The following is a 115,343-nucleotide window of genomic DNA, read 5'->3' on the forward strand; positions in this document are numbered from 1 at the left end:
TCAAACGAACAAATAGAGCAGATAGAATTTGCACTCAACCATCGTCCTAGAAAAACACTAGGTTGGCATACACCGAGTGAAGTTATGGCTGGTTTTTATACTGTTGCACTTGCCGCTTGAATCCGCCGTTTAAAAAAAATGCCATTAAGATTTTTAATGATCTGACATTAATCTGAATGATGGATTGTAAAAGCGTGCATAACAATACGATTGAGTTCTTACGCACGCTTATTGTTTTAGATAAAGTCATTTATTGGGGGTTAACAAGTCTGATTTGAATCGCTTTTACATGCGGATATCAACTTTTTCTCATGCTGAAAAGCCAACAATAAAATAATCAGCCCACCTAAACTTAGTAAAACTCCGACCCAGATTGGAGCTAGCCAACCTAAACCTTGGCTAATTAACCAGCCGCCCAGAAAAGCACCAAAAGCATTGGCAATATTAAATGCAGAATGATTCAGCGAAGCTGCTAAGCCTTGTGCATTACCAGCGACATCCATTAAGCGGGTTTGTAGTAAAGGCCCCAAGCCTGCAATACTGAAGCTAACCAAGAAGAGTGCAATAAAAGCAGTGGCAAGGTGATCCATAGACAGGGCACAAAGTACATAAGAGCAGGCATTGGAAACTAAGACCCAAATAATCGCCTTGTTTAAGTTTTTATCGGCAAAGTGTCCTGCGACAACACCGCCGACGACCAACCCGAGCCCAATACATGCCAGTGCAAACGGAATGACTTGAATGCTAGCATGGGTATATTCAGTCAAAATAGGTGATACATAACTATAGACAGAAAACAGCCCACCAAATCCAATTGCACCGACAGCAAGCGTGAGCCACATTTGTGTATTTTTAAGTCCACGCAGCTCATTTTGAATGCTGGCTGTGTGATCCAGTTGCATTTTGGGTAGGCCAAAACAAATTGCGACCACAGTCAAAAATGCGATAGATGCAGAAAACTCAAAACCTGCCCGCCAACCATACAGCTGACCCAGCCATGTCGCAAAAGGCACACCAATCACGGTCGCGACATTCAGCCCCATCATGAGCATGGCGACTGCCGAAGCACGCTTTTGTTTTCCAGCAAACTCTGCAACCACCAAAGCGGCAATACCAAAGTAAGCGCCGTGAGGGAAACCTGCAATAAAACGTGAGACCAACATAGACTCATAGCTGTTTGCGAGTGCTGTACTGGCATTGGCGATACCATAAAACAGCATGAGGCCAATTAAGAGCGTTTTACGCGGAACCTTTGCGGCCAAAATGGCAATCACAGGTGCGCCAATAGTCACACCTAAAGCATAGGCACTAATAAAATGCCCTGTGACAGGAATGCTGAGATTGAAACTTTGTGAGATCTCTTGGATGAGTCCCATCGCAACGAATTCAGTCGTACCAATACAAAAACCACCGAGTGCTAATGCCAAAATAATGACAGATAAGTGACTCGTTGGTGGGATGCTATTTTCTTGAGAGGACATAAATAGACGAGAAAATGAAAAATATTATACGTTCTTTATCACATTAAAATTTGGTTGTTCAAAAAAGTTATAAGTGAACTAAGCAAGCGTATATTCATATGAACTCTGAAGGTTCTACACGATGAATATTTATTCATAGCGCTATATTGAGTGGACTTTCTATAAAAAGAAGTCAAATTTAAAGGCAGCAAATACAGATCAATCCAGCCTAGCTTGAGAATTTGGATTTTTTTGTATTCGCTAGGCTAGGGCTGTCCTGTACCAATGATTAGGGTAAGTAACCCAGCCGCAATGAGTGGGCCGACTGGAACGCCACGTAGTAAAGCCACTCCTGCAACGGTTCCGACTAGTAAGCCTGCAACAACATCGGGTTGGTTTGACATCAGTTTTACGCCGCGCCCGCCTAGCCATGCAACCAAAACACCAATGGCGATGGCAAGTAATGATTTGACACTTAAAAAAGATTTAAAAATACTTTCACCACTAATTCTACCACTTGCAATCGGCACTAAAACTGCAATGGTTAAAATGATGATCCCGATATTTAATCCATGTTGTTGGATGAGTGGGAAGTATTCACTCAGTGGTGTCATCCGCAAAATAATGAGTACTGCAGCAGCAATGGTTACCGCAGAGTTGTGACTGAAAATACCACAAGCCAGCAGGATCAAGAGGACGATCAGATTCAAATCTAAGTTCGGCATAGGGGAGAGACTGGTCAAAAAAACATGTGCATTGTAACGTTTTTTTAGCCACTTTGCCGAATGATCCAAGTACTTTGATTGATGTTCCTGTATTTCAGTATAAAATGAGCCTTTATTTAAAAATGTGGTGTGCTGATGCTGTTGGAAAAAATGTTGCAGTCGCAAGGATTTGGTTCGCGAAAGCATTGCCAACAGTTGATTAAAAATGCAGCCATTGAAATTGATGGGCAGATCATTACTGACCCTAAATATAAACTCAAATTGGATGCTTTGAACTACAAGGTACATGGCAAGAGCTTTGAATACCGCGAAAAAGTCTATATCGCCTTAAATAAACCTCAAGGCTATGAATGCTCACATCAGGCGACACATCATTTTAGTGTTTTTGATTTGTTTGACGATGTGCTCTTGAATCGTGGCATTCAGTGTGTAGGTCGTCTAGATCAAGACACCACAGGTTTATTGTTACTCACCGACGATGGTCAGTTTTTACAAGCATTGACACATCCTAAAAAGCATGTGGCAAAAGTGTATCGGATGAAAACTGCCGACCCTGTTACAGATGAACAGGTCCAACAGTTGGAGCAAGGGGTGGAGCTGCGAAATGAAAAAGGGAGCTTTGCTGCAACGGATGTAAAACGCTTAGCTGAATGCGAACTGCAAATGACCGTGCATCAAGGGGTATATCATCAAGTGAAACGTATGCTTGCGGCAGTGGGAAATAAAGTTGAGAGCTTGCATCGTCAGCAAATTGGAGCGCTCGACTTAACGGGGATACCAGATTTAGTCGAAGGGCATTGGATCTATTTAAATGCAGAACAAGTGGCTTTAGCCAAGACACGCAATGATCTTGAGAGTGAAGGTCTTTAGACGCTGAATGCTATAGAAAGCAATGATAGGTCTTAAATTCATTATCCGCTACAAAGCCCATTGCTTCATATAAGCTGTGGGATTGATAATTATTTTTTTGCGTTTCAAGCGTAATACGAATGGCTTTTTCGTGTCGCGCAAACAAAATCGCGGTATCAATCAATTGTTTTGCTGAGCCATGGCGACGATGCGGTGGAGAAACATAAACATCATCTAAAATATAATAAGTTGCACAGGCCACAGAAGAAAAGCCTAAATACAGCAGCACAAAACCTGTAATCACATCGTCTTTGACATGAATGAAGATGACGCTTTGTTCGTTTTCAAGGCGAAGTTTAAGGAACTTTTGGGAAAGCGCTAAGTTGGAAGATGCACCATAAAATTGGCGATATTCATCAAATAATACAGCAAGTTTTTCTAAGTCTTCTAAAGTGGCACGTCTAACGATCATGTATTACTCCATGCTGTATTTATAATATTTACATGAAGCATACCTAAGTTTTGAAAGGGATATTTCTAAAATTTGTTTAGAAATGCAACACTGTTAAGTTTTGTCACTTTCTCCCAAGATTGCCGCTAATTCTTCAAAAAGATCACTATGTTCATCGTCTGCAAATAAATCATTGGTTGCAGTTGAGTCTGCGCTGGTGATGTGATCAACCGCTTTTTGTTCTTGCTTGAGCTTACGTAGCTTAATCAGCTGTTCAAGATTGATGTTCTGGTTTTCAATTGAGAATGGGATGGATTTGGTTAAAACCACTTGTCTGAAGAACAAACGAACGGCTTGCGCAGGCGTAATTCCCAGTTGTTTAAACACTGCAAAAGCTTGTTTCTTTTCTTGGGAATCGAGTCGAATTTGATAGACTTCTGTTTTTCTCATGATTTTTTAAATAATTTGAACGACTTAAGGGTAGAAGTTATTTTAATCAATTCCATTGTAATTTCAATATTCATACAATGGAATTTTAAATTATTTTGTAATGACAAGCAGATTACAATGTCAATTCAGAATTGGAGCTAAACTGCATAAGCTGTTGAGTTACTGGATCTTTAAATGAAAGATGCTTAGCTAATAGCTGTAAAGGCTGACTAAAATCATAGTCGGCTTTATGTACAACTTTAGGATAGAACGGATCATTTTTAATCGGAAGACCTAAGAAGTTGAGGTGTACACGGAGTTGATGTTGCTTCCCTGTCTCGGGTTTAAGCTCATATTTTGCCCATGTTTCATCATGTTCTAAAAGCAAGATCTCAGTTTCACTGTTCGGTGCTTCGTCTAGGACTTGCATGGTGTAGAACGGTTCACCTTTTTGCATATGTAGTTTTACTATGCGTGGAAATTTGAGTTCGCGGTTAAAAGGTGCAATCGCATGATAGGTTTTTTGAACCTGTCGCTCTGCAAACATTTGCTGATACATCCCTCGACTGTGAATGCATTTGGAAAACATCACTAAGCCAGCGGTTTCACGGTCAAGGCGGTGGATGGGCGTTAAATGCTCAATGCCTGTTTGTTTTTTCAGGCGCACCAATAGGGTTTGTTGAACATATTGCCCCGTTGGACTGATGGTCAAAAAGTGCGGCTTATCCACCACTAAGAAATGATCATTTTCAAATAAAATCTCATGCTGAGATGGCACTTCAATTTCGTGCGCTAAAAAGCGGTAATAAAACACATGCTGATTTTCAAGATATGCCGAATCTGTATGGAGTACATTACCTACAGCGTCATAGACCAAACCATCATGAAAACGTTGCTGCCACTCAGTTGCTTCAATATGCGGAAATTGGTCAGATAAATAAGCCAATACGGTGTGTGGTGCTGGCTTTAATTTAGGCAGAAACACTTTACTTGCGCTCACGCCATTGAGCATGGGAGGGCAAAATTCAGCAGGTTTTATGGTGAACATGATGTGCAGGCAATATCTAATCGGTTGGTGCAGTTAAATACGAGATTTCAAGCTTGTGGCTTGGGCATTTTGTGAGTCCAGTGCTATCATAATTGTTCTTTTGTCACTTGTCGTGAGTATTATGCAGTATTCATTTAATTTAACGCTCAATAATGAACAAGATACCCAAAATTTAGCACAAATTTTGGCACAGCATTTTACGACGGGTGTGGTGTATTTAATTGGGGATTTGGGTGCGGGCAAAACTACGCTAACACGCCATTATTTACAGTATTTAGGTCATCAAGGTTCCGTGAAAAGCCCAACCTATACCTTGGTTGAACCGTACCAAGTTCAAGAGCGTGATATTTTTCATTTTGACTTGTATCGTTTAAACGATCCGTATGAACTGGAGCTAATGGGCATTCGTGACTATTTGGAAACGCCCAATGCATTGTTTTTGTTTGAATGGCCGTCTAAAGGGGGCAATGAAATCCCTCAGGCAGACATAATTATTGATATTCAAAAATCTGAAGATGAACTGACACGGTCTGCTACCTTAAGTTTCCATTCAGTAGCATTATTACAAGCTTTAGAGAGCCAATTAAACAATGCATGATGATTTAAAGATACGCCGTATTCATACTTTGAATCCTGCTTTAGCCAACCAAATTGCAGCAGGTGAAGTCATTGAGCGTCCAGCGTCTGTGGTCAAAGAGTTACTTGAAAACTCGATTGATGCAGGTGCGACAGAGCTGATTATTCGGGTAGAGCAAGGCGGCAGTACTTTAATTGAAATCATGGACAATGGTCGAGGGATTCACGCTGAAGATCTCCCTTTGGCGGTGATGCGACATGCGACCAGTAAAATCCAAACCGCTGAAGATTTACATGCAATTGTCAGTTTAGGCTTTCGTGGAGAGGCTTTGGCTTCTATTGCAGCGGTTTCGCGTTTAACCTTGACCAGTAGTCAGGTGGATGATGGAATTGGCTATCAAGTTGAAGTCAATGGAACTGCATTTGATCGTCAAGAGATTCAGGCTGTAGCTGCGCCTAAAGGTACGCATATTCGGGTACAAGATTTATTTTTTAATGTGCCTGCACGTCGAAAATTCCTCAAAAAACCTGGCACAGAGTTTGGTCATATTGAGGAAATCGTCCGACGTTTAGCGCTGACGCATTTCGATATTCGTTTTGTGCTTGAACATAATCAAAGCATCAAATTGAATTTGCCGATTGCAGATAGTGGTGAGCTACGTTTTCAGCGCGTACAGCAGTTGCTAGGGCGTGCATTTACTGAAAATGCTTATTGGATGGATGCAGATAGCATCAACATGCGTTTAACAGGTTGGTTGGGACATCCCTCGGATGCGCGGGCTCAGGCTGACTTACAGTATGTTTATGTGAATGGTCGAATTGTTAAAGATAAAACCATCTCTCATGCGCTGCGTATGGCTTATGATGGTATTTTGCATGGACATCAGCATGCGGGTTATTTGCTTTTTCTGGAAGTAGACCCTGAAAATATTGATGTCAATGTACATCCGACCAAACATGAAATTCGCTTTTTGAATCAACGTGAAGTACATGAATTTGTACGTCACTATGCCAAAGAGACTTTATCGCAGTTTCAAACGGCAACCGCAGATTTATCTGATGCAATGAAGATTGCAGAGAATCAAGCTTCGATGTCTGTGCAGCCTCGTTATCAAGAGCCTTTGCAGTTGCATCGTCGTGTTGAGTCTGCACAAACTGGTGAGCAAGCCCCATCGGATGTGCTCACTGACTTTAGTTCAAATCAACCACAAGGTGTCCATTATTCGGCGCAACCTTCACGCTATCAGGGCTCACAACAGCTCAATAATGCCTTGCAAAGCTATTTAGCACCTCTGCGTGATGCTTCATCTGCTGTTGATCAAGCTCAGTCTTTGGCTGATTTTACAGTGCAAAGCACTAAAGTCGATGAGCATCCGTTGGGAATTGCCATTGCACAATTGCATGGTATTTATGTGCTGGCTCAAAATACAGAAGGGCTGATTATTGTTGATATGCATGCAGCGCATGAGCGTATTTTGCTACAGCAAATGAAGTCAGCGTGGGATAAACCAGAGTTTTGGACTTCTCAGCAGTTACTTATTCCCAAAGTGATTAATATCACGCGAATGCAAGCGATACGAGTGGAAGAGCTCAAAGATCAATTGGCGCGTTTAGGTCTTGAAATTGATCAATATGGCGATGAGCAGGTCATTGTTCGTGGTGTGCCTGCGATTTTACATAAAGCCAATTTTGAGGCGCTGGTACCTGAATTACTGAACGATTTAGATCCAAATGATGAAGCGCAGGGCTTACTGCAAAAGCGTGATCAAATTCTAGCGGGTATGGCCTGTCATGGTGCTGTTCGCGCCCATCGCATTTTGGGTCTTTCTGAAATGAATGCTTTGCTTCGTCAAATGGAACAAACTGAATTTGCCAGCCAATGTAACCATGGTCGCCCAACTTGGCGTGCGTTTCCATTGGCTCAACTAGATAAGCTTTTTGCTCGAGGAGAGTAGTTTTACATGTCAACTCAATTGCCGGTCATCAATTTAATGGGGCCAACTGCAAGTGGTAAAACTGCTTTGGCATGTCAGCTCTATGAGCAAGGAAATTTTGAACTGATATCTGTAGATTCAGCATTGGTTTTTAAGGATATGGATATTGGTACAGCAAAGCCGACTAAAGAAGAGTTGCTGCAATATCCACATCACCTTATCGATATTATTAGCCCATTAGAAGTCTATTCGGCTGCAAACTTTGTTGAAGATGCATGTGGTTTAATTGATGACATGCATGCGCGAGGTAAAACTCCGATTTTGGTGGGTGGGACTATGCTCTATTTCAAGGCACTTTTAGAAGGTCTTTCAAGCAATTTACCGAGCGCAGACTATGCTGTTCGTGCTGAAATAGAAGCAAAAGGTGAGAGTGAGGGTTGGTCTGCGGTCTATGCTGAATTATGCAGTGTGGATCCACTGGCGGGCGAAAAATTTAAAGTGAGTGATAAACAACGGATTATTCGCGCTTTAGAAGTTTACAAATTGACAGGGCAGCCTATTACTAAACTTCAAGCTGAACAACCTAAAAACGTGCCTTATCGCTATAATTTTCATAATTATGCTTTGATGCCAGACCGTGCCGAATTGCACCAAAGAATTGCACAACGATTGAAAATTATGTGGGACATCGGATTTTTAAATGAAGTGGAAGCACTTATGAAAAAATACGATTTAGATGAAAATTTACCCTCTATGCGCTCAGTTGGGTATCGACAAGCACTCGAATTTTTACAGAAAGGAGATAAAACTGTCGAAAAACAACGTAAAATGGAGGATAAAGCACTTTTTGCGACACGACAACTTGCCAAACGTCAATACACTTGGTTAAGATCTTTGCAAGAGGCACATAAATTTACAACGTATTGTACTATCACGCAGGCACAAGAAGACTTGCGAAACTGCTACGGATAAAGCAAAATTTAGCTACTATCTTTTTTATAATTTTTAATTGAAAAATAAAGATAGTTTTTTGCGCTGATTTTTAAATTTTTTTGGAGTTATAACATGTCTAAAGGTCAAACTTTGCAAGATCCGTTCTTAAATTCTCTCCGTAAAGAACGTATTCCTGTCTCTATCTTCCTTGTAAACGGTATTAAGTTACAAGGTCATATTGAATCTTTCGACCAATATGTTGTTTTATTAAAAAATACAGTAAGCCAAATGGTTTACAAGCATGCAATTTCTACAGTTGTTCCTGCACGTAACCCGCGTCCTGCTGGTGCACCTGCTGGCGCTGGTCAACAAGGCGGCTTTGGCGGTCAACAAGGTGGCTTCGGCGGTCAACAAGGCGGCTTCGGCGGTCAACAAGGCGGCTTTGGCGGTCAACAAGGCGGCTTTGGCGGTCAACAAGGTGGCTTCGGTGGTCAAGGTGGCTTTGGTGGTCAAGGTGGTGGCTTTGGTAGTCAAGGTGGCTTCGGTGGTCAAGGTGGCTTCGGTGGTCAAGGTGGCTTCGGTGGTCAATCGACTGGTTTTGATGGCGAATCAAAATTTGAAGACACTCAAGATGACGAAAATAATCGTTAATTGATTGTTTAAAAAAGCCTCTCACATGAGAGGCTTTTTTTATACCTAATTTTTAGTTTTCATCCAAGTGGAAAATAAAAAACCAGCATAAATGCTGGTCTTTCTATGTATCCAAACTTATGACTTGTTGTTCTTACGGTCTAAGTTCGGATCTTTAATTTCAACATAAGCTCTGTTACGGGTTTCACGTAACCAGCTATCAAGCTCTGCATCAAATTGACGCTCACCTAAAATTTGACGTGCCATACGCTCTTGGTATTCAGCAGTCATGTCTTGTTGACGTGTTTCAGTCACTTGAAGAATATGCCAGCCAAATTGGGTTTGGAAAGGTTTACTAGTTTGACCTACCGGTGTATTTTTCATGGTTTCTTCAAACTGAGGAACCATCACACCTGGGCTGACCCAACCCAAACTCCCGCCATCACGTGCTGAACCTGTGTCATTAGAGTAGGTTGAAGCTAAGACTGCAAAGTCTTCACCTTTTTGAACGCGGTTATACAGGCTTTCGATCATTTGTTTAGCATTTTCAGGGCTAACCACTTCAGAGGGTTGGATCAAAATATGGCGTGCTTTGTATTGAGGCACAATCGCTTTTTGCTCAGCACCTTTACGTTCAACTAGTTTTAAAAGATGTACACCATCTCGTACTGTAATTAAATCTGTGGTTTGTCCCACTTGGAGTGGACTCACACGTGCTGCAAGCTCGCTAGGGATGTCAGAAAGTGCTCTAAAGCCCATATCTGCACCTTCAACTTTGGTGCCAGCAGTACTGAGCTTTTTAGCAATTGCAGCGACGTCATTGTTGTTTGCTAGAACAGTTTTGACTTGCTTCGCCACAGCGTCAGCATTGTCACCTGAAACACGCACATGTAGCACATGTACTTGATTGCCAAGTGCTGCTTGACCTTGTGGGGTATTTAAGAAGTTTTTAACATCTTGGTCTGAAATTTGGATACGGGAGGTAACGATTTGTTGGCGCAAACGATTGATTGCTAAATCTTCAGCAACGCGACTACGCAAAGAAGCATAGGTTCCCGGTGCCATTTTATCGAGCTTTTGTTGGAATGCTTCTAGGCTTGTGCTACCAGATTGTTTTGCAACATTTAAAACCGCTTCATTCAAGCTTTTTTCATCAGGTTGAATGTTGTAACGCTTCACTTGTTCAAGCTGAGTCTGACGAATAATCAGTTGCTCTAATGCTTGTTGTGCCAAATATTGCTCTGGTGGGACTTGTTTCTTTTGGCTCTCAAGTTGATGTTTGAGCTCAGCCATGCTTGCTTCTAAGTCACTCTTCAAAATGACACTGTTATCGACAACAGCAACAACTTCATCCGACGCATGTACAAAAGTTGGAATAGCGGTTGCGAGAGCTAAAGCCAAAGCACTCGCTTTAAAAAATTGTTTGAACTGTTTTGTCTTCATTAACGGTCTGTCCAAGTCTGATTAATATTGTTAAAGCCTAGAATACGATTTTCTAGTAATGATGAAAGTTTACTGTTGAGTCCGCCTAAGCCTTTAAGCGTAATTTCGGCCATAATTGCACGTTTAGGTTCTACACCTGCAGCATTGACGTCATCCAAGTCGTTATAGTACTCACGACCATAAACGGAGATCCCCCAACAGCAAGACTCGTAATTGACACCAAGGAGGTATTCACGAGCGACATTGTTGTCTAAGTCATATTGAGCGTGGCCCATAATACGCCAGTTGTTATGGATAGGTTGTACAAAAGATGCAACCACTTGGTCGTAATGTTCTTGACGATCTGCAATTTCTTTACGATAGAAATAGCCAACGTTATAGAGGTTGCCTTTATCACCCGTAAAGTAAAGTTGTAAGTCGCGTTGCGCATTATCGCCATTCGCCATCCATGCTGAGTTTGCACCGAGGGTAAAGTTTTGCGAGAGCTGGCTAGATACGCTGACAATCGGCCCAGAGTGATTTTCTCTGTCAAAGACATCTGCTGTTTGGTCAAGCGTTACGCGGCGGTCTTCGAAATAATAGCTTTGGCCCACACTGGCTTTTAAGCGTTCTAAACCCACAGTATCAAATAAGCTATAACTTAAGCCCAGTGACAAGAAGTTATTGTCTTCTAGACGGTCATGGCCATAGAAGCGATTTGCACTAAACAACTGATCATAGTTGATCGATGCTGTTGCAGAGTCAAAGTTTGGTGCGTCATCTTGATTTTTATAGGGTGCATAGGCATAGAACATACGTGGACTTAACGTCTGTAAGAAAGTGCCTTCTTTTTCAAAGGTTAAACCTGCATCAAAAGTCACCTGTGGCACGACATAAGATTTGTCGTTCGATGAGCGGTTGGTGTTGTCAAACTCATTGATGGTGTCTTGATCGTAGAATGTGTTCACATTACGAATAGATACTTCAGGAATGGCGAAAGCCCACGGTGTACGGTAGTTGTAGCGTACAGAAAAGTCATTATAGACACGGGTGCCGCTTGGTTCAAAGCTATCGTTGGTATCACCGTCGATAGCCCCAAAGTCCTTTTTAAAGTAAGCCGTATCGTTGTTGAACTCGTACTCTAAACCGAGAGCGTTGCCTGCTTTATAGTTGAGTAAGAACTGTGGTAAACGTGCATACGGACGGTCAACGTAGGGTGTAGTTTCGTCTAGTGTTTGGAAGTCTTCAACTTTCAGTTGGGCTTTTAGACCAGGAATTCCATTTTTATAGTTTAACTCCCAAGCACGACGCAGGTTTAAGTCTGTCTTGGTGTTTGGGTTATTGCTTAAGTCAGTAAAGTAGTCTTTGTCTGAAGCATAGTTATATTCAAGGTTGGTTGAGAACTGTTCATTGATTTGCCAGTTATGTAAAAAGTGCAAATCTTTACGGTCTTCATCGTCATATTTTCGGTCAGAAGCTAAGTAACCCCCCCAAATTTGACCTGAACCAAAGTTTTCGGTTAGATAGCGGAACTCACCCTCAAACATTGGGCCGCGGTCGCTGATATAGCGTGGCGTAGCAGTCGCGTCGTAGTTAGGTGCTAAGTTGAGATAAACAGGTACTGCAAGCTCGACACCACCATCATTGGTGAAGCCAAAACTTGGTGTCAAAATACCGGTAGTACGACGGTCATCAATCGGGAAGTTGAAATAAGGAACTGCGAGAACGGGTACATCTTTAACATAAAGTTTTGTGCCGCGTGTTTCACCACGGCCAGTTTCTTGATTTAACTTAATTTCGTCTGCTTGGATTTTCCATGTTGGCGATTGCTCTGGTGGGCAGGTGCTATAAGTTGCATTTTTTAGCGTGGTGGTCGTTTGTGACTCACGTAGGATTTGTTCAGCCCGCCCATGCGCATGTTGTTCTTCTGAAATATAGAAACTGTTTTTCAGATCGCCTTGTTGAGTTTTTAGGTTGTAATTGATTTGGTCGCTTTGCGCTAATAAACCACTTTGCGCCATTTGCACGCGTCCTTCAGCATTGGCAAAAGTCTGAGTCTGGTCAATGGTGATTTTATCGGCACGAATTTGACGACCTTCTTGATCAATCAGAACATTACCTTCAAGAACAGAGTCACCTTGTGGGTTGTAGTGACCATAGTCCGCTGTAATGGTGGATGTCGCATTGGCTGCGTCAGCAGCTTTGGTTTCAGGGCTTACAGGGGTTAACCATGTGCCTTGGCAATACGCGGAGCTTAAGTAACGACCTTGGCGCTGTTGAGCTTCAGGAGATGACTTATCGACATAGTATTGTTCAAAAAACTTTTGCCCAGGATAGCTTTCTTGTAGTGCTTGTTTTAGCGATTGTTGTTCGTCTGAAATAGACGTGGTTGGTGTTGCAGCATAGCTTGTGATTGAGCTACCACAAAGAAGGGTAAATATCGCAGTCGCTAAAGGATTAAATTTAAACTGATGCTTCATGTGTCTCATTTACCAAGTATGCTTAAAACGCAATTAATTATTGTCGCATCATAGAGAAAAAGTTGATAAGTGGCTACACTTAGCACTTTAAAAACTCAGCCTGTATTAGAATTTATCGCAAATGAATACACAACGTGAACAATTGATACAAACATGGATTTCATCTGTACTTGGTTCAGATCAATTTGAAATTAACTTTTTAGCAGGCGATGCAAGTTTCCGTCGTTATGCACGAATCAAGTTGAATAATAAAACATTTATGCTGATGGATGCACCACCAGAAAAAGAAGATTGTGTGCCTTTTGTGACGATTGATGAATTTTTTGATACGAACGGTGTTCGTGTACCACATATTGTGGCGAAAGATTTGGAGCAAGGCTTCTTATTGCTTGAAGATTTTGGTGATGTGCTACTGTCTACACAGCTCGATGACAAGACTGTCGATGCACATTATGAGCAAAGTTTTAAGCAGTTGATTCAATTGCAATCTATTGATGGCGTAGGTCATTTCCCAGCTTATTCTTATGAGAAGTTAATGACCGAAATGTCGCTATTGACAGATTGGTTATTGCCAAGTTTACAGGTTCAACTTTCTGATGATGAGTCTGCGTTGATTAAACGCACATTTGCAATTTTAGCCAATGCTGCTTTGGCTCAGCCTCAAGTGATTGTACATCGTGATTTCCATAGTCGTAATCTCATGCTTTTGGTAGATGAGCAAGAGCAAGGCGTAATTGACTTTCAGGATGCTGTGATAGGTGCAGATACTTATGATCTGATCTCAATTACACGTGATGCGTATGTACAGTGGAATCCTGAGCGCGTTTATTGTTGGTTTAAAGTGTTTTATGACCTATTGCCAGCTTCTGCCAAAGAAGGGCGTGACTTTGAACAGTTTAAGCAAGACGCTGACCTGATGGCAATTCAACGTCATATTAAAATTTTAGGTATTTTTGTGCGTTTATTTGAACGTGACGGCAAATCAGGCTATCTGAAAGATTTACCACGCGTGATGTGGTATTTACTTGAAGAAAGCAAACCATATGCAGAACTACAACCTTTTATGCAATTTATTTGCGATAAAGTAATGCCGAAATTTGAAGCAAAATATGGCAAATATGAGGTTGTTGCAGCATGAAAGCAATGATTTTGGCCGCGGGGCTTGGCAACCGTATGCGTCCTTTAACACTTTATAAACCGAAACCTCTGCTTGAAGTGGGTGGCAAACCGCTGATCGTTTGGCATATTGAAAAACTCAAGCAGATTGGGGTCACAGAAATTGTGATCAATTCTGCATGGTTGGCCGATGTGTTGATTGGTGCGCTTGGTGATGGTTCGCAGTTTGGTGTGACTATTCGTTGGACGCGTGAAGAAGAAGGGCTTGAAACAGCAGGGGGTATTATTAATGCTCTACCACTGTTGGGGACAGAACCGTTTATTTTAGTGAATGGTGATGTTTGGACCACTTTTGATTTTGCGTCTTTACTTGATGTGCAGTTGGACACCGATTTGGCACATCTGGTATTTGTGCCCAACCCGACACAGCATCCCAAAGGCGACTTTATCTTAAACCAAGGGCGTGCTTATACCTTTGAACAAGAGCAGTCAGGCGAAGCGCTGACTTATAGTGGTGTTGCGGTTATTCACCCACAGATGTTTGAGGGTTTAGATGCAGGTAAACGTCCACTGGCTCCATTGCTAAAAGAAGCGATGTCTGCTGGAAAAGTTTCTGCTGAGAAAATGCAAGCCGCATGGGTGGATGTTGGCACACCTGAGCGATTAAGTGATCTAGATCTACAGATTCGTCAAGGTATGTACGTTTAAGTGCATAATCACTAAGCGTTAGCTACTGTTCCACGGCTGAGAAATCGGTATACTTCAGTTTAATTTTATTGAGATGTCTTCTTTATGCATCCATTTTTTCAAGACTTAAAGCAAGGTAGTCAAAAGCTTGGCTTAGATTTGAGTGAAGAAGCATTAAATTTATTGCTGAAGTATCAAGACGCACTTGTGCTGTGGAACAAAGCTTACAATTTAACAGCGATTCGCGATCCTAAAGAAATGCTGGTGAAGCATTTATTAGATAGTCTAAGTATTTTAAAAGATTTGCCGAAAGGTCGTTTGCTGGATATTGGTACAGGCGGTGGTATGCCGGGCATGATTATTGCTCTATGTCAACCTGAGCGCCAATGTGTTTTGCTCGATTCAAATGGCAAAAAAATTCGTTTTTTAAAGCAGTTTATTGCAGACTTAAAATTAACCAATGTAATTGCAGTTCAAACGCGTGTTGAGAATGAAGATAGCATCCATGATTTGGGTCAGTTTGATGTGATTACCAGTCGTGCATTTGCCTCTTTAACCGATTTTATCAATGCATCGAAGCCTTATATGCACCAAGACAGCATTATTGCGTCGATGAAAGGCTTGATTCCGCATGAAGAAGTTGAAGCGTTCAAAAACGAATTTAGTTGTGACATTATTGCGTTAAAAGTTCCACGTTTGGACGAACAACGACACTTACTTTTATTAAAACGTATCTAAAAAAATTCAAAGGATTGGGCGGGTCATGGCACAAATTATTGCGATTGCTAACCAAAAAGGTGGTGTAGGTAAAACCACAACCGCAGTAAATTTGGCTGCATCTTTAGCAGTACTTAAAAAGCGGGTTTTATTGGTTGATATGGACTCGCAAGGCAATGCGACCATGGGTTCAGGCATTCAAAAAAATGACCTACTGTATTCAGTGACCGATGTTTTACTGGGTGAAGTGCCTATAGAGACTGCGATTACCAAGGCGGAAGTGGGTTATAAGGTCTTGGGTGCAAACCGTGATTTGGCAGGAGTTGAGCTTGCGATTGCTGAACAAGAAGGGCGTGAGTTTATTCTGCGTGATGCGTTGCAAGAAATTGAACAAGCATATGATTACATCATTGTGGACTGTGCGCCAAGTTTAAGCTTGATCACGGTTAATGCACTGGCAGCGGTGGATGGTGTGATGATTCCAATGCAGTGTGAATACTATGCTTTGGAAGGTTTGGCAGATTTAACACAGACCATTGATCGTATTCAACAAGCATTAAATCCTGAGTTAAAAATTATTGGTGTTTTACGCACCATGTATGATGCACGTAATGCACTGACGCGTGATGTGTCTGAAGAATTAGAACAATACTTTGGTAAAAAACTCTATGACACCGTCATTCCACGTAATGTGCGTCTAGCTGAAGCACCTGCGCATGGTTTGCCTGTGATTTATTTTGAAAAAAGCTCGAAGGGCGCAGTTGCTTATTTACATTTAGCAGCTGAAATGATTAAGAAAAGCAAAGTGAAAAAAGGAAGTAACGCATGACCGTTAAAAAACGTGGACTGGCAAAAGGTCGTGGTTTAGATGCCTTACTCGGTTCCATTCAAAAAGAGAAATTACAACTTGAAGCACAAGCTCTTGATCACGGTCAGCTAAAACAAATCGATGTGCATCTATTACAACGTGGTGAATATCAACCACGTCGTTTTATTAATGAGCAAGACTTACAAGAGTTAGCGGCATCGATTGAAAAACACGGTGTAATGCAGCCGATTGTGATTCGTCCAATTGATAATGAAAAGCACCCCTATGAAATTATTGCGGGTGAGCGTCGCTGGCGTGCGGCTCAACTTGCTGGCTTAACGCAAGTCCCAGCCATTGTTCGTGATTTAACAGACCAAGTTGCAATTGCACTGGCGTTGATTGAGAACATTCAACGTCAAGACCTCAATCCGATTGATCAGGCGATGGCATTACAGCGTTTTCATGAAGAGTTTGGTTTAAGTCATCAAGAAATTGCGGATACTGTAGGCAAAGCGCGTACCACAGTGAGTAATTTGCTGCGTTTATTAAGTCTAGCTGAGCAAGTTAAAGACTTTATGCAACAAGGTTTGCTGGACATGGGGCATGCTCGTGCCATTTTGACTTTGAAAGGGAAAGATCAACTGAAAGTCGCAGAATTGGTGATAGAGAAGAGTTTATCTGTTCGCCAAACTGAACAATATGTTCGTGATCTCAATGTGCCGAAACAAGAAAAATCGAAAACGGAAATTGCACCAGATCTTCAACAATTGACACAGCGCTTAACAGATCGTTTTAGTGCAAATGTCAAAATTGATCATAATAAACAAGGGAAAGGCAAGCTCACGATTCATTATCATTCACTCGATGAGTTAGATGGTATTTTAAATATTTGCTTAGCGGAATAATTTTATTTTCTATTTTTAAATACTTGGGGAAGTGTTATGTGGGAATTGGTAAAAGCAGGTGGGTGGCTTATGCTGCCCCTTGTGCTCTGTTCGATCTTTACTGTTGCGATTAGCTTAGAGCGTTTTATTCGCTTGAAGAAAACTACTATTTTACCGAAAGATTTGCTATTAAATTCAGCGCAAAGCGTACAAATGGTTTTGCCTAAACTTAAACAAAATCAGGATTTACAGGCAACGACATTAGGTCGTATTTTGGAAGCTGGTTACCAAAGTGAGGCACAAGGTGAACAGTTTGCACGTGCGCAGATGGAAGCAACGGCTTCTCAGGAAATTGGTTATCTTGAAAAAAACATCAATTTTTTGGGTACATTGAGCGCTGTTGCACCTCTTTTAGGATTGTTGGGAACGGTATTAGGAATTATCGAGTCATTCTTAATGATTGATATTGGTAATAGTAGTAATCCAACATTGATGATTCCAGGGATTTCTAAAGCGCTGATTACAACTGCGGCAGGAATGTTCATTGCGATTCCCGCATTATTTGCTTATCGTTATTTTCAGCGTTTGGTTCAAGAGTATGTTGCTGAATTAGAACAACAATCAACTTTATTTCATGCGGCTTTATTTTATAAGAAAACAGAAACTGTGCTTGAAAACCATGATGATGTTGTTGTGAAGCAAGCGAGCTAAGGTGAAGTATGAAATTCAAACGTTCACAAGTTGAAGATGTTCATATTAACCTTACACCAATGATTGATTGCTTATTATTTATTTTGGTGTTTTTATTGCTGACCACCACCTTCAATCAATTTAGTCGTATGAATTTAACCTTGCCTGATGCGCAAGGTGTTCCACCGAAAACATTTGATCATAAAATCGAAGTGGTGGTAGATTCCACAGGGCATTATTCAATTAATGGTCAGTCTATTGCATCGAAAGATGTTTCAGAATTAAATACCGCAATTAAACAGATTTCCAATGACCGTCGTGATCTAATGTTTGTGATTGCTGCGGATGCAAAAGCAACCCATCAGGATGTGATCCGTGTGATGGATGTGGCAGGTCAGTTGGGATTTGTAAATATCAATATTAGTACCAAAGTGCCTTCTCGAGGTTATTAGTGAAACACGATTTAAAAGTTTATCTACGTCTACTGAGCTATTTAAAACCGTATTGGGGCGTAGCGATTCTTGTGGTGATTGGTTTTGCTATGAATGCGGCGACAGAAGTTTCTGTCGCTAAATTACTTGAAAAAATTATTGAAGCGATTCAACACCGTGATCAAGGTTTTACGACATTGTTCCCAATTTTGGTTGTTGTGGTAATGTTCTTCCGTGGGCTGGGTTTGTTCATGGGCGGCTACTTTACAGCGGTCATTTCCAGAAACTTGGTCTTTAATATTCGCCAAGAAGTTTTTGCCAAATTATTGCGTCTTCCCTCGCAGTATTATCTGGACAATAACAGTGGTCATATCACTGCGAAAATTATGTATAACGTGGAGCAGCTTACAGCCGCATCTACAGAGTCATTAAGAACTATTGTTCAGCAAGGTCTAATCACTCTTGCATTGCTCGGTTACCTTATATATAGCAACTGGCGTCTTACTTTGTGTATTTTGATTTTTGCGCCACTGATAGGTTTGCTTATTCGTAAAGCAGCAAAGCGTATGCGTAAGCTTTCCATTCAAGTCCAAGACACCATGGGGGATGTCAATCACGTGGTACAAGAGACAGTCAATGGTCACTTGGTGGTGAAAGGCTTTGGTGGTCAAGGGTATGAGCAACAACGTTTTAAAGATACCTCATTGGAGAATTTACGACGCGGTTTGAAAATGGTGGTTGTGCAACAGCTCAATAGTCCAATTGTACAGTTGATTATGTCCATTGCTCTGAGTATTGTGATGTGGATCGCACTACGCCCAGAAATTCTGCAAGATACCAGCGCGGGTCAATTTGTGGCGTATATTACTGCAGCAGGTATGTTGAGTCGGCCAATTAAAGCATTGACTGATGTGAATGAAAAAATTCAACGGGGTATGGCTGCAGCACATTCAGTTTTTGAAATTTTAGATTTGCCTGAAGAAAAAAATACTGGGACTTTAACTCCAGTACTGAAAGGTAATATCGACTTTAAAGATGTGAACTTAGTTTATGTGGATGGCTATCAAGCCCTGCATAATTTTAATTTAAGCGTCAAAGAGGGTGAGACGATTGCTTTAGTGGGGCGCTCTGGTGCTGGTAAAACCTCTTTGGTGAATTTGTTAGTGCGTTTTCAAGATACGACCTCGGGTCAAATTCTTTTTGATGGGATCGATATTCAGGATATTGAAATCAATAGTCTGCGTACCCAAGTGGCAATGGTCAATCAGCAAGTGGTTTTATTTAACCGCACTGTGCGTGACAATATTGCCTATGGTCAGCTTGAAAATGCCTCTGATGAAGAGGTAATTGCGGCGGCAAAAGCGGCCTATGCGCATGACTTCATTATGGCTTTACCACAAGGCTACAACACCAAGTTAGGTGCACAAGGCCTTAATTTATCGGGCGGTCAACGTCAACGTATAGCCATTGCTCGTGCGATTTTGAAAAATGCGCCTGTGCTGATCTTAGATGAAGCTACCAGCGCGCTTGATAATGAATCAGAGTACTTTATCCAGCGTGCTTTCGATGCTGCAATGCGAGATCGTACCACGATTGTGATTGCACATCGATTATCCACCATTGAGAATGCGGACCGTATTGTGGTGATGGATAAAGGGCGTATAGTAGAGCAAGGTACACATGCTGAACTTATTGCAAAGCAGGGTGCTTACTATCAGCTCCATCAGCGTAATTTTGAGGAAAACTAAGTCATGCCAGGTGCACAGTTTATTCAGGATGCTTGGAACTCGCAGGCAAAGTGGTTAATTGTGCTTCGTCCGCTGTCTTGGTTATATCGTGGCGGTTTTCTTTTAAACCGTAAGTTGTATCGGTGTAATATTAAAAAAGCCTATACGGCTCCTGTACCTGTCATGGTGATTGGTAATATTACCGTGGGTGGAAGTGGTAAAACTCCTCTGCTCATTCACTTGGTGAGTTATTTACAAAGTAAAAATATTCGAGTGGGTGTGATCAGTCGTGGTTATGGTGCCAAGGGCCCATTTCCGACTATGGTAGATCTCAACTCATTACCTGAAAATGTAGGTGATGAACCAACACTCATTGTGCAATCTACTGATGTGCCGATGGCAGTGGGTCCCAACCGCCAAGAAAGTATTGAACTGCTTTTATCTCACTACCCCATTGATTTGATTATTAGTGATGATGGGCTTCAGCATTGGGCATTGAATCGTCAAATTGAATGGATTGTCCTAGACAATAATCGTGGACTAGGTAATGAAAAGTTATTGCCTGAAGGTTATTTGCGAGAGCCGAAGTCTAGACTGGATCAAGGCATAGTGATTGAACATGCAGATCATCCTACTCGTACTATGCACATGCACTTAGAAGTTGCAGAGCCTTATTTGTTGAACAGTACTGAAGCAAAAGCTTTCAATCCGCAAGATGATTTTTATGCAGTCGTGGGGATAGGGTTTCCGCAGCGCTTTTACCGTACCTTAGAGCGTATGGGGGTGCAGCAATTCCAGTGTCATGAGTTTGCCGATCATTATGAATATGAGTTAGAGGATTTGGTTTTTGACGATGCCAATCCCATTATTACCACTGAAAAAGATGCAGTGAAAATTTTAGCGTTGCTCAAACAAAATCCTAGTTTTGCCCGTGATATTTGGGTTGTTCCTGTCGATGCAGTGTTATCGACGGCGTGTTATGACACCTTACATCAACAGCTCGCCGCTGTAGGTATTGAAATTTCTTAAGGTCTTTTATGAAGCATATTGTTATTCCTGCTCGTTTCGCAAGCACACGTTTATCTGGAAAACCACTCCTTAAAATTCATGGCCGTGAAATGATTTTACGGGTCGTTGATCAGGCAAAGAAAGTGGAAGGTTTTGATGATCTCTGCGTCGCAACGGATGATCAGCGAATTTATGACCTTTGCATGGCAGAAGGCGTGGATGTGGTGTTGACCTCAGCGGATCATCCTTCGGGAACAGACCGTCTAAGTGAAGTGGCGAAAATTAAGGGTTGGGCCAGTGAAGATATCATTGTCAATGTTCAAGGTGATGAGCCTTTATTGCCGGCGGCTTTGGTCAAGCAAGTCGCGCAACTTTTAGAGTCACAAGTCGATTGTTCAATGTCGACCTTGTGCGAACCAATTCAGCAGTTAGATGAATTTAAACGCGACAGTATTGTTAAAGTGGTGATGTCGAATTACAAACAAGCACTTTACTTTAGTCGCGCCACTATTCCATATGACCGTGATGCTGCAAAGCAAGTGCAACAAACGTTGCATAACCAAGCCTTCCGTCATTTGGGCTTGTATGCTTACCGCGTGAAATTGCTCCAAGAGTATGTGACATGGGATATGGGTACACTTGAAAAGCTCGAAAGCTTAGAGCAACTGCGTGTTTTGGAAAATGGACATCGTATTGCCATTGATATCGCAGAAGCGAACTTACCACCAGGTGTGGATACACAAGAAGATTTAGATCGTTTAAATGCCATGGATGTGGCTCATTTTGCATAATAGAACTTAGGTCATCTACATGAAACAAACGCTGCCTGAGCAGATTTATCCGTGGCATCAAAATATTTGGGAAACTTTAACTACGCGCTTTCCTAATATTGGTCATGGCTTATTGTTTTATGGCAAAAAAGGTTGTGGTAAAGAGATTTTTGCTGAGCAGTTTCTTGCTTGGGTCTTATGTGCGAAGCGGCAGCCAAATCATTTGGCCTGTGGGGAGTGTGGAAGTTGTCAGTGGTTAAAGGCGGATACACACCCCAATTATGTGCACATCACTACCGATGAAGACAATAAGAAACAAAATGTCAAGATCAAAATTGAGAAAATTCGTGATCTGCTGCCTTTTGTACAGCAAACGGTAGATGGTTGGCGCGTCATCATTATTGAACCAGCCGAAGCTTTAAATACAGCTTCAGCCAATGCTTTATTGAAAACGCTTGAAGAACCAGGTGATCGTGTTGTTATCATTTTATTGGCAGATCATTATTTAAAACTGCCTGCAACCATTCGCAGTCGTTTGCAACATTTTGCTTTGGATCGCATAAATGAACAGCAAGCAGAGCAATTTTTAAATCAGCATTTGTCCCATAGCGATTTGGCACAGCAACATTTGTTGATGAATTTGTCTAATCATATGCCGTTACAGGCAATTACATTGTCCGAGAGTGAATGGATTCCTCAACGTGCTGAATTTTTAAAAGATTGGCAAAAGTTGGTGATGGATAAAAATATGCCGATGGCAATTGCAACCAAGTGGAATAAAGTGCTGGCATTTAGTGATTTTAGTCAAATGTTTGAGTACTTGTTGTCAGATTTGATTTGTGTCAAGCTAAATCAGCAATTAAAAAACACTGATTTGGATTTTAGTGTGCTGGCAGAGCGGTATTCACTTGAAACTTTGTTTTCAATTTATGCTGAGTTGCAACAGTCAAAACAATATATTGAACAAAACGTACAAACTAATTTAGTGCTCGACCAATTGTGTATTCGGTTGATGGATGTTTAAAACAGGGGAATTTTATGCAACCACGTATGGGCGGAATCATTCAAGCCAATATTCCAGATAAAGCAACGTTATATGCAAGCTACATGCCTTTTGTAGTTGGTGGTGGTTTATTTATTCCATCCAAACAACCTGTAAAGATGGGAGAGGAGGTCTTTGTTTTGGCAACATTGCCAGAACAAGCACAGAAAATTCCTCTCACAGGTAAAGTGATTTGGATTTCGCAAAAGCAAAATGGAATCAAACTCCAAGGATTTGGTATTCAACTTTCTGGGGAGAAAGGGGTTTATTACAAATCAGAAGCGGAAAAGTTGCTTGCAGGTATTAAGTCTGAAGGGCGAACTAGTTACACTATGTAATTAAGTATATGAAGTAGGAAACGCCTGTGTTTGTAGATACACACTGCCATTTAACCATGCTAGATTTAACCCCTTATGATGGGGATTTAGATTTGGCATTAGCGCAGGCACGTGAAGCGGGCGTTCATCGCTTTATGAGTATTTCAGTCGACATTGATGATCATATAGAACTGGCAAAAATAGCTGCGCGTCATAATGATGTCGGTTATAGCGTCGGGGTACATCCTTGTGAAGATCCTGAAACCATGGCTCGTGCAACCACAGACTATTTAATTGAGTTGGCACAGCCTGAAAAAGTTTGGGCAATTGGTGAGACTGGGCTCGATTATTTTCATAGTACAGATTTCATCGCTGAGCAAAAAGACTGTTTTGCACGACATATTCATGCTTCACAAGCTGTAAAAAAACCAGTTGTTGTGCATACCCGTTCTGCCAAGCACGATACTGTCGATATTATTCGCGCCGAAAAATCGACCCATGGTATTTTGCATTGCTTTACAGAAGACTGGGAAACGGCCAAAGCTGTCTTAGACTGCGGTTACTATGTGTCATTTTCAGGGATTGTATCTTTTAAAAATGCGCAAGACCTGCGTGATGTGGCGAAGCAAGTTCCTTTAGATCGCCTATTAATTGAGACGGATAGTCCTTATTTGGCACCGATGCCATATAGAGGAAAGTCTAATGAGCCAAAGTACGTTCCTTATGTAGCCAAAGCCTTGGCAGATGTATATGATAAGTCCTTGGAAGAGATGGCTTTCATCACAACACAGAACTTTGAAAACCTTCTCAACATGAAGTAAATAAATTGAAACGATAAAAGCGTATAAGAGAGTACTAGGGTGAAAATGGATCGTCAGGCTCAGTTTCGAGCAAGAGAAGCGTTAATTTTCCAAGTGGCTGAACAGTTGCTTTTAGAGAATGGCGAAGCAGGGATGACCCTTGATGCATTGGCTGCGGAATTAGATCTAGCAAAAGGTACGCTCTATAAACATTTTCAAAGTAAAGATGAACTCTATATGTTGCTCATTATTCGTAATGAGCAAATGTTGCTTGAAATGATTAAAGATACAGACAAGCAGTTCCCTGAACATCTTGCTTTTTTTATGTTACATCATTTGCATCATCCTGAACGCACGGTGCTGTTTCATCAAATAGAAGAGCGATTATCGACAACGGGTGTTGGGATCTATCATTTATTTACTGAGCTTTATCAAATTCGAAAGCAACGTCTACGTTTAATTATCCGTATGACCGAGCGGTATTTGGAGTCGATAGAAAGTCAAATGACAGTTCGTGATTATTTGGCATCGATTTGGTCTTTAACGCATGGTGCAGCTGCGATTTTGAACTCTAGTTTTTATCAACGGTATTTGGGTTCGCGTGATACTTTGCGCGTGGCCTACATTGACCAAGCTCTGGCGATGCCTAAACAAACGGGCGCAGCAGGATATCTTGCTTAGCGGATAGGATGTATGAAACAGAAACCACCTTCAAGGATTCAAGGATTTACACTGGTTGAATTGATGGTGGTTATTGTTATTATGGCCATTATGGCGTCATTGGTGATGTTGAATATCAATGGGGTCGATCAACGTAAAGCAGCGCAAGCCCGTGATTTTTTTATCATGGATGTACAGAAAATTGCACGTGAGGCAAATGATCAAGCACGTGTTTTGGCACTAGAGGTTCATCCTGCGACCGATGTGGCTGATTTTTCTTATGCTGTTGTTGAATATAAAAATCCTCAATTTACCATACCCACAGAACAACAAAATAATGCAATGCTGAATCATCAAAAATGGCAAAAATATAATGAGTTCCCGCAGCAAGTGTTAGCCAAAAATGTTTCTTTTGCTGTGCAATCCTTAGACTATGATGTTTCCCCAGCCCGAAACGATGATTTAACCCAAGAGAGTGCACCTAAACTGATTTGGTTGGGGAATGGCGAAGCAAAACCTGTTCGTATTCAATTTTATTATGCCAATGAGCCCGTGGGTGCAGAAATTGAAATTGATCATTTGGGTAAAATAAATGCGAGCTAAAGATTTAAAGAATAGTCTGCCAGCTTGCGCTCGGATGAAACATTATTTCATTAATCCTCACTCAGGATTTACATTGCTGGAAGTGATGGTGGCACTGGCTATTTTTGCTACAACAGCGGTCGCTTTAACCAAAGTGGGTATGCAATATACTCAGTCTACTGGACATGCGATTTTACGTACTAAGTCACAATTTGTTGCCTTGAATGAAATTTCGATGATGGAAATCAATCGTGATTGGCTACAAGGCACGGCCTCTAAACAAATCACCCAACAAGGTGAAACTTGGCAAATTGATAAATCAGCGCAAGCAACGATCAGTACTAATGTGCAACGCGTCAATGTACAAGTGAGCTTGGTGAATACTGAAACTGGAAAAGTAGATTCGGGTGTTACGAGTTTAGTTTTTTTCAACCATCGTGATGGAAGCCAACCATGAAAAAACGCTCAGGCTTTACTTTGGTTGAGTTATTGGTGGCAATCGCGATTTTTGCTGTGCTTTCAGCTTTGGGTTGGAAGGTTTTTGATTATCTGATCAAGATTAAAGAGCGTAATACCCAACATGAACAGCGCTTAGGTCAGCTACAAGAAGCATATCAACAAGTGTTACGTGACACTGTGCAAATTGTACCAGTTACTGCCAATGTTGCGGGGCAGGTTCAACCCGCAGTCATGTTGCAAAATGGTCAGTTGACCTTTAGTAAAACTGGCGTGACTGATCCTTTAATGCAAGGCATACCGCCTGAAGAGCGAGTTGAATATATTTACAAAGCAGATGAAAAAAAACTGTACCGTTATAAATATAAAAATTTAAATCAAACCGGTAATGATCAACCAGAAACCAGTGTTTTACTTGATTCAGTTGATCAATTTCAAATTATGTTACTCAATCCCAATGAAATGGCACAATGGCCTGAGGTGGCATTGAGTGAAAATGATGTAACTCAGGCAAAAATACTACCGCGCGGTTTAAAAATAAACCTCACTGTCAATGAAGTGAGTTATGAATGGGTGTTTAGTTTATTAAATACAGACTTTTTAAAACAAAAAAATTAAGTTGCAGGATATGAAACTCACGGACTCTATGCAAAACCATTTTTCCTTAAATGTCTTCGTTGTAAATAGGTGGATGTTTTGAAGCGCTCTCAGCATGGCATTGCATTGATCACCATTTTGGTGATGGTGGCTTTAGCAACCATCCTTGCGGCTACGATTGCGCAACATCAGCGCAATACCGCAGAGAGTACGGGTTATTTAATGCGACAAAACCAAGCTCTGTTATACGCAAAAAGTGCTGAAGCTTTTTTTTCTGAGCTGTTGGTGGATGATGCTCAAAATGCAGCAGAGGTCGATCATCTACAAGAAACGTGGGCGAAGCCCATGCCTGCTTTTCCAGTGGAAGATGGTTTTGTTTCTGGGCGTTTAGAAGATGAGTCAGGAAAATTTAATTTAAATGCTTTAGTTAAGTCGGATAAAAAGCCGAATGAGGCTGCAAAACTTTGGTTTGAAAAACTGTTGGTACGTGTGGGGTTGCCTGCGCAACTTTCAGAAGCAGTGATTGATTGGCAAGATGAAGATGATGAAGTCAGTGGGCCGATGGGTGCTGAATCTGCTTATTATCAAAGTTTAGCTCAGGGTTACTTGGCGCCAAATCGTGCTTTTTATAATGTTGAACAGTTGAAGTTGGTGCGTGGGTTTGAGGGGCGTAACTATCAACTGATTGCACCTTATGTGAGTGCTTTGCCGAATAATGAATTAAAGGTGAATGTAAATACTGCACCTGCACTGGTGTTGGCTAGCATTGATCCTAAGTTGGATGTATCTGCTATTCAAAATTTACAAAAGCAAAGACAGGCCAATCTGGAGCATTTTTCCAATGTTAATGAACTATGGGAGGTTGATCCATTTAAACAAGTGGACGAGGCTCAGCGGGCTGCTGTTAATGATTTTCTCGGGGTTCAATCGAACTATTTTAAAGCTAGAATTGAAGTATTGCTGAGTGAGCGTAAGCGTCAGTTTAGTGCTGATTTGGTGCGAAAAGATCAGGCGGTATATGTGGCCTATCGGAGCATGTCAGCGTTTTAAAGGATAGATATAAGACTGATATGATTTACCAATTGGATTGAACAATAAAATAAATGAGCATAGGTTTACTTTTGCTTTATAATTAAAGTCAATTCTCAGAAAGTTTGATTGCATTACGGCATATGTTAATTCGTAAGTTATTTAAGTTTGAAAATGCCCATATTGTACGTAACTGTACATCGGATCGTTGTAAACGCTCCATTCATGGTCACAGTTATAAAGTTGAATTACTCCTCAAAGCATCAAAATTAGATCATGGTCAAATGGTTTATGATTTTGGCTTGCTGAAAGGGGTGATTAAAGACCTTTATGACTCTTTTGATCATGCGATTTGTTTTTGGCAAAACGACGATCCAGAATATATCCAAGCATGTAAAACATTTAGTGCACGTTGGGTGTCGCTGCCTGTTTCGCCATCGGCTGAACAATTTTCACGTATTTTCTTTTATCTTGCACAGCAAGTACTCGCGTCGACCGTGACTCAAAACGGTGAAGGCGATGTGGAAGTGTACTCGGTGATTGTGCATGAGACTGATACGGGCTATGCGCAGAGTTTTATTGAAGATATTGAAAATACACAGATGGGGCTTTTAGATTTAAGCCAGATCGAGTTTTCAGAACAAATCCAAGCGGAATGGGCGGATACTGAAATGTATACCAAATTAAAAGAAGGTATCCAATTTCACAATCCGAATGTAGAATTGCAAGTCAAACTGTGAAATTTGTCACGGAATATACAGTAAGGGAATAAGGCGCAAGTATGTCTTTAACAGAACAACAGCAAACCAAGCTTGATAAAATTCAGCTGGATGCCAGTTGGAAACATGGATTAAGTGACTTTTTGCTTAGTACTAAGATGGATGCGTTAAAGCAGTTTCTTGTTACAGAAATAAAAGCGAATAAAGTGATTTATCCGCCAAATGCGCTGATTTTTAATGCATTTAATACGACGCCTTTGGCGAATGTAAAAGTGGTAATACTCGGACAAGACCCATATCATGGGCCGAATCAGGCACATGGGCTCAGTTTCTCTGTGCAAAAGGGGCTTGCTTTACCACCATCTTTACGTAATATTTTCCATGAGTTAAATAAAGATTTAGGAATTGATATTCCTAAACATGGGGATTTAACTCGTTGGGCGCAGCAAGGCGTTTTGCTGTTGAACAGTGTATTAACCGTTGAAGCTGGTCAACCCACATCACATCAAAAACAAGGTTGGGAAGATTTTACCGATCATGTGATTGATGTTTTGAATGAACAGCGCGAACATATTGTTTTTATTCTTTGGGGAGCATATGCGCAGCGGAAAGGACAACGGATTGATCAAGAAAAGCATTTGGTGTTAAAGGCGGCACATCCGTCACCTTTGGCAGCAAATCGTGGTGGATTCTTCGGTTGTAAAGTTTTTTCAAAATCCAATAATTATCTTAAACAACATGGCATTGAGCCTATAGATTGGCAGCTGGACGCATGACATATTCTCCCGTTTCTAAAAACTACCATCCAGATTTGATTGTAGAAGAAGCAAAAAATGGTTGGCGCATTGTTCGTCTGAATAGACCAAAATCACTTCACGCTTTAGATGAAACGATTGTTTCAGTTTTATTTGAAGTGTTTCAAGATTTTCATAGCGATGACGCAGTAAAAGCCATTTGGTTGGATTCAACCACACCAAAAGCATTCTGTGCGGGTGGTGATGTACGTAAACTTCGTCAACTGGTGATTAACGATGAAGTTGAAACAGCCAATCAGTTCTTCGAGCAAGAATATGCTTTAGATTTATTACTACACAACTATGCTAAGCCTGTCTTGGTCTGGGGTGAAGGTTATGTCATGGGCGGTGGTTTAGGTCTGTTTATGGCCGCGCCATTTCGTTTGGTGACACCGCATTCACGTTTAGCGATGCCTGAAATTAATATTGGTTTGTACCCAGATGTGGGTGCAACGCGTTTCTTGGCGGATCGTGGAGCAATTGGTTTGTTCACGGGCTTAACGGGTTCAATCATGACGGCTGCGGGCGCATATGGTATTGGTTGGGCAACACACATCTGTGATGCGCAGCGTAATACGGTGCTTGAGAAAGTTATTAATATCGACTGGAGTCATTATCCAGCAGGTGATTTTAGAGCCATTGATGACACATTAAACAGTATGCATCGTCCTGTAGGTCCAGGTCCATTACAGAACTCTTTGGATGTCATTCATAGTGTATGTCGTGGTGTGAACTTCGAGCATGATTATGATGCTATTGTTGGTTTAAGTGATGCGCGTAGCGATTGGCTTCGTCAAGCCAGTGAGAACTTACAAAAAGGCTCACCAACAACTGCTGCATTAACATGGTTGCTATGGCAGTGGGGCAAGCAGGTTCATTCTTGGAATGAAGTATTCGAGCTTGAAACCCAAATTTCGGACTGGAAAATCCGTCATGCAGACTTTGTTGAGGGTGTGCGTGCGCGTTTAGTGGATAAAGACTTGTCGCCAGCCTGGAAACAAGGGGCTAGTAATAGCTTAAAGGGTATTTTCGCTGGTAATCCACCAACAACGAGTATTGAAAGCTGGAATGAACTCCTTAAACATTACGATGTAATCTAATCTTTATGACTGATGTTTTAAAAATAGATAGTGAATGGATGCAGCTTGCTTTAGAGCAGGCTGCTATTGCAGCGTCAAAAGGTGAAGTCCCTGTTGGGGCGGTCATTGTGAGTCAAAATAAAATTATTGGTTCTGGCTTTAATGCTCCTATTACGCTAAATGACCCTACCGCGCATGCTGAGGTTCAAGCACTTCGCGATGCTTGCCAAAATACACAAAACTATCGTTTGCCTGATGATGCGGTCATGTATGTGACACTTGAGCCTTGTACTATGTGCGTGGGCGCTTTGGTGCATGCACGCGTTTCAAAAGTAGTCTTTGGTGCGACAGAGCCGAAAGCTGGCTCTCTTATAAGTGCACGTAAATTATTTGAAACGGGTTATTATAATCATCAGTTCTTGGTTGAGTCGGGTTGTTTACATGAGCAATGCTCACAGCAGCTCAGTCACTTTTTTAAAATGCGCCGCGAACAAAAGCGACTATCCCGTCTACAAGAAAAGGGATGAATCCATTCGTAAAATAATAATTTCATGTAAAATGAAATGACAATAATTATTGTCAAATAAGGCGTTGGAACCACCATGAATAATATTCAGATTAAAAAAGAATTTAATGCACCCGTAGAGCAGGTATTTGATTTACTTTCTAAACACTCAACGTATAACGTTGCTTTTGCACCAGTTCAAGTTGTGCGAGTGAAAGATTCAGCAGATCCAGAACGTCCGGATGGGCTTGGTTCTGTACGTCGTATGGGGTTTGGTCCAATTAAACTGTTGCAAGAGCAAATTACATTAATGAATGTGAATGAGCGTATTGAATACAAGATTATTAAAAATCCACTCATCAAACATCATTTGGGTATTATTGAGTTTGAGCCGATTGACTCGAATAAAACGTTAGTGACCTATACGATTGAATTACAAGCACGTGCACCTTTTGTAAGTAAATTAATCCTTGCACAGCTTAAATCTGCGATTAAACTAGGTTTTTCAAAACTCGCTAAATCTGTATAACAAACTTTGGGTAAGCAATGACAGTTCAAATAATCACAATTGATGGTCCAAGTGGTTCGGGTAAGGGCACACTAGCTGCGAAAATAGCAGCTCATTATCAATTTCATTTACTTGATTCGGGAGCGTTATATCGCTTGTTGGGCCTGTCATTGCATCAACAGGATTTGTTGGATGCTTTGTCAAGTGAATTGAGTCAATGTGTCGAAATTGCTAAACATTTAGACATACAATTTTTAAGTTCTGCACAAGGCACACAAGTCTTGCTCAATGGTGAGGATGTTAGTCAAACCATTCGAACTGAGCGAGTTGGTGAGTTTGCATCAAAAGTTGCAACAATTCCTGAGCTTAGAGCTGCGCTGGTTGATCGCCAGCATGCTTTTGCACAAGCACCGGGCTTGGTTGCAGATGGTCGAGATATGGCCACATCCATCTTTCCAGAGGCTCAAGCCAAGATTTATTTAACCGCTTCAGCCCAATCTCGTGCTGAACGCAGAGTAAAGCAGTTGCAGGGTATGGGGCTGGATGCTAAAATAAACGATATTTTAGCTAATATTGAGGCGCGTGATAAACGTGACATGGAGCGCGAAGTTGCTCCACTCAGACCAGCAACTGATGCCTACATCATTGATAGTTCTGAATTGAACATTGATGAGGTGTTTCAGCTTATGATGGCTTATATTGATAAGCAATTAGCAAACTAACGAATTTTTATATTCAGCAGAAGCATAGCTTGATCAGTTCAAAATGGACTATGTAGACGCTTAACTAAACCGGCCTTGTCTGATCCAAGACCGCTGACTTTATCAGGTATATCATGACCGAATCTTTTGCAGCCCTCTTTGAAGAAAGCGAATTAAACCTCAACGTTGAAAAGGGTGCTGTCATCCAAGGCGTTGTAGTAAACATCGATTCTGATTGGGTAACAGTTGACACTGGCCTTAAATCAGAAGGTATTGTTGACCGCGCTGAATTCTTAAATGAACAACGCGAACTTGAAGTTCAAGTTGGCGACACTGTTGATGTTGTTGTTGAAGCGCTTGACAACGGCATGGGTCAAACAGTTTTATCACGTGAAAAAGCGAAACGTGCTGAAACTTGGACTAAACTTGAAAAAATCTTTGAAGACGGCGAAATCGTTACTGGTGTTATCTCTGGTAAAGTTAAAGGCGGTTTCACTGTTGACATCGGTCCAGTTCGTGCGTTCCTTCCAGGTTCTTTAGTTGATACTCGTCCTATTCGTGATACTACTCACTTAGAAGGTAAAGAGTTAGAATTTAAAGTAATCAAACTTGATGCTAAACGTAACAACGTTGTTGTATCTCGTCGTGCTGTTATGGAAGCTGAATCTTCAGCTGACCGTGAAGCTCTTCTTGCTCAGCTTGAAGAAGGTCAAACAGTTACTGGTACTATCAAAAATCTTACTGACTACGGCGCATTCGTTGACCTTGGCGGTATTGATGGTCTTCTTCACATCACTGACATGGCTTGGAAGCGTATCAAGCACCCATCAGAAGTTGTTGAAGTTGGTCAAGAAGTTACTGTTAAAGTACTTAAGTTTGACAAAGAACGTAACCGCGTATCTTTAGGTCTTAAGCAATTAGGCGAAGATCCATGGTTAGCGATCATGAACCGTTACCCTAAAGGTTCAATCGTTAAAGCTCGCGTAACTAACTTAACTGACTACGGCTGTTTCGCAGAAATCGCTGAAGGCGTTGAAGGTTTAGTACACGTTTCTGAAATGGACCACACGAACAAAAACATCCACCCATCTAAAGTTGTTCAGATTGGTGATGAAGTTGATGTTATGGTTCTTGAAGTTGACGAAGAGCGTCGTCGTATTTCTCTTGGTATCAAACAAACTCGTGCTAACCCATGGGAAGAGTTTGCTAAGAATCACGACAAAGGTGAAAAAGTTTCAGGTACGATCAAGTCAATCACTGACTTCGGTATCTTCATCGGTTTACCAGGCGGTATCGATGGTCTAGTTCACTTGTCTGACATTTCTTGGAACGAACAAGGCGAAGAAGCTATCCGTCGTTACAAGAAGGGTGACACAGTTGAAGCGGTTATCTTGTCTGTAGACGCTGAAGGCAACCGTATCAGCCTTGGCATTAAGCAAATGAACAGCGATCCGTTCAACGATTTCTTAGCTGCTAACGAACGCGGTGCACTTGTAAAAGGTACTGTAACTGCTGTTGACGCTCGTGGCGCAACACTTAAGTTAGCTGACGAAGTTGAAGCGACTCTTAAAGCATCTGAAATCAACCGCGACCGCGTTGAAGATGCAACTAAGTTCCTTGAAGTTGGTCAAGAAGTTGAAGCGAAAATCATCAACGTAGATCGTAAATCTCGCTCTATCAACTTGTCTATCAAAGCGAAAGACGAAGCTGAAGAGAAAGAAGCAGTTGCTAACTTGAAGACAGCAACTACTGGTCAAGACAATGGTCCTAAGACTATTGGTGATTTGATCAAAGCTCAAATGGGCAACTAAGTAGATGTTTGAATTGTATTGTTAATGTAAGTTAACTAATACTTTTTACACAAATACAATAAACGGTAGCGTAGTATTCACTTATTACGCTACCGTTTTGTATTTAAACAGGTTATTATCAATCTATCTACAAGGTAGCTTGATAATTAAAGAGGTCGCAGATGACTACTGAAGCACTTAATAAGTCTGACTTAATAGAGCGTATTTCTCTTAAAAACCCGCACTTAGCAGAGCCATTAGTGGAAGAAGCTGTTAAGATTATGATTGATCAAATGATTGCATCTTTGTCTTCAGATAATCGTATTGAAATTCGTGGTTTTGGTAGTTTTGCACTCCATCACCGTGAACCTCGTGTTGGGCGTAATCCTAAAACGGGTAAGTCTGTAGAAGTGGCTGCTAAAGCTGTTCCACATTTCAAACCAGGTAAAGCATTACGTGATGCAGTAAACGAGACTGCAGGCGAATAAAATTTATTGGGGTGCTTATGCGTTACGTATTATTCGCATTATTAATTGTACTGTTTGGCTACTGCCTAGCTTTGGTACTACAAAACGGAACTGAGCTAACCGTTGATCTGTTGTTTATACAGGTTCCAGCAATGCGTTTAGGTCTATTGTTATTATTAACAATGGCTTTAGGAATTGTGTTGGGTTTGTTAATTGGTGTTCAGGTATTTCGTGTATTCCAGAAAGGTTGGGAAATTAAGCGACTACGTAAAGACATTGATCACCTTCGTAAAGAGCAGATTCAATCCGCTCAGTTGGCTGCTGCAGAAGCTGCAGCACATACAAGACATGAAAAAACGGTGTTAGATATCAATCCTAATGATCGTCCATCTACACCGCTTTAAGCCACAATATGCAGTAAGATTTCTATCTTAGAAGTATTGAAGCCGGTTTGATTTAAACGCCTTTGGTTATATAGCCAAAGGCGTTTTTTATTGTGATTTAAAATATTGATAACTATATAAAAAGTATATGAATAAAGAACTTAGTTTGAATTTTAAATAGTTTTTAGAAAAATAGTCTTGGTCGTTTTAGGCTTAATCCGTATAATGCCATAATTTTGTGAGTTTGAAGGGTCTCCCCATGAGTATTATTGTTGCCTTAGACGCAAAAAGTCATTATGACGCAATGACGATTGCTGGGCAATTAGACCCTCAATTATGCCGTGTAAAAGTCGGTAAAGAATTATTTACACATGAAGGCTCATCTATTGTTAAAGCTTTACATGGTGAAGGCTTTGAAGTCTTTCTAGATCTAAAATTTCACGATATTCCAAATACGACTGCGCAAGCGGTATGTGCTGCTGCAGATATGGGTGTTTGGATGGTAAACGTCCATGCTTCAGGTGGCCGTAAAATGATGGAAACCTGCGTTGAGCGCTTAAAGGCTGGCAACTATAACACTCAACTAATTGCAGTAACGGTGTTAACCTCGATGGGACGTGAAGATTTAGCCGATATTGGTCTGGATATTGAACCATTTGAACAAGTCAAACGTTTAGCAAAATTGACTAAAGATAGTGGTTTAGATGGTGTGGTATGTTCAGCCCAAGAAGCAAAAATGCTGCGTGAGACTTTGGGTTCAGAGTTTGCATTGGTGACACCAGGCATCCGCCCTGAGGGCTCAAGTGCGGATGACCAAAAGCGTATCGTAACGCCAAAACAAGCAATGTTAGACGGTGCAACACATCTAGTGATTGGTCGACCAATTACGCAGTCTGCAAACCCGTGTCAGATGCTCAAAGACATTCTAGCAACGCTTTAAGCGACTAGAAATCTAAAAAGCCTTTCATTCGAAAGGCTTTTTTATGGATTAAATTTTAAAAAGAATTGTTGGTGAGCGAAGTGGTGGCAATAGCAAAATAAAAAGACAGCATTGAATAGAGCGCTATGCTTTACAGAGCCGCCAATACACTGACAACAATCGGCGCCAAAACTGACAGGATGAAACCGCTCACCATGGCATGTGGAATAAAGTCATTCCCACAGGCTTGTTTGACCATCGGTAGTGTGACATCCATTGCTGTAGCTCCTGCAGATGAAATCGCAGAGCGAGGGTAACGCCAGCCAATGATGTACATAAACACAATCGCAAAGATTTCTCTGAACAAATCATTCATCAGTGCAATACTGCCTAAATGTGCATTCTTTAACTCTGTGACCACAATGCCAGTCATGGAGTAGAAACCATAACCTTGAGATAACATAATCAAGTCTTTTAGTTGAATGCTCGGCACAAAATAGGCCGTTACAAACGCCCCGATAATTGAACCCAGAATACAACCAAGTGGAACGAGCAGGATTTGCCAGTTCAACCATGAGCGATCTAGTGGGGAATAGGCCAAATCAAGCCCGATCAGGAACATGAAAACCAGCAATAAGTTCCATGTGCTGATATGAACCATATAGCCGAAACTTGAGGATAGCTCTGCCAAACCATAACCCAATGCCAGTGCGATAAATGCATAACTGATATTGATTAATGATTTGCTCACAAGGCTCATGGACACTTTGCCATGACTCGGTTGGTAGCCCAAAAGTTTAAATAATATGTAACAACAGACGAAAGCACCGATACTGGTCATAACTGCTAAAAGCGCTGCATGATTGAGTATCTGCCAAGGTTCGGCAATGCTATGCAAAGTCGTTGAAAACTCAATCGCAATTGCGATTAAGAGAATATACGTAAAATAGGGCAGGATTTGAAAGGCAAGTCGCTCAAGCCATTTGGGTAAACGACGCGCCAAAACAAATCCAAGTGCTAAACAGATAAGGAGCTGAAAAATCAACCAAAACGATTGCATGTCAAATAAAGTGTGAATAAATACTAACTTATTATGACCGTGATCTTAATTTATTGCTTGACTATCTTGCTTAGAATTTAAAAAACGATAGTCTGCAGGATTGGCTTTTCGTGTTTTTAGCCAATACTTCCATGTATAGCTGGGCCATAAAGAGAAATTTTTCCCGTCCGCTTGTTGATACCAGCTGACGCAGCCAAATTGCCAAATGGTATCTGTAAATTGACTTTGTAAATGCTGATTAAATTGGTCTTGAATATCTGCTTTCACAACGATTGCTTGAGATTGGGTTTTTTCTGCGATCTCGATGAGCTGTAGAATGTAATTCACTTGTGACTCAATCATAAAAATAACTGAGTTATGACCTAAGACTGTATTGGGCCCTAAAAGCTGAAATAAGTTTGGGAAACCTTTGGTGCTAATTCCATAGTAACTTTCGGCCCCATCTTGCCATACGTCTGTAAGCTCAACATGATTCAGCCCTGTACAGCTAAAGGATTTAAGATAAATACGTGGGTCAGTCACAAAACCTGTGCCATAGATGAGGCAGTCAATTGCACGCTTCTTCCCATCTTTGGTGATGATACTGTCCTCAGTTAATTCCAAAATATCATTGGTAACCAACTCCACATTTTTACGGTTGAAGCTTGGATAATATTTGTTGGAGACCAAGATGCGTTTACAACCCATAATATAGTTGGGAATCAGCTTATCTGCGGTTACAGGGTCTTTGACTTGATGGCGAATATAGGCTTCTGCTAGTTTTTGTGCATATTTCATGACCTGTGGTTTCATAATGGGAATTACACGAGATTCATTTGTCCAATACAGACGAGCTCGATGAATTTTTCGAAACCAATCAAATCGATTAAACAGTGTTTTTTCAATGGGTAAATAACGACGTTCATCCCGAGGAATAACCCATGCAGCTGTTCTTTGTATTACGTAGAGTTGCTTCACTTTTTCTGCAATTTCAGGAATATATTGAATCGCGCTCCCCCCAGTGCCAATAGAGGCAACATTTTTATTGCTGAGGTTATAGTCATGATCCCACTGTGATGAATGGAAAACTTTGCCTTTAAATTTCTCGATACCCGCAATACGCGGAATTTGTGGTACATGCAGCGGACCAGATGCGAAAATGACAAATTGAGCGGTTAGAGTTTTATTTTGATTGAGAGTAAGTTGCCATAAACACTGATTTTCTAAGTAATGTGCAGCACAGACTTCGGTGTTAAAGCGGATATAAGGCTGCAATTGATGTTCAGCGGTAAGTGTTTGGATGTATTGATAAATTTGAGGTGCTTCAGCATAACGTTTAGACCAGTCGGTCTTGGGTGAAAAAGACAAGGAATAGAGATGTGACTGTACATCACAAGCAGCGCCCGGATATTGGTTTTCACGCCATGTGCCACCTATTCCACTGGCTTTTTCCAAAATTACAAAATCACGAATACTATTTTGCAAAAGGCGAATAGCCATCGCTAAACCGCCAAAGCCTGCACCAATAATGGCGATTTTTACCTGAGGGGCTGTTGAATTTGCTGCCTGCATTTGTTTTTCCTTTTTGTTTTACTTTATTGTAGAGCAACTATCTAGAAGGTCTATGATAGCCTTGACAAGAAAATTGATAGATTCGGCAATTGTTGTACGCTAGGTGGCTGTAGTAAAACATAGGCCAATATTTTGCTTTTAATTGATTATGAAACGTTCTGTACTTGGCTTGATGTATTTGATTCAAGGAATGCGTAAAGCAGGAGTCGCAGTCGATCAAAAGTTACAAAGCATTGGCTTACGTGTGGAGTCGCTTGATCCGAATGCGATCATCCATCCTGCTCTAGAGTGGGATATTTTGAAAATTATTGCAGAGGATATTGAGCCTGAGCAAGGCTTGTTCATTGGTCAGCATTATGTCTTGGCGGGATATGGCCCTTTACTGATGTTATTGATGACTAGTCCAACGACACATACCGCGTTAGAACAGGGTATTCGCTATCAAAGTTTGACGCATTTGAGTGGCTTATTGGGTTTGAAAAAACAAAATGATCAAGTCGCACTATGTTATCTACCGCGGGACCTACAAACGTCTGTGGGACAGTTGCGTGCACATTCTGAAATAGCGGGAACCTATAAGTTTTTGCAAGATATTTATAAGATGATTGGGCTGGAGATGCCTGAGGTTCGAATTACTTTACCTGTTGCAGGACCTGAAGATGCGAAAAAACTGGCGCTCTATCAGCAGGTTTATGGTCAACAAGTGAGTTTTGGTACGCAGCAAGCTGAATTTTGGTTTGATGAATGGGTCTTAAATGTACCAATTCCTTCAGCAGATTTGATGACATTTAACGTTTATGCAGGCAAATGTCAGGCGGAATTACAACGTTTGGAAGAAACGGCAGAGCAACCGAGTCTGATTCAACGTGTACAAGATTATTTGGAGTTGCAACGAGGTTTACTGCCGACCATGGCTGAAACCGCGCAAGCGTTGAATTTGCCCGAGCGAACCTTAAGACATCAGTTGCAACAGTTAAATAGCAGTTATAAACAAATTCGTGAGCAATTAATGAAAGATCGTGCACTACATTTAATGGAATATCAGGAATATTCCATTGAAATGATTGCAGAGTTATTGGGTTACTCGGAGCCTGCAGCCTTTAATCATGCATTTAAACGGTGGTTTGGTTACAGTCCACGACAATATGGGAAATAGCCTAAGCATAATTATGCCAAAGTGTTATATATTAACTTTTCCACTCCGCTATAATTGATATAGCCTAAAAACAGTATTAAATGATATGTCAGATTTTAATTCACCTACCGCATTCAGTCCTTTATCTCCTGCAGAGCGCTATGCGCAAGCCTTAGCATCCGGACAGTTCATGTCTGATGAGGCACAAGCTCAGGCCGTTCATGAGTTGGATCGCGTTTGGCATGAATTAATTCAACGTTTTAAGGCATCTAAAAAAGCATTCCGCCGTTTCCGCCGTCAAACTTCTCCACGTGGTGTATATATGTGGGGTGGCGTAGGCCGTGGTAAAACATGGTTGATGGATCAGTTTTATGACTCAATTCCATTTCGTCGTAAAACACGGATGCACTTTCACCATTTTATGCAACATGTACATCGTGAGCTCAACAAGCTTTCAGGTCAGCGTAACCCTTTAGATGCAGTTGCGGATCAAATTTATAAAGAAGCAGTGGTCATTTGTTTCGATGAATTCTTCGTCTCGAATGTGACGGATGCCATGATTCTCAGTGATTTGTTCCAAAAGCTTTTTGCACGTGGTGTTACCTTGGTGGCAACCTCAAACATTGCGCCAGATGGTTTATATAAAAATGGCATTCACCGCGATCGTTTCATTCCAACCATTGAAATGGTGAAACAGCAGTGTGTGATTTTAAATGTAGATGCAGGCGTGGACTATCGTTTGCGTGTTTTAAAGCAAGCGCAACTCTTTAAATCTCCTTTAACACATGAGCACCAACGTTGGATTGCGCAGCGTTTTAGCGCACTGACCCAAACCCAAACCATTTCAGATGAGCCGATTATTATTAATAATCGTATTGTAGAAACGGTCGGGCATACTGAAGATGTTTTATGGTGTGAGTATTCAGAGCTGTGTTTAAAACCACGTAGTCCTGCTGACTTTATCGAAATTGCAAATATTTATAATACGGTGTTGGTGAGTAATGTTCCGCATTTGACCGATTATCTTTCTGAAGGGACACGTCGTTTTATTTATCTGGTCGATGAGTTTTATGACCGTGGGGTAAAACTGATTTTAACCTCAGAAGATACAATTATTGATTTGTACTCTGGTGATAAATTAGCCTTTGAAATTGAACGCACGCGTTCACGTTTATTGGAAATGCAATCAGATGATTACTTGAATGAAGCACATCGACAAATACAAGCTGAAGCAAGTAAACAACAAGAAGAAATTTAAAAATATAAGCACCCCAAAGGGTGCTTTTTTTATGTGCATTTTCATCGATTAATTTATCGACTTTTTTGAATAATCATGGCTTAATCAGGATTGAAAATAGGGAGAATATTGGTTTTAAGTGTAAAAAATATACAAAACTGCACTTAAGTCTAATTTCGGCATTTCAAAAACTTAATAAACTACTAAAGAGCATTTTATAAATTGATAATGCTTGTGCCTTGAGCAGTATTTTATTTGGTAGTTTGTATACTTTATTAAATAAAAAATGATCACTATTTCGCACGGTGATATTACTATTCAGCCAAGTTTAAATCGGTATACTAGAATCTCTTGTATAAAAAGTAGCAATATCAGGAAAGACAATGACTGCACGTATTCAAAAAGGCAAGTTAGCGATTGCTAAAGAACTTTACGATTTCATCGAAAATGAAGCACTTCCAGGTTCAGGTTTGGACAGTGAAACTTACTGGAAAAACTTTGAACAAGTCGTTGTCGATCTTAGCCCAAAGAACAAAGCACTATTGGCTAAGCGTGACGACATTCAAGCGAAGATCGATGAATGGCACCGCAACAACAAATTTGAACTTGGAGCTTACAAAGCTTTCCTTACTGAAATTGGCTACTTAGTACCAGAAGTAGAAGATTTCCAAATCAGCACAGAAAATGTAGATGAAGAAATCGCATTATTGGCTGGTGCGCAATTGGTGGTACCTGTGCGTAATGCACGTTACTGCTTAAATGCTGCAAACGCGCGTTGGGGCTCTTTATACGACGCACTTTACGGTTTTGACGTGATCCCAGAAGACGGTGGCGCGGAAAAAGGTAAAGGCTATAACCCTGTGCGTGGCGACAAAGTTATTGCATTTGCTAAAAACTTCTTAAATGAAATCTTCCCATTAGCAAATGGTTCGCATGCTGATGCGACAAAATATGCAGTTGAAGGCAAAAAGTTAGTTGTGACGTTAAAAGACGGTTCAACATCGACTTTGGCTAAAGAAGCACAATTTGTTGGTTTCAATGGCGAAGAATCTGCACCAACAGAAATTGTACTTTTAAACAACGGTTTACACGTTGTAATTGAAATTGATGCGAACAGCCCAATTGGTAAAACAGATGCCGCTGGCGTAAAAGATTTAGTTCTTGAAGCTGCTGTAACGACTATTCAGGATTTAGAAGATTCGATCGCTGCTGTAGATGCAGAAGAGAAAGTTGAAGGCTACCGTAACTGGTTAGGTTTGATGAAAGGTACACTTTCAGAGTCTATCGAGAAAAATGGTAAAACTGTTACGCGTACTTTGAATAAAGACCGTACGCACAAAAACTTGATCGGTGGTGAAACGAAACTTCATGGCCGTTCATTGATGCTACTTCGTAACGTGGGTCACCTCATGACCAATCCTGCGATTCTTGTAGATGGTGCTGAAATCTACGAAGGTATCATGGATGCATTAATCACTCCGCTATTGTCTTTCGCAGACATTAAAGGTGAAAACGAAAACAAGAACTCTCGTAAAGGTTCAATGTACATCGTAAAACCTAAAATGCATGGCCCTGAAGAAGTTGCTTTTGCTGTTGAGTTGTTTGAGCGTTCAGAACAAGCGCTTGGCTTGCCTGCAAAAACTTTAAAAATCGGTATCATGGATGAAGAACGTCGTACTTCTGTAAACTTGAAAAACTGTATTGCGCAAGCGAAAGACCGTACGATCTTCATTAATACAGGTTTTATGGACCGTACTGGAGATGAAATCCATACCTTTATGGAAGCAGGTCCATTCGTTCGTAAGGGCGAAGTGAAATCACAAATTTGGTTCCCAGCATATGAAAACCGTAACGTGATGATCGGTCTTCAAGCGGGCTTACGTGGTAAAGCACAAATTGGTAAAGGCATGTGGCCAAAACCAGATATGCTTTTAGACATGTACAAAACCAAGATTGAACATCCAGAAGCGGGCGCAAGCTGTGCATGGGTTCCTTCTCCATCTGGTGCTGTCATTCATGCGATTCACTATCACCAATGCAACGTGTCTGAGCGTCAAAAAGAATTATTGAATACAGAGCCTTTATCATTAGATGATTTGTTAACACCACCTTTAGCGACAGATACCAACTGGACTGAAGAAGAGAAAACCAAAGAGCTTGAAAATAACCTTCAAGGGATCTTGGGTTATGTTGTGCGTTGGGTTGACTTGGGTGTAGGTTGTTCGAAAGTTCCAGACATCAATAACGTGGGTTTAATGGAAGACCGTGCAACTTTACGTATTTCATCTCAACACGTTGCAAACTGGTTACGTCATGGCATCGTATCTGCGGCGCAAGTTGAAGAAGTGATGCAGCGTATGGCGAAAATCGTTGATGAACAAAACGCAAACGATCCGCTTTACACCCCTATGGCGCCAAACTTCGATGGTTATGCATACAAAGCAGCTTATGATTTAGTGTTTAAAGGCGGTGAGCAGCCATCAGGTTATACAGAGCCACTTCTGCATGCTGCACGTTTGAAGTTAAAAGGTTATACAGGTGACTAATCTGTAAAGCTAAAAAAGCCTCTTCGGAGGCTTTTTTATTGGCTGGAATAAGTCGTATTGTGTCTATAGGGGGGCGATAGGTTTGATTTACTCACGTGTGAGAGGAGTCTATAGATTAGTGCTTGCTCAGAGCTATAAATGGGTTTAAGCGTGGGGTTGAATCAGTATCTCAACTAGACGATGCGGATAAAAGCCTTATACAATTCATTATATAAAGCTCGTCATACTATTGTTAACCATCAAGTTAGATGAAAATCCATGTGCGCTAATTTTAAACCTCTAACCCTTGCTCAAGTACAACAGCTTGGTCTACCTGAAATTCCGTTTGATTATGTCGAAGAAGTCTATCCTGGTTATGAGCTGCCTTTATTGTTCAAATCAAATATAGGTCTTGAGTGGCGTAAGGTACATTTTGGTTTAATACCGAAATGGGCAGAAGATAAGAGTATTGCAAGCAAAACCTATAATGCTCGAAGTGAGACACTTCTGCAAAAGGCCAGTTTTATTGAGGCCACTTTCAAATATCAGTTTGGGGTGATCCCAGTTTTTGAATTTTATGAGTCCAAATATATAGAACAAAAGCCGCAGAGATGGGGTGTTAGACGACAGGATGGTCAAGTGATTTTTGTTGCTGCACTTTATGAAATCTGTCGTATAGCAGGCGAGGTAGTGCGTTCAGCCACCATGCTTACAATGGATGCTATAGACCACCCAATGATGCGGGAGTTTCATGAGCCGGGGAATGTGAAACGCTCAGTGATCGTGATTCCACATGAACGCTTAGAGGAGTGGCTCAGCTGGAAATCACCGAATATTCAATCCTTTGTAAAAGGCTTTCCTGTTGGAGAGTTTGAATGTTCACATGTGCCTAAAATAAAAGTCGAAAAAGAGAGTCCCCAACTCAACTTTTCCGACTTTTAAACGGTTTAGCGAGCTAAATTTTTAAACACGTGTTTTAAGCTTTCCATCATTTTTTCAATTTGCAAAGGTGTTAAGCCTTCAAATGATTGCTCAAGTACAACACTGGTGAGATCATTGATCTTATTGGTCATTTCAACACCTTTTTCGGTGAGAAGGACACGGGTGATACGTGCATCGTCTTCACAAGAATAAGTTTCAACCAATCCTTCATCCTTTAACCGATAGACAATTTTGGTGGTTGTCGACATTTTAGAGACCACCATGTCAGATAAATCAGAAACACTGGCATGTGGCTTTGAGTCTAGAGCCAGTAAAATACGACGACGTGAGTTATCTAAACCATACTTTTTTAAAGCGTGATCGACATTGAGTACATACTGTGCATGTACTTGCGTTACCCAGTAAAATGGAAAACTTTCTAAAGAAAAATCTTCAGAACCTGGTAGGAACTTACTGTACTTTTTGGTCATGTGACGGATTCCCCGTGAATCGTATTTTTATTTTATAGATCATTTGAACACATTTTATGTGAACACTCATACACTTATCAATACAAAATTACTGGATTTCTCATCATAAAGGAAATCTGTTAAAAGAAAGCCTTGGCCAGTAATCAAGAAAAGTTAAGCGTGGTTGTTTAGAAGAGACAGGGTATAGCCGTCTTTATCTTGATGGAAGCTCACAATACTTTGAGCAAATTGTACAACTTCATCTTCGACTTCAGCATTCTGGTGAGAATCCAAAGAAAGTTTAGCCATGGGAACACCGTCCTGTAGAACGATAGGCAAGTGCATTTCAAACTTTTGGTTATTATGCGAAACCACAACTTTAACTTGATGCTGATCAAATGAGGAGTCTAAATGCAGATATGCGCCTTCATAGCTAGTATTGGCAAGCATTTTTGACGTCTTATTGAAGGTCAATGCTTTTTCATTGTTCATAGCGATGAATCCTGTCTTCGATTACTTTGATCGGATTGTCAATCCGCGCATCCTTGGTTTGGGTGATTGACCACTTTTACAACAATGCTGGTCGTGTTTCATTTTAGTGAAAAAAATGGATTTGTGAACTAGTGTTTTTAACAAAAAGTGTCATTTGTGGAAATCATAAATGTAGTGAATTGATATTTTTTAACTATTATTAAAATAAATAATTAAATAAAAACAATTATTTGGTTTTTATTTGCGATGGATTTAATTAGAAAAACTAAAAAATGACCGTGGCGTCTAATCTTTATAGAATGCGACAATTGGCATTAAGTGACAAAATTTCAAACAGTGATTTCGATATTTTTATGTATTTTTTGCATAATAAGTGGTCGAATATTAAAATTTTGTTAAAAACCATAAAAAAATTATTACAAGCCAAACATCTCAGGCATAATTATTTCATCTTTAGTTGAACAGGTCACAAATATGGATCCGTCGCCGTGCAGGTCTATGCTTTTAAAACAGAAACATAATTCTGGGGTAATGAAATAATGGAATTTTTATTAGATCCGGGAATATGGGTAAGTTTACTTACGCTTATTATATTAGAAATTGTTTTAGGTATTGATAACCTAGTCTTTATTGCCATTTTGGCTGAAAAACTTCCTCCTGAGCAACGCGATAAAGCGCGTGTCATTGGTCTTTCGCTTGCACTTTTAATGCGCTTGGGCTTGTTGTTTATCATCACTTGGTTAGTCACGTTGACTCGACCGCTGATTACTGTCTTAGATTGGACATTCTCTGGGCGAGATTTGATTCTTTTATTTGGTGGCTTATTCCTAGTCTATAAAGCCGTTACCGAATTGCATGAAAAAATTGAAGGTAAGCCCGAAGTTAAGCTGACCACCAATGTGGTCTACGCGGGTTTCACCGCAGTTGTGGCACAGATTGTGATCCTTGACGCTGTGTTCTCATTGGATTCGGTGATTACCGCGATTGGTATGGTCGACAACATTAATGTGATGATGGTGGCTATGGTCGTTGCCATGGTGGTCATGCTGTTGGCGTCGAAACCATTAATGACTTTTGTAAACCGTCATCCGACTGTGGTCATCTTGTGTTTAAGCTTCTTACTGTTGATTGGTATTAGCCTGATTGCGGAAGGTTTCGGCTTCCACATTCCTAAAGGTTATATCTATTCGGGTATTGGTGTTGCCATTGCGATTGAAGCCTTTAACCAATTTGGTGAGCGCAATGCGGCAAAACATGAAGCGAAAATTCCACTGCGTCATCGTACTGCGGATTCTATTTTAAAACTCATGGGTGGCAAGCTCCAAGCTGAAGATCCTGATCAGCTTCAAGCGCAAGAAACTTTTGCGGATGAAGAGCGTTATATGATTGGTGGTGTACTGACATTGGCTGAACGTTCAGTCGCGTCGATCATGACACCGCGTAGTCAAATTTCGTGGGTCAATCTTGATGATTCACCTGAGAAAATTCGTGAACAGGTATTGTCTGTGCCACACAGTTTATTTCCTGTGTGCCGCGGTAGCTTGGATAAAGTGATCAGTATTGCGCGTGCCAAAGAATTGCTCGATGTCTTAGATGATGAAGAGCAATTGAAAGATTTGATCAAACGTCATCGTCCAATTTACATTTTTGAAAAAATGAAAGTCATTGATGCGATAAATACGCTAAGAACGTCTAAAGGTTCATTGGTTTTGGTGAGCGATGAGTTTGGTAATGTGCAGGGCCTTGTTTCACCGCTTGACGTATTTGAAGCGATTGCTGGTGAATTCCCCGATGCCGATGAGCAACTTGATTTGGTGAAGGTTGATGATCAGACGTGGAAGGCGACAGGCATGCTGGATTTATATCAGCTTGAACTGGAACTTGGGATGATCGATTTGGTTGAAGAAGATGCGGGCTATATTAGTGTTGCTGGTTTAATCCTAGATAAAACTCATGGTGATGTACACGTTGGAACTCAACTGGACTACCGTGGTGTTCACTTTGAAGTGCTTGAGTTGGATTCAAACCGAATTAAGACAGTGAATATTAGCTATCGTACTGCTTAATCATTGTAAAAATAGATTGTGAGAAAAAATGCCAGCTTCGTGCTGGCATTTTTTCTGCTTATAAAGTAAGCGCTATGCACTTAAATAAAAAGAAGTTATTCTATGCCCGCAATTGGGCTGTCGTATTTCGTACTAGAAATTACCTGTTTGGTGAAGACAGTTTTTTCTATCCCTGTGGTCATCAAAGCATTGCATTTAGACTATATCAGTAAAACAAGTGATCAAAATAAGAACGGAAACACTTCATGCAACTTATGGAAAAGGTCGTTGATTTTAAAAAGCTTTCAGTAGAGAAAAAAACAAGTTCTATTTGAAGAGCTTGAAAATTTTGATCGACAAATTTTCCCAAATGCAATCCCAGCAGAACTGCATCAATTGTTGTATAACCCTGATGTAGTGGCATTACCAATTATTCGTTTTTATCATCGCGGAAAAATTGTTGGGCAAAATATTATTGCCATCTTGAAGCTTAAGACAGCGCATCAACCTTTATATATTCTTAGCTCGCGTGCAGCTTTTTTAACTGATTACCGAAATCAAAACAGAACACTTTTATCTGCAATTCGAGTGACCTTGGGTTATCGTTTAAAATATCCCACGCGTCAGTTATGGTTTGTTTCGAGTTTGATGCAGCCAAAAGTATATCGGCTGTTTGCTTCACGTTCAAAACGCTTTTATCCGCGTGCAGAAGTGCCAATGCCTAAGGATTACTTACAGGTTCTTGATCTAATGCAAAACCGTCATGTGAATGTGCAACAGCGCAGTGAGGATGTGTTTGTGCATCCTTGTGTACTGCCGCAGACCACGCCTGAACAATTGATTCGGCTTCGAAATCGAGCCAGTCGTCATATCAACTTTTATATGCAACATACGCCTGATTATTTTATTGGTATGGGTTTAATGTGTATCTGTAAATTAGATGTGCTGACTCTGCTAGAAGCGGCGATGAACGTGCTTTTAGGGCGAGAAGTTACCTAAGCAGAAACTCTCGCCATACTTTATTTAGGCTGAGGTACGGATAAGCTGTATATCCGCATATTTATAAATGGTTTCAGCTTTCATTTGATGAATGTGATCCATAAACGCTACATTAAAACTTCCTGTGCTTTGGCTTCGGGCATATGCAAGCTGCCCAGCAATGGCAAAGTGGACATGCGCAGACAGCGCTGCAATGACAGGATTGGTGACTGCGCTATAGGCTGCAATTAATGCACCAAGGGCACAACCTGTAGCAGTAACTTTGGGTTGTAAATGTGAACCACCATTGACTTGGATTACAGCATCAAGTTGTTTGGAGAGAATATAGTCAGACTCACCAGAAATGGCAATGACTTCAGCCTGCGCTAAAAGTGTTTTTGCTTGATGGTAAACATCAGCACTGCTTGCAGTACTATCAACGCCTTTGGTTTCGATCTGGTTTCCCGCAAGTGTGCTGATTTCAGATGCATTTCCACGAATAACCGTGGGTTGAAAAGCTAACAGCTGATTCACCATTTCAGAGCGCCACTTTAAAAACGGCCCATATCCCACAGGGTCTAATACCCACGGAATGTTTTGCTGCTGCGCGGTTTGTGCCGAGATTTGCATGGCTTGCATTTGTTCAGAGGTTGGCGTACCTAGATTAATACTGAGCGCTGCACTAATGCGTGTGAAACTTTCAGCTTCAAAGGGATTATCAATCATGGCAGGTGAGGCGCCTGCAGCCAATAAAACATTGGCTGCATAGTTGGCAGCCACACTGTTGGTGATACATTGTACCAAAGGTTGTTGCGTTTGCAGGGCAGTCCAAGCTTCAGCAACATATGCCACCAAGACATCGGTTTGGTCTTGAATCGATTGTTTTGTGTTAAGCAAGGACAGGTCTAAAAGCTGGGTCATAGTGGATGCCCTTATTTGGTGAAATAGTGGTCTTGATGCTTACATTTGCGACAAAATAAAGTCACATATTGGTCGGCATCATAATCTACGGTGAGCTCATTTGAACCGCAGTACATACAGCGTTTTTGTGAGTAGAAACTTAAACGTGGTTCAATTTTTTGCCATGAACGAGAGACAGGCTGAAAGAAAATGGCTTCGTCATAGCCTAAAAATCGGAAAAATAAGACTTCGCTCATTTTGCTGAATGGTAGGTTATGTGGTCGAGGCAGAGTTGATGTTTCCCATTTTTCAGCCACACTGCGTTCACGGTATTGTTGTAGAGTTTTTTTCAGTAAGTTGGTGTTAATAAAGTTTTCATTTCTGGGTTGTAAGGCTTTACGTTCATATAAATACTCCAATGCAGTTTGGATTAAATAATAAATTTGTCCGACCGCGAGTACATCGAGTAAACGATAACAAAACACTTGGAAACTGTTATTTCCTGCAATTTGAATGCCCCAAGTACGACAGTAAAACTGCATAAATTGGATAATTTCCTGATAGAGCAATTGGTACAAGGCATTTTTGACTTCATCCGCGGTCTTAAAAGGCACACCAAGGCTAAGGTTTTCATAAAACCAATAGCGTAACTGCTGCGTAACACTAAATAGGCTGGGTTCAGAGTAGCCGTCCAAACGCACATTAATATAATACTGATGGGCTTCACTGGCAAAATCTTTGGCAACGAGGATTTGTTCTTTTACCAGTTGTTTGACGAGACTATTTTGAAATAGATAATTGGGGGTGACACTAAAATATTTGATCTGTTCCCAATCAATAAACTCTTGATGCTGTGTATGTTCTTGTGCGTAGCCATCTAACAGGGCCAATAAAAATAATTTATGCATAAAACTGAGTTGACCCAGTTCAAACTCATAAATGTCCTTGGTTTTGGTTTTATGCTGTTCTTGCTGACGAGTTTCTTTCAATATTTTTTTGCGCTGGGCTAAACAACTGTCGCAGTGGCAATTTAGATTGGAATTGCTAAAAACACGATGTTGGCAGTGGCTACATTCATGAAAGTTAATTTCTTTGTCGTATTGTTCAGCATCCACCCAAAACATGGCCGCCTGACAAAGTGGACAAGGCGTGCTCTCATCAAGTTGTTTGTGCAAAATTTGAAGCGACATAAGATGAATTTGAAACTCAGGATTTTCTCAAATTATACACGCTAAAATTTCAGAAAGGCGTTGTAAATTGCAGTGTAATTGAACAAGTAGAGGTGCTTTGTAAACGCTAGATGGGTGAAGCAACGCAGTGGCGAATATAGGGCAAAAAAAATACGGCATGCACCGTATTTTTTGGACTAGTAGAATTTAAACGGGGCAAGGTAGAGAGTCATCTTCCATACCTAGTTTTTTAGCTTCAATCATGGCTTGAACTTTTTTGCTCGGCAACTTTTTGCTCCCTAGTGTGTCGTAGTGATTTAAAATGCTACTGACATCGTGTGCTTGTAAAGGTATTCCTTCACAGCTCATGAACAGGGCAATGACTTTATGATCAATTTTTGCAGCATGCATTGCTTGCAGCATTTTTATATTTTCGACGCGGACGATATGGTCTTTTAAGTACATCTCACACCTCTTTTATTTTGCTTAAGTTTTATCATGCGCTATGCATATTTAGATACAAGCAAAAACTGTGCACAAAATGTAGCCGATTTGAAAATTAAGTTGGATATTTGAAAAGAGCTGGCTTTAGATCTTATCGATGTCTTTAAGTTTCTCAGCGTTTGAATGGCGGAGAGCTAATGGCACTGTGCAAGTCTAAAGGCTGGTGCAAATATTGCTAGACAAGCACGGCACGATGTGAGGAGTTGTCTGTTTCTTATTCACTTGGTGCAGTCATATGAGCGGGATAAGAACAATAGAATTGAAAAGCCTGTTCAACGTGCCCATATAAATATCATTCAACATACACAGACAGTATGGCAAACTTGTCGTATGATCAAAACATACACAATATAAAGCTGTAGACCAATAGCATTAGGACATGACATGAATATTGCGGCAAATCCAATTATTGAAGCAGATCAAACCGTCTATTTAAAAGACTATCAAAAACCATCTTTTTTAGTAGACAGCATTCACCTCGATATTCAAGTCTATGATGAGCATAGCCAAGTTGATGCTGTACTGGAGCTGACGCGCCAAACCGAGGGTGATTTGGTTTTACTCGGTCGTGATTTAGAGCTGAAAAGTTTAGTGCTGAATGGTCAGCAACTTAGCCAAGAGCAATATGCGCTTGATGCAGAGCAGTTGGTGATTCGTAATGCACCAAATCAGATCAAGCTTGAGACATCGGTGATCATTCATCCTGAGTCAAATACACAACTTGAAGGTTTATACCAAGCCGCATCAGATTTGTTTGTTACCCAAAATGAGCCTGAAGGATTCCGTAAAATTACCTTTTACCCAGACCGTCCTGATGTCCTTTCAGTTTTCACCACACGTGTAGAAGCCGATAAAAAATATCCAGTGCTCCTTGCCAATGGTAACTTGATTGAAGCGGGCGAGGCAGGCGAAGGTCGTCACTATACCATTTGGCAAGATCCAACCAAAAAACCAGCGTATTTGTTTGCTTGTGTGATTGGTGATTTGGCTGTTTTAAAAGACCGTTATGTGACCTCGGAAGGCCGTGATGTGGCTTTAGAAATTTATGCCGAAGAAAAAGATATTCCGAAATGTCATATTGCAATGGAAGCCTTAAAGCATTCAATGCGTTGGGATGAAGAACACTATGGTCGTCCCTATGATTTAGACAACTATATGATTGTGGCTACCAGTGCGTTTAACATGGGTGCGATGGAAAATAAAGGTCTAAACATCTTTAATACGTCATGTGTTTTGGCGGATGAAGAATATACGACAGATGCCGCGATTATGCGTGTACAGTCGGTAATTGCCCATGAGTATTTCCATAACTGGACAGGTAACCGCATTACTTGCCGTGATTGGTTCCAATTGTGTTTAAAAGAAGGCTTAACGGTTTTCCGTGATCAATCTTTCTCAGAAGATTTGCAGTCTGCTGCGGTTCAACGTATTGATGACGTTGCGGTACTCAAAGCGCATCAGTTCCCAGAAGATTCAGGCCCATTGTCTCATCCACCGCGTCCTGATCATTTTGTGGAAATCAATAACTTTTATACTGCAACGGTCTACGAAAAAGGTGCGGAAATTAACCGCATGATGGCTACCTTATTGGGCAAAGAAAAATTCCGTAAAGGAACTGATGAGTACTTTGAACGCCATGATGGTCAAGCTGTGACCGTTGAAGACTGGGTAGCCGCTTTAACCGCAGGTTCAGGCGTAGATTTATCCAATTTCTTAACATGGTATAACCAACCTGGTACACCAAAGTTAGAAGCGGAAGGTCATTATGATGCTGCTGCGCAAACCTATACTTTAAACTTTAAGCAAAGTTTAAAAGCACATCCTAAGTATCCGAACCTAAAAGCTGTTCCAATTCCTGTCGCTTTAGCACTGTTCGATGCTGCAACAGGTGAGCAATTGGTTTTAAACTCAGACAGTTTATTTGAAAATGCAGTCAAAGACGGTGTGTATCTTTTTGACCAAGACCAAGCCAGCATTGTGTTTAGCGGTTTAAGCACGAAACCTGTCGTGTCATTACTGCGTAATTTTTCTGCGCCCGTCAACTTAGAATTTAACTATACCGATGAAGAGTTGGCGTTCCTGATTCAATACGAAACCAATGGTTTTAACCAATGGCAAGCAACGCAAACACTGCTTGAGCGTATTTTACTCAATGGTCATGATGCGCATATTTATATTCAAGCCATTAAAAACACGCTACCAGATCTTTTTGAACAAGATCCACTCTTGGCATCACGTTTATTTGATGTGCCAAGTGAAGGTTATTTAGGTAGTCGTATCGACACTGACTACGAACCAGCGAAGATTCAAGAACAACGTAATGCTTTGATTGAAAAATTAGCACGTGAGTTAGGTGCGTTCTGTAAAGACACTTATTTGGCTTTAGACCCAGATTTGCAAAAAGAGTTTTCACAAGCCATGGGTGTCCGTGCGCTGAAAAACATCATGCTTAGTATGATGGCGCGTCAAGGCGATGAAAGTGCTTTTGAGCTGGCATATCAGCAATATGAAGCCACAGGCAATATGTCTGAACGTTTAGGTGCACTACGTGTCTTGGTTTGGAATGATGCACCGCAAGCAGAAGCGGCTTTACGTGATTTTTACCTACGTTTTAAAGATGAGGCTTTGTCACTAGATCAGTGGTTCACACTTCAAGCGGCACATCCTTGTGCTACGACGGAAACCATTCAATACCTCACTTCACATGCCGATTATGATTTGGGCGTGCCGAACCGCATTCGTTCAGTGAGTGGTGGTTTAAATGCAAACCCAGTGAACACATGGAGTTTTGGTGTGGATCATTTCATTGGGCTGGCAAAATATTTAGATGAGAAAAACCCAATTGTTGGCTCTCGTTTACTTCAGGTTTTGTCACGTTGGTACACATTGGCAGAGCCACAGCGTAGCGAAGTGAAAGCGAAGCTTGAGGCTTTAAAACCACAAGTGAAATCTAAAAATGTCAGTGAAACTTTAAGCAGTATGTTAAGTATTTAACTGATCTACGCATAAAAAAAGTCAGTCAGTAGACTGGCTTTTTTTATGTAAACTGAAGAATGACAGCATGAAGAGTGCACATTGGTATTTTTATAAATAATGAACATTCATGTGAATAGTGTGAAATAAATCGCATTTTATGGGTATAATGTTATGGCATAACAGATGATTAGCTCAATATTCTGTATTTTTTCGGCTTCTGTATACAGGCTATTGGGCAGACAAACATGTAGAGTGTAAAAACAGATATGTTAGTTAAAATTGAAGATGGGTTTTATTTAAATACCGTTCATATTATTGCTATTCGTATTGCGAAAAGTGCTGAACTGGGAACATTTCAAGTCAATGTTGAATATAGTCCGCATAACCATCAGGCTTCGGGTTTATTTCAAAAAACTTTTATGCAACAGTCGGCAGCAGAGCATTATTTGCAAAATTTGCATCAGCAGATTAGTAAAAGCAAATGAAGTGAACGAGTTCTGCCAAATAAAAAAGACTGCTTCGGCAGTCTTTTTTATTTAAAACAATACTTAAACTTTTACGATCAGCACAGGTATTGGAGACTGCGTTAGAACATTTTGCGCCACACTACCTAACATCATCTTTTTAAAACCTGTACGGCCATGTGAGCCCATCAGAATCAGATCTGCACCGACTTCATCGGCCACATGAATAATACCTTCAGAAGGAGAGATGCCGCGGATCACTTTGGTATCCACCTCAATTTCATCACGGTCAAATGAGAGCTTTACTTCGGCTAAACGGTCTTGAGCGACTTTTTCAGCATGTAGAAAATAGTCGGTGATAGCTGGTGCTACTTTATAGAAGTCGACTCCGACAAATGGATCGACTGCAATCACGCTCATGAGCGTTACGCGACTATTTAAATCTTTGGCCAACTCAAGTGCTTGTTCAACAGCAGCATAAGACATCGGTGATTCATCGACGGCAACCAAAATGTGTTTGTAGCTCATTATCTTCTCCTTAATGGTACGTCTTTATGCGGATCATTTTGCAGTACATGCGAAATCAGCTCACATAAAGACGCGTTATAGTTGATTAAGCTTTAACAATGAGAACTGGGAGCTCAGTAGATTTGAGAACATCTTGAGCAAAGCTGCCTAATAGGAATTTTTGAAAGCCTTTGCGACCATGTGAACCCATTACAATCAGGTCATTTTTCAGTGAAGTTGCTGTTTCGACCACAGCATCTTCAGAGACTTCACCTTTAATGATTTTAGACTGAGCTGTTACACCTTGTTCTTGTGCAATTTGAACCGCATCCTGAAGGGCTTTCTCAGCATTGTTATAGGCTTGTATGAAATAGTCTTTCATGATTGGAGAGGTATAGTAAAAATCGGCATCTTTGAGAGGGTCTTCAGCAACTAAGCTAATCAATGTAAGTTGACTGCCAAAAACTTTGGCAATTTCAGCCGCTTGCTTAACCGCAGAAAAAGAAATTTGTGAACCGTCAACAGGGACTAAAATATGTTGGTAAGCCATCAGAGGGACTCCTTTTTGTATAAGATTTAGTTCTTGATTTATTGATAACACACTGCCATTAAATGTTCAATTTTGATCGGGCTAAAAATTGAAAATTCATGAAATTAAAAGAAAATAATTCAAGAAAATGCTGATTTTCGTGTCCAAAATCTTGAGTGAAAAACTCAAGTTTCAGATTTAATACGATATTCTTTAAAAGATACTTCTGGTGTTTAAATGAAGCTGAAATGAGATCTGTTTAATCATGCGATGTGATAGAGACTGTATTAGAATCATTTGAAAAAAGGATGGGGCCGAACAGTATGATTTTTCAACCAATAATAAAAGTACTTAGTACTGTTTTCATGATTGTGCTTTTGAGCGCGTGTCAAAGTGTAGAAAAGAACACCAAACTAATTGCGGGTACATTTAACACAGCAACCAATATTCAAATGAAAATGCTAGATCGCTTTGCGCCTCCCGATGTCATCGTACACAATAATATTACATATCAAGCTAGTCCTGAGCTGAATGTTGACATCTATCAACCCCAAAATATTGAACAATTAAACGCAGTGCCCACGGTGGTTTGGATTCATGGCGGCGGATGGGTTTCGGGCTCAAAAGAGCATGCGCGAGGTTATTTTAAGCTTTTAGCTAATCAAGGCTTTAACGTGGTCTCGGTAGAGTATCAGTTTGCACCTGAGGCTATTTATCCCACTCAGTTACAGCAAGTCGATCATGCACTGAATTTCTTACAATTGAATGCTGCTCAGTATCATATTAACCCGAACCAACTGTATCTAGCAGGAGACTCTGCTGGAGCCAATATTGCCAGTCATTATGCTGCGCTTTTGACGAATCCCGCATTTGCTCAAGCATCCAATTTTAAGCCGAGCATTCAGCCGAAACAGCTTAAAGGGCTAATTTTGCATTGTGGTATTTATGACTTATATCGCTTTGTAAACACCGCTCCTGAGGAACTCAGGCTCATTGAATGGGGCGTTTATAACTTGGTTCAAGCGTATACAGGAGAGCGTAAAGAGGATGCAGCTTTTTTAAAGGCAATTTCAACCAGTGAGCATATTACGCCACAGTATCCACCTGTCTTTATTAGTGGAGGAAATAAAGACTTTTTAACCAATAGCCAGTCTTTACCTTTCGTCGAGGTGTTGAAGCAGCATCAGGTTGCAGTCACGGAGGCTTTTTATCCAGACTCTAAGGAGTTTTTGGTGCATGAATATCAGTTCATGATGAGCAAACAAGCGAGTCAGATCACCTTTGATCGAACCATTGATTTTATAAAGCAAACCTCAAGGCCGACTGAAACAAAATAAAAAAGTATGCAGAAAGCCTTGTTTAATTTTTGCTATTTTAATAACATACCGACCGATTGGTATGTTTTTTTGTTGAGTTTCTGATGAATCCTATATTAATGGCTTATGCTTTGCTGGCGATGGCAATTATTTCTGAAGTGATTGGTTCGACTTTTTTGGTAAAGTCGGAAGGTTTTACCAAGCTATTGCCTTCTCTGGCCGTAGTCGTTCTATTTTCGTTGGCATTTTATTTATTGTCTCAAGTGATTAAAGTGATTCCATTGGGTATCGCTTATGCGATTTGGGCGGGTGTTGGTATTGTTTTAACCGCTCTGATTGGTTACTTTGTTTTCCGACAAAGTCTAGATTTCGCAGCAATGATCGGTATTGCACTGATTGTTTCTGGTGTGGTCGTGATTAACTTATTTTCAAATTCAACAGGGCATTAAGTTCGATGCAACAAGCAAGTCCACGTAAAAAGGCACCAGAACAGGTTCGCCAAAGTATCCTACAACATGCGATCTGTTTGGCTGCTGAAAAAGGCGTGACTGGGGTCTCCATACAAGCAGTGGCTGATTTGGTTGGCGTGAGTAAGGGTGGTGTTTTCCATCATTTCCCAAACAAACAAAAGCTACTTGAAGCGATGGTTGTGGAACAACTTGAACAATTGGATCGTGTTGTTGATGAGTTGATTAGTCAAGACCGTGATCGTTATGGTTGCTTTACCCGAGCCTATATTGAAATTACTCTAGAAAAGCAGGTGCTAGGCTTGGAGCATTCTTGGTCAGCTATTTCGATGATTATGCTGACGGATCGTACCTTTAATGAGTATTGGATTGAGTGGCTAGAAAAACGTTTAGCGCGACATCAGGATACAGATAATAATTTGGAGCTTAAAATTTTACGCTATGCTGCAGATGGCATTTGGCTCACAGCATTTACCGAGGTGGAAAATCTGTCTGAGACGATGCAGCTTAAGCAAGAATTGATTCAACGAAGTTATCAGCATTAAGTTTTCAATTTAGCAATATTTAAAAATGAAAAAGCACCCATCGAGGGTGCTTTTTGTATGAGGGCTTAAACTTTTTTGGCTTTAAATTTAAATATAAGCATAACTGCAAAACCAAAGAGTAGTCCCCAAAAGGCAGAGCCAATACCAAAGAACTGTACCCCAGATGCGCTGAATAAGAAGGTCATGAGGGCTGCCTCACGGTCTGATACCGCTTCAAATGCAATCGCGATGTTATGACTAATCGTGCCAAACAAAGCAATACCAGCCAATGCTGTAATAAAGATTGCAGGGAAAGACAGTAAAAGGCTGGTCAGGGTGGCTGCGAATAGTCCCATTAAGATATAGAAGAAACCGCAGCTCATGCCCGCAATATAACGTTTTGATGGATCAGGGTGAACTTGTTCATCTAAACTGACAGCTGCACTAATTGCTGCGGTATTGACACTATAACAGCCAAAGGGTGCGAGTAAGGCTTGAGCGGTACCCGTCCATCCAATCAGTTGATTGACGTGGGGGTTATAGCCATAGCTTTTAATCATGGCAATACCGGGTAAGTACTGCGATGCCATATTGATCACAAACAAAGGTAGCGCTAAACCTAAAATAGCAGACATGCTGAACTCAGGTGCCATCCAAACAGGTTGCGCTAGGCTCCATGTGATTTGAGGCGTATGGAAGTCTAAGAATAACGGGCAGAGTAACAAGCCTGCAATCACTGTAATGACAATGCAGTAACGTGGAGTAAGTCGCTTAGAAACAATATAAGCCGCCAGCATGGATAAAATAAAACCCCAATGGTCTTGCATACTAGCGAACAATGAAATACCAAACTTCAATAACACACCAGCTAGCATGGCACTGGTTAGGCTTTGCGGGATATACGTCAGAACTTTTTCAAAGATACCGAAAAAGCCCAAAATGGCAGTAACTAAACCACAGACCAAAAATGCGCCAATCGCTTCATGCAAACTATAACCACTGCCTGTCGCAATAATTAAGGCCAGTGCTGCCGTAGACCATGAGGTCGATACAGGATATTTAAGTTTCCAAGATAAAAGCAGCCCACTTAAACCAATACCCAGACCTAAAGCCCAGAACCATGAGTTGATTTGTGCGGTATTTGCACCTAAGACTTGGGCGGATTGAATGACCAAGACTGAAGACACACTAATGCCAATGAGGAAGGTAATAAAACCTGCGAATACTGCTGGAACTGAGAAATCTTGAAATAATTTTTGCATGAAGATCAAAACATAATTTGAATGAGTGAAAATAGCGATTGTTCAAGGATCATACGCTGGTTCTTGAAAAAGAAAACAGCATACAATGGTTTTTTTATCGAAAATAACGAGATTATTCACGAGAATTACAGGGTGGAAAGTGCGAGCTTTAAACCAAAACCACAAAACAGTAAACCAACAGTTGCCACTGCGACAGCGGCAACTTTAAACTGACGGTTAAAGTAACTGGCCAATTTAATCCCTGAGAAAATCAAAATGCTAAGATAAGCCATGCTAATGATCTGCAAGATGACTGAAAGTAAAGTAAAGCTGAGTGCAGGATAAGCGTATTTAGGGTTAACAAACTGCACAAAGAAAGACAAATAGAACAAAATAGCTTTAGGGTTTAAAAGACTAATGGTCAGCGCTGATCTAAACGGGTGTAGCGTTTGCAAAGTATTCTGGTTTGCACTTGCTTCAAGATGCTGTGGGGATGAATGCCACGTTTTGACGCCAGCAAATAAGAGTTTTCCACCTAGGTAGGATAGGTACAAAGCACCTACAATTTTTAATAAAATGAACAGCCAAGGAAAAGTATGTAAAAGAGATGCTGCGCCTAGTACCGTGCATAGAATGAGAATCAGGTCACCTGTGAAAACGCCTAATGCTCCCCAATAGCCGATCTTCGGACCAAAACGTGAGGCAATGGACATCACATAAAGAGAATTTGGGCCTGGTAGAATCACAATTAAAATTGTACCGATGATATAGGTACCGATGTCGATAATCCCAAACACAACATATTCTCAATAAAAAAGCCGATATTGCATGATAGCAAAATCGGCTTTTAAAAGAAGAAAAATCAAGTTAAGCTGAAATTTCTTCATCTAGACCAAAAGACTGACGCAATAGTGTGTTCAGCTGTTGACGGGCTTTAATAAATCCATCAATACCGCCTTGTAACAACTGCGTTGCCATCAAGTCATGTTCAATTTGATTCCTAAACTCAGTTTCACTGAGTGTGTTAAGTGCAGTTGTCGCTGGCGCAATATCACTTGCTGACAGTTGGGCTTTAACTTCACGTGTGTCTTGTTCAAGAGCTGCCAATAAGTTAGGCGCAACAGTAAGAAGGTCACAACCTGCAAGTCCTAAGACTTGGTCAACACTGCGGAAGCTTGCGCCCATAATTTCTGTTTTGATCCCATGTGCTTTATAGAACTGGTAAATTTGCTTCACAGAAAGTACGCCAGGGTCTTTCTCAACTGGATAGCTGTCCACGCCTTCGGCTTTTTTGTACCAATCTAAAATACGTCCAACAAAAGGTGAAATTAAAGTGACATTTGCCTCCGCACAAGCATGGGCCTGATGCACACCAAACAAAAGCGTTAAGTTGGTATGGATACCTTCAGCTTCTAACACTTTCGCTGCTTGAATACCCGCCCATGTTGAAGCGATTTTAATTAATATACGATTTTGATCTACGCCGTAGTTTTTATATAGCGCCAACAGCTCTTTGGCTTTTTCAATGGTGGCATCGGTATCGTATGACAGTGCAGCATCCACTTCTGTAGATACACGACCCTCAATCAATTTGAGAATTTCCACCCCAAACTTGACGGTAAGAATGTCGATTGTGCGTTCAATGAGTAAGTCTTCTTTATAGCCCTCAGTTTTGGCTTGAGCAAAAGCATCCTCAATCAACTCTTTATTTTCAGGTTGAATAGCAGCCGCTGTAATCAGCGACGGATTAGTCGTTGCGTCAAGCGGGCGAAATTGGTTAATCGCCGCTAAATCGCTACTGTCAGCAACAATGGTGGTTAAGCTTTTTAATTGGTTTAATGCAGTTTGTGTCATTGATCGTTAGTTCTTAAAGTTATTACCCATAAAATATTTATAACACAAACTGCTTCTAACCCAAGTGGATTCGGATGTTTTAACAGCAGTTATCACGATTTTTTACGTTGATTTCGGATGTATTGGATTAAAAAACGTGCAGCTGCACCCAATTCACTTTCACGACTCCAGACCAAATCGACAAAATATTCAAACTTTGGGGTGAAATCCAGCAGATCTAATATTTTCAACTGGGTTTTGAGCTGAGGGTTTTCATTCAGCATTTCCAAGGGTAAAACACCCCAACCGAAATTTTGCATAATGAGTGCGCAGGCAGAGTGATGATTGTCAGTCCGCCAGTATTCTTTAGAAAAAAGTAGTTCAGGTTTAATGCTTTTATCTCGGCTGGCAACCACGATCTGGCGACTGTGTTGAATTTGTTCAAAGCTGACTTGTGAAAATTGCGCCAGCTCAAAGTCTTTGTTTGCGACAGGGACTAAAGTTTCCATTTTTAATTCAACAAACTGTTCGCTGCTTTCCAGCTGTTCACGTTCGAACATCAGTGCAAGTTGCGCTGTACCGTTGAGTAACATTCTTTGCGCATCTTCCTGAGGTGCAGAAAAAATGTTGATCTGTAGACTGGGAAATTCAGCTTCTAATATTGCGATGTAGTCGATCCATTGCATATGTAGCAGTTCGGATACAACGACGATATTGAGCGAGGACTCCAAACCGTGGCTTAGGGCATGAGCATGCTGTTTCCATTGATTCATTTCGGTCAGTAGTTGCTCGGTCTTTTCATACAAGGTTAGGGCTTGCGCTGTTGCTGTAGGCTCACGTCCTTCGCGTAAGAAAAGTTGTAGGTTTAAGTCTATTTCCAAGTTGGCAATTGACATACTCACGGCCGATGGCACTTTGCCCAATTTTCGTGCGGCAGCTGAAAATGAGCCTGACTCAATCACGGTTTTAAAAATGATCAGTTGCTCTTGATTGATATTCATAATTTTCTATCTTTCAGTTTTACTGAAAGAACCTGACTCGATTAATCAATATTATAAAAATAAAATAGCCAACATCCAATCATGAAAGAGTAATTAAAAATGTTGATTTCCAAAAGAAGGATTATTCATGCGCTCAGCTATGAAATCATCCTATTGGTGATCATTGCTGTAGCTTTAAGTTTCATATTCCATATGCCTTTAGAGGTCACAGGCGTACTCGGTATTGCCATGGCAGTCACTTCGGTCATATGGAATATGGTGTTTAACCATTTTTTTGAAAAGTTTGAAGCAAAAAGAAAACTCAAAAGAACCATCGGCGTACGTGTTCTTCACGCGATTGGTTTTGAAGGTGGTTTGATGCTTGCAACCATTCCAATGGTCGCATATGCAATGCAAATGAGTATTTGGCAAGCCATCGTACTCGACTTCAGTTTAACCATGTGTATTTTGGTTTATACCTTTATTTTCCAATGGTGTTATGACATGGTGGAGGCCAAATTGGGTATTCAACCTGAAGCGCAATATTCAAATTAAAAATTAAGCCACGCAATGTCGTGGCTTTTTTAATGTGATGCGATTCTTATTTGAATTTTCTGACGTTTAAAATATAAGGGATCATTAAGGCAAAAAATACGGTGATGGCAGCATGAAAACTATTTGCTATAGCGCTTATATATGGATGCGCAAAGCCTTTGAGATAGATCATGGTTGCGCCTTTCTTTGTACTGGAATTTGTGTATGGGATTTCATCACTGATCAAAAACCAACTTAAGCAGAAAAAGAGCAACATAAAAATAAAAAACACTAAGCCTAGTGGATTAAACATTGAGCGTTGTTGTGTATTCAGTTTTGCGTAGTGTTGCCTGATGTGCTGAACTTGTGGTCGGTTGAGTTGTACACGAAAATAATTGATCAAAATAAGGGCAAGACAGATGAAAGTACAAATAGCAAAAAAGTCATTGAGAAATTTATGCGGGCTGGACAAGTTGGATGCAATGCTGGTTGGAAACACGCCTTGAAAGTGGAAGTCGAAGCTGACAATCAAAAGCGCTATGACTAAGGGAATGAGGTAAAAATAATAATAGCGAATCGGGGTATTGAGATAAACAATAAAGGGCGGTGAATTTCGCATAGTTTGTATTTGGTTATTTTATGTTTTTATCTATAGAGTAAATTGATGGTTTTGACCAGTAAAAAAAAGCACCTCAAAAGAGATGCTTTTTTACAGCGAAGGCGAGATTATTTCTCAATAATTGCTGTCACACCTTGACCACCTGCAGCACAGATTGAAACCAGTACGCGACCTGAACCTTTTTGGTTAATCAACTTCGCAGCAGTGGCAATGATACGACCACCGGTTGCAGCAAATGGGTGACCTGCTGCAAGTGAAGAACCTTTGACGTTGAGTTTAGTGCGGTCAATTGAACCGAGTGGAGCATCTAAACCTAAACGGTCTTTACAGAATTTTGGATCTTCCCAAGCTTTCAAAGTAGAAAGAACTTGTGACGCAAATGCTTCATGAATTTCGTAGTAGTCGAAGTCTTGAAGTTTAAGGCCAGCACGCTCAAGCATACGTGGAACTGCATAAGCAGGTGCCATCAATAAGCCTTCTTTTTTCTCAACGAAATCAACAGCAGCCGTTTCTTGGAAGGTTAAGTAAGCAAGGACTTCGTGACCGTTTGCTTTCGCCCATTCTTCAGATGCTAAAAGCACACAAGATGCACCATCCGTAAGTGGTGTTGAGTTACCCGCAGTCATGGTACGTGCATCGCCTTTACCAAAAGCTGGTTTGAGCTTAGCAAGTTTTTCAACCGTAGAGTCAGCACGTAAGTTGTTGTCACGCTCTAAACCTAAGAATGGTGTGATCAGGTCATCGAAGAAGCCTTCTTCGTAAGCCGCAGCCATTTTTTGGTGTGAAGATGCAGCAAGTTCGTCTTGCGCTTCACGTGCAATACCCCATTCAAGCGCGGTAATGGCTTGGTGATCACCCATAGACAAACCTGTACGTGGCTCACCATTTTTCGGCGCATCCATCAAGTCTTTTAGGTTGATTTTGGTTAAAGCTTTTAAACGGTCTTTACCCGTTTTTGCAATGTTGAGTTCAAGTAATGCTTTACGTAAACCATCACCAAACGCAATTGGTGCATCAGAAGTCGTGTCTACACCACCAGCCACACCCACTTCAATTTGGCCCAGTGCGATTTTGTTGGCAACTAAGAACGCTGCTTGTAAGCCAGTACCACATGCTTGCTGAATATCGTAAGCAGGTGTTTCTGGCGCAAGTGCAGTGTTTAGTACACATTCACGGGTCATGTTAAAGTCACGGCTGTGCTTAAGAACAGCACCAGCAACCACTTCACCAAGGCGTTGGCCTTGAATATTAAAACGTTCAACAAGACCGTTTAGCGCTGCTGTGAACATATCTGTATTCGAAGCGGTGAAATATGCGCCATTTGAGCGAGCGAAAGGAATACGGTTACCACCGATAATAGCCACGCGGCGAACAGTGTTTTGACTCATGGTTTGATCCTGTTGAACAGCAGTTTGAGTTTTTGGTTTTGAAGCATTTGTAGAAGAAGCAGGGCTTTTACTACGAGTTGACGCAGCACGAGTGCGAGTCGGCTTAGTCGTGTTATTTACTGATTGGGTTGTCGTGCCAGTACTTTTAGTTCTACGCGGTGTACTTTTTGATGTATTTGACACGGTTTCCGTAGCAGAATTTTCCACTGCTGGATTTTCTTGAGTTGTTTTGCTCATAAGGCTTTTCCAAGCATGTTAATCTATTCTTAGGGTGTACATTAGCATATTATAAAAAGGGCTGAATTGACTAGAATGACATTGCAACAGGCTTTCAGGTCAAGACATATCCTCTATAACTCAAGTATGATTCTACTGAAACCGATGGAACTATTGAAATATAAGACTCTAGACATCACTTTGAAGTTAAAAGGATATCTTTGAATCCATCAACAATTCATTTGTATGAGAGATAAAAACATGACTGATCAATACCAAACATTTGCAAAATCTCCTATTGGTAAATTTGTCATTAAAAATTTGGGTTTACCTGCACCAACTTTTTTAGACCGTTTTGAGTCAGCAACGCCTGTGATTAAAGGTGCTGTTTTACTGGGTGCAGCAGCAAACAGTTCACTATCTGGTGCAATTGCGCAAGTGTTGGCAAATGTCCACGCCAATAGCTATGCGGGTAACAATGCGCAACTACAACAAGCTGCGGCTCAAGTGGGCTTAAACTTAAGTGCATTTAATGCAGGCGACAAAGAGTCTAAATTCAAAGTTGTTATTTTTGATGCATCTGGCATTGAGTCATCAGAGCAACTTAATGAGTTATATAACTTCTTTAACCCGATTGCACGTCAAGTGGCTGCTTCTGGTCGTGTGATTGTGGTAGGCACGACCCCTGAAACTGCGGGTAGCGTTAAAAAAGCGATTGCACAACGCGCGCTTGAAGGCTTCGTGAAGTCAGTCGGTAAAGAATTTAAAAAGGGGATTGCAGCACATTTGATTTATGTGGATGCAGATGCGGAAGCAAATCTTGAGTCAACTTTACGTTTTGCAGCATCTCCACGTTCTGCTTATGTCTCCGGTCAAGTGATTCGTGTTTCTAAAGCTGATGTTGTAGATGTAGACTGGGCTAAACCACTGGCAGGTAAAACTGCTGTAGTGACAGGTGCGAGCCGTGGTATTGGTGAAGCGATTGCGCATGTCTTGGCACGTGATGGCGCGCATGTGATTTGTTTAGACGTACCACCGCAGCAAGCAGATCTTGACCGTGTTGCAGGTGAGATCGGTGGTTCAACACTGGCAATTGATATCACTGCAAATGATGCTGGTGAGAAAATTAAAGCTGCGGCAGCTGCTCAAGGTGGTTTAGACATCATCGTGCATAACGCAGGTATTACTCGTGACAAAACTTTGGCAAATATGAAGCCTGAGCTTTGGGACTTGGTGATTAACATTAACTTGTCTGCAATTGAACGTGTAAATGATTATTTACTTGCCAAAGAGGGTTTAAATACCAATGGTCGTATTGTATGTGTATCATCGATTTCAGGTATTGCGGGTAACCTAGGTCAAACCAACTATGCTGTGTCGAAAGCAGGTGTCATTGGTGTGGTTAAATTTACTGCTCCAACTTTGACGAATGGCATTACGATCAATGCGGTTGCACCAGGTTTCATTGAAACGCAAATGACTGCTGCGATTCCATTTGCAATCCGTGAAGCGGGTCGTCGTATGAACTCGATGAGCCAAGGTGGTTTACCTGTAGATGTTGCTGAAACCATTGCTTTATTTGCAGCGACAGCATCGACTGGTTTAAACGGCAACGTGGTACGTGTTTGTGGTCAAAGTTTGTTGGGTGCTTAATTTAAAAGCTTGAATTTATCTCTCCTTTAGGGAGGGATAAATTCTTTATATTATAAAAGGGAGGGAGTTTTCCCTCATCCCAACCTTCTCCCTGAGGGAGAAGGAGCTTTCAAAAATATTGAAATAAAAACTTCTCAAAGGTTCAGTATGAAGACTCGCCATTTTAGTCAACTTCCAAAACCATATATGGCTTATCCGAAAGTCATTCAAGGTTTGATCTTTAAAAAGCCAAAAGGTGAAAAAGTCTTACCGCAGGTTGAGTATGTGGTGGATTCTTTTAACGTCGATCAAAAGCATTTGAAAGCCTATAACCAAGTATGTGGCTTTAAAAATAATGGTTATATTCCTGCGATTTATTTGGCCGTATTATCGCAAAGCCTACAAATGCACATGATGGGGCAAGAGCCGTTTCCATTTCCTGTGCTAGGTTTGGTACATATTCGCAATCAAGTCAAACAAATGCGTAAAGTTGGCGTCAATGAAACCCTCACTTTATCATGTAAATATGGCGCGCTTGAGCCACATGATAAAGGTGTTCAGTTCGATTTTATTACCACGGTGAAAGTTGGCAATGAAGTGGTGGTTGAAGCATTAACCACGTATTTAGCACGTCAAAAGACCGATGGTAAAACAGCACCAAAATTAGTTGAAGCAACGACTCCAGATTATCAGCCGAATGCAGTCTGGGAAGTCTCTGAAAACACAGGTCGTCGTTATGCAATGACCTCGGGCGACTTCAACCTCATCCACATTCATGCGGTGACAGCAAAAGCCTTTGGTTTCAAACAAGCCATTGCGCACGGCATGTGGAGTAAGGCGCGAGCGTTGGCTTCGATCACATTGCCTGATGCTTATGAAGCGGATGTTTGGTTTAAACTGCCGATGTATTTGCCTTCAACGGTCGATTTTATGACCACGACAGAAGGTGTAAATACCGCTTTCTTAATTCGAAATAGTAAGAATCAAAAACCGCATGTGACGGGACAGGTCAAAGCACTATAATTTTAAAAAGCCCAGTTTAGATTACACTGGGCTTTTTTATGTCAGCTTAAAAATACAAGGATGTGTAAATGAAAATTTTAAAACAATATTTACAAGCGAATCCGAACCATTACCAAGGCTATGTTGACCCACGTTTTCAAAGTGTTGCCCATCTCTTTAGCCGCTTACAGGATGCTCGTTTAGCATATGGCGGTGCAGCTTGTGTTTTATATTTTCAAGGTGAAAAAGTTGTTGATATCTATACTGGTTTAGCAGCGGTAGATTCTCCTTGGCAGGCCAATACCATGTCGGTGTGTTATTCGACGGGCAAAGGCGTGCTTGCAACCTTGGCGCATATTTTAGTCAGTCAAGGTGTGCTGAGCTACGACCAACCGATTGCGGATTATTGGCCTGAATTTGCCCAAAATGGTAAAGGAAAGATGACGCTAAGACATGTGCTAAGTCATCAAAGCGGATTATTTGATATCCGTAATAACATTGCTGATGCGACAGAAATGTTGGACTGGACGCATATGTTAGACGTATTTGAAAAAGCGCAACCACGTTTTGCAATTGGTCAAGATGCTGCCTATCAACCTTTGTCATTTGGTTGGATTGTCGGTGGTACTTTGGAAAAAGCAACGGGCAAACCTTTAACTGAACTCTTCCAAACCTATTTAGTTGAGCCACTTGAGCTAGATGGGGCTTACTTTGGTGCACCCAGTGCTGAATTAAAACGTATCGCACGACCCATTGTCCGTCCTGTACCTATCCAACCAAATCAAAAAAGTCCAACGAAGGTACGTAAAGTTTCATTGTTTGATAAAGCGATGCAGTGGTCAGGGCAAGATCCACAAGATTTTCAGGATGGCATGATTCCCAAAGGCATGAAAAAGGTCAGCTTTTACCATGATGATGCGATTCAGGCGATCATTCCCGCAGCAAATGGTGTATTTACAGCCAATAGTTTAGCCAAAGTGTATGCGATGATATCTCAAAAAGGGATTTGGAAAGGTCAGCAGTTGATTCGTCCAGATGTGTTTTCTGAGTTGAGTCGAGTGCAATATACCGATCGAGATCGCGTGATGCCGATACCTATGCATTGGCGCTTGGGGTATCACCGTATATTAACCTTAGGAAAAACCGCAGAGCAAGGTTTTGGTCATATGGGCTTTAATGGTTCAGGGGCTTGGGGCGATAGTGAGCGAGGCTTAAGTTTTGCTTATACACATAACTTTGCTACAGGTTCTTTAACTGGGGATTATCGACTTTGGGCTTTGAGCCAAGAAAGTTTACGCTGCGTAGATGCGGTCTTAAAAGGTAAAAAAGGTTGGTTTTGACAGGTCTGAGATTTAGTCATCGTCTAAAATATGTTATGTTCGTCGCGGTTTAGGTTTTGAATATTTGTGACATGAAGGCTCCCATTCTTATCCCGCTGGTTGCTACAGGATTATTGTTAGGTTGTTCCGAGGCGAATCAAACGCAACATGATCAGTCTAAACTTCAAGTGGCAGAACAAAAGCAGATTATTCCTGCGTGGGTTGGGAGTTATCAGGGGACAATGCCGTGTATGGGATGTTTGTCCCGTTGTGAAGACTGTCCGGGTATGGCAGTTGCACTAGAGCTGCATGAAAACATGACTTATACCCTAAAACGAGAAAGTTTGAGTGGCCATAACGAAATCGAAACTTTGACTGGAGCACTTCGTTTTAATGCTCAAGATCAGCACAAGGTAGAGTTAGTGAATATGACAACGCGAAACTTGCTTTATATCGATTTAGAAGATCGTGTTTTAGAAATACGTGAAGATGTGACTGGAAAAAAATATCAAATGCAGAGTGATTTTATTTTAGTGAAACCAGCTTAATTTCCTAAATAGCTGTATTTTAGAAATTCATTTTAATATTTACACCTTTTTACTTTTCCAAAGCTCTCACTTTATTTCAAATCCATAATCTAAATACATAAATAGCTTGAGATAGAGAGTGGGATAAAAATGGAGCTAATGGTTTTTGGATTATTGATCTAAATCAGGTTTATAGCTTAGAAATGCGAGAACGGAGTGAAGTAATTCATTCACTCTTTGGCAAAAAAACAGTATGCTTAGGCCTATAAAAAGGAGCATACATGTATCAGGTACTTGCACGGAAATATCGTCCTCGCAATTTTAATGAGCTAGTGGGGCAAAACCACGTTTCTCGAGCACTAACCAGTGCTTTGGAGCGCGGACGTTTGCACCATGCTTATTTATTTACAGGAACGCGTGGGGTCGGAAAAACCACCATTGCCCGTATTTTGGCGAAGTGCTTGAACTGTGAAACGGGTGTGACTTCGACGCCGTGCGAAGTTTGCCCAACCTGTACCGCCGTGAATGAAGGCCGTTTTATTGATTTAATTGAAATCGATGCGGCATCACGGACTAAAGTTGAAGATACGCGAGAACTTTTAGACAATGTTCCTTATGCGCCGACACAAGGTCGTTTTAAGGTCTATTTAATCGATGAAGTACATATGCTGTCTACGCATTCTTTTAATGCTTTACTCAAAACATTGGAAGAACCACCTGAACATGTGAAATTCCTTTTTGCAACGACAGATCCGCAAAAGCTCCCAATTACCGTGATTTCGCGTTGTTTGCAATTTACATTACGCCCGTTGGCTGTCGATGAAATTACCGAGCATCTGGGGAATATTTTAAATAAAGAAAGCATCCAAGCCGAACAAGATGCGATTTGGCAAATTGCAGAGTCTGCCCAAGGCTCATTACGTGATGCACTTTCTTTGACAGACCAAGCGATTGCTTACGGTCAGGGTGCTATCCAGCACCAAGATGTCAAAGAAATGTTGGGTTTAATCGATCGTACTATTATTTATGATTTGATCCTTGCAATACATCAAAATCAAAAACAATGGGTGAGTGAGTTGCTGATGCAATTCCGCCAGCAAGCACTGGATGTATCTTTAGTTTTGGATCAGCTGATTTCGACTTTACATGAATTGGCATTACTACAATATTTGCCAGAACTTAGTCTTAAATATAGTGCTGAAATTAATAAAAAAATCATGCAATTGTCTCAGCAAATTGCTGCGCAAGACTTGCAACTTTATTACCAAATTGCATGTAAAGGACGTGCTGAATTACAGCTAGCAGTCACGCAAGAGCAAGGCTTTGAAATGTCGGTGCTGCGTATGTTGGCGTTCCGTCCATTACAACCGAATGAAGTGCTGGTGGCTCAGACGAATAGCGCTGTAGTTGAATCCGAATCTGTACAACAAACGGCAATACTGACTTCTGATCCAGAAACGGCTTTGCAGCAAGATGCTCAAACTGTAGATGTTGAAGTAGAATTTGAAGATGCTGCAATAACTCAGAATGCAGAACCTGAGTTTAAGCCTGGACTTGATGATGTCGATCTTTCAGAAAGCGCCGAAGATAATAAACCACCAGTGGATGCATCTCAGCAATCTGATCAAATCGTTTTTGATCCTTCAAGCGATGAAGTGTTGTTTGATTTAGATGAAGCAGACGAATTTAATGCGCAAAGCAATGACGATGAGCCAAATAGTGATGATTTCTTATTTGATGAAATTGTACCGCTAGATATAGAAAGTCAAAATAAAGCATCCGTTGAACCTGTCGCAGTAATAGCTGAACCTGCTGTGCAAGCGGAGTCGTTTGATTTAGCAAGTGGAGTACTTTCTGCTGATAGCGTACAGGACACCCAAGTTGTGGAAAATGAAAGCCAGCAAACTGTTGCTGCTATTGTAGAGTCTGTTCAACCTGAACAGGTTTCATCTGCATCAGTCGATTTAATGCCGCAAGATATTTTACAACTACAACCGCAGCAGTTAGTCGGTGAGTGGACGGTGGAGAAGTGGGAGTACTGGTTCAGAAGCAGTGGCTTATCACCCGCGGTACAAGAGCTGGCTCAGCAAGGTTTAATGGCTGGGCAAATTAATGCCGAGTCTGTGTTTATGATTCCGCAGCGTTATGAGCAACTCCTCACCCAATTACGTCATGTTTTGGAAGATGCGCTCAAAGCTGAATGGCCTCAGACGCGTTTTGATGTGAAATATGCAGAAGTTGAAACGATTACGCCGTACACCATGCAGGCGCAGCGCAAGCAAAAAGCATTTCAACGTGCGCATGAATTACTACAAAACGAAGACACGGTCAAAGGTCTTGTACAAACTTTTGATGGTGAATTACACAATATTCAACTTAAGTAATGTCATGGCTTAAGTAGTGGTGCAAAGCACTCCGCATTTCAGAGGGAATCGGTGTGCTTTTTCGTGTTTCACGGTCTATAAAGACATGAACAAAATGTCCTTGAGCTGAAGCAGTTTCTTGACCAAATTTGAAAATGGCAAGTTCGTATGTGAGTGAAGAGTTCCCTATTTTGGAAATAGTCACACCAACATCAATAATCTCAGGATAAGACAACTCATGTAAGAAACTGCATGCTGAGTCGACCACTAAACCAATAATAGGGGATTGGTGAATATTAAAATTTGCTTTTTCAATCAGTAAGGCATTTGCGGCAGTATCAAAATAACTATAGTAGGTGACGTTGTTGACATGGCCATAGAGGTCATTGTCCGACCAACGTGTTTGAATCGGTAGAAAATAATGAAATTGATCACGTGTCTTTGCAGCTTGTCTCATCGATATCATCCTTAAAAATCATCTTATAAGTAGCCTAAGTTAATTATATGGCTTAGCTGTAAATGGCTTGATAAATTTCGCGTGCCTGTTGCCACTCTAGTTCTCTTGGGTTGTTTTGTAGTAGGCGTGTTTGCAACATGGCATCGGTTGCAAGCTGATCTAGACTGTGTTCAGAAACATTTAATTCTTTGAGTTTTAAGGTTAAACCACTGCGGTCTAAATGGTTTTGCATATGATCGACGAAAAGATCAGAAAGACCATCGGTACAGCCTGTACTTTTTGGGTCGAGCCAGCAGATCAGTTCCGCATAATGTTGCTTAGCTTGGGGGAGGTTAAACTTTAAAACCTCTGTCAGCACTAAGGCATTACTGTGTCCATGAGAAATGTGAAAATGTCCACCCAATGGATAAGCCAGCGCATGAACAGCACCTACTGGGGCATTGGCAAAGGCTTGTCCTGCCAACATCGAACCGACTAACATATTTTGTCGAGCTTCTAAATTTCGACCATCTTCTAGCACCAAGTTGAGGTTTTGATTCAGCAGTTTTAAAGCCTGTTTTGCTAACATGTCTGCATAGGGGTTTTTCTTGATTTTAGAGGTATAGGCTTCAATCGCATGTACCATCGCGTCAATGCCTGTGGCAGCACTAATATGACGCGGCAGGTTTTCAGTAAATGTCGCATCCAAAATCGCTACATCGGCAAAAAGAACGGGTGCTACGATGCCAGTCTTTGTCGTTTCACCTGTGGTAACGATCGAAATTGGTGTGACCTCAGAGCCTGTCCCTGCAGTGGTAGGGACTAAAATTAAGGGTAGACGAGGTGCTTGGGCATTATTCACCCCATAAAGATCTGATAACTTTTGCTGCTGTGCAGGATGGCTGAGGATGGCAATAATTTTTGCAACATCCATAGAGCTGCCGCCACCAAAACCTAAAACGATATCTACCTTTTGCTGTTTGGCATAATCAACCGCATTTAAAACAATTTGTTCACTCGGATCTGCTTCAACCTCACTGTAAATACTGTAAGTGAGTGAGAGATCTTCTAAAATTTCTAAGATGGGAAGGTGAAGCTGATGCTTTAACATGCCTGCATCTGTAACCAATAACAGATGTTGATAAGGGCGTGCTGTTAAAATTTCTCTGAGCTGTTGAATGCTGCCTAAGCCTGAAATAATATTCGGCACAGTTTGAAATTGAAATTGGTTCATAACAGCATCCTTTTTTATATCTTATCCAACAATATTGTTTTGTACTTCTATAGGATTCATCCTCTAAATAACTTAACATAAGACACTTGAAAATAAAGCTGTTTCGAGGTGGTTATGTCATTCACAGCGCCCTATAAGGTGTTATGTGTCTGTTTAGGAAATATTTGTCGTTCTCCCACGGCAGAAGTAGTTCTCAGACATTTTTGTGATGCACATCAGCTCAACATCGAAATCGATTCGGCGGGAACCAGTAATTACCATCCCAACAAAGCACCTGACTTGCGTAGTCAAGAACATGCTTTAAAACGGGGCTATGATTTATCCAGTTTACGCGCACGACAGTTGCAGACCCGTGATTTTGTCCATTTCGATTTAATTTTGGCGATGGACTACAATAATTTTGACGATATTCAAGCGTTGTATCAAACAGCGCAAATTGAATTTGGTGCTCAACCTCTCCGCGCTAAAGTTGCACTGATGTCTGAACATGATGCGCAGTATCCGCAGCAAGCATTACCTGATCCTTACTATGGTGGCTTTGATGGTTTTGAACGTGTTATTGACCAATGTGAGTCAAGCAGCCAAGCGTGGGTCAGTATTTTTAAACAACAATTTGAACAGTAATTAAGGTTCGTGCATGCAAATCGAAACACAAAAACAGCTTAAACCTTTTAATACGTTAAGCTTAAATGCGATAGCCTCTCATTATGTTCAAATTCACAGTCCAGATGAGCTTGTAGAAGCATTGGATTATGCACAGCAACACGCTTTGAATGTCATGATTCTATCTGGTGGAAGTAATATGCTGCTTCCTGCACAAATTAATGCTTTGGTTGTGCATATGAACATTCTAGGCGTAGAAAACCTGTCTGAAGATGCAACTACCAAAACTATACGGGTCGGTGCGGGTCAAGTTTGGCATGACTTTGTGCTTTGGACGACAGAACACCATTTATTTGGCTTACAGAATTTGGCGTTGATTCCAGGCCTCGTGGGTGCATCTCCTGTACAAAATATTGGGGCTTATGGTGTAGAGGTCGGTGAGTTCATCGAAAGCGTGCAAGTCTATGACCGACAGTTGAAAACATTTAGCGATATTCAAGCTAAAGACTGTGCATTTAGTTATCGTCATAGTATTTTTAAAGATGATCCAAATCGCTATGTGATTACGCATGTGACCTTCAAGTTGTTGAAAAAAGAAGATTTGAAAATTAGCTATGGTGACTTAAAACAAGCCGTAGGTGATGAGCTAACAGCTTTTAATTTACAACAACAAGTGATTCAGATTCGTCAAAGTAAACTGCCTGATCCGAAAGAATTTCCAAATGTAGGTAGTTTTTTTAAAAATCCAATTATTAGTCAGCAAACTTATGACCTTTTAGCCGAACAATTTGAAAAATTGCCACATTATCCGCAGCCGAATGGTGATGTTAAAATTGCAGCAGGTTGGTTGATTGATCAATCAGGCTGGAAAGGTAAGCAGCTTGGTGTGGTCGGGATGTTTGCCAAACAAGCCTTGGTTTTAGTGAATTATGCCAATGCAGATTTGAACGATGTACAGAGCACATACCGTGCAGTACAGCAGGATGTGTATAATAAATTTAAAGTTTTGTTGGAACCTGAGCCTGTGCTATTTAATTCAGCGGGTCTCATCCAATCTTATCAGGATCGTTAAAAGTATGAGTAAAACCCATAAAATGGTACGTTTAATGCAAATCACTTCGGTGCTGTTTGCATTTTTCGGCTGTTTAATGATTTTTATTTATACGCCTTTTTATTCTAAGCTGATTGTGGCGACATTGAATACCTTTGTCCCTGTAGACGTCAATGAAGTTGCAGCACAAAGTCAAAAAATGGCGGCACTCAGTGAGCAAGAAAGCTTAGAACCGGGCTCTGATTTGTGGATTGCCCGTCAAGCGTACTTACAGTTGATGGAAGAGCAAATCAAAGAACATAATTCGCAAAACCTAACCACGATTCAGGCACGTTATAAAGCACTACAACAGTTAATTATTTCTGAACAGCGTGAAGAGCAAGAAAAAGAGCAAAAGCCTCAAATTCCTTTGGTGATTGAGACAGCAAGTTCTGAGGTTGACCCGACTGAAAATGTCAAAGAACTGCTAGAGCTGAATAGCAAAGAAAATAAAGCCTTGATGGAAAATTATCTCGACTTTTTAAAAACGCATAAAGTAGAGACTGTAGAGGAAGAGCCGATAGATGAACAAATCTATCAGGACATCGCACAAATACATGCACAAAATGAAGAGAGAAAAGCGGCATTAAACATGCCGAATGCCATAGTCGTTTTGGGTGGTGGATTAACTTTAGATAAAAACCGTAAAGATATTGTGGTGAATGAATATACGCGACTACGTCTTGAAACCACATTGCAGGTCGAAAAACAGTTCAAGCTGCCCATTGTGCTTAGCGGTGTCGAAGCCCCGTATATGCAAAAATGGTTAAAGGCACGTGGAGTCGATGCGAAACTATTGGAAGATCGTAGTATGAATACCTGCGAAAACTCGCGCTTTAGCTCTTTGCTGTTGCAGAAAAAAGGTGGTGCGCCTAGAGTGATTTTAATTACAGATCAATATCATATGCCACGTACACGCCGTTTATTTGCTTTAAATGGTATCGAAACACAGCCCATTGAGGCGCCTATGCCGACTCAATTAACCCAATGGCGTCCAAGTGAACAAAATTATGATCATAGTCGCCGTGCCAATTATGAAATGCTCGCAACGATACGCGATGTACTGTTGGGTTCGAGTGACTGTAGGGAGATTCCATAATGCCTGAACTTCCTTTTTTAAATCCATCTGTACTCAAACAGCTTGAACTTCCTGTGCCGAGTCGTGAGACGACACCACAGCTTCTAATGCCTTTGAATCTAAACCAGCCGTATGAGGCATCGGTGGAGATGGTGTCTTATCGTCGTTTATATGGTTTAGACGCATTGGACTGTGACCACTGGCAAGGTTATGTTCAAATGCCTTTGTTTAAGCTGCATGTCCAAGTTTTTGCACCAAAAATCGAAAAAATTAAAGGTACAGTCTGTCTGTTGCATGGTTATTTAGAGCATAGCGGAATTTACCAACCCATTATTAAAGAACTACTTGACCAAGGCTTTAGTGTACTGACCTATGATCTTCCAGGGCATGGACTCAGTGATGGATCACCCGCGAATATCCAAAATTTTGATCATTATCAAGATGTGTTACATGCTGTGGTGCGCTATGTCAAACATGCAGAACAGCTACCGCAACCGTGGCTAGGCATAGGGCAGAGCACGGGTGGTGCGATTTTGATGCATCATTTGCTTGAGTTTGCCGAACGCCGTGAAAACCCTTATGTGCAACGTGTTTTGTTGTTGTCGCCACTCATTCGGCCTGCAAAATCCGCTTGGTGGCATAACTCGGTTGGATTAGGCATTATTCGTCGGATTAAACGCCAAGTACCGCGTCATTTTAGGCGGAATAACCATAACCCTGAGTTCTTACGTTTTGTCCGTTTAAAAGATCCGTTACAACCTCGCATGATGGGTATGGACTGGATTTTGGCTATGTCCAAATGGATGTTGGAAATGGAGCAACGCCCAGCCTGTCGCATTCCTGTCTGGTTAGCTCAAGGTGCGCTGGATCAGACGGTAGACTGGCGTTATAACATTGAGTTTATTCGTGAAAAGTTCCGCTTACAAACTTTATTGATGTTGGAGGAAGGTTCGCATCAATTGATCAATGAACGTTCGGATATTCGTGCGGCCTTAACAGGACTAATCCCAGCCTTTTTACATGCACAGGGTTCATCAAGTGGATATTACTAACATTCTGTGATTTCTGTTATCGAAAATAAAAAGGAGGCTAATAGAGCCTCCTTTTTATTTAGAAATGTTCTAATTTGGACATATTCCACATACGGAAATAGAAGTTCTCTTCATCTTTATTTTCACAAGACAGCAGCTCACCATCTTTTAACCAAAAATGTAGCTGCGCATAGTTTCGAATTTCTCGGTCATTAATGCGCTGCGCTAAATGGCGCGCTTTAATTTCTGCTGGATGTTTTAAGCCCGCTGAAGCAATCATTTCTGAAAGTGCCTTTAATGTGTTGTCATGAAAATGCAGCACGCGTTCGGCTTTGGTGGGCACATGTAGTGCTTTTTGACGCTCTTTGTCTTGTGTCGCAACACCGACTGGGCATTGGTTGGTATGACAACTTTGCGCTTGAATGCAGCCCACTGCGAACATAAATCCTCGTGCAGAATTGACCCAATCTGCACCAATTGCCATGGTACTAGCAATATCAAAGGCACTAACCAATTTGCCACTGGCACCAATTTTGATCTGATCACGTAAACCCGCACCGACCAGTGTGTTGTGTACGAAAAGTAAGCCTTCACGTAGTGGTACGCCCATATTGTCTATCAGTTCGATAGGTGCTGCACCTGTACCGCCTTCGGAACCATCTACAACAATAAAATCAGGAATAATTTGAGTATGTAGCATGGCCTTAACAATACTCATAAACTGCCAAGGCTGACCAATACACAGCTTGAAACCGACTGGTTTACCTTCAGATAACTCACGCAGTTTTTGAATAAAATGCATCATCTGAATTGGCGTTTTGAAGGCAGAGTGACTCGAGGGAGAAACACAGTCATGATCGCGACTGACGCCACGTATTTCAGCAATCTCTTCAGAAATTTTATCTTTCGGTAGAATCCCGCCATGACCGGGTTTTGCTCCCTGAGAGAGCTTGATTTCGATCATTTTGACTTGAGGTCGTTTGGCTTGAACGGCAAATTTTTCAGGGTCAAATTGGCCATCTAGAGTACGGCAGCCAAAATAACCACTGCCTAACTCCCAAACAATATCGCCTCCATACTCAAGATGGTACGGACTTAAACTGCCTTCGCCAGTATCATGGTAAAAACCACCCATTTGCGCTCCTTTGTTTAAAGCGCGAATGGCATTGGCACTCAGGCTGCCAAAACTCATGGCTGAAATATTGAAAATAGAAGCACTATAAGGTTGTGAACATTGCGAATTGCCCACCAAAATACGGAAGGTTTTAGGGTCAGCAGGTGTGCATGGGCTCAGTGAATGAGTCATGAAGCGGTAGTTGTCTGCATAGACATCGATAATGGAGCCGAAGGGTTTATCTGCATTTTGGTTTTTTGCACGTTGATAGACCAAACTGCGTTGCATACGCGAAAAAGGCAGTGCGTCTTGATCGGCCTCAATAAAATACTGGCGAATTTCAGGGCGAAAATCTTCAAAAATAAAACGAAAATGCCCCATAATCGGGTAGTTCTTTAAGATCGAATGTTTATTTTGTAAAACATCATGCAAGCCAACAAGACTCAGTAAACCTGTTATCAGCCAAATACTGTTTAGTAAAGTGTCTGAAATAAAATAATTAATATAGATGGGGGTATGACTATAATGAAAAAAAGAAATGCTCAAAAAAATAAAAATACACAGTAGCCAAATGGAGTGCCGTGAAAAAAAAGTATTGAGTAATTTATGACGTATGGATTGAGCAGGGCTAGACATATGGCTGGGCATCCTTCCAGATTGTTTAAACCTAATGTGCCAAGTCTCTGTTTCATCTACAAGTAATAAATTGTTGTTACGCCCGTTATTATTTGCTGTGGGAATCCAATATTAAAATTATGGATAAATTTTATACAGATTGATATCTTTCAGAATTTAAAGTATATAAAATGAATATGAATAAGCGCTTATTGTTCAAAAGAAAAAATTATAAATTACTTACTTCTAGGGATAGGTTAGGCCAAGTTTGCATCGGTATAGTGTGGTTGAAGAATGATAAGAAAGAGGGGAAGCTTCAGTGAAAAATAAGGAAACTGTTTTGCCTGCACCTGTTTTAATCGTGGAAGATGAAGCCATGATTCGCTCGCGCCTAGATCTGATCCTGTCGGAACTGGGCTATAGTCAAGATATGCTGATTTTTGCTAAAAATTTAGCTGAAGCCATGCAAATTATTGCATCACAACCGATTTCTTTAGCTTTAGTTGATTTAGGGTTGCCTGATGGAAATGGCATCACCTTAATTGAAAAACTTAGAGAGATAGACGAAAGCGCCTTAATTTTGGTGATTTCTGCATGGAGTACACAGCAAAGTTTATTTGCCTCAATTAAGGCAGGAGCAAATGGCTATGTATTGAAAGAACGTGATGATGCCGAAGTGCTGATGTCCATACGGAGTATTTTGCGCGGCGGAGCGCCAATTGATCCCTTTATTGCTCGCGAAATTTTAAATCAAATCTCAACCTCAAATACCCCCCAAACTGAGCGTGTAGAGCAGTTGGATGGTCAGGACTATGATCAACTGACCAATCGAGAAACTGAAATTCTCAATTTGGTGGCACAAGGCCTGAGTAACCGCGAAATTGCTGAGCAATTATTTGTTTCGCGCTATACCGTTGAAAGCCATATTAAGCATATTTACCGCAAGCTTTCTGTTTCAAAAAGAACCAAAGCAGTCAGCACTGCGCGTTCTTTAGGTATTTTATGAGAAATGGCTGGCTGAGCATTTTTGTCACACTGTGTTTGTGTGTGCTTAGTTTTGCCAGTTCCGCACAAACCAACTTTGCTGTTAGTCCAACTTGTAAAGTGAATGTCGATAAAATTTCTGCGGTGAAAACAAGTTCTATCGATGTTGTTCCGAAGACGGGATGGGTAGAGGTCAAAAACCCTGACGTGTGGACAGAACGCTGGCCACATTACGATGGCGGCGTTTGGTACCATTTTAATTGGCATTGGAGTTGTAACGACAGTAATGAACTGAAGCAGCCTTTAGCATTTTCTGTGGAAGGCATGAGTAGTGCAGGCGCTGTTTTTTTTAATCGAAACCTGCTTTGGAAAGATAAGCATTTAGTTGAACCCCTATCAAAAAGCTGGAATACTCCGCGTTTTTGGATCCTTCCTGTCGAAAGCTTAAAACAAAAAAACAATGACATTTGGGTGTATGTGGTTGGTAATAGTTATGAAAGTCCGGGTTTAGGCAAACTAGAATTTTCTGATATCACAACAGCATATGATAAACAACAAAAAAGAATTTGGAACAAGAGAGCACTGTTTCAAGTCAATTTAGTCATTTCCACCACCTTAGGTTTGGTGTGCTTTGTCATTTGGTTTTTTAGACGCAATGAAACGACATTTCTGTGGTTTTCTGTTAGCTGTTTGTTTTGGGTCTTGTTTATTTGGAATGTCATCAACCGAGAAGTGTTTCCTTATCCAAACTCCCTGTGGGTCATGAAAACTAACCTGACTTTTTTTGTTTTATACAATGTTTGCTTTTGCATTTACCTGCTGCGTTTTGTAAGAACAAAGTTTGCTGAGTTAGAAAAAACCTTATTTTTAGTTGCTGCGGTGTGTATTGTTACCATCTTATTTATCCCGAGCTTGATGGTTAATATCGTAACTGCGGTGATTTTCTTATTGTGCATTGTGCTCTTTATCGTATCATTCTTTTTTGTGATTTATCGTGCTTATAAAACGAAGCGCCCTGATTATATTTTATTGGCTGTTTGTTTAAGCGTGATTCTTATAGTTATGCTTTACGATATTTCACTACTTTTTGATGGGCATATTAATGACCATCAGCCTTTGTCGCCGTATACCTCACCGGTGATCACTTTTTTTATTGTGATTATTCTCGCAACACGGTTAGATAAAAATATCAAAAAAATACAAAGATTTAATAGTGAACTTGAGCAACGAGTGAGCTTTGTGACCAGTAACCTGTCCTCTAGTTTATATGCTCGACACCAATTAGAGCTTGAAAATGTCCGCTTACAAGAGCGTATTCATTTAGCACATGATTTGCACGATGGTTTGGGTGCATCTTTGGTTCGTTCCATGATTTTGGTGGATCAGAGCTCCAGCACCATGTCGAATCAACAATTTTTATCCATCCTCAAATTGCTTCGAGATGATTTAAGACAAATTATTGACAGCGGGTCTTTAACCAATAACAAAACGCCAGATAATCCTGTGTTATGGATTGCTCCTGTTCGGCATCGGTTTAGTCAGATCATGGATGAGTTGGACATTGAGGCGACTTGGAGCATTCCAGAGGCATGGGAAATACAACCGACAGCACTACAATGTTTGACTTTAATTCGTGTGCTTGAAGAAAGTTTGACCAATATTATGAAGCACAGCCAAGCACGGCATATTGATGTAAAAATGTATTATCCAAGTACAACTCACTTGGTCATGATTATTCAGGATGATGGCGTAGGTTTTAATGTGGAGTGTGTGCTTAACCACGGGATGGGCATTGGTATGCGCAGTATGAAAATGCGTTTAGAAAAAATTGGTGCTGAGCTCAATATCGAATCAGAAAAAGGCTGTACCAAAATTATTGCCAGTTTAAGGTTTGGTGAGGGAGAAAGTGCTGAGTAGATTAGATTCCTCAGCACTTGGTTTGCTTAAGCTTCGTCAGGTGGGAGTAGCATTAAGACGGATTCGTTCATCAGCATTGCAATGTCTTCTAGAATATCGGCATCATATAAGCTTTCATCAAGTAACAGTGCTTCACCATCTGCTAAATTCTTGAGTAATGGTGCAAATTGCTCCGAAATGCATAGCCCTTCACCGTTGGCCCAAAATAAGAATTCATCTTCATCGTGAGTATAAAGTAGGCGAGAAGCAGGTTCTAAGATCAGCTGATAGCCTTGGTCTAAAATACCTTCTAAATCTCCTGTGCCAATTTCTTCAGCTTCAGGAATATTTTCAGGGTATTTCGGCTCTGACATCAAGGTCATAATAGCATCTTCAAGTAAAGTTGAGTTTTGCAGCTGAGCCAAAATTTCTGCCTTTAAATAATCCAATTCGTTTTGTGTTAATTGACCGATCGGACTTTGTTGGTCACGAACAATATCGAGTAAAGGATTACGTAGCAGAGCGTTATCAGACAGTTTGTCGCCTACACGGTCTACCATGTCGGTGACGTTTGGCATACGGAAGCCAAAAGAGAAAGTCAGGCAGTCATCTTCGGCTACACCAAAATGTGATAAACTTGGTGGTACATAAAGTAGATCACCTGGTGCTAATACTTCGTCAAAATGTACGTCAATTTCAGGTAGTAATTTTAAAGGTTGGCCTGCAACAATCTCAGATTCAGCATCGCACATTTGACCCAATTGCCAACGACGGTGTCCATAACCTTGAACTAAAAAGACATCGTAAAAGTCAAAATGCTTTCCGACAGAGCCACCTTTAGGCGCATAAGACACCATGATGTCATCACGGCGCCACTGCGGAATAAAAGGAAATTTTTTCCACAGTGCTGCTAAGTCAAAAGAGTAGTGATCTACGGCTTGAACCAATAAAGTCCAGAGTTTTGGCATCTTTTGGAAATCAGCTTTTAACAGCGGTGAAGACTTTACCGACCACTGATTTGGGTCACGGTCTTTTTGTTTGATGAGACGAGCTGTGACATTTTCATCTAAAGCCAGTTCCATAATATCGCTAGGTTCTAAAATATTGATAATTTCAGGCAGCGCGTTACGGACCAGTAATGGCTTTTTTTGCCAATATTCGGCAAGGAATTGTTCAGCTGTAATACCGCCAAGAACATCAAGAGATTGGGACATGAAAATAGCCTAAGCAAATTTAAAACAATATTGTGACTATTGTCTTATGATCGAAGGCCTATGTGCAAGTATCGTTAGATTTATTTAAATGCGCTTGGTTGATTTAAATAAATTGAGTTTGTCTGAGTCGTTATGATTGCAGGCATCAAAATTTTTACAGCATAATTGGTCTAAAATATAGTGAAGAAAAATAATGTTAAGTAAAGAAGATGCCGAGAAAATGGCGAATGAGATATTGCAAAAAGAAAGAGAGAAAAGTCAGTCCAAATTAGCGAAAAAATCATCCTCAATCGATAGGATATACAAAACAAAAGATTTGGCTAAGGTGCCGCAATATCAGCATATCTTACTTTTTAGACAAGCCAAAAGTCTCGCTGAAGATCATCCGCTATATAATAAAATGTGGTATGGCTATTTGGTATTGGCATTGTTATTTGTCAAATATCTCTTTAGACAGAGGGAAAGTGTGAGTAGCTTTGACCCTAATAATATTGGTCTATTTTCCTTTCTTATTCTTTTTATGCTGATTACGCTGTACCGTAGTCTATTAATTCGAATGTATTTTAAACGACTCATTCAAGCTTATCTCTCAGTAAATTCGTCTAAAAATCTTTGAGCGATTGGTCATATATTAATATTTATGCTGTTGTTAAATTTAATGCTCATAAACGAACAGCAACACCTGCTGCTGTTCAATTTATTGGGAATTAACTAAAAATACTTCTAATAATTATGGCACAAGCACTTTTAATTCACGCAGAATATGACACAACTGAATCATAGGCATACCCATCAACGTGGTTTGATCTTGTCCTATCATTTGTTCAAATAAGCTGATACCAAGGCTTTCACACTTGAAGCTTCCTGCACACATCAGTGGCTGTTCAACGTCAACATAACGCTGAATTTCAGGTAGTCCCAATTTACGGAACTTAACTTTATAATGTTCAACCAGACTACGCTCAAAACCTGTTGAGTGTTGCTGCACGCTGAGTGCGGTACTGAAGTAGACAATTTTGTCCGAATTGGCCTGTAGCTGTTTAATGGCTTTTTCAGTACTCAAAGGCTTACCAATAAAAATATCGGGTGCACCTTCACGCCATGCCACTTGATCTGAACCAATCACGATTGCTTCAGGATTTTGTGACGCAATGACATGCGCTTTTTCAAAAGCAAGTCGCTTGGCTAAATCATCGGCATGGCTTTCACCACGAGGCGATTCGTTTATATCAGGGACAACGCAGCGGTAGTCTAGACGTAAACGGTTCATGAGGTCTTTACGAGTTTGACTGCTTGATGCCAAGATAATTTCTGAAGTATTCATTCGACTGCATATTCCATAAGCACATTCAGCGGGACATAGGACAGTACAGCTTGATGGCAAGCTTGAACTTTAACAGGAGGCGCAAAACCGGCCTGATAAGCTTCTACCCAACGGGTCACACAGATACACCAAAAATCACCAGGTTGTAGACCTGGAAAGTCAACTTCAGGCACAGGGGTAATGAGATCATTACCTACACGCTGCGAAAAATTTAAAAACTCAGAGGTCATTTCGACACAGATCGTGTGTTGTCCCAAATCAGAAGGTGCTGTATGACAAAAACCATTACGGAAATATCCAGTGATCGGGGAATAACAACAGCTGGCTAAAGGTTCACCCAAAACGTTTAAACGGTTTAGATTTGGATCAGGATGAATAGACATAAATGCTAAATCTAGTGAGACTTTTCACTATGATAGCAAAACTTTGCCTTTCGTTTGCTTTTCTGCAAAAGAAGCTAACCTTTTTCTGCATAATCATTTAAAATCGATGCGATTTTTATATATAGAAAGAGAGCTCTACATGAATTTTCAGCGTATGACTGACCTCGATTTAACGGGTAAACGTGTTCTTATTCGCGAAGATTTAAACGTTCCTGTTAAAAATGGTGTGATTACAAGCGATGCACGTTTACGCGCCGCTTTACCAACAATTAAAGCAGCGTTAGCACAAGGCGCAGCCCTAATGGTTTATTCTCACCTTGGTCGTCCAGTTGAGGGTGAGCCAAAACCAGAACAATCATTAGCACCTGTTGCTGCGTATTTGACTGAAGCATTGGGTCAAGACGTTCAATTAGTGACGGACTATCTCGATGGTGTTGAAGTTACAGCAGGTCAAGTGGTACTCCTTGAAAACTGCCGTTTTAACGTGGGTGAAAAGAAAAACAACCCAGAACTTGCTGCAAAATATGCAGCACTTTGCGATGTATTTGTGATGGATGCATTCGGTACAGCGCACCGTGCAGAAGCATCAACTGAAGGTGTGGCACGTTTAGCGAAAGTTGCAGCGGCTGGTCCTTTATTGGCAGCTGAGTTAGATGCACTTGGTCGTGCATTACAAACACCTGAAAAACCAATGGTTGCTATTGTTGCGGGTTCTAAAGTATCGACTAAGTTAGATGTGTTGACATCACTTTCTGACATTTGTGATCAATTGATCGTGGGTGGTGGTATTGCCAATACCTTCTTGGCAGCAGCAGGCTTCAATGTCGGTAAATCATTGTGTGAAAATGATTTGATCGATACAGCAAAAGCGATTGCTGCAAAAGTTTCTGTACCTCTTCCAACAGATGTTGTCGTGGCAGATGCTTCTGAAATCGATTTTGCAGACTTCTTGGGTTCATTGGCTGCTGCTAAAGCAGTCGTGAAAAAAGTTGAAGATGTGACTGACAATGACATGATTTTGGATGTAGGTCCAGAAACAGCAAAAGCATTTGCAGACATTTTAAAAACGTCAAAAACGATTCTTTGGAATGGCCCAGTGGGCGTATTTGAGGTTGATCAATTCGGCGAAGGCACAAAAACTTTATCTTTAGCGATTGCTGAATCTGCTGGCTTCTCTATTGCAGGTGGTGGTGACACTTTAGCTGCTATTGATAAATACGAAGTTGCAGACAAAATTGGTTATATCTCAACTGGTGGTGGTGCTTTCCTTGAGTTTGTTGAAGGTAAAACACTTCCAGCAGTTGCAGCGCTGATAGAGCGTGCACAATAATTATTGTGTGCTAGTGCTGTTGTAAAAAGGTTGACTTCGGTCAACCTTTTTTATGAGCTTAACAAATCTATTCATCATTCAGTCATGAAAATGAAATAATGCTGAAATAAACTACAGGGCATTAAATCATCTGTTCTAGGAAAACATTATGAATTTAAAAATGACCCTTGCTGCACTTTTGTTAGCACCATTGGCACTGACTGCTTGTAAGAAAAATGAAGCACCAGAGCAAACCGCTGCGGCATCTGAAACAGCAGCAGTTGAAGAAGCTGTAACGGCTGAACAACAAGCGGCAATTGATGCGATTGATCAGCCAGAATTGGATGAAAAGAACAAAGACATTCCTGCTGAAGTTGCAAATGCACCTGCAGATGCTGCAACTGCCGATCCTGCGGTAGAGGCTTCGGCTGCTACAGCACACTAAATACACGCGAATTTCGTAAAAAGTCCCTGCAATTGCGGGGATTTTTTTTAAATAGTGTTATTTGTTGCTGAATTGAAACCTTTGAGCATGTAGAATATGTCGCATCAACTGGGAGGACATTATGGCTCTTATTTCATTGCGCCAGCTCTTGGATCACGCCGGCGAACATGCTTACGGCGTACCAGCATTCAACGTAAACAACTTAGAACAAATGCGCGCAATCATGCTTGCAGCAGATGCGACAAATTCACCTGTTATCGTACAAGCATCAGCGGGTGCGCGTAAATATGCAGGCGCTCCATTCTTACGTCATCTTATTTTGGCTGCAATTGAAGAATGGCCACACATTCCAGTGGTAATGCATCAAGACCATGGTACAGATCCAGACGTTTGCCAGCGTTCAATTCAATTGGGTTTTTCATCTGTAATGATGGATGGTTCATTGGGTGCAGACGGTAAAACACCAACAACGTATGAATACAACGTTGATGTAACACGTCGTACAGTACAAATGGCGCATGCATGTGGTGTTTCAGTTGAAGGTGAAATCGGTTGTTTAGGTAGCCTTGAAACTGGTATGGCGGGTGAAGAAGATGGCGTAGGCGCTGAAGGTGTTCTTGATCATTCTCAACTTTTAACTTCAGTTGAAGAAGCACGTCAGTTTGTTGCAGATACCAATGTAGATGCACTTGCAATTGCGGTGGGTACTTCTCACGGTGCATATAAGTTCACTCGTCCACCTACAGGCGATATTTTGGCGATTGACCGTATTAAAGAAATTCATGCGGCGCTGCCAAATACCCACCTTGTGATGCACGGTTCAAGCTCTGTTCCGCAAGAATGGTTAGCGATCATTAACCAGTACGGCGGCGACATCAAAGAAACTTATGGTGTTCCTGTTGAGCAATTGGTTGAAGCAATCAAGCACGGTGTACGTAAAATCAACATCGATACCGATTTACGTTTAGCATCTACAGGTGCAATGCGCCGTATGATGGCTGAACAACCAAGCGAATTTGATCCGCGTAAATTCTTTGCAAAAACTGTTGATGCAATGAAACAGATCTGTGTTGATCGTTATGAAGCTTTTGGTACTGCGGGCAACGCCGACAAGATTCGTCCAATTTCTTTAGAGAAAATGGTTGATCGTTATAAATAATTCTTTTTGAATGATTTATATTGGAAAAGCCCACCCTGATGTGGGCTTTTCTATGTGTGTAATCCAAGTGACAATAATAAGAGTGTGCTATGGAACTGATATTTGCTGCGGCCTGTTGTAGTGTGGTGGTCTCCATTCTTTTAAAATGGGGCAAAAACAAAGGATTTGATCCGATCCAGATGATCAGCTGGAACTATGCTTCAGCCAGTTTACTGTGTTACGTCTGGTTTAAACCTGACCTAAGCCACGTTTCTGTTTCAAATACTCCGTGGTGGCTGATTATAGCACTTGGTGTCTTGTTACCGAGTGTATTTTTATTTTTAGCCAAGTCTTTGCAATATGCAGGCATTGTCAAAACAGAAATCGCACAGCGTTTGTCGGTGATTTTATCTTTATTGGCGGCTTATTTTATTTTTCAAGAACAGTTTAATCAGCTCAAAATTATCGGGGTAGTCTTGGGGCTTGCCGCCGTGATGTGCATTTTATTTACCAATGCCTCTGGTGGTGGAGAAGGTCAAAAACAGGCTGTGTGGTATTTAGCACTAGTCTGGTTTGGTTATGCGCTGATTGATGTCTTACTCAAATATACAACAGGGCTGGGTGTGCAGTTTTCCGTTGCGTTAAACCTGATGTTTATTTGCGCGTTTTTATTGTCAGTCGGTTATGTTGCTGTGACCACGAAAAATATCGGCTTAACCAAGAACGTCTTGGCAGGTTTATGTCTTGGCGTGTTGAACTTTGCCAATATCGCACTTTATGTCAAAGCTCATCTGTTACTCAAGGACAGCCCAGCGGTGGTCTTTGCAGGCATGAATATTATGGTGGTGCTGTTAGGCGTATTCAGCGGACTACTGTTCTTTAAAGAGAAGCTCAAACTCGCAACAGCAATCGGATTGGTGTTGGGTATCACAAGCGTGGCTTGTTTAGCTTATGCAATGTCTGTTTAAAATAGATCTGCACAAAGGAAAAAGGGTGTTTGAGTAGATCCTCAATCACTGCAATTCCCAATAACAGCCCTGGTTGCTCACAATTGGGGCAATCGGGATAGTGAGGGCGCATGATATGTTGATACTGACCTAAATAGATTTTATTGCAATGTGCACATTCAAATTTCATCGGTATATTGGGCTTAACAGACATCAGCAACCTCACTTTTTTTGTTTTGGCATTGAACATGATGAAGCAATTTTCAGGCCCAAAATATAAAAGGGACTGAAGTCCCTTTTATAAACAAATAGCATTACAGCTGCGTGAAAATATCTTCTTTGCTTAAGCGAGACTTTGGCAATTTTGCATTGAAGTCAGCATCACTACGATAGCCTAGTGTGAGCAATACAGAAGGGATTAGACCTTGTTCGGCTAAACCTAGCTCTTCACTAATAATGGATTCATTAAAACCACCAATTGGCGTCGCATCAATTTTTTCAATACCTGCAGCCAATAGAATTTGACCTAAAGCAATAAAGGTTTGGTTTTCGGCCCAACGCTGCACATCACCTTTTTCATTGCGGTAATAGTTGACATAACCTGAACGACTGTCTTTTTGGCCTTGCTTAGCGGCATCATCTTTAAAACGACCATGTAGGTCATCTTGATGCAATAAATTTTCCAAATGTTGCTCAGAAATATCGGCTTTGGTACAAAATAAAATTGTATGTGATGAATCTAGTACTTTGGGAGCATTGTATGCGTATTTACCCACCAGTGCTTTTGCAATTCGTTCTTTGGCGTTTGTGTTTTCTGCAATGAAAAAATGCCAAGGTTGGATGTTGATAGACGATGGCGTCAAGCGGAGAATTTCTAATAATCGAGCAAACTGTTCATGAGGGATCTTTCTATTTGGGTCATAAGCTTTGGTGGTATAACGACTTTTTGAAATATTTAGCAGATCCATAATCGCACTCGATTTATTGTTGATGTCTGATTCTAACCGATGAAAGGAGACTTGTGATCACGCTACAACTCGAACAGACTTAGATTTTAGTTGAAAAAGGCATACAGACTTAGTTCGTTATCATTATTGAATAACGAGTGTGTTACTCAATTTCTATGGGGGAGAGGCAGTTAGTATGTAATCAAAGCTGGGTGTAAGTTACTCGTTTTGTTTTTATGTGACATTGAGATAGTAATTGCGTTGCAATCAAATCTATAAAGTGGTTGAATTACTTCTTTAAAATAATGAACATACTGTATAAATGTTTGATCTAGAACCTAAAAATATCAAAGCTAAAATCCGACAACAGTCTTTAACGAAAGTTTTTACGGTGTTGATTTTTGGTTTGAGTATTTTAATTATTGTGTCAGAATATCAAAAATATAGTGAATGGAATTTTAAGTTTCTAGTGATTGCTGTGGCTGTCATGGTTTGGAATTATAAGTTGGCTCGTGAAATTAAAAATTTAAAAGATCAAAATACCGATGTGCCTTAAACAAATCATTTTCTGGTTTATGCTAGTATTTACCCAAAGTGAGCTACTTTTGCTTAAATCTTGACAACCTAGTATAATGAAGACTACGAGTAGGTATTGTTCCTACTTTTCTATGATATAGCTGATTGTGATCTATCTGAGTTCAGGCATTTGACTTGAATATCATCATTGTAACTACAGAATTATTATTCAAAACCCGTTTTATTAATCTCTTTGTTCCATCACAAAAAGCTCACTTAGTGAGTTAAAATTTTGACAACTTTAAATACATGGCGTGTTGCTACAGCCGTAAATGGTAGTGAAATCAATGTAAAATTGGTGCCACTTAAACGTCAACAGAATACAAATCAGGGTTTAATCTGGGTTGAAGTGGGGCATATGATTCAACTTGAATCTGGCGAAACTCTTCCAATGAACTTAGATGGTTTGAGCTTTTATACTGGTGTTAATCAATTGTATCGTCTAAATGAGTTGAACTAAGGCGATAAGTACTTGAGTTAGCATTATGTATAATATTGATTGGTATAGTAAAAAAATGGCATTAATACTGCCATTTTTTTAATGCCAAATTTTGTAGATGATTATTCGCATTAATTTCTAAAATCTGAGCGGAATCTTCTTTCCAGTCACCAAGTACAATTCTCTTTTTTCCATCGACATCATGAATATTGGCGCGGTGGGTGTGTCCGTGAATCAGTAAATCCACATTGCTTAATGCGACCTGGACTGCGCTTGGGTTAACATCCATAACTTCATAGCTTTTAAACTGTTGCGCTTGACGGCTTTTTTTACGGAATCCATTGGCCAGTTTTTGTCTAAAGCCAAGCGGTGTACTTTTTAAAAACTTCAACAGAAGTGGATTACGGATAATTTTACGAAAGCGCTGATAGGATACGTCATCCGTGCAGAGCAAATCACCATGTTCAATACGAATGGTGTAATCTGAAAGTTCGAGTGTGCATACTTCGGCTAACAGTTGACCATTAAATTGGTCGAGGAACTGTTGTCCTAGGGCAAAATCACGGTTACCTGTTAAGAAATAGATGTGATTGCCTGCATTTGAAAATTGTTTTAAGGCGCGAATGATTTCATCTAGCCAAGGGGCTGTGTAGTCGTCGCCAATCCATGCATTGAACCAGTCGCCTAAAATATACAGCTGAGTGTTCTTGTTTTTATAAGCCTCTAATAAATCTAAAAACCCCCGAACGAGTCGAGGGTGATCTGGTGACAAGTGTAAATCAGCGATAAACAAATAGGTCACGGAAGTTTCCTTTTAAAAACCCCTCCCGACCTCTCTTTAATAAGGGAGGATAATCTCATGTTCGAATGAGAGTCTAGCTCCCTCCTTTATCAAAGGAGGGCTGGGGAGGATTTAAAAATTACTCAGAAATGATCTTAGCAGATTCAATCACAACGTTCTCAAGCGGAACGTCAGCGTGGTAGCCACGGTTACCAGTACGAACACCTTTAATTTCGTTTACTACGTCTAGGCCTTCAGTTACTTTACCGAAAACTGCATAACCCCAACCTTGTGCATTTTTGCCAGAGTGGTTAAGGAAAGAGTTATTACCCACGTTAATAAAGAACTGAGCAGATGCAGAGTGAGGTGCTTGTGTACGCGCCATTGCAATTGTACCAAGGTCATTGGTTAAGCCGTTATCAGCTTCGTTTTCAATTGCATCACGTGTTGCTTTTTCTTTGAAGTTTTCATCCATACCACCACCTTGGATCATGAAACCATCGATCACGCGGTGGAAAATTACGCCGTCATAGAAACCGTCACGTACGTATTCTAAGAAGTTAGCAACAGTGATTGGTGCTTTTTCGTTGTTAAGTTCAAGAACAATACGACCTTTATTGGTGTTTAATTCGACTTGAGGAAAACTCATTGTGTAATCTCCTAATCATGGACATCAAAGCCATGGGTTTTTTGGTTGTGAGAAGCATAAGCAAACTGTAAACTACAAGGCAAGTAAAAACGTTATTTTCTTTGTAAAATAGATCAAATATCGTTTAAGGGGCTGTAAAATATTCATAAATCGACTGATAGATCAGTTAGAATTATGCTCGTATAGCAGGACCCTATTTTTCCTTAATTTTTTTCATCAAAGTGATTTTTAAACTATGAAGCCGAATGATGTTGTTTCAACACTGCCAAATAACCCGACACCAAGTAACAATGCCTCTGTCGCAGCGCAGCAAGAACAACAGCCAGGCTTAGATTTTGTTCGCCAAGTGATTACCGAAGATTTGGCTGAAGGTCGTACGCAAAAAGTAGTCACGCGTTTCCCGCCAGAGCCGAATGGTTATTTACACATTGGTCACGTGAAAGCAATTTGCTTGAACTTTGGTATTGCCAACGAGTTTGATGGTTTTTGCAACCTACGTTTTGATGACACTAACCCAGATGCAGAAGAACAAGAATATGTAGATGGGATCGTCAATGACGTTAAATGGTTAGGTTTTGAGTGGAATGGCGAACCACGCTATGCGTCAAGCTATTTCGATCAACTCCATGCATGGGCGGTTCAACTGATTAAACAGGGTGATGCTTATGTTGATTTGCAGTCACCTGAAGAAATTCGTTTGAACCGTGGTAACTTTATTGAGCCGGGTAAAAACTCGCCTTACCGTGATACTTCAGTTAAAGAAAACCTTGCGCGTTTTGAAAAAATGAACAATGGCGAGTTTGCAGAAGGCGAAGCTGTTCTGCGTGCCAAAATTGATATGGCATCTCCAAATGTGCATATGCGTGATCCTATTTTGTACCGTGTACTCCATTCAGAGCATCACCAAACAGGTGATAAATGGAAAATGTACCCAATGTACGACTATGCGCATCCATTATCCGATGCAATCGAAGGCATTACTCACTCATTATGTACTTTGGAATTCCAAGATCACCGTCCGTTTTATGACTGGGTGGTTGAGAAAGTACACTCGGAAGCAGTACCACGTCAGTATGAATCTAGCCGTTTAAATATCGACTACACCATTACCTCTAAGCGTAAATTGCGTAAATTGGTTGAAGGTGGTTATGTTAATGGGTGGGATGACCCGCGTATGCCAACTGTTGTAGGTATGCGCCGTCGTGGTTTTACCCCAGAAGGCCTACGCGACTTCTGTAAGCGTGTTGGTGTGTCGAAGTCAGACGGTATTGTTGATGTTGCAATGCTTGAATATTGCATCCGTCAGTCTCTAGAAAATGTTGCGGCGCGTGGTATGGCGGTGTTGAACCCACTTAAAGTTACGCTCACCAACTTGCCTAATGATATGGATTTAACCCATTCACGTCATCCAAATGTAGATATGGGTGAGCGTGTGATTCCGTTAACATCTGAAATTTACATTGACCGTAAAGACTTTGAAGAAGAGCCACCAAAAGGCTTCAAACGTTTAATTCCTGGTGGTGAAGTGCGTTTGCGTCATGCTTATGTCATTAAGTGTGATGAAGTAATTAAAGATGAAAACGGTGAAGTTGTTGAGTTGAAATGTTCAATCGACCCTGAAACTTTGGGCAAAAATCCAGAAGGTCGTAAAGTTAAAGGGGTGATTCACTGGGTATCTGCGACCAAAGGTATTCCTGCAGAAGTCCGTATTTATGATCGCCTGTTTACAGAGTCGGACCCTGAAGTGGGAGATGATTTCTTAGCGAACTTGAACCCTGATTCGTTGAAAATTGTACACGCGGTGATTGAGCCTGCATTGGCGCAAGCACAGCCTGAAGACCGTTTCCAATTTGAACGTGAAGGTTATTTTGTTGCAGATCAATACGACCATACAGCAGAGAAGCCTGTGTTTAACCGTATTTTAGACTTAAAAGACAGTTTTAAGCCTAAATAAGCGCTGTTTGCTTGATGTGGATATAGATATAAGGCTCAACCTCGGTTGAGCCTTTTCGTAGCGAAACCAATAGGAATACACTGTGATCGTTCGAGATAAAACCAATAGCTTTGCATTACTCTTTGCTTGGCGTGGCACCATTTTACCGAAAGTGTTTCCTGCGCTGATGGTTGGTGTTTTAATTTCAACTCTGTTGGTTTATCTAGCGACTCAACATTACGTGACAGCTCCTGCAGTGCCTGTCATTGGTTTTACTGTATTTGGCGTCATTCTTTCGATTTTCTTAAGCTTTCGAAATACAGCGTGTTATGACCGTTGGTGGGAAGGACGTAAGCTATGGGGCGCAATGATTGCCAACGCACGGCATATGATTCGTGATAGTTATGTCTTAAATGATGCAGAGCGTACAGTTTTGATGTATCGCGTGATGTTATTTAGTCATTTGCTTCGAGATCGTTTACGGCAGCAAAGTCATACCTATGACCACTATCAAGCCAAAGTACAACTGACAGTAGAGCAGTGGGAGGTATTGGCTACGCATATTAATCCACCGCAATATCTATTAGAGCTTACGCAGAAAGATCTGGCGGTGTTGTATAAGCGTGGTGAGATTAGCGATATTATTTACAGTATGCTGACTAAGCATATGGTGGCAATGGGAGATATTCACGCTGGTTGTGATCGTATTTCATCTACACCTCTGCCATTTTCTTATTCGGTTTTGTTACACCGTGCCGTGTACTCTTTCTGTCTCATTTTACCTTTTAGTTTAAGTTCCAGTCTTGGTTTTTGGTCACCTGTGATCGTGGCCTTAATTGCCTATCTCTTATTGGGTTTAGATGCGCTAAGTGCAGAGTTAGAAGAACCTTTCGGGCTTCAGGAAAATGACTTGCCTTTAGATGCTATTGTGCGGGGCATAGAGCGTGAAATGCTCAGTTCTTTAAATGAATCCTTGCCAGAACCAGTAAGTGCGCATAGAGCCAATTTAAGTTAAAGCAGTAAACAAATCCATAACAGAAAATGAGTGGATTGCCTGAGCCATAACAAATTTTCGATATGATTGGTTTGTTGAGATGTGCTATCACTAAGTTTAAAAGTGATAGGGATATAACAATGACTACCGTGATCGAAACTCAGATGTTGATTCGGCGTTCTGTCAATATTGTGTTTAATGCTTTTATTGATCCACTCATAACCACCAAGTTTTGGTTTAGTCAGTCTTCGGGCTATTTAGAAAAAGGCGCAATGGTCGATTGGACATGGGATAAATACCAAATTACACACTCGACTCATGTCCTACAAGTCGTTGAAAATGAGCTGATCTGCATCGAATGGGGCACGCCTAAAACTAAAGTAGATTTTGTATTTGAAAAAATCGACAGCATGAATACCTATGTGATCATTCGAAACTATGATATTGAGTTACAGGGTAATGAGCTGATTCATTATGTGATGGATGCAACAGGTGGCTTTACTACAGTGCTAGATGGTGCCAAGGCATGGCTTGAATACGATATCCAGCTCAACTTGGTTGAAGATAAATTTCCACCTTTTGAACTGCGTTCACATCAGTGATCTTTTTTAGAGCGCTCTTCTTTAAACTCAAAATAGTTCCCAAGCTGCTGTTTGGCCTTATCACGTAATTTCTTTTTGATATACAGCACCAAGGCAAAACAGGTGGTGGTCAGCGTTAACATTAGGCTGTTCATGAAACTCATCATAGAGCTAACATAGCCAATAGTAGTAAGTCGGTGCATCATCTTGATGACTTGTGGGCTACTTTCAACGCCTGTAATGGCCCACGTGCACAAGTGTTCACAGTTATTGATAATAAGATGGTAGTTGTTTTCATGCATGCGTGAGCGCATACGGCGAACCACTTTACGGCCTTTATATTTGGGGTCTTGGTACTGATTGACTGTAATTTTACGTCCGTGGCTAAAGTTCTCGATGGAAGTGATTTCAATCGGATGCTTTTTAAAAAGATGTGCAAAACCTGAATAATGGATCACACGTCCACGCCCCGCATATATGCCGTGATGCGTATAGCCAAAATGTTTGACTATAAGATGAGCCCCCAAGGGGTAGTGGACTTTTTGTTGTTGCATGCCTAATACGTGCTAATTCATTACAGTTGTCTTTTATCTGTATTTTAAAGCTTCTGCTGGGAATTAGCGACTGTTTAGTGGGTTTTCAGTTATTTGAGTTTACGATGATAGAAATAAAAGAGACCGATTGGAAAGGAGCATCTAGCTTTTCTGATTACATTAAAAAAGGATGCAAGCATCCTCTTTTAAGATGAAGTAGTGTTTATTGATCCACTAGACCTAAAAGTGAGTTTTGGGTACTGCACATGCGTGTTGCTTCTTCAGTGTTCATCGCTTTCACGTCTTCTTCAAATTTCTTTTTTTGTTCTTTGAGTTGTTCTTCAGGTAAACCCATTTGCTCGGCAAGTTTTTCCATTTTTTCCCAAGACTCAACACAAGCTTTCGGCATCTTGCTACATGCTGTTAAAGATAAAAGGGTAATACATGTGCTGATTATGAGTGGTTTTTTCATTACTTAACCTTTTAATTTTCAAACATTATTGATTTTTATATTGAGCCTGTAAGGTAACAAAAATTTAAGACTTTGTATAATATTTAAACGTGCAAAGTGTGCTGTGCTTCATATACCGTGGTTTTTTATAAGGCGAATGATGTACAGACATTAAAAAAGGCACTTAGATCAATTTAAGTGCCTTTTTGATGAATATTCAGTGACTCTACTACTGTAGAGGTCGATGCTGAAGTTCATTTAACTCCTTACGGCCATAGCCACGAGAAGCTAATACTTTTTTAATCCCAACAATCACGTCTTCATCGGTCGCTGTTTTAAGCTTTTCGATGAGCTGTTCATTGGTTTTACAAGAGCAGTCATTTTCAACACAAGCAATTTGATTTTTATGCTCGTTTTGCTGTTCATTTGAAAACAGCTTTTGCCAAAAACTCATATAGACTTCATTTACAACCTAACATAGGGTGAAATATAACCAATCTGTAAAATAATGCAAGTCAGCGTGAGAGATAAAAGCAGCGATCGATGTCGAAAAATTCCGATTATAGCGCAAGGTATTAACGTTATTATGACAGTTGAAATACTTGCATTTTATATAAGCTTATCTTTTTTCATGAAAATTAAAAAAGAAGCTCATTTGAGCTTCTTTTTTATACGGTTTGAGTTGCAACAAATTGTTTAAATTTTTTCCAGCAAAACCCCAGACTCGACATGATGCGTATAGGGGAATTGGTCAAACAACGCAAACTGTGAAATTTTATGGGTTTGGCTGAGTGTTTGTAAGTTGTCATGCAAGGTGTCAGGATTACACGAAATATAGATGATTCGTTCAAAACGCTGAATCAATTTTAAGGTTTCATCATCAATACCCGCACGCGGTGGGTCAACAAACACCGTATCGAATTCATAGCTGCTCATATCGATATTTGCTTCTTGTAAGCGACGGAATTCGCGCTCGCCGTTATAGGCTTGTGTGAAGTCTTCTGCCGATAAACGCGCGACTTGAATATTATCGATGTGGTTTTGTTCGATGTTCCACTGTGCTGCATACACAGAGGACTTAGCTAGCTCAGTGGCTAAAACACGGTTGAAACGGGTTGAAAGCGGTAGGGTAAAGTTACCATTGCCGCAGTAAAGTTCTAACAAATCTTTGTTCGACTGCTGTGCAGCATTACAGGCCCATTCGAGCATTTTTTGGCAGACTTGCGCATTGGGCTGCGTAAAGCTGCTTTCAATTTGTTTGTACTGATATTTGCGCTCAAAAACTTGTAGTTCTTCCACCACAAATTCATCAGTGAGTACCACTTTTTGACCACGGCTACGGCCAATCAACTTAATATTTAATTTTTCTGAAAGTTGTTTGGCTAAAACCTGCCATTGTTCATCGAGTGGGCAGCGATAAATCAGTGAAACCAGCATTTCACCCTTTAAGGTTGCTAAGAAATGCACTTCAAATAGGCGTTTTGAGAGGAGATCATTGCTTTTCAATGCTGCCAATAAAACAGGCATGAGCTGATTAATACTGGCATCAGCGATTGGGAAGTCATCAATACGAATGACTTTTTTCTGATTGTCTTCATCGCGTTCAAACATGGCATAAAACATATCATCTTCGGTATGCCAAATACGGAATTCTGCACGCATGCGAAAGTGTTTTTCAGGAGATTGAAAAACTTCAAGCGAAGGTGGAGTGAGTTCAGCAAATTGAGCTGTAATTCGTTCAATTTTGGCGTCAAGTTGTTGTTGATAAGAAGAAGTCATATGCAGTAAAAATCGCAAACATATAGAAAAAAGAGATGGTAACAAAGTTTGCCGAATTAGCCTAAAGATATTCAGCAAAAGCGTGGGGTTTATTCATGTTAAAGATGGTTTGATACTTTGCTATATCGGAAATTATCGAGCAGATTAAGCCAAACCGAGTCGCATAAAAAATGCCAAGTAAACAGACCAGGAGATGTTGACTTGGCAATAGAGGAAACACAGTAATAAACCTGTAGTCCCGATAAGAGCTACAGGTTTAAATTCGGCTTAGTTCAAAGTCATGAGACTTGCATTACCACCAGCAGCTGCAGTGTTAACACTAATAGCGCGCTCAATCACAAAGCGTTCTAAAGGAATGGCAGTTTGTGATGGGCTAAGATGAGTAATGCCTACAATCGCACCTTGACGCTCAGCAATCTGCTGTTGCAGAGCTAAAAGCTGCGCCGTTGTACCATGATGTAATACTGCATCAAAAGCATCAGTTTTGATGTCTTTGATGACATGGAACGCTTGAGCCAATGCTTTAGGCATGCTTGGCATGTGTTTTAACACAAAGCTGTTATCTGAAAGCACTGCTGGACGGCTACCAACTGCAAAAATTGCATTCAACTGTTGTAGTTGATCCGCTTCTTGTTCAGCTAATGACAAGACTGCATGACGCGGAATCACCATGTATTGGTTGCTTTCACCAGTCGGACCTTGCAGCTCGTAATGATGACCTGAACAGAAGTTCTCAATTTTTGCCAATTTCACTGCTGGGAAGGCTTTAGCTGCCCACTCAAGGAACAATGCAGAGTTGCTGAACTCGACTTGAGGGTTCAAATCAGCACCTGTTGCAAATGGTTTATTCAACTTTTTCGCAGAACAGTTTTGCATTAGGCGATATAGATAAATTGGACCACCCGCTTTAGGGCCTGTACCTGATAAACCTTCGCCACCAAAAGGTTGTACACCGACAACTGCACCCACGATGTTACGGTTGATGTAGAGGTTACCTACTTCAGCATGGGTCATTACAGTTTGAATGGTCTCGTCAATACGGGTATGTAGACCCATCGTCAGGCCATAGCCTTTGCTGTTGATGTGCTCAAGTAGCTGTTTGAGTGAACCTTGGTTAAAGCGAATCACGTGCAGCACTGGACCAAACACTTCGCGCTCTAAATCATTGAGATTTGGTAACTCAATTAGTGTTGGTATAATGAACGTGCCTGCATCTAGTTCAGAGTCTTGAGTATCATTACGCATCAACTGGTGTACGCGATGACCTTTTTGGCGCATCTTGTCGATGTGCTTTTGAATGTTTTCTTGCGCTTCAGCATCAATCACAGGGCCAATATCAGTTTTAAGTAGATATGGGTTGCCCACTTGAAGTTGTTGCATTGCACCTTTAAGCATTTGAATCACAGCATCGGCATTGTCTTCTTGTACACACAGTACGCGAAGGGCAGAACAACGTTGACCTGCGCTGTCATAAGCTGAACTGACGACATCAAGTACAACTTGCTCAGTCAATGCTGATGAGTCAACGATCATGGCATTTTGACCGCCTGTTTCAGCAATCAGGGGAATGCTTTCACCAGTTTTGCTTAGACGCTTCGCCACAGTTTTTTGCAAAATCTTAGCAACTTCAGTAGAACCTGTGAACATGATGCCTTGAACTTGCTCGGCTGCACTGAGTTGTGCACCCACAGTTTCACCGCGACCCGGCATCAGCTGTACAGCAGCTTGAGGCACACCCGCTTGCCATAAGATTTGAATTGCTTGAGCTGCGATCAATGGTGTTTGTTCAGCTGGTTTAGCAATCACGGTATTACCCGCAACCAATGCAGCAGCAACCTGACCTGTGAAGATGGCCAATGGGAAGTTCCATGGGCTAATGCATAGCATAGTGCCTAAAGGCTCAACTTCTGCGTTTGCATCTAGATCAATCATTTGCGTTGCGTAGTAGCGTAAGAAATCTACAGCTTCACGAACTTCTGCAATAGCATTGGCATACGTTTTACCACTTTCACGGCAAAGTAAAACCATCAGTTCTTCTAAGCGAGCTTCCATTAGGTCAGCAGCGCGAAGTAGGTAACTTGCACGGGTGTCTTTAGCCGTACGTGCCCAAATGTCTTGAACAGCCTGCGCATTGTTTAATGCTTGCTCAACTTGTTCAGTTGTTGCTTCTTGTACATAACCCACAACATCTGAGTGACGTGCTGGGTTGATAATGCTTTGCGGAGCAACGGCGTCATTGGTCTGAAAGTGCTCACCCATTGGTGCAGCAGACCATTGGTGCTTAGCAAACTGTTGAGCTGTTTGGTTCAGATGAATTAATGCAGAGTCATTTGCAAGGTCTAAACCTTTGGAGTTTGCACGTAGCTGCCCATAAAGCTCAGCAGGAAGTGGAATCGAAAGGTGCTTTTGACCCACGATATTTTCACGTTTTGCACTGCTTAAAATGGTTTGAGTTGGGTTTTCAATCAAATCATCAATTGCGAGTGACTTGTCTGCAATACGGTTGACAAAAGAGGTGTTTGCACCATTTTCAAGTAAACGACGTACAAGATAAGCCAATAGTGTTTCATGGTTGCCCACTGGCGCATAAATACGGCACGGTACACCCAGTTTTTTATCTTGCTTTTCACCGACCACTTGTTCATACAGTGGCTCGCCCATGCCGTGTAAGCATTGGAACTCGTACTGACCCACGTAGTATTTCTCTGGGTTGGCCATTTCATAAATGGTCGCCAAGGTTTGCGCATTGTGCGTTGCAAACTGTGGGTAGATTTGTTCTGGTGCAGCCAATAATTTTTTCGCACACGCGATATACGACAAGTCTGTATGTACTTTACGGGTAAATACAGGGTAGTCGGTCATCCCTTCGATTTGTGCTTTCTTGATTTCGCTGTCCCAGTACGCGCCTTTCACCAAACGGATCATTAAGCGTTTTTCGCTACGTTTAGCCAAGTCTACGATGTAGTCAACCACGTAGAAACAACGTTTTTGATACGCTTGGATAACGAAACCAATGCCTTTCCAGTCTTTGAGTTCTGGTTCAAAGCATAGACGTTCAAGCATTTCTAAAGAAATTTCTAAACGCTCAGATTCTTCGGCATCGATATTTAAACCGATGTTATAGCCGCGTGCTAATTTAGCAAGGGTAAAGACTTTGCCGTACAACTCTTCATGCATACGTGCAACTTGTGCACGTTGGTAGCGAGGGTGTAGAGCAGATAATTTAATTGAAATACCCGGGCCGTCATAAACATCTTTGTCTTTTGATGCTTGACCAATGGCATGAATGGCATCGGTATAGTCTTTCATATAACGATTAGCATCATGATCGGTCAGTGCCGCTTCACCCAGCATGTCGTATGAATAGCGGAAGCCTTTTTCCTCAAGACGTTCAGCGTGTTGTAATGCTTCACCAATGGTTTCGCCAGTCACAAACTGTTCGCCCATCATACGCATAGCTACATCAACCGCTTTACGGATGATGCCACGACCACTACGTGCCAATAAGCCTGTTAAAGTGCCTGATAAGCTATTTTGCTTTGGTGTTTCCATGAGCTTGCCAGTCAGCATGAGACCCCATGCTGCCGCATTGACAAACATCAGGTTACTTTGACCAACGTGCTCTTTCCAGTTGCCTTGGTTGATTTTGTCTTTAATCAATAGGTCACGTGTCGCCATGTCAGGAATACGAAGCAATGCTTCAGCTAAACACATCAATGCGATGCCTTCTTGAGAAGACAATGCAAATTCTTGTAAGAGACCCTGTACAATACCTGCTTTACCGCTGCCGCTTTTACGTTCACGTAAAGTATGAGCCAAATCAAACGCAAGTTCATGAATGCGTTGATTCATCTCGTCAGAGATTTTGCTGTGGTCTAATAAGTTTTGAACACAGTCAGTTTCGGCACGTCGCCAAGCGGTATTGATTTCAACTTCAAGCTCACTTTTTTCTTTGAATTCGGTAATATATTCAAATTGAGTTTGAGCGTCGTTGAAATGCGTATTGCTTTCCATCATATTCATGCCTACATCCTGTGCATACAATAATGTGTTGAGAGATCTATAGTAATTAATTTATGATTACAGAAAGAATACCGAATAACTCACTATAATTTGTATGCTATTTAGAGATTAATTCAGATGACGAGCCCAATTTTTAGCTTGGACCGAACAGATATCAAAATATTAGATATTCTTCAAAGAGATGGAAAAATATCGAATATTAAACTTGCCGAAGAAGTGAACTTATCAGCGACAGCTGCTTTGGCTCGGGTGCAAAAATTAACCAAGGAAGGCTTTATTTTGAATTATGAAGCACGCTTAAATCCAAACATGCTGAATGCCAGTTTTGTGGTTTTTGTTGAGATACTTTTGGATAAAACCACGCCACATGTCTTGGAAGATTTTCGCCATGCCGTACTACAGCATGATGAAATTGTGGAATGTCATATGACCAGTGGGGGCTTTGATTTTGTGGTGAAGATTCGTTGTGCCAGTATGGATGAGTTCCGAAAAATCTCAGGTCAAGTCTTGTGGCAACTGCCGGGCGTTAAAGAAACACGCAGTTATCCCGTGATGGAAGTCATCAAAGAAAGCTCACGTATTCAACTCAAATACAAACCTTTGTCGAAATAATTGAGTGCATGAGATGCAAAAAAAAAAGGGGCTTAAAAGCCCCTTTTTTTTGTTGGTCTACACGTTCAATTAACGTTGTGTAGATTCTTCTTTCATTTCAGCCATGGCTTGTTTGTACATGCTGTCTGCTTGTTCAAAGCGTTGTACTACTTCAGCTTCAGGGGCTTTACCCATTAAGCTTACAACTACAATGCTGATCCAAGAGAAGATGAAGCCTGGAATAATTTCATATAGACCTAAGTGTCCTAATGCATTTTTCCATACAATCACAGTTACCGCACCAACAATAATACCTGCAATAGCACCATTCAAGGTCATGCGCTTCCAGAACAAAGACAAGATAATCAGTGGACCAAATGCCGCACCAAAACCTGCCCATGCATAAGCTACAAGGCCTAGAACTTTACTGTCAGGGTTGCTTGCTAAGCAAATTGCAAGAACAGCAACTGCAAGAACCATGAAACGACCCACCCAGACCAATTCTTTTTGAGAAGCGGTTTTACGGATGAATGCTTTGTACATGTCTTCTGTCAATGTTGTAGAACAAACCAGTAACTGACAGCTTAATGTACTCATCACCGCAGCTAAAATTGCAGCTAAAACAATGCCTGCAATCCATGGGTTGAATAATATTTTAGTTAGTTCCATGAACACAGTTTCTGGGTTTTGAGAAACCACAGCCGCCAGTTCAGGGTGTTGTTGGAAGTAAGCAATCGCAATAAAACCTGCACCGACTGCACCACCTAGACATAAAATCATCCATGTCATACCAATGCGACGCGCAGCAGGAATTGTTTTCACAGAGTCTGCAGCCATGAAGCGCACTAAAATGTGTGGCTGACCAAAATAGCCTAAGCCCCATGCCAATGATGACAGGATGGCAACAGTGCTGAGCTCAGAGACAATGTGCATTGCTTGTGGGCGAGCAGTTTCAAGTAGGACTGAAAACTGTGCAGCATTACCATCAATCGCAAGATAAGTCATGATTGGGGTAAGCAGCAGAGCAAAAATCATTAAGCCTGCTTGGAAGGTGTCTGTCCAACTAATAGCAAGGAAGCCGCCGATACATACATAACTGATGGTTGCAATTGCGCTAATCCAAAGAGCAGTGGTGTAATCCCAACCAAAAATGCTTTCAAATAAACGTGAGCCAGCGACCATGCCTGAAGCACAGTAAATCGCGAAGAATACTAAAATAACGATCGCTGAGATCATACGCAAGATACGTTTACGATCTGCGAAACGACCTGTGAAATAATCAGGCAGGGTGAGGGCATTGTTTTGGACTTCAGTATGTACACGTAAACGTCCTGCAACCAATAACCAGTTGAGCCATGCACCAATGATCAGACCTACAGCAATCCACGCTTCAGACAAACCAGACAAATAAATTGCGCCCGGTAAGCCCATCAGTAACCAGCCACTCATGTCTGATGCACCTGCAGAAAGCGCAGTAACTACACTTCCTAAGCTACGACCACCTAAGATGTAATCATCAAAGTTGTTTGTGGACTTGTATGCATACAAACCGATGCCAACCATGGCAATGATATAAACTAAAAATGTGACGAGGGTGGGGTTAATTTGACTCATAGGCATTCCTTGGCAAAATCCGACTTGGGAGATTTTTTAATCGCTTTGTTTGAGACGGCGATTCAAGCATAAAAATAAAATTACACTCTGTAACAGTTGTAAGGTGTTTTTGTATATTTTGTGTAATTATTAATTGTTTTTTAAAATTAAACAATAAGTTGTTGAAAATATGTTGTTTATTGGTCAATTATTATTCTTTTTTATAGGGTGAATGAAATTCTAAGCATTTATTTCGTAAAATCAGCGGGCTAGTTATAATTTATGATTTTTTATTGCTTACGAAAAATTACATTACCTACAAAACAGGTGTATTTACATATAAAGTGTTTCATTTATGAAATGTATTTACAGTCGTGAAATAGTTAGAAAAGACGAATATTTCACCATTGAACTAATTTTGTTAAGGCATTCATACTTTGAGTGCATTGGAAAACTTTCAAATTTCTAATTAGAAAAAAGGAATTCAATGGCATTTTCTGCTTGCTTTGGAACAAGTGAAAATAGCGTCGGTATAAATTAACTGCAAATTTGACAAAATTTCTCCTGAAATTGTGCAGGCCATTGCGGGGGCATGTGAGCAATTGAGCCAAACTCCTGAAAATTGGACATACGCTTTCCCTATAGATGTCTATAAAGTTGGGGTGGGCACCTCAATTAATATGAATAGCAACAAAGTGCTGGCCAATCTTGCATTAAAGCATGTATTCCTTTCTTAAGGTAAATACGAGGTTCTTCAACCAAAAGACCTTGTGACTAAATATCAATTGACCAATACTTTCTACAGTGGCGCTATGTTTAGCAATTAATTAGTGTTGGTATTTTAATCGAATCTTAGGTCATGTGAAATGGGTAAACAGTGTATTGCGGAAAACAAAACAGTTCAGTGAGTGGTATTGGAGAAAGGGTTGTTGACTTAATAACCCTTAGGTCACATTTTCTCATTTGAAACTTGGCTGCTGAGTTGACGCCTAAGGTTGTATCTTTAGCATACGCTAGCTAGAACATTTATAACTATATATAGGTATAAAAGTAGTCAATGCGCTGCTTTTATACTTTTTAGCCGATACAAGCTAACAAAAGGTAGCAGTTAGAACTACAATAAGCTTGAGTGAAGAACCATGATTAAATGTCTATGCTGAGTAAATTAAGCCAATTATTTAAATTAAAGAAAGATGCGCCAGAACAACTTTTTTTGCAGCAGCATCAGATTGAATATAATGATGAAAAAGGCTTTATCATTGAAGGTATTGTGCTAAATGCCATACATGCTGAACGTTTGGTCTATTTTTCAAATCGTAGAATTAGTGAGTTTGATGATCTTAATGCACTTTTTTATAGTGCTATGCTAATCAATGAGAAAATCGACTTAGAAATTGCCAATGAACGATTTGTCGCACGTTTAGGTAATAATCTAGAAAACTTAACTGAGCTAAAGCGAATGATTAAGCTACTTAATGACTATTATTACCAGTTTATACGTGACAAAAAATAAGTCTTTTAAAAGCCATAAATTTGAGTTGTAAAAAGGACTTAGCGCTAGATTGATGTTGTTGTTGTCGTGAAAAATAACATGCAGCGAGAGGACATCATGCTAGTATATGACGCATGTTTTTAAACGCTAAAGCCATGTCCATGTTCCAAGAAGAAATCTCCCAACTGAATGTGCAACAACTAAAAACAGGCGAAAAACGTTGGCTGGGAAATTTGCTCGGCTCTTCAGCTGCATTATTCATTCAAACGTTAAGTACACAAAATAAAAAGCTCTTTGTAGTTGTGGCGAAAAATAATCAACACTTAGCACAACTCGAAAGTGAATTTGAATTTTACGGTATTCGACCGACCATTTTCCCAGACTGGGAAATTCTGCCTTATGATCGTTTATCTCCTCATCAAGATATTGTATCTGAGCGTCTCGCAATTTTATCCAATATGCCGCAAACAGGTGTCTTACTGATTTCGGCTTCGACCTTGGCGCAGCGTGTAGCGCCGACTTCGTGGGTTTTGGGAGAACACTTTGATATTCACGTCGGTCAAAAGTTTGAATTAGAACAGCAAAAGAAGCGTTTGATTCAAGCAGGCTATCATTTGGTCGACACAGTATATGACCATGGTGAATTTGCGGTTCGGGGTAGCATTATGGATATCTATGCCTCAGGTCAAGCTGCACCAATTCGCATAGATTTGTTTGATGATGAAATTGAAACCCTTAAATTTTTTGATCCTGAAACACAGCGCACTACGCAAAACTTAAAACAGTTTTCCGTATTACCAGCTAAAGAGTTTCCTTTAAAAGAGGCACGCAGCATATTTCGTGATCGCTATGCAGAAATGTTTCCGACGGCAAATCCAAAGAAAAATCCAATTTATCAGGATGTGTTAGAAGGGATTGCCTCACCAGGGATTGAGTTCTATTTCCCACTATTTTTCAGTGCTGCGCAGATGGAAGCTCAAAGCACACTGCTTTCATACTTACCAAATCATTCCATTGTCATTACAGATAGGCAAGTTGATGATGGTTTAGATAGTTTTTGGAAAGAAATCGATCGACGTTATGAAGACCGTCGCCATAATGTTGATCAGCCAATTTTAGCCCCTAACCAGCTTTTTATTTCGACCAATCAAGTTTTAGAACAGCTCAATACCTTTCCACGTATTATTGCCTCAGTCGAGGCTTTTGATCTAAAAGCGGGTGTGACCAATTTAAATACTGAACTTCCACCACGTTTAGCGGTCGATCCTAAAAATGAAAAGCCCTTTCACGCGGTTAAACAGTATATTGATGCTGCTAACCATCCAGTATTACTGGTTGCTGAAAGTGCGGGGCGTCGTGAAACTTTAAAAGATGCATTGCGCGCCACATTGGGAGAGATTCCTAATGTCGAGAATTTTGCTGAATTTCAAAAATCTTTACATGCCATTGCAATTACCAGTGCGCCCTTAGAGCGTGGCTTGGTATTAAAAGACAGCATTAGCATCATTTCTGAAAATCAGTTGTATGAGCATCGCGTTGTACAGCGCCGTCGTAAACGCCAGCAAGAGGTTTCGGAAGAGTTTCTCATCCGCAGTTTGACTGAGTTGAGTATGGGTGCGCCGGTGGTGCACATCGACTATGGTGTGGGGCGTTATGCGGGCTTAGTCACTTTAAGCATTGATGATCAAGACTATGAGTTCTTGCAGCTTGATTATGCCGATGCCGCCAAAGTTTATGTTCCTGTCACCAATTTACATTTGATCAGCCGTTATAGCGGCGGCGACCCAGACTTAGCACCCTTGCATAAGTTGGGTACAGATGCTTGGAGTAAAGCAAAGCGTAAAGCATTGGAGCAAATCCATGATGTAGCAGCGGAGCTATTGCATATCCAAGCCCGTCGCCAAGCGAAGCCAGGTTTTGGTTTTGAGTTGGATCAAGGTCAATATATGCAGTTTGCCAGTGGCTTTGCCTATGAGGAAACACTCGATCAAGCCAATGCGATTGAAGCGACTTTGTATGATATGCAATTGGCTAAACCGATGGATCGCTTGGTCTGTGGTGATGTGGGCTTTGGTAAAACCGAAGTTGCGATGCGCGCAGCATTCTTAGCCGTGCAGAACAACAAACAAGTGGCCGTTTTGGTGCCGACGACGTTGCTGGCCCAACAGCATTATGAGTCGTTTAAAGACCGTTTTGCAGACTGGCCTATTCGTATCGAAGTTTTATCGCGTTTTGGCAGCAGTAAATCACATACCAAAACGATCGAAGACTTAGCTGAGGGCAAAGTCGACATCGTGATTGGTACGCATAAAATTCTACAAGAAAGTGTCCAGTTTAAAGACTTAGGCTTAATGATTGTGGATGAAGAACACCGCTTCGGTGTACGTGATAAAGAGCGGATTAAAGCAATGCGTGCAGATGTGGATATGTTGACTCTGACTGCAACTCCAATTCCACGGACTTTAAATATGGCCTTTAGTGGCATGCGTGATCTATCCATTATTGCTACACCACCTGCACGACGTTTAGCGGTAAAAACGTTTGTGCAAGAACATACGGGTGATTCAGTTAAAGAAGCTATCTTGCGTGAGTTACTGCGTGGTGGCCAAGTTTATTTCTTGCATAATGAGGTCGAAACCATTGAGCGTGCAGCGGAAAGTCTTCGAGAGTTGGTCCCTGAGGCACGTGTGGCTGTTGCACATGGTCAAATGCGTGAACGCGAGTTAGAACAAGTCATGCAACAGTTCTACCATAAAGAATATAACGTGCTGGTCTGCTCAACCATTATTGAAACAGGGATTGATGTTCCGAATGCCAATACCATTTTAATTGAGCGGGCAGATAAGCTGGGTTTAGCGCAGTTGCATCAACTACGTGGGCGTGTAGGGCGCTCGCATCACCAAGCTTATGCCTATCTGTTGGTGCCATCCATCAAAGGATTAAAAGGTGATGCTGAAAAACGTCTGGATGCGATTCAGCGGGCATCGACATTAGGTGCGGGCTTTATGTTAGCGACGGAAGACTTAGAAATTCGCGGAGCGGGTGAGCTACTTGGCGAGCAACAAAGTGGTTCAATGCAAGCCATTGGCTATAGCTTATATATGGAGATGCTCGAAAAGGCGACCAAAGCCATTCAAAAGGGCAAAACCCCAAATTTCGATGCGCCACTCTCACTGACCGCAGAAATCAATTTACATATGCCGGCCTTGATTCCAGATGAATATCTGGGAGATGTCCATCAGCGTTTATTGTTCTATAAGCGTATTAGTAATACGGACAGTCAGGAAAGACTCGATAACATTCGTATGGAGTTGATTGACCGTTTTGGGATACCACCACAACCTGTAAAGCAGCTTTTTGCTGTACATCAGATGCGTTTGAAAGCAGAAACACTGGGCATTATCAAAGTGGATATTTCTGCCAATGGTGGTACGATTGAATTTTCACCAGATACTCCTGTTCAGGCAATCAGTATTATTCAGATGATGCAAAAACACCCGACCTTTTTTAGGATGGAAGGTGGTCAGCGCTTAAAGGTCATGGTCATACTAGAGGAATATGAAAAACGGATTCAATTTATCAATGACTTATTGGAAAGTTTGTTGAAAGAGTTGCATTAAAATTTAGTTTTAATTTGCTGTGATTTCATGCAGATATCTGGTCTTTCTTGCGCACTTGCGCTATAAAAAGAAAGACTTGATTTTTTGATGAAATTTATTAAAGTAATAAATGTGATGTGGTTCAAAGTAAAACGTAGTTTATTTGTGTTGAAACACATTGCTTACAATATTCACCTCTGATTGGATGTGATAGTATTAGCCATTATTCTAATTTGCATCATTTATAAAGATATGTTTAGTTTGCATCCACAACTTGCTCAAGATACGTTTTTTGTAGGCGACTTTCCACTTTCAACATGTCGCTTAATGAATGATATGCAATTCCCGTGGCTAATTTTAATTCCACGCGTGTCAGGCATCACTGAGTTATATGAGCTTAGTCAAGCCGACCAAGAACAGTTTTTACGTGAGTCAAGCTGGTTATCAAGCCAATTGGCTCGTGTATTCCGTGCTGACAAAATGAATGTTGCTGCTTTAGGTAATATGGTTCCGCAGCTCCATTTTCACCATGTTGTACGTTATCAAAACGATGTCGCATGGCCAAAACCAGTTTGGGGTACTGCCGCTGTTCCTTATAGCAATGAAGTGCTTGCGCATATGCGTCAAACTTTAATGCTTGCACTACGTGGCCAAGGTGATATGCCATTCGATTGGCGTATGGACTAATACACGTGAGAAATCAAATCAGGGATGATTTGATCGTGCGCATAGTGGGGAACGAGCAGTGCCATTAGACGATTGGTTATCTAAAGAGCCCAAACAATTTGAATATTTCCATCGTGTGATGGGATATGGCATGCTGTCTTTAATAACCATCGTCTATCATTATACGATGGCAGATACGCAATATCAGATTTATGTGCCGCTGCTGTTGCTCATTGTGTTATTGATCACACCGCCATTTTCAAGGTGGTTAGGTTATCGCTTCAATAATACGATGCGACGCGGTGTGATGTTTGTGATTGATATTATCATTACAGCGATCATTTTAGCCGCTGTACATCTCAGTATCGTACTCACATTTTTAACCATTTTTGCTATGCTTTACACGGCTATTAGCAATAAAATTTCTTTTTTGATGGTGTCTTTGGCCAGTCTGATTGGGGTGGTTGTCTTTTATATCTCAATTATCTTTGTCTTTGGTTTTGGTGAGTATTTCGAGGCTACTAGTACCGAACTGATCGTATTGGGCTTTTTGTGCCTCACCACTTATTTTGGCGTGGGTAGCTATTATCAGCGCAACCAAATGCAAGACATATACCGCCGCAAAAATCACTATTTTGATCAGATGAACCGTTATATGGAGTTTGCCAATCAACTGAGTCGCTATGCACCAGTTCAGTTGTGGCAATCGATTATGAAGGGTGAGTCTGAAGCGAAAATTGAATACAAGCGTAAGAAACTGACAGTTTTCTTTTCAGATATTCAGGGCTTTACAGAGCTTTCTGAAAGCTTAATTCCGGATGATTTAGCATTCCTACTCAATGATTATTTAAAACACATGACCGAGATTGCGAAGCAATATGAAGGTACTGTGGATAAATTCATGGGGGATGCAATTTTAGTGTTCTTTGGTGACCCTAATTCTGAAGGTGTAGAGCGTGATGCTCAAAACTGTTTGGAAATGGCTATGGCGATGCGTCAGCAAATGAAAATCCTGCGCGAACGTTGGGTGAAAATGGGTTATCCACCATTGCATATTCGTATGGGAATTTCTACAGGGTATTGCCACGTAGGGAACTATGGTGCGTCGCACCGTATGGCTTATACCATTGTTGGTCGTGATGTAAACCTTGCTGCACGTTTACAAAGTGCAGCGCAAGTGGATGAAATCTTAATTTCGGACGATACACATAATTTAGTAAAAAATGATTATCTTTGTGCACCGAAAGCGCCAATTTTCCTTAAGGGAATTAAAGGTGCTGTGAAGACGTGGCAAGTCGTTGAAAAATATACCTCGCAAAAATCAGATTATCAACGCTGGTTTGATTATGAATATAAAGGGTTTCATTTACTGCTGAACTTAGATGAAGTGCAAAATTTTGAATATCCGCAGTTAATTCAAGTCTTAGAAAAAATGATTCAACGCATTCAAACCCAACAGAAGATGACCAACTCGCAAGGTATCGTCAAACTCAATCTTGAAGATGAAGTAATAGAGCCTGTTCAAAAAAATGAATATCATTAACTTGATGGTGTGAGATACAAAAGTAAGAGTCGTAAAAAAGCCACTACAATGAGTGGCTTTTTTACGCTTTGAAAATTAGTGATTTTCAGACGCGTGGTTAATTGTGTATTTAGGAATTTCAACTTCTAAGTCTTCATCCACTAACTTCACTTGGCAAGACAAACGAGAGTCCGGCTCTAAGCCCCAAGCACGATCCAGTAGATCGGCTTCAACATCATTCATTTCTTCTAAGCTGTCGAAGCCTTTACGCACCACAACGTGACAGGTTGTACATGCAGCGGACATATCGCACGCATGTTCAATCTTGATTCCATTTTTCAGTAAGCTTTCACAAAGATTCGCATTCTGTTCAACTTCAAACTCAGCACCTTCTGGGCAGATTTGCGCATGTGGGAGAACTTTAATACGTGGCATAGTCTTTACCTATAAATTAGTTTGAGTTTGACCAGTCGTCGAGTTTTGTGCCTTTCAGCGCTGCATCGATATGCTGATTCATACGTGCTGCTGCAAAAGCATCACTGTATATTTTAAGCTGTTCAACAGCAGATTCAATTGCTTTGACTTCTGTTGTTTCAAGTGTTGCTTCTAATGAAGTTTTGGCCGCATTTAATGCAACTTGTTGTTCATTCGTGAGCAGGTGAGCATCCACTTTCAAGGCTTGCTCTAAAGCTTCGAGTTCGCGTTTTGCTTCAACTTTGGTTTCTTGTAAGTGACGAAGATTTTTATCTTCTTCAGCAAACTTATAACCATCAAGCAGTAAGCGCTCCATGTCACTATCAGCCAAACCATATGATGGTTTGATGTCAATTTGTGCATGTACGCCAGAGGTTGTTTCTTTAGCTGAAACCGTCAGTAGGCCATCGGCATCCACTTGGAAGGTCACTTCAATACGCGCTTGACCCGCAGTCATTGGTGGAATACCGCGAAGGACAAAACGACCTAAGCTACGACAATGCTCAACCAAATCACGCTCACCTTGAACCACATGAATCAACATCGCTGTTTGGCCATCTTGGTAGGTGGTGAACTCTTGGCGACGTGCAACTGGGATTGCGGTATTGCGTGAAATAAGACGCTCAACCAAGCCCCCCATGGTTTCTAGACCGAGAGAAAGAGGAGTTACATCAAGCAGTAATGCACCATCGGCTGTGTTTCCAATCAACTGATTGGCTGTAATCGATGCACCAATAGCAACAACTTCGTCTGGGTTGATGGTACACAATGGCTCTTGAGCAAATACATCGCGTACAGCGTTTTGTACAGCATAAGAGCGAGTTGAGCCACCGACCAAAACCACGTTTTGAATGTCGCTGAGTTCAAGTTTGGCATCGCGGAGGACGCGTTTGCACACACTAATCGTTTTATCTAAAGCAACTTTGATAATGCTTTCAAATGTCGCACGATCAAGCGTTAAGCTATGCTCTAGGACTTGTAAATGAACGCTTTCTGCGTCGGTTAAAGCTTCTTTGGCTTTACGTGCAGCAACTAAAACGTGTGCATATTCAGTGTCATCGAACTGCTCAATGTTGAGTTCTTTTTTCGCCCATTTTACGATTAAACGGTCAAGGTCATCACCACCTAATGCAGTGTGACCACCCGTCGCTAACACTTCAAACACGCCTTGTGAAAAGCGTAAAATTGAAACGTCAAAGGTACCGCCACCCAAGTCATAAATCACATAGTTGTGATCATGCGCAAGATTGGTTTCTTGGTCGAGACCATAGGCAACTGCAGCAGCAGTAGGCTCATTTAAAAGACGTAATACGTTTAAACCCGCAAGTTGTGCGGCATCACGTGTCGCTTGACGCTGAGCTTCATCGAAGTATGCAGGAACAGTAATCACTGCACCATTGACTTCATTTTTTAAGCTCGCTTCAGCACGATCTTTCAGTTGCTTTAAAATTTCAGCGGACACTTCAACAGGGGTTTTGCGGCCCTGAGCAGTTTCAAAAGCAGGCATTTGATTATCTTCACCCACTAAAGTGTAGGGGTGTTGAAACTTAATGTCGGCTTTAGAGCGTCCCATAAAACGTTTGACTGAAACGATGGTATTTTTAGGGTCAGCAGTCAAAAATGGTTTTGCTTCGTCGCCATATTGGGTTTGGCTTACACCATAATGCGCGATCGATGGGAGTAAGACACGACCTTGTTCATCATGCAAAACTTTTGTCTTGCCTGAAAGTACAGTTGCAACTAGAGAGTGAGTTGTACCTAAGTCGATACCAATGGCAATACGGTGTTCATGTGGCGCACTTGATTGACCAGGTTCTGCAATTTGCAAGAGAGCCATGTGTTACATCCTTTGAGCGTCAAAAATTAAAAATAAGTTAAAATTCATCATCTAAATCAAAGCTATCGTCATCTTCAAAACGATCTTCAGCTTTATCTATGTCATGCATGACTTTTACAAAGAAGCGAAGTTTGCGGACATCATCACGTGCCTCAGCCCAATCTTCCTCTTCAAAATCAATTTTGAATTCGCGGACTAAACCATCAATCCATTGTTGAACGTCTAATTTGAGTGATTGTAATTCATCTGCTGAACGTGCTTCATCAAGTTGTTCACGGATTTCTAAGGCAGACTGGAGAAATTCAAAATCATTGATGGATTGATCAAGATGATAATCTTGTTTTTTTAATCCTAATAAATATCCTGCACGGCTATCAACCTGAGATAAAACTTTGAATGCTTGATTGATCTCACTTGATTTTATGAGGGCTTGATCTTTATCGAGAGCTTTATCTGGGTGATATTGTTGCTGCAACTTTAAAAATTCTGATTTTAAGGTTGCTAAATCAATATCGAGTGCTACTGGGAGGTTAAACAACTCAAAATGATTCATAGGAGAGGGATTCCGCGCTAAATTGGGGGTCATTGCGAAAGCAAAAACACTCTATGTAAATGCAATTAAAACAGTGTGATACACACTGTTTTAATGTTGAAAAGCAAGTTAATGAACTGTTATACGGTGAAAGATTCACCACAGCCACATTCGCCTTTTTTGTTTGGGTTGTTAAACTCAAAGCCTTCGTTTAAACCATTTTTCACGTAGTCCATCTCCATACCATCGAGATAAACCAAGCTTTTTGGGTCTACAAATACTTTCACCCCAAACTGCTCAAAGGTGGTGTCATGTGCATCAATTGAATCGACAAATTCAAGCACATAAGCCAAACCAGAACAGCCTGAAGTTTTCACGCCAACGCGAATACCTTCACCCTTACCGCGATTTTTTAAATAATTGCTGATATGAGTTGCAGCATTTTCAGTTAAGTTGATCATGAAAACTCCCTAATCTTTCTTTAAAATGCGAAGCAATTAAGCTTTAGATTTTTTGCTGCGGTAGTCTTCAACAGCAGCTTTAATAGCATCTTCAGCCAGTACAGAACAGTGTACTTTTACTGGAGGAAGCGCAAGTTCAGTTGCGATATCAATGTTTTTGATCGCTTGAGCTTGATCTAAAGTTTTGCCTTTTAGCCATTCAGTCACTAAAGAGCTTGATGCAATAGCAGAGCCACAACCATAAGTTTTGAAACGTGCTTCTTCAATCACACCGTTGTCATCTACTTGGATCTGTAAACGCATAACGTCGCCACATGCAGGTGCTCCGACCATACCTGTACCTACGTTTTCAGCATTTTTGTCTAATACACCTACATTACGAGGGTTTTCGTAATGGTCAATTACTTTTTCGCTATAAGCCATGATGCGTCTCCAAACCTCGGGGTCAGCGTTAATATTAAATATGGGGTCAAAACTTGATTTTTCAATGAAGTCATCCAGTATGTGGATGACTTCAATGGGAAAAATTAGTGTTCAGCCCACTCAACTGTAGAAAGGTCGATACCGTCTTTGTACATGTCCCAAAGTGGAGAAAGTTCACGAAGTTTCTCAACCGCAGAACGCGTCACTGTAAGTACATGGTCAATGTCTGCTTCAGTGGTGTATTTACCAAAACTGAAACGAATTGAACTGTGCGCAAGTTCGTCAGACAAACCTAGTGCACGTAATACATAAGAAGGTTCTAATGTTGCTGAAGTACAAGCTGAACCCGAAGATACAGCAGCGTCTTTCAACGACATCATTAACGATTCACCTTCAACAAAGTTGAAACTTACGTTTAAGTAGTTTGCAACGTTTTGTGTTGGGTGGCCGTTTAAGAAAATTTGTTCTAAGTCTTGTAAGCCATTCCAAAGCTTGTCACGAAGTACGCGAATGCGTGCTTGTTCAGAAGCTAAGTTTTTACCTGCAAGTTCAAATGCTTCACCCATACCAACGATTTGGTGTGTTGCAAGTGTACCAGAACGCATACCGCGTTCATGACCGCCACCATGCATTTGCGCTTTTAAACGAACACGTGGAGTACGACGTACATAGAGTGCGCCAATACCTTTAGGGCCATAAATTTTATGAGCAGAGAAGCTCATGAGGTCAACTTTCATAGTTGAAAGGTCAATTTCAACTTTACCTGCAGCTTGCGCCGCATCGACATGGAAGAAGATCTTGTGTGCACGAGTAATTTCACCAATTGCGGCAACATCAGTCACAGTGCCAATTTCGTTGTTCACCATCATAAGTGAAACAAGAATAGTGTCTGGACGAATAGCTGCTTCAACCATTTCAGGGGTAATTAAACCCGTGTTTGGAAGTGGCTCAAGGTAAGTGATTTCAAAACCTTCAGACTCAAGCTCACGGCAAGTGTCTAAAATAGCTTTGTGTTCAATTTTACTTGTAATAATGTGCTTGCCTTTAGACGCATAGAATTGTGCTACGCCTTTAAGAGC

General features: G+C 40.9%; 114 protein-coding genes and 1 pseudogene (1 of these 115 running past the window's edge). 72 read left to right on the top strand and 43 right to left on the bottom strand.

From position 1 onward, the window contains the following. Positions 1–120: pseudogene (locus HYI04_RS02175) on the top strand (IS30 family transposase); the annotation flags it as partial. A gap of 140 nt (positions 121–260) precedes the next feature. Here HYI04_RS02175 and HYI04_RS02180 read toward each other — a convergent pair. Together HYI04_RS02180 and HYI04_RS02185 are read right to left on the bottom strand one after the other, a co-directional pair. Then, a complete protein-coding gene (locus tag HYI04_RS02180) occupies positions 261–1,481 on the bottom strand; it encodes an MFS transporter (RefSeq protein WP_005401136.1) in 1,221 nt (406 codons plus the stop codon). A 245-nt stretch (positions 1,482–1,726) separates the two neighbouring features. Beyond that, on the bottom strand, positions 1,727–2,185 hold the full coding sequence (locus HYI04_RS02185) for a DUF441 domain-containing protein (protein ID WP_004696797.1): 459 nt from the start codon (positions 2,183–2,185) through the stop codon (positions 1,727–1,729). A gap of 135 nt (positions 2,186–2,320) precedes the next feature. On the opposite strand from HYI04_RS02185, the gene HYI04_RS02190 reads away from it, so the two are divergent. Beyond that, positions 2,321–3,055 (top strand): pseudouridine synthase, encoded by a 735-nt coding sequence (locus HYI04_RS02190; protein WP_005401137.1) that lies wholly within the window; start codon positions 2,321–2,323, stop codon positions 3,053–3,055. A gap of 10 nt (positions 3,056–3,065) precedes the next feature. On the opposite strand, the gene HYI04_RS02195 is transcribed toward HYI04_RS02190, so the two are convergent. From HYI04_RS02195 to HYI04_RS02205, 3 genes are all read right to left on the bottom strand, one after another. Continuing rightward, positions 3,066–3,506, bottom strand: coding sequence for a GNAT family N-acetyltransferase (locus HYI04_RS02195; RefSeq protein WP_004696801.1), 441 nt, complete (start codon positions 3,504–3,506; stop codon positions 3,066–3,068). Positions 3,507–3,599: 93 nt separating this feature from the next. Then, positions 3,600–3,935 carry a type II toxin-antitoxin system RelB/DinJ family antitoxin gene (locus HYI04_RS02200; protein WP_005401138.1) on the bottom strand — a complete coding sequence of 112 codons (336 nt, stop codon included), beginning with the start codon at positions 3,933–3,935 and terminating at the stop codon, positions 3,600–3,602. Positions 3,936–4,047: 112 nt separating this feature from the next. Further along, entirely contained in the window at positions 4,048–4,962 is a 915-nt protein-coding gene (locus HYI04_RS02205; RefSeq protein ID WP_005401139.1) for a pseudouridine synthase, read from the bottom strand. 121 nt (positions 4,963–5,083) lie between these two features. On the opposite strand from HYI04_RS02205, the gene tsaE reads away from it, so the two are divergent. From tsaE to hfq, 4 genes are all read left to right on the top strand, one after another. Further along, complete coding sequence (tsaE, locus tag HYI04_RS02210) at positions 5,084–5,560, top strand: tRNA (adenosine(37)-N6)-threonylcarbamoyltransferase complex ATPase subunit type 1 TsaE (protein WP_010326867.1); 477 nt, start codon at positions 5,084–5,086, stop codon at positions 5,558–5,560. Continuing rightward, positions 5,553–7,493 carry a DNA mismatch repair endonuclease MutL gene (gene mutL / locus HYI04_RS02215; protein WP_010326866.1) on the top strand — a complete coding sequence of 647 codons (1,941 nt, stop codon included), beginning with the start codon at positions 5,553–5,555 and terminating at the stop codon, positions 7,491–7,493. Before tsaE ends, mutL begins: the two co-directional genes overlap by 8 nt. A gap of 6 nt (positions 7,494–7,499) precedes the next feature. Continuing rightward, a complete protein-coding gene (gene miaA, locus HYI04_RS02220) occupies positions 7,500–8,444 on the top strand; it encodes a tRNA (adenosine(37)-N6)-dimethylallyltransferase MiaA (RefSeq protein ID WP_010326865.1) in 945 nt (314 codons plus the stop codon). A gap of 93 nt (positions 8,445–8,537) precedes the next feature. Further along, entirely contained in the window at positions 8,538–9,056 is a 519-nt protein-coding gene (hfq, locus tag HYI04_RS02225; protein WP_063454285.1) for an RNA chaperone Hfq, read from the top strand. Between the two features lie 117 nt (positions 9,057–9,173). On the opposite strand, the gene HYI04_RS02230 is transcribed toward hfq, so the two are convergent. Both HYI04_RS02230 and HYI04_RS02235 read right to left on the bottom strand, forming a co-directional pair. Beyond that, the gene (locus tag HYI04_RS02230) at positions 9,174–10,478 is read right to left on the bottom strand and encodes a peptidylprolyl isomerase (protein ID WP_010326863.1); all 1,305 of its coding nucleotides are present in this window, start codon (positions 10,476–10,478) and stop codon (positions 9,174–9,176) included. Beyond that, a complete protein-coding gene (locus HYI04_RS02235; RefSeq protein ID WP_010326862.1) occupies positions 10,478–12,937 on the bottom strand; it encodes an LPS-assembly protein LptD in 2,460 nt (819 codons plus the stop codon). Before HYI04_RS02235 ends, HYI04_RS02230 begins: the two co-directional genes overlap by 1 nt. Before the next feature lie 121 nt (positions 12,938–13,058). On the opposite strand from HYI04_RS02235, the gene HYI04_RS02240 reads away from it, so the two are divergent. The 28 genes from HYI04_RS02240 to pyrF all read left to right on the top strand — a co-directional run bounded on the left by HYI04_RS02240 (position 13,059) and on the right by pyrF (position 35,144). Further along, positions 13,059–14,075: an aminoglycoside phosphotransferase family protein gene (locus HYI04_RS02240; protein ID WP_178895807.1), complete on the top strand. Its 1,017-nt coding sequence runs from the start codon at positions 13,059–13,061 to the stop codon at positions 14,073–14,075. After that, a complete protein-coding gene (gene murU, locus HYI04_RS02245) occupies positions 14,072–14,761 on the top strand; it encodes an N-acetylmuramate alpha-1-phosphate uridylyltransferase MurU (protein WP_178895808.1) in 690 nt (229 codons plus the stop codon). Before HYI04_RS02240 ends, murU begins: the two co-directional genes overlap by 4 nt. 84 nt (positions 14,762–14,845) lie before the next feature. Further along, entirely contained in the window at positions 14,846–15,478 is a 633-nt protein-coding gene (rsmG, locus tag HYI04_RS02250) for a 16S rRNA (guanine(527)-N(7))-methyltransferase RsmG (protein ID WP_125274440.1), read from the top strand. A 25-nt stretch (positions 15,479–15,503) separates the two neighbouring features. Continuing rightward, positions 15,504–16,286, top strand: a complete 783-nt coding sequence (locus HYI04_RS02255) for a ParA family protein (RefSeq protein WP_004696827.1) — start codon at positions 15,504–15,506, stop codon at positions 16,284–16,286. After that, entirely contained in the window at positions 16,283–17,170 is an 888-nt protein-coding gene (locus HYI04_RS02260; RefSeq protein WP_178895809.1) for a ParB/RepB/Spo0J family partition protein, read from the top strand. Before HYI04_RS02255 ends, HYI04_RS02260 begins: the two co-directional genes overlap by 4 nt. 36 nt (positions 17,171–17,206) lie before the next feature. Next, the gene (locus tag HYI04_RS02265) at positions 17,207–17,860 is read left to right on the top strand and encodes a MotA/TolQ/ExbB proton channel family protein (protein ID WP_178895810.1); all 654 of its coding nucleotides are present in this window, start codon (positions 17,207–17,209) and stop codon (positions 17,858–17,860) included. 8 nt (positions 17,861–17,868) lie between these two features. Beyond that, positions 17,869–18,291, top strand: coding sequence for a biopolymer transporter ExbD (locus HYI04_RS02270; protein ID WP_004696832.1), 423 nt, complete (start codon positions 17,869–17,871; stop codon positions 18,289–18,291). Then, on the top strand, positions 18,291–20,018 hold the full coding sequence (msbA, locus tag HYI04_RS02275) for a lipid A export permease/ATP-binding protein MsbA (protein ID WP_178895811.1): 1,728 nt from the start codon (positions 18,291–18,293) through the stop codon (positions 20,016–20,018). The genes HYI04_RS02270 and msbA overlap by 1 nt, the downstream gene beginning before the upstream one ends. 3 nt (positions 20,019–20,021) lie before the next feature. Then, positions 20,022–21,026 carry a tetraacyldisaccharide 4'-kinase gene (gene lpxK, locus HYI04_RS02280; RefSeq protein WP_178895812.1) on the top strand — a complete coding sequence of 335 codons (1,005 nt, stop codon included), beginning with the start codon at positions 20,022–20,024 and terminating at the stop codon, positions 21,024–21,026. An 8-nt stretch (positions 21,027–21,034) separates the two neighbouring features. After that, complete coding sequence (kdsB, locus tag HYI04_RS02285) at positions 21,035–21,796, top strand: 3-deoxy-manno-octulosonate cytidylyltransferase (RefSeq protein ID WP_130235075.1); 762 nt, start codon at positions 21,035–21,037, stop codon at positions 21,794–21,796. Between the two features lie 19 nt (positions 21,797–21,815). Then, positions 21,816–22,799 (top strand): DNA polymerase III subunit delta' C-terminal domain-containing protein, encoded by a 984-nt coding sequence (locus HYI04_RS02290; RefSeq protein ID WP_005401153.1) that lies wholly within the window; start codon positions 21,816–21,818, stop codon positions 22,797–22,799. Positions 22,800–22,813: 14 nt separating this feature from the next. Further along, entirely contained in the window at positions 22,814–23,155 is a 342-nt protein-coding gene (locus HYI04_RS02295) for a PilZ domain-containing protein (protein ID WP_005401154.1), read from the top strand. A 26-nt stretch (positions 23,156–23,181) separates the two neighbouring features. After that, positions 23,182–23,955 (top strand): TatD family hydrolase, encoded by a 774-nt coding sequence (locus HYI04_RS02300; RefSeq protein WP_005401155.1) that lies wholly within the window; start codon positions 23,182–23,184, stop codon positions 23,953–23,955. Positions 23,956–24,000: 45 nt separating this feature from the next. After that, a complete protein-coding gene (locus HYI04_RS02305; RefSeq protein WP_004696845.1) occupies positions 24,001–24,615 on the top strand; it encodes a TetR/AcrR family transcriptional regulator in 615 nt (204 codons plus the stop codon). A gap of 12 nt (positions 24,616–24,627) precedes the next feature. After that, positions 24,628–25,197 carry a type II secretion system protein gene (locus HYI04_RS02310; RefSeq protein WP_010326852.1) on the top strand — a complete coding sequence of 190 codons (570 nt, stop codon included), beginning with the start codon at positions 24,628–24,630 and terminating at the stop codon, positions 25,195–25,197. A 34-nt stretch (positions 25,198–25,231) separates the two neighbouring features. Next, positions 25,232–25,633: a prepilin-type N-terminal cleavage/methylation domain-containing protein gene (locus HYI04_RS02315; protein WP_005401157.1), complete on the top strand. Its 402-nt coding sequence runs from the start codon at positions 25,232–25,234 to the stop codon at positions 25,631–25,633. Continuing rightward, a complete protein-coding gene (gene gspJ, locus HYI04_RS02320; protein ID WP_005401158.1) occupies positions 25,630–26,250 on the top strand; it encodes a type II secretion system minor pseudopilin GspJ in 621 nt (206 codons plus the stop codon). Before HYI04_RS02315 ends, gspJ begins: the two co-directional genes overlap by 4 nt. A gap of 78 nt (positions 26,251–26,328) precedes the next feature. Then, entirely contained in the window at positions 26,329–27,279 is a 951-nt protein-coding gene (gspK, locus tag HYI04_RS02325; protein WP_010326849.1) for a type II secretion system minor pseudopilin GspK, read from the top strand. Between the two features lie 122 nt (positions 27,280–27,401). Next, the gene (locus HYI04_RS02330) at positions 27,402–27,998 is read left to right on the top strand and encodes a 6-carboxytetrahydropterin synthase (protein WP_004696854.1); all 597 of its coding nucleotides are present in this window, start codon (positions 27,402–27,404) and stop codon (positions 27,996–27,998) included. Between the two features lie 41 nt (positions 27,999–28,039). After that, positions 28,040–28,753, top strand: a complete 714-nt coding sequence (gene ung, locus HYI04_RS02335) for a uracil-DNA glycosylase (RefSeq protein ID WP_004696856.1) — start codon at positions 28,040–28,042, stop codon at positions 28,751–28,753. Then, positions 28,750–29,871, top strand: a complete 1,122-nt coding sequence (locus tag HYI04_RS02340) for an enoyl-CoA hydratase/isomerase family protein (protein ID WP_005401160.1) — start codon at positions 28,750–28,752, stop codon at positions 29,869–29,871. Before ung ends, HYI04_RS02340 begins: the two co-directional genes overlap by 4 nt. 5 nt (positions 29,872–29,876) lie before the next feature. Further along, positions 29,877–30,377 carry a tRNA adenosine(34) deaminase TadA gene (gene tadA, locus HYI04_RS02345; RefSeq protein ID WP_005401161.1) on the top strand — a complete coding sequence of 167 codons (501 nt, stop codon included), beginning with the start codon at positions 29,877–29,879 and terminating at the stop codon, positions 30,375–30,377. Positions 30,378–30,452: 75 nt separating this feature from the next. Continuing rightward, positions 30,453–30,884: an SRPBCC family protein gene (locus tag HYI04_RS02350; RefSeq protein WP_010326848.1), complete on the top strand. Its 432-nt coding sequence runs from the start codon at positions 30,453–30,455 to the stop codon at positions 30,882–30,884. Positions 30,885–30,901: 17 nt separating this feature from the next. Continuing rightward, a complete protein-coding gene (gene cmk, locus HYI04_RS02355; RefSeq protein ID WP_005401162.1) occupies positions 30,902–31,585 on the top strand; it encodes a (d)CMP kinase in 684 nt (227 codons plus the stop codon). Positions 31,586–31,698: 113 nt separating this feature from the next. Next, a complete protein-coding gene (rpsA, locus tag HYI04_RS02360; protein WP_004696863.1) occupies positions 31,699–33,375 on the top strand; it encodes a 30S ribosomal protein S1 in 1,677 nt (558 codons plus the stop codon). A 161-nt stretch (positions 33,376–33,536) separates the two neighbouring features. After that, positions 33,537–33,842: an integration host factor subunit beta gene (locus tag HYI04_RS02365; RefSeq protein WP_004696865.1), complete on the top strand. Its 306-nt coding sequence runs from the start codon at positions 33,537–33,539 to the stop codon at positions 33,840–33,842. 17 nt (positions 33,843–33,859) lie between these two features. Beyond that, entirely contained in the window at positions 33,860–34,225 is a 366-nt protein-coding gene (locus HYI04_RS02370; RefSeq protein ID WP_004696867.1) for a lipopolysaccharide assembly protein LapA domain-containing protein, read from the top strand. Positions 34,226–34,463: 238 nt separating this feature from the next. Then, positions 34,464–35,144 (top strand): orotidine-5'-phosphate decarboxylase, encoded by a 681-nt coding sequence (pyrF, locus tag HYI04_RS02375; protein ID WP_004696869.1) that lies wholly within the window; start codon positions 34,464–34,466, stop codon positions 35,142–35,144. Positions 35,145–35,274: 130 nt separating this feature from the next. Here pyrF and HYI04_RS02380 read toward each other — a convergent pair whose 3' ends face one another. Further along, entirely contained in the window at positions 35,275–36,183 is a 909-nt protein-coding gene (locus HYI04_RS02380; protein WP_178895813.1) for a lysine exporter LysO family protein, read from the bottom strand. Positions 36,184–36,228: 45 nt separating this feature from the next. Beyond that, positions 36,229–37,734, bottom strand: a complete 1,506-nt coding sequence (locus tag HYI04_RS02385; protein ID WP_178895814.1) for an NAD(P)/FAD-dependent oxidoreductase — start codon at positions 37,732–37,734, stop codon at positions 36,229–36,231. Positions 37,735–37,882: 148 nt separating this feature from the next. On the opposite strand from HYI04_RS02385, the gene HYI04_RS02390 reads away from it, so the two are divergent. The 4 genes from HYI04_RS02390 (at position 37,883) to HYI04_RS02405 (ending at position 43,573) form a co-directional block, all read left to right on the top strand. Beyond that, on the top strand, positions 37,883–38,890 hold the full coding sequence (locus tag HYI04_RS02390; RefSeq protein WP_178895815.1) for an AraC family transcriptional regulator: 1,008 nt from the start codon (positions 37,883–37,885) through the stop codon (positions 38,888–38,890). Positions 38,891–38,975: 85 nt separating this feature from the next. After that, the gene (zapE, locus tag HYI04_RS02395; RefSeq protein WP_178895816.1) at positions 38,976–40,127 is read left to right on the top strand and encodes a cell division protein ZapE; all 1,152 of its coding nucleotides are present in this window, start codon (positions 38,976–38,978) and stop codon (positions 40,125–40,127) included. Between the two features lie 362 nt (positions 40,128–40,489). After that, a complete protein-coding gene (locus HYI04_RS02400) occupies positions 40,490–42,652 on the top strand; it encodes a malate synthase G (RefSeq protein WP_178895817.1) in 2,163 nt (720 codons plus the stop codon). Between the two features lie 258 nt (positions 42,653–42,910). Further along, positions 42,911–43,573 (top strand): SOS response-associated peptidase family protein, encoded by a 663-nt coding sequence (locus HYI04_RS02405; protein ID WP_178895818.1) that lies wholly within the window; start codon positions 42,911–42,913, stop codon positions 43,571–43,573. Positions 43,574–43,578: 5 nt separating this feature from the next. On the opposite strand, the gene HYI04_RS02410 is transcribed toward HYI04_RS02405, so the two are convergent. Beyond that, the gene (locus HYI04_RS02410; RefSeq protein ID WP_004696885.1) at positions 43,579–44,043 is read right to left on the bottom strand and encodes a MarR family winged helix-turn-helix transcriptional regulator; all 465 of its coding nucleotides are present in this window, start codon (positions 44,041–44,043) and stop codon (positions 43,579–43,581) included. 153 nt (positions 44,044–44,196) lie between these two features. Then, positions 44,197–44,514 (bottom strand): hypothetical protein, encoded by a 318-nt coding sequence (locus HYI04_RS02415; protein WP_004696886.1) that lies wholly within the window; start codon positions 44,512–44,514, stop codon positions 44,197–44,199. 539 nt (positions 44,515–45,053) lie between these two features. Here HYI04_RS02415 and HYI04_RS02420 point away from each other — a divergent pair. Together HYI04_RS02420 and HYI04_RS02425 are read left to right on the top strand one after the other, a co-directional pair. Then, a complete protein-coding gene (locus HYI04_RS02420) occupies positions 45,054–46,580 on the top strand; it encodes a transporter associated domain-containing protein (protein WP_010326838.1) in 1,527 nt (508 codons plus the stop codon). Positions 46,581–46,958: 378 nt separating this feature from the next. Continuing rightward, complete coding sequence (locus tag HYI04_RS02425; protein WP_256732872.1) at positions 46,959–47,558, top strand: hypothetical protein; 600 nt, start codon at positions 46,959–46,961, stop codon at positions 47,556–47,558. 24 nt (positions 47,559–47,582) lie between these two features. Here the strand turns inward: HYI04_RS02425 and thiM are convergent, their stop codons facing one another. The 3 genes from thiM to HYI04_RS02440 form a co-directional block, all read right to left on the bottom strand. Continuing rightward, complete coding sequence (thiM, locus tag HYI04_RS02430) at positions 47,583–48,458, bottom strand: hydroxyethylthiazole kinase (RefSeq protein WP_005401170.1); 876 nt, start codon at positions 48,456–48,458, stop codon at positions 47,583–47,585. Positions 48,459–48,469: 11 nt separating this feature from the next. Continuing rightward, the gene (locus HYI04_RS02435) at positions 48,470–49,627 is read right to left on the bottom strand and encodes a hypothetical protein (protein WP_005401171.1); all 1,158 of its coding nucleotides are present in this window, start codon (positions 49,625–49,627) and stop codon (positions 48,470–48,472) included. Between the two features lie 186 nt (positions 49,628–49,813). Next, a complete protein-coding gene (locus tag HYI04_RS02440; RefSeq protein WP_005401172.1) occupies positions 49,814–50,071 on the bottom strand; it encodes a hypothetical protein in 258 nt (85 codons plus the stop codon). Between the two features lie 423 nt (positions 50,072–50,494). Here HYI04_RS02440 and pepN point away from each other — a divergent pair, with 423 nt between their 5' ends. Then, positions 50,495–53,104: an aminopeptidase N gene (gene pepN, locus HYI04_RS02445; RefSeq protein WP_010326837.1), complete on the top strand. Its 2,610-nt coding sequence runs from the start codon at positions 50,495–50,497 to the stop codon at positions 53,102–53,104. 248 nt (positions 53,105–53,352) lie between these two features. After that, a complete protein-coding gene (locus tag HYI04_RS02450; RefSeq protein WP_010326836.1) occupies positions 53,353–53,571 on the top strand; it encodes a hypothetical protein in 219 nt (72 codons plus the stop codon). 63 nt (positions 53,572–53,634) lie between these two features. Here HYI04_RS02450 and HYI04_RS02455 read toward each other — a convergent pair whose 3' ends face one another. Together HYI04_RS02455 and HYI04_RS02460 are read right to left on the bottom strand one after the other, a co-directional pair. Further along, entirely contained in the window at positions 53,635–54,078 is a 444-nt protein-coding gene (locus HYI04_RS02455) for a universal stress protein (protein WP_004696899.1), read from the bottom strand. An 85-nt stretch (positions 54,079–54,163) separates the two neighbouring features. Then, positions 54,164–54,607: a universal stress protein gene (locus tag HYI04_RS02460; protein WP_010326835.1), complete on the bottom strand. Its 444-nt coding sequence runs from the start codon at positions 54,605–54,607 to the stop codon at positions 54,164–54,166. 302 nt (positions 54,608–54,909) lie between these two features. Between HYI04_RS02460 and HYI04_RS02465 the strand changes: the two genes are divergently transcribed. From HYI04_RS02465 to HYI04_RS02475, 3 genes are all read left to right on the top strand, one after another. Continuing rightward, positions 54,910–55,923 carry an alpha/beta hydrolase gene (locus HYI04_RS02465; RefSeq protein WP_010326834.1) on the top strand — a complete coding sequence of 338 codons (1,014 nt, stop codon included), beginning with the start codon at positions 54,910–54,912 and terminating at the stop codon, positions 55,921–55,923. An 83-nt stretch (positions 55,924–56,006) separates the two neighbouring features. Then, entirely contained in the window at positions 56,007–56,351 is a 345-nt protein-coding gene (locus HYI04_RS02470) for a multidrug efflux SMR transporter (protein WP_005401176.1), read from the top strand. 5 nt (positions 56,352–56,356) lie between these two features. Continuing rightward, positions 56,357–56,914, top strand: coding sequence for a TetR/AcrR family transcriptional regulator (locus HYI04_RS02475; protein ID WP_010326832.1), 558 nt, complete (start codon positions 56,357–56,359; stop codon positions 56,912–56,914). A gap of 65 nt (positions 56,915–56,979) precedes the next feature. On the opposite strand, the gene HYI04_RS02480 is transcribed toward HYI04_RS02475, so the two are convergent. From HYI04_RS02480 to HYI04_RS02495, 4 genes are all read right to left on the bottom strand, one after another. After that, positions 56,980–58,155: a benzoate/H(+) symporter BenE family transporter gene (locus HYI04_RS02480; RefSeq protein ID WP_010326831.1), complete on the bottom strand. Its 1,176-nt coding sequence runs from the start codon at positions 58,153–58,155 to the stop codon at positions 56,980–56,982. Positions 58,156–58,280: 125 nt separating this feature from the next. Then, entirely contained in the window at positions 58,281–58,931 is a 651-nt protein-coding gene (leuE, locus tag HYI04_RS02485; protein ID WP_010326830.1) for a leucine efflux protein LeuE, read from the bottom strand. A 70-nt stretch (positions 58,932–59,001) separates the two neighbouring features. Next, positions 59,002–59,988: a transaldolase gene (tal, locus tag HYI04_RS02490; RefSeq protein ID WP_010326829.1), complete on the bottom strand. Its 987-nt coding sequence runs from the start codon at positions 59,986–59,988 to the stop codon at positions 59,002–59,004. Between the two features lie 92 nt (positions 59,989–60,080). Further along, positions 60,081–60,968, bottom strand: a complete 888-nt coding sequence (locus HYI04_RS02495) for a LysR family transcriptional regulator (protein WP_063454283.1) — start codon at positions 60,966–60,968, stop codon at positions 60,081–60,083. A 99-nt stretch (positions 60,969–61,067) separates the two neighbouring features. On the opposite strand from HYI04_RS02495, the gene aceI reads away from it, so the two are divergent. Then, complete coding sequence (gene aceI / locus HYI04_RS02500; RefSeq protein WP_010326827.1) at positions 61,068–61,502, top strand: chlorhexidine efflux PACE transporter AceI; 435 nt, start codon at positions 61,068–61,070, stop codon at positions 61,500–61,502. A gap of 46 nt (positions 61,503–61,548) precedes the next feature. Here aceI and HYI04_RS02505 read toward each other — a convergent pair whose 3' ends face one another. Both HYI04_RS02505 and HYI04_RS02510 read right to left on the bottom strand, forming a co-directional pair. After that, positions 61,549–62,100: a hypothetical protein gene (locus tag HYI04_RS02505; RefSeq protein ID WP_010326826.1), complete on the bottom strand. Its 552-nt coding sequence runs from the start codon at positions 62,098–62,100 to the stop codon at positions 61,549–61,551. 107 nt (positions 62,101–62,207) lie between these two features. Beyond that, positions 62,208–63,725 (bottom strand): acetyl-CoA C-acetyltransferase, encoded by a 1,518-nt coding sequence (locus HYI04_RS02510; protein WP_029575037.1) that lies wholly within the window; start codon positions 63,723–63,725, stop codon positions 62,208–62,210. A gap of 240 nt (positions 63,726–63,965) precedes the next feature. Between HYI04_RS02510 and HYI04_RS02515 the strand changes: the two genes are divergently transcribed. The 5 genes from HYI04_RS02515 to dnaX all read left to right on the top strand — a co-directional run bounded on the left by HYI04_RS02515 (position 63,966) and on the right by dnaX (position 70,568). Beyond that, positions 63,966–65,357, top strand: a complete 1,392-nt coding sequence (locus tag HYI04_RS02515) for a 3-oxoacyl-ACP reductase (protein ID WP_130235073.1) — start codon at positions 63,966–63,968, stop codon at positions 65,355–65,357. 147 nt (positions 65,358–65,504) lie between these two features. Next, positions 65,505–66,359, top strand: coding sequence for a MaoC/PaaZ C-terminal domain-containing protein (locus tag HYI04_RS02520; RefSeq protein WP_130235072.1), 855 nt, complete (start codon positions 65,505–65,507; stop codon positions 66,357–66,359). A gap of 74 nt (positions 66,360–66,433) precedes the next feature. After that, positions 66,434–67,678: a serine hydrolase gene (locus tag HYI04_RS02525; RefSeq protein ID WP_227557097.1), complete on the top strand. Its 1,245-nt coding sequence runs from the start codon at positions 66,434–66,436 to the stop codon at positions 67,676–67,678. Between the two features lie 71 nt (positions 67,679–67,749). Next, positions 67,750–68,205 (top strand): copper resistance protein NlpE N-terminal domain-containing protein, encoded by a 456-nt coding sequence (locus HYI04_RS02530; protein WP_130235070.1) that lies wholly within the window; start codon positions 67,750–67,752, stop codon positions 68,203–68,205. A 260-nt stretch (positions 68,206–68,465) separates the two neighbouring features. Next, on the top strand, positions 68,466–70,568 hold the full coding sequence (gene dnaX / locus HYI04_RS02535) for a DNA polymerase III subunit gamma/tau (RefSeq protein ID WP_131230386.1): 2,103 nt from the start codon (positions 68,466–68,468) through the stop codon (positions 70,566–70,568). On the opposite strand, the gene HYI04_RS02540 is transcribed toward dnaX, so the two are convergent. Both HYI04_RS02540 and HYI04_RS02545 read right to left on the bottom strand, forming a co-directional pair. Further along, the gene (locus HYI04_RS02540; RefSeq protein ID WP_130235068.1) at positions 70,561–71,004 is read right to left on the bottom strand and encodes a thioesterase family protein; all 444 of its coding nucleotides are present in this window, start codon (positions 71,002–71,004) and stop codon (positions 70,561–70,563) included. The two genes, dnaX and HYI04_RS02540, sit on opposite strands and share 8 nt — an antisense overlap. Before the next feature lie 52 nt (positions 71,005–71,056). Then, complete coding sequence (locus HYI04_RS02545; RefSeq protein ID WP_010326818.1) at positions 71,057–72,217, bottom strand: iron-containing alcohol dehydrogenase; 1,161 nt, start codon at positions 72,215–72,217, stop codon at positions 71,057–71,059. A gap of 114 nt (positions 72,218–72,331) precedes the next feature. Between HYI04_RS02545 and HYI04_RS02550 the strand changes: the two genes are divergently transcribed. The 4 genes from HYI04_RS02550 to HYI04_RS02565 are packed head-to-tail and all read left to right on the top strand — an operon-like array spanning position 72,332 to position 76,040. Continuing rightward, positions 72,332–72,841: a low molecular weight protein-tyrosine-phosphatase gene (locus tag HYI04_RS02550; RefSeq protein ID WP_010326817.1), complete on the top strand. Its 510-nt coding sequence runs from the start codon at positions 72,332–72,334 to the stop codon at positions 72,839–72,841. Positions 72,842–72,854: 13 nt separating this feature from the next. Continuing rightward, a complete protein-coding gene (gene murB / locus HYI04_RS02555) occupies positions 72,855–73,892 on the top strand; it encodes a UDP-N-acetylmuramate dehydrogenase (RefSeq protein WP_010326816.1) in 1,038 nt (345 codons plus the stop codon). A gap of 4 nt (positions 73,893–73,896) precedes the next feature. Beyond that, positions 73,897–75,009: a YdcF family protein gene (locus HYI04_RS02560; protein WP_010326815.1), complete on the top strand. Its 1,113-nt coding sequence runs from the start codon at positions 73,897–73,899 to the stop codon at positions 75,007–75,009. Then, positions 75,009–76,040 carry an alpha/beta hydrolase gene (locus tag HYI04_RS02565; protein WP_010326814.1) on the top strand — a complete coding sequence of 344 codons (1,032 nt, stop codon included), beginning with the start codon at positions 75,009–75,011 and terminating at the stop codon, positions 76,038–76,040. The genes HYI04_RS02560 and HYI04_RS02565 overlap by 1 nt, the downstream gene beginning before the upstream one ends. 58 nt (positions 76,041–76,098) lie before the next feature. On the opposite strand, the gene HYI04_RS02570 is transcribed toward HYI04_RS02565, so the two are convergent. Further along, positions 76,099–77,769, bottom strand: coding sequence for an FMN-binding glutamate synthase family protein (locus HYI04_RS02570; RefSeq protein WP_010326813.1), 1,671 nt, complete (start codon positions 77,767–77,769; stop codon positions 76,099–76,101). A gap of 298 nt (positions 77,770–78,067) precedes the next feature. Between HYI04_RS02570 and HYI04_RS02575 the strand changes: the two genes are divergently transcribed. Together HYI04_RS02575 and HYI04_RS02580 are read left to right on the top strand one after the other, a co-directional pair. Continuing rightward, positions 78,068–78,754: a response regulator transcription factor gene (locus tag HYI04_RS02575; RefSeq protein WP_004696942.1), complete on the top strand. Its 687-nt coding sequence runs from the start codon at positions 78,068–78,070 to the stop codon at positions 78,752–78,754. Then, the gene (locus tag HYI04_RS02580; protein WP_010326812.1) at positions 78,751–80,649 is read left to right on the top strand and encodes a 7TM diverse intracellular signaling domain-containing protein; all 1,899 of its coding nucleotides are present in this window, start codon (positions 78,751–78,753) and stop codon (positions 80,647–80,649) included. Before HYI04_RS02575 ends, HYI04_RS02580 begins: the two co-directional genes overlap by 4 nt. 26 nt (positions 80,650–80,675) lie before the next feature. On the opposite strand, the gene HYI04_RS02585 is transcribed toward HYI04_RS02580, so the two are convergent. Continuing rightward, entirely contained in the window at positions 80,676–81,842 is a 1,167-nt protein-coding gene (locus tag HYI04_RS02585) for a cupin domain-containing protein (protein ID WP_010326811.1), read from the bottom strand. A 193-nt stretch (positions 81,843–82,035) separates the two neighbouring features. On the opposite strand from HYI04_RS02585, the gene HYI04_RS02590 reads away from it, so the two are divergent. After that, positions 82,036–82,458 (top strand): hypothetical protein, encoded by a 423-nt coding sequence (locus HYI04_RS02590; RefSeq protein WP_010326810.1) that lies wholly within the window; start codon positions 82,036–82,038, stop codon positions 82,456–82,458. 114 nt (positions 82,459–82,572) lie between these two features. Here the strand turns inward: HYI04_RS02590 and HYI04_RS02595 are convergent, their stop codons facing one another. Together HYI04_RS02595 and HYI04_RS02600 are read right to left on the bottom strand one after the other, a co-directional pair. Then, positions 82,573–83,166, bottom strand: coding sequence for a nucleoside triphosphate pyrophosphatase (locus HYI04_RS02595; protein ID WP_010326809.1), 594 nt, complete (start codon positions 83,164–83,166; stop codon positions 82,573–82,575). Beyond that, positions 83,163–83,549 (bottom strand): DUF2237 family protein, encoded by a 387-nt coding sequence (locus HYI04_RS02600; RefSeq protein ID WP_004984725.1) that lies wholly within the window; start codon positions 83,547–83,549, stop codon positions 83,163–83,165. The genes HYI04_RS02595 and HYI04_RS02600 overlap by 4 nt, the downstream gene beginning before the upstream one ends. Before the next feature lie 139 nt (positions 83,550–83,688). Here HYI04_RS02600 and HYI04_RS02605 point away from each other — a divergent pair, with 139 nt between their 5' ends. From HYI04_RS02605 to HYI04_RS02620, 4 genes are all read left to right on the top strand, one after another. Continuing rightward, positions 83,689–84,879, top strand: a complete 1,191-nt coding sequence (locus HYI04_RS02605) for a phosphoglycerate kinase (RefSeq protein WP_010326808.1) — start codon at positions 83,689–83,691, stop codon at positions 84,877–84,879. A 148-nt stretch (positions 84,880–85,027) separates the two neighbouring features. Then, a complete protein-coding gene (locus HYI04_RS02610) occupies positions 85,028–85,303 on the top strand; it encodes a hypothetical protein (RefSeq protein ID WP_004696954.1) in 276 nt (91 codons plus the stop codon). Positions 85,304–85,424: 121 nt separating this feature from the next. Then, a complete protein-coding gene (gene fba / locus HYI04_RS02615) occupies positions 85,425–86,462 on the top strand; it encodes a class II fructose-bisphosphate aldolase (RefSeq protein ID WP_004984718.1) in 1,038 nt (345 codons plus the stop codon). Between the two features lie 89 nt (positions 86,463–86,551). Beyond that, the gene (locus tag HYI04_RS02620; protein ID WP_010326807.1) at positions 86,552–87,409 is read left to right on the top strand and encodes a DMT family transporter; all 858 of its coding nucleotides are present in this window, start codon (positions 86,552–86,554) and stop codon (positions 87,407–87,409) included. Positions 87,410–87,702: 293 nt separating this feature from the next. Here the strand turns inward: HYI04_RS02620 and nfsB are convergent, their stop codons facing one another. After that, positions 87,703–88,356 carry an oxygen-insensitive NAD(P)H nitroreductase gene (gene nfsB, locus HYI04_RS02625; RefSeq protein WP_063454281.1) on the bottom strand — a complete coding sequence of 218 codons (654 nt, stop codon included), beginning with the start codon at positions 88,354–88,356 and terminating at the stop codon, positions 87,703–87,705. A gap of 301 nt (positions 88,357–88,657) precedes the next feature. Here nfsB and HYI04_RS02630 point away from each other — a divergent pair, with 301 nt between their 5' ends. Both HYI04_RS02630 and HYI04_RS02635 read left to right on the top strand, forming a co-directional pair. Next, positions 88,658–88,891, top strand: coding sequence for a hypothetical protein (locus HYI04_RS02630; RefSeq protein WP_004696964.1), 234 nt, complete (start codon positions 88,658–88,660; stop codon positions 88,889–88,891). 252 nt (positions 88,892–89,143) lie between these two features. After that, positions 89,144–89,371 (top strand): hypothetical protein, encoded by a 228-nt coding sequence (locus HYI04_RS02635; protein WP_010326805.1) that lies wholly within the window; start codon positions 89,144–89,146, stop codon positions 89,369–89,371. Between the two features lie 61 nt (positions 89,372–89,432). Here the strand turns inward: HYI04_RS02635 and HYI04_RS02640 are convergent, their stop codons facing one another. Both HYI04_RS02640 and HYI04_RS02645 read right to left on the bottom strand, forming a co-directional pair. Beyond that, a complete protein-coding gene (locus HYI04_RS02640) occupies positions 89,433–90,152 on the bottom strand; it encodes a UDP-2,3-diacylglucosamine diphosphatase (protein WP_010326804.1) in 720 nt (239 codons plus the stop codon). Between the two features lie 118 nt (positions 90,153–90,270). After that, positions 90,271–90,780 (bottom strand): peptidylprolyl isomerase, encoded by a 510-nt coding sequence (locus HYI04_RS02645; RefSeq protein ID WP_004696971.1) that lies wholly within the window; start codon positions 90,778–90,780, stop codon positions 90,271–90,273. Between the two features lie 235 nt (positions 90,781–91,015). Here HYI04_RS02645 and HYI04_RS02650 point away from each other — a divergent pair, with 235 nt between their 5' ends. The 3 genes from HYI04_RS02650 to HYI04_RS02660 all read left to right on the top strand — a co-directional run bounded on the left by HYI04_RS02650 (position 91,016) and on the right by HYI04_RS02660 (position 94,309). Beyond that, a complete protein-coding gene (locus HYI04_RS02650; RefSeq protein ID WP_010326803.1) occupies positions 91,016–92,734 on the top strand; it encodes a glutamine--tRNA ligase/YqeY domain fusion protein in 1,719 nt (572 codons plus the stop codon). Between the two features lie 82 nt (positions 92,735–92,816). After that, a complete protein-coding gene (locus HYI04_RS02655) occupies positions 92,817–93,728 on the top strand; it encodes a bestrophin family protein (RefSeq protein WP_005401205.1) in 912 nt (303 codons plus the stop codon). A gap of 119 nt (positions 93,729–93,847) precedes the next feature. Then, complete coding sequence (locus tag HYI04_RS02660) at positions 93,848–94,309, top strand: SRPBCC domain-containing protein (protein ID WP_010326801.1); 462 nt, start codon at positions 93,848–93,850, stop codon at positions 94,307–94,309. On the opposite strand, the gene HYI04_RS02665 is transcribed toward HYI04_RS02660, so the two are convergent. The 5 genes from HYI04_RS02665 to putA form a co-directional block, all read right to left on the bottom strand. Beyond that, positions 94,303–94,842, bottom strand: a complete 540-nt coding sequence (locus HYI04_RS02665) for a lecithin retinol acyltransferase family protein (RefSeq protein ID WP_010326800.1) — start codon at positions 94,840–94,842, stop codon at positions 94,303–94,305. The two genes, HYI04_RS02660 and HYI04_RS02665, sit on opposite strands and share 7 nt — an antisense overlap. A gap of 202 nt (positions 94,843–95,044) precedes the next feature. After that, positions 95,045–95,230 (bottom strand): hypothetical protein, encoded by a 186-nt coding sequence (locus tag HYI04_RS02670; protein WP_017396888.1) that lies wholly within the window; start codon positions 95,228–95,230, stop codon positions 95,045–95,047. A gap of 271 nt (positions 95,231–95,501) precedes the next feature. Continuing rightward, positions 95,502–95,726 carry a hypothetical protein gene (locus HYI04_RS02675; protein ID WP_004984703.1) on the bottom strand — a complete coding sequence of 75 codons (225 nt, stop codon included), beginning with the start codon at positions 95,724–95,726 and terminating at the stop codon, positions 95,502–95,504. Positions 95,727–95,968: 242 nt separating this feature from the next. Then, positions 95,969–97,051 carry a tRNA (uridine(54)-C5)-methyltransferase TrmA gene (gene trmA, locus HYI04_RS02680; protein ID WP_010326797.1) on the bottom strand — a complete coding sequence of 361 codons (1,083 nt, stop codon included), beginning with the start codon at positions 97,049–97,051 and terminating at the stop codon, positions 95,969–95,971. Positions 97,052–97,318: 267 nt separating this feature from the next. Then, the gene (putA, locus tag HYI04_RS02685; RefSeq protein WP_029575035.1) at positions 97,319–101,074 is read right to left on the bottom strand and encodes a trifunctional transcriptional regulator/proline dehydrogenase/L-glutamate gamma-semialdehyde dehydrogenase; all 3,756 of its coding nucleotides are present in this window, start codon (positions 101,072–101,074) and stop codon (positions 97,319–97,321) included. 117 nt (positions 101,075–101,191) lie between these two features. Here putA and HYI04_RS02690 point away from each other — a divergent pair, with 117 nt between their 5' ends. Further along, positions 101,192–101,686: an Lrp/AsnC ligand binding domain-containing protein gene (locus HYI04_RS02690; RefSeq protein ID WP_010326795.1), complete on the top strand. Its 495-nt coding sequence runs from the start codon at positions 101,192–101,194 to the stop codon at positions 101,684–101,686. A 69-nt stretch (positions 101,687–101,755) separates the two neighbouring features. On the opposite strand, the gene putP is transcribed toward HYI04_RS02690, so the two are convergent. After that, a complete protein-coding gene (putP, locus tag HYI04_RS02695; RefSeq protein ID WP_010326794.1) occupies positions 101,756–103,279 on the bottom strand; it encodes a sodium/proline symporter PutP in 1,524 nt (507 codons plus the stop codon). A 1,126-nt stretch (positions 103,280–104,405) separates the two neighbouring features. Here putP and HYI04_RS02700 point away from each other — a divergent pair. The 4 genes from HYI04_RS02700 to HYI04_RS02715 all read left to right on the top strand — a co-directional run bounded on the left by HYI04_RS02700 (position 104,406) and on the right by HYI04_RS02715 (position 110,558). Further along, positions 104,406–104,771 carry a hypothetical protein gene (locus HYI04_RS02700; RefSeq protein ID WP_010326793.1) on the top strand — a complete coding sequence of 122 codons (366 nt, stop codon included), beginning with the start codon at positions 104,406–104,408 and terminating at the stop codon, positions 104,769–104,771. Between the two features lie 140 nt (positions 104,772–104,911). After that, positions 104,912–108,370: a transcription-repair coupling factor gene (mfd, locus tag HYI04_RS02705; RefSeq protein WP_178895824.1), complete on the top strand. Its 3,459-nt coding sequence runs from the start codon at positions 104,912–104,914 to the stop codon at positions 108,368–108,370. A 231-nt stretch (positions 108,371–108,601) separates the two neighbouring features. After that, on the top strand, positions 108,602–109,036 hold the full coding sequence (locus HYI04_RS02710; RefSeq protein ID WP_178895819.1) for an HIT domain-containing protein: 435 nt from the start codon (positions 108,602–108,604) through the stop codon (positions 109,034–109,036). 58 nt (positions 109,037–109,094) lie between these two features. Then, positions 109,095–110,558: an adenylate/guanylate cyclase domain-containing protein gene (locus HYI04_RS02715; RefSeq protein WP_178895820.1), complete on the top strand. Its 1,464-nt coding sequence runs from the start codon at positions 109,095–109,097 to the stop codon at positions 110,556–110,558. Positions 110,559–110,633: 75 nt separating this feature from the next. On the opposite strand, the gene fdx is transcribed toward HYI04_RS02715, so the two are convergent. The 6 genes from fdx to HYI04_RS02745 all read right to left on the bottom strand — a co-directional run. Further along, positions 110,634–110,972 (bottom strand): ISC system 2Fe-2S type ferredoxin, encoded by a 339-nt coding sequence (gene fdx, locus HYI04_RS02720; protein WP_004697000.1) that lies wholly within the window; start codon positions 110,970–110,972, stop codon positions 110,634–110,636. A gap of 16 nt (positions 110,973–110,988) precedes the next feature. Further along, positions 110,989–112,848 carry a Fe-S protein assembly chaperone HscA gene (gene hscA / locus HYI04_RS02725; protein ID WP_178895821.1) on the bottom strand — a complete coding sequence of 620 codons (1,860 nt, stop codon included), beginning with the start codon at positions 112,846–112,848 and terminating at the stop codon, positions 110,989–110,991. A 37-nt stretch (positions 112,849–112,885) separates the two neighbouring features. Then, on the bottom strand, positions 112,886–113,401 hold the full coding sequence (hscB, locus tag HYI04_RS02730; RefSeq protein ID WP_004697004.1) for a Fe-S protein assembly co-chaperone HscB: 516 nt from the start codon (positions 113,399–113,401) through the stop codon (positions 112,886–112,888). Between the two features lie 119 nt (positions 113,402–113,520). Beyond that, positions 113,521–113,841 carry an iron-sulfur cluster assembly protein IscA gene (gene iscA / locus HYI04_RS02735; RefSeq protein WP_004697006.1) on the bottom strand — a complete coding sequence of 107 codons (321 nt, stop codon included), beginning with the start codon at positions 113,839–113,841 and terminating at the stop codon, positions 113,521–113,523. 36 nt (positions 113,842–113,877) lie between these two features. After that, positions 113,878–114,264, bottom strand: a complete 387-nt coding sequence (gene iscU / locus HYI04_RS02740) for a Fe-S cluster assembly scaffold IscU (protein ID WP_004697007.1) — start codon at positions 114,262–114,264, stop codon at positions 113,878–113,880. A 104-nt stretch (positions 114,265–114,368) separates the two neighbouring features. Then, positions 114,369–115,343: the 3' portion of an IscS subfamily cysteine desulfurase gene (locus HYI04_RS02745; protein ID WP_058869682.1), read on the bottom strand. The gene runs 243 nt beyond the window's last position; only the last 975 of its 1,218 coding nucleotides appear in the window; the start codon falls outside the window, past its right edge; the stop codon is at positions 114,369–114,371.

The organism is Acinetobacter sp. SwsAc2 (assembly GCF_013391465.1).
Classification (GTDB): domain Bacteria; phylum Pseudomonadota; class Gammaproteobacteria; order Pseudomonadales; family Moraxellaceae; genus Acinetobacter; species Acinetobacter johnsonii.

Excerpts from the sequence above, each read along its gene's own strand:
- HYI04_RS02180 (WP_005401136.1), bottom strand. The coding sequence starts at position 1,481 with ATGTCCTCTCAAGAAAATAGCATCCCACCAACGAGTCACTTATCTGTC.
- HYI04_RS02185 (WP_004696797.1), bottom strand. The coding sequence starts at position 2,185 with ATGCCGAACTTAGATTTGAATCTGATCGTCCTCTTGATCCTGCTGGCT.
- HYI04_RS02190 (WP_005401137.1), top strand. The coding sequence starts at position 2,321 with ATGCTGTTGGAAAAAATGTTGCAGTCGCAAGGATTTGGTTCGCGAAAG.
- HYI04_RS02195 (WP_004696801.1), bottom strand. The coding sequence starts at position 3,506 with ATGATCGTTAGACGTGCCACTTTAGAAGACTTAGAAAAACTTGCTGTA.
- HYI04_RS02200 (WP_005401138.1), bottom strand. The coding sequence starts at position 3,935 with ATGAGAAAAACAGAAGTCTATCAAATTCGACTCGATTCCCAAGAAAAG.
- HYI04_RS02205 (WP_005401139.1), bottom strand. The coding sequence starts at position 4,962 with ATGTTCACCATAAAACCTGCTGAATTTTGCCCTCCCATGCTCAATGGC.
- tsaE (WP_010326867.1), top strand. The coding sequence starts at position 5,084 with ATGCAGTATTCATTTAATTTAACGCTCAATAATGAACAAGATACCCAA.
- mutL (WP_010326866.1), top strand. The coding sequence starts at position 5,553 with ATGCATGATGATTTAAAGATACGCCGTATTCATACTTTGAATCCTGCT.
- miaA (WP_010326865.1), top strand. The coding sequence starts at position 7,500 with ATGTCAACTCAATTGCCGGTCATCAATTTAATGGGGCCAACTGCAAGT.
- hfq (WP_063454285.1), top strand. The coding sequence starts at position 8,538 with ATGTCTAAAGGTCAAACTTTGCAAGATCCGTTCTTAAATTCTCTCCGT.
- HYI04_RS02230 (WP_010326863.1), bottom strand. The coding sequence starts at position 10,478 with ATGAAGACAAAACAGTTCAAACAATTTTTTAAAGCGAGTGCTTTGGCT.
- HYI04_RS02235 (WP_010326862.1), bottom strand. The coding sequence starts at position 12,937 with ATGAAGCATCAGTTTAAATTTAATCCTTTAGCGACTGCGATATTTACC.
- HYI04_RS02240 (WP_178895807.1), top strand. The coding sequence starts at position 13,059 with ATGAATACACAACGTGAACAATTGATACAAACATGGATTTCATCTGTA.
- murU (WP_178895808.1), top strand. The coding sequence starts at position 14,072 with ATGAAAGCAATGATTTTGGCCGCGGGGCTTGGCAACCGTATGCGTCCT.
- rsmG (WP_125274440.1), top strand. The coding sequence starts at position 14,846 with ATGCATCCATTTTTTCAAGACTTAAAGCAAGGTAGTCAAAAGCTTGGC.
- HYI04_RS02255 (WP_004696827.1), top strand. The coding sequence starts at position 15,504 with ATGGCACAAATTATTGCGATTGCTAACCAAAAAGGTGGTGTAGGTAAA.
- HYI04_RS02260 (WP_178895809.1), top strand. The coding sequence starts at position 16,283 with ATGACCGTTAAAAAACGTGGACTGGCAAAAGGTCGTGGTTTAGATGCC.
- HYI04_RS02265 (WP_178895810.1), top strand. The coding sequence starts at position 17,207 with ATGTGGGAATTGGTAAAAGCAGGTGGGTGGCTTATGCTGCCCCTTGTG.
- HYI04_RS02270 (WP_004696832.1), top strand. The coding sequence starts at position 17,869 with ATGAAATTCAAACGTTCACAAGTTGAAGATGTTCATATTAACCTTACA.
- lpxK (WP_178895812.1), top strand. The coding sequence starts at position 20,022 with ATGCCAGGTGCACAGTTTATTCAGGATGCTTGGAACTCGCAGGCAAAG.
- kdsB (WP_130235075.1), top strand. The coding sequence starts at position 21,035 with ATGAAGCATATTGTTATTCCTGCTCGTTTCGCAAGCACACGTTTATCT.
- HYI04_RS02290 (WP_005401153.1), top strand. The coding sequence starts at position 21,816 with ATGAAACAAACGCTGCCTGAGCAGATTTATCCGTGGCATCAAAATATT.
- HYI04_RS02295 (WP_005401154.1), top strand. The coding sequence starts at position 22,814 with ATGCAACCACGTATGGGCGGAATCATTCAAGCCAATATTCCAGATAAA.
- HYI04_RS02305 (WP_004696845.1), top strand. The coding sequence starts at position 24,001 with ATGGATCGTCAGGCTCAGTTTCGAGCAAGAGAAGCGTTAATTTTCCAA.
- HYI04_RS02310 (WP_010326852.1), top strand. The coding sequence starts at position 24,628 with ATGAAACAGAAACCACCTTCAAGGATTCAAGGATTTACACTGGTTGAA.
- HYI04_RS02315 (WP_005401157.1), top strand. The coding sequence starts at position 25,232 with ATGAAACATTATTTCATTAATCCTCACTCAGGATTTACATTGCTGGAA.
- gspJ (WP_005401158.1), top strand. The coding sequence starts at position 25,630 with ATGAAAAAACGCTCAGGCTTTACTTTGGTTGAGTTATTGGTGGCAATC.
- HYI04_RS02330 (WP_004696854.1), top strand. The coding sequence starts at position 27,402 with ATGTTAATTCGTAAGTTATTTAAGTTTGAAAATGCCCATATTGTACGT.
- ung (WP_004696856.1), top strand. The coding sequence starts at position 28,040 with ATGTCTTTAACAGAACAACAGCAAACCAAGCTTGATAAAATTCAGCTG.
- HYI04_RS02340 (WP_005401160.1), top strand. The coding sequence starts at position 28,750 with ATGACATATTCTCCCGTTTCTAAAAACTACCATCCAGATTTGATTGTA.
- tadA (WP_005401161.1), top strand. The coding sequence starts at position 29,877 with ATGACTGATGTTTTAAAAATAGATAGTGAATGGATGCAGCTTGCTTTA.
- HYI04_RS02350 (WP_010326848.1), top strand. The coding sequence starts at position 30,453 with ATGAATAATATTCAGATTAAAAAAGAATTTAATGCACCCGTAGAGCAG.
- cmk (WP_005401162.1), top strand. The coding sequence starts at position 30,902 with ATGACAGTTCAAATAATCACAATTGATGGTCCAAGTGGTTCGGGTAAG.
- rpsA (WP_004696863.1), top strand. The coding sequence starts at position 31,699 with ATGACCGAATCTTTTGCAGCCCTCTTTGAAGAAAGCGAATTAAACCTC.
- HYI04_RS02365 (WP_004696865.1), top strand. The coding sequence starts at position 33,537 with ATGACTACTGAAGCACTTAATAAGTCTGACTTAATAGAGCGTATTTCT.
- HYI04_RS02370 (WP_004696867.1), top strand. The coding sequence starts at position 33,860 with ATGCGTTACGTATTATTCGCATTATTAATTGTACTGTTTGGCTACTGC.
- pyrF (WP_004696869.1), top strand. The coding sequence starts at position 34,464 with ATGAGTATTATTGTTGCCTTAGACGCAAAAAGTCATTATGACGCAATG.
- HYI04_RS02380 (WP_178895813.1), bottom strand. The coding sequence starts at position 36,183 with ATGCAATCGTTTTGGTTGATTTTTCAGCTCCTTATCTGTTTAGCACTT.
- HYI04_RS02385 (WP_178895814.1), bottom strand. The coding sequence starts at position 37,734 with ATGCAGGCAGCAAATTCAACAGCCCCTCAGGTAAAAATCGCCATTATT.
- HYI04_RS02390 (WP_178895815.1), top strand. The coding sequence starts at position 37,883 with ATGAAACGTTCTGTACTTGGCTTGATGTATTTGATTCAAGGAATGCGT.
- zapE (WP_178895816.1), top strand. The coding sequence starts at position 38,976 with ATGTCAGATTTTAATTCACCTACCGCATTCAGTCCTTTATCTCCTGCA.
- HYI04_RS02400 (WP_178895817.1), top strand. The coding sequence starts at position 40,490 with ATGACTGCACGTATTCAAAAAGGCAAGTTAGCGATTGCTAAAGAACTT.
- HYI04_RS02405 (WP_178895818.1), top strand. The coding sequence starts at position 42,911 with ATGTGCGCTAATTTTAAACCTCTAACCCTTGCTCAAGTACAACAGCTT.
- HYI04_RS02410 (WP_004696885.1), bottom strand. The coding sequence starts at position 44,043 with ATGACCAAAAAGTACAGTAAGTTCCTACCAGGTTCTGAAGATTTTTCT.
- HYI04_RS02415 (WP_004696886.1), bottom strand. The coding sequence starts at position 44,514 with ATGAACAATGAAAAAGCATTGACCTTCAATAAGACGTCAAAAATGCTT.
- HYI04_RS02420 (WP_010326838.1), top strand. The coding sequence starts at position 45,054 with ATGGAATTTTTATTAGATCCGGGAATATGGGTAAGTTTACTTACGCTT.
- thiM (WP_005401170.1), bottom strand. The coding sequence starts at position 48,458 with ATGACCCAGCTTTTAGACCTGTCCTTGCTTAACACAAAACAATCGATT.
- HYI04_RS02435 (WP_005401171.1), bottom strand. The coding sequence starts at position 49,627 with ATGTCGCTTCAAATTTTGCACAAACAACTTGATGAGAGCACGCCTTGT.
- HYI04_RS02440 (WP_005401172.1), bottom strand. The coding sequence starts at position 50,071 with ATGTACTTAAAAGACCATATCGTCCGCGTCGAAAATATAAAAATGCTG.
- pepN (WP_010326837.1), top strand. The coding sequence starts at position 50,495 with ATGAATATTGCGGCAAATCCAATTATTGAAGCAGATCAAACCGTCTAT.
- HYI04_RS02450 (WP_010326836.1), top strand. The coding sequence starts at position 53,353 with ATGTTAGTTAAAATTGAAGATGGGTTTTATTTAAATACCGTTCATATT.
- HYI04_RS02455 (WP_004696899.1), bottom strand. The coding sequence starts at position 54,078 with ATGAGCTACAAACACATTTTGGTTGCCGTCGATGAATCACCGATGTCT.
- HYI04_RS02460 (WP_010326835.1), bottom strand. The coding sequence starts at position 54,607 with ATGGCTTACCAACATATTTTAGTCCCTGTTGACGGTTCACAAATTTCT.
- HYI04_RS02465 (WP_010326834.1), top strand. The coding sequence starts at position 54,910 with ATGATTTTTCAACCAATAATAAAAGTACTTAGTACTGTTTTCATGATT.
- HYI04_RS02470 (WP_005401176.1), top strand. The coding sequence starts at position 56,007 with ATGAATCCTATATTAATGGCTTATGCTTTGCTGGCGATGGCAATTATT.
- HYI04_RS02475 (WP_010326832.1), top strand. The coding sequence starts at position 56,357 with ATGCAACAAGCAAGTCCACGTAAAAAGGCACCAGAACAGGTTCGCCAA.
- HYI04_RS02480 (WP_010326831.1), bottom strand. The coding sequence starts at position 58,155 with ATGCAAAAATTATTTCAAGATTTCTCAGTTCCAGCAGTATTCGCAGGT.
- tal (WP_010326829.1), bottom strand. The coding sequence starts at position 59,988 with ATGACACAAACTGCATTAAACCAATTAAAAAGCTTAACCACCATTGTT.
- HYI04_RS02495 (WP_063454283.1), bottom strand. The coding sequence starts at position 60,968 with ATGAATATCAATCAAGAGCAACTGATCATTTTTAAAACCGTGATTGAG.
- aceI (WP_010326827.1), top strand. The coding sequence starts at position 61,068 with ATGTTGATTTCCAAAAGAAGGATTATTCATGCGCTCAGCTATGAAATC.
- HYI04_RS02505 (WP_010326826.1), bottom strand. The coding sequence starts at position 62,100 with ATGCGAAATTCACCGCCCTTTATTGTTTATCTCAATACCCCGATTCGC.
- HYI04_RS02510 (WP_029575037.1), bottom strand. The coding sequence starts at position 63,725 with ATGAGCAAAACAACTCAAGAAAATCCAGCAGTGGAAAATTCTGCTACG.
- HYI04_RS02515 (WP_130235073.1), top strand. The coding sequence starts at position 63,966 with ATGACTGATCAATACCAAACATTTGCAAAATCTCCTATTGGTAAATTT.
- HYI04_RS02520 (WP_130235072.1), top strand. The coding sequence starts at position 65,505 with ATGAAGACTCGCCATTTTAGTCAACTTCCAAAACCATATATGGCTTAT.
- HYI04_RS02530 (WP_130235070.1), top strand. The coding sequence starts at position 67,750 with ATGAAGGCTCCCATTCTTATCCCGCTGGTTGCTACAGGATTATTGTTA.
- dnaX (WP_131230386.1), top strand. The coding sequence starts at position 68,466 with ATGTATCAGGTACTTGCACGGAAATATCGTCCTCGCAATTTTAATGAG.
- HYI04_RS02540 (WP_130235068.1), bottom strand. The coding sequence starts at position 71,004 with ATGAGACAAGCTGCAAAGACACGTGATCAATTTCATTATTTTCTACCG.
- HYI04_RS02545 (WP_010326818.1), bottom strand. The coding sequence starts at position 72,217 with ATGAACCAATTTCAATTTCAAACTGTGCCGAATATTATTTCAGGCTTA.
- HYI04_RS02550 (WP_010326817.1), top strand. The coding sequence starts at position 72,332 with ATGTCATTCACAGCGCCCTATAAGGTGTTATGTGTCTGTTTAGGAAAT.
- murB (WP_010326816.1), top strand. The coding sequence starts at position 72,855 with ATGCAAATCGAAACACAAAAACAGCTTAAACCTTTTAATACGTTAAGC.
- HYI04_RS02560 (WP_010326815.1), top strand. The coding sequence starts at position 73,897 with ATGAGTAAAACCCATAAAATGGTACGTTTAATGCAAATCACTTCGGTG.
- HYI04_RS02565 (WP_010326814.1), top strand. The coding sequence starts at position 75,009 with ATGCCTGAACTTCCTTTTTTAAATCCATCTGTACTCAAACAGCTTGAA.
- HYI04_RS02570 (WP_010326813.1), bottom strand. The coding sequence starts at position 77,769 with ATGTCTAGCCCTGCTCAATCCATACGTCATAAATTACTCAATACTTTT.
- HYI04_RS02580 (WP_010326812.1), top strand. The coding sequence starts at position 78,751 with ATGAGAAATGGCTGGCTGAGCATTTTTGTCACACTGTGTTTGTGTGTG.
- HYI04_RS02585 (WP_010326811.1), bottom strand. The coding sequence starts at position 81,842 with ATGTCCCAATCTCTTGATGTTCTTGGCGGTATTACAGCTGAACAATTC.
- HYI04_RS02590 (WP_010326810.1), top strand. The coding sequence starts at position 82,036 with ATGTTAAGTAAAGAAGATGCCGAGAAAATGGCGAATGAGATATTGCAA.
- HYI04_RS02595 (WP_010326809.1), bottom strand. The coding sequence starts at position 83,166 with ATGAATACTTCAGAAATTATCTTGGCATCAAGCAGTCAAACTCGTAAA.
- HYI04_RS02600 (WP_004984725.1), bottom strand. The coding sequence starts at position 83,549 with ATGTCTATTCATCCTGATCCAAATCTAAACCGTTTAAACGTTTTGGGT.
- HYI04_RS02605 (WP_010326808.1), top strand. The coding sequence starts at position 83,689 with ATGAATTTTCAGCGTATGACTGACCTCGATTTAACGGGTAAACGTGTT.
- HYI04_RS02610 (WP_004696954.1), top strand. The coding sequence starts at position 85,028 with ATGAATTTAAAAATGACCCTTGCTGCACTTTTGTTAGCACCATTGGCA.
- fba (WP_004984718.1), top strand. The coding sequence starts at position 85,425 with ATGGCTCTTATTTCATTGCGCCAGCTCTTGGATCACGCCGGCGAACAT.
- HYI04_RS02620 (WP_010326807.1), top strand. The coding sequence starts at position 86,552 with ATGGAACTGATATTTGCTGCGGCCTGTTGTAGTGTGGTGGTCTCCATT.
- nfsB (WP_063454281.1), bottom strand. The coding sequence starts at position 88,356 with ATGGATCTGCTAAATATTTCAAAAAGTCGTTATACCACCAAAGCTTAT.
- HYI04_RS02630 (WP_004696964.1), top strand. The coding sequence starts at position 88,658 with ATGTTTGATCTAGAACCTAAAAATATCAAAGCTAAAATCCGACAACAG.
- HYI04_RS02645 (WP_004696971.1), bottom strand. The coding sequence starts at position 90,780 with ATGAGTTTTCCTCAAGTCGAATTAAACACCAATAAAGGTCGTATTGTT.
- HYI04_RS02650 (WP_010326803.1), top strand. The coding sequence starts at position 91,016 with ATGAAGCCGAATGATGTTGTTTCAACACTGCCAAATAACCCGACACCA.
- HYI04_RS02660 (WP_010326801.1), top strand. The coding sequence starts at position 93,848 with ATGACTACCGTGATCGAAACTCAGATGTTGATTCGGCGTTCTGTCAAT.
- HYI04_RS02665 (WP_010326800.1), bottom strand. The coding sequence starts at position 94,842 with ATGCAACAACAAAAAGTCCACTACCCCTTGGGGGCTCATCTTATAGTC.
- HYI04_RS02670 (WP_017396888.1), bottom strand. The coding sequence starts at position 95,230 with ATGCCGAAAGCTTGTGTTGAGTCTTGGGAAAAAATGGAAAAACTTGCC.
- HYI04_RS02675 (WP_004984703.1), bottom strand. The coding sequence starts at position 95,726 with ATGAGTTTTTGGCAAAAGCTGTTTTCAAATGAACAGCAAAACGAGCAT.
- trmA (WP_010326797.1), bottom strand. The coding sequence starts at position 97,051 with ATGACTTCTTCTTATCAACAACAACTTGACGCCAAAATTGAACGAATT.
- putA (WP_029575035.1), bottom strand. The coding sequence starts at position 101,074 with ATGAATATGATGGAAAGCAATACGCATTTCAACGACGCTCAAACTCAA.
- HYI04_RS02690 (WP_010326795.1), top strand. The coding sequence starts at position 101,192 with ATGACGAGCCCAATTTTTAGCTTGGACCGAACAGATATCAAAATATTA.
- putP (WP_010326794.1), bottom strand. The coding sequence starts at position 103,279 with ATGAGTCAAATTAACCCCACCCTCGTCACATTTTTAGTTTATATCATT.
- HYI04_RS02700 (WP_010326793.1), top strand. The coding sequence starts at position 104,406 with ATGTCTATGCTGAGTAAATTAAGCCAATTATTTAAATTAAAGAAAGAT.
- mfd (WP_178895824.1), top strand. The coding sequence starts at position 104,912 with ATGTTCCAAGAAGAAATCTCCCAACTGAATGTGCAACAACTAAAAACA.
- HYI04_RS02710 (WP_178895819.1), top strand. The coding sequence starts at position 108,602 with ATGTTTAGTTTGCATCCACAACTTGCTCAAGATACGTTTTTTGTAGGC.
- fdx (WP_004697000.1), bottom strand. The coding sequence starts at position 110,972 with ATGCCACGTATTAAAGTTCTCCCACATGCGCAAATCTGCCCAGAAGGT.
- hscA (WP_178895821.1), bottom strand. The coding sequence starts at position 112,848 with ATGGCTCTCTTGCAAATTGCAGAACCTGGTCAATCAAGTGCGCCACAT.
- hscB (WP_004697004.1), bottom strand. The coding sequence starts at position 113,401 with ATGAATCATTTTGAGTTGTTTAACCTCCCAGTAGCACTCGATATTGAT.
- iscA (WP_004697006.1), bottom strand. The coding sequence starts at position 113,841 with ATGATCAACTTAACTGAAAATGCTGCAACTCATATCAGCAATTATTTA.
- iscU (WP_004697007.1), bottom strand. The coding sequence starts at position 114,264 with ATGGCTTATAGCGAAAAAGTAATTGACCATTACGAAAACCCTCGTAAT.